Origin of the sequence: Mycobacterium marinum (assembly GCF_003391395.1) — a bacterium.
Lineage (GTDB): Bacteria > Actinomycetota > Actinomycetes > Mycobacteriales > Mycobacteriaceae > Mycobacterium > Mycobacterium marinum.
The window spans coordinates 4,718,593-4,833,935 of record NZ_CP024190.1; the positions used below are offsets into that span (position 1 = coordinate 4,718,593).

97 protein-coding genes, 1 tRNA gene and 7 pseudogenes (2 of these 105 only partly in view) are annotated in these 115,343 nt (G+C 64.5%); 54 read left to right on the forward strand and 51 right to left on the reverse strand.

All coding sequences use genetic code 11. From position 1 onward, the window contains the following. The 3 genes from CCUG20998_RS19650 to CCUG20998_RS19660 form a co-directional block, all read left to right on the forward strand. Positions 1 to 88 carry the final stretch of a FadR/GntR family transcriptional regulator gene (locus CCUG20998_RS19650; protein WP_020726071.1) on the forward strand. It extends 734 nt beyond the left edge of the window, so the window shows 88 of its 822 coding nt (coding positions 735–822); the start codon falls outside the window, past its left edge; it ends in the stop codon at positions 86 to 88. Between the two features lie 680 nt (positions 89 to 768). Further along, positions 769 to 2,097, forward strand: a complete 1,329-nt coding sequence (locus CCUG20998_RS19655; RefSeq protein ID WP_020730147.1) for a cytochrome P450 — start codon at positions 769 to 771, stop codon at positions 2,095 to 2,097. Positions 2,098 to 2,291: 194 nt separating this feature from the next. Continuing rightward, positions 2,292 to 3,686: an MFS transporter gene (locus CCUG20998_RS19660; protein WP_051173386.1), complete on the forward strand. Its 1,395-nt coding sequence runs from the start codon at positions 2,292 to 2,294 to the stop codon at positions 3,684 to 3,686. 123 nt (positions 3,687 to 3,809) lie between these two features. On the opposite strand, the gene CCUG20998_RS19665 is transcribed toward CCUG20998_RS19660, so the two are convergent. Continuing rightward, positions 3,810 to 4,658, reverse strand: coding sequence for an LLM class flavin-dependent oxidoreductase (locus CCUG20998_RS19665; protein WP_020730145.1), 849 nt, complete (start codon positions 4,656 to 4,658; stop codon positions 3,810 to 3,812). Between the two features lie 83 nt (positions 4,659 to 4,741). Here CCUG20998_RS19665 and CCUG20998_RS19670 point away from each other — a divergent pair, with 83 nt between their 5' ends. From CCUG20998_RS19670 to CCUG20998_RS19715, 10 genes are all read left to right on the forward strand, one after another. Next, positions 4,742 to 5,797, forward strand: a complete 1,056-nt coding sequence (locus CCUG20998_RS19670) for an acyl-CoA dehydrogenase family protein (RefSeq protein WP_036456221.1) — start codon at positions 4,742 to 4,744, stop codon at positions 5,795 to 5,797. Then, positions 5,794 to 6,903 carry an acyl-CoA dehydrogenase family protein gene (locus tag CCUG20998_RS19675; RefSeq protein WP_020730143.1) on the forward strand — a complete coding sequence of 370 codons (1,110 nt, stop codon included), beginning with the start codon at positions 5,794 to 5,796 and terminating at the stop codon, positions 6,901 to 6,903. Before CCUG20998_RS19670 ends, CCUG20998_RS19675 begins: the two co-directional genes overlap by 4 nt. A gap of 3 nt (positions 6,904 to 6,906) precedes the next feature. Continuing rightward, positions 6,907 to 8,064, forward strand: a complete 1,158-nt coding sequence (locus CCUG20998_RS19680; RefSeq protein ID WP_020730142.1) for an acyl-CoA dehydrogenase family protein — start codon at positions 6,907 to 6,909, stop codon at positions 8,062 to 8,064. After that, positions 8,061 to 8,996 carry an acyl-CoA dehydrogenase family protein gene (locus CCUG20998_RS19685; protein ID WP_020730141.1) on the forward strand — a complete coding sequence of 312 codons (936 nt, stop codon included), beginning with the start codon at positions 8,061 to 8,063 and terminating at the stop codon, positions 8,994 to 8,996. The genes CCUG20998_RS19680 and CCUG20998_RS19685 overlap by 4 nt, the downstream gene beginning before the upstream one ends. Further along, positions 8,993 to 10,486, forward strand: a complete 1,494-nt coding sequence (locus CCUG20998_RS19690) for a class I adenylate-forming enzyme family protein (RefSeq protein WP_020730140.1) — start codon at positions 8,993 to 8,995, stop codon at positions 10,484 to 10,486. Before CCUG20998_RS19685 ends, CCUG20998_RS19690 begins: the two co-directional genes overlap by 4 nt. Positions 10,487 to 10,690: 204 nt before the next feature. Next, the gene (locus tag CCUG20998_RS19695; protein ID WP_036456550.1) at positions 10,691 to 12,475 is read left to right on the forward strand and encodes a PE family protein; all 1,785 of its coding nucleotides are present in this window, start codon (positions 10,691 to 10,693) and stop codon (positions 12,473 to 12,475) included. A gap of 225 nt (positions 12,476 to 12,700) precedes the next feature. Further along, positions 12,701 to 13,069: an Rv1352/Rv1906c domain-containing protein gene (locus CCUG20998_RS19700; RefSeq protein ID WP_020730138.1), complete on the forward strand. Its 369-nt coding sequence runs from the start codon at positions 12,701 to 12,703 to the stop codon at positions 13,067 to 13,069. Positions 13,070 to 13,288: 219 nt separating this feature from the next. After that, positions 13,289 to 13,765 (forward strand): Rv1419 family lectin, encoded by a 477-nt coding sequence (locus tag CCUG20998_RS19705; RefSeq protein WP_036456548.1) that lies wholly within the window; start codon positions 13,289 to 13,291, stop codon positions 13,763 to 13,765. 167 nt (positions 13,766 to 13,932) lie between these two features. After that, the gene (locus tag CCUG20998_RS19710; RefSeq protein ID WP_020730136.1) at positions 13,933 to 14,952 is read left to right on the forward strand and encodes a hotdog fold thioesterase; all 1,020 of its coding nucleotides are present in this window, start codon (positions 13,933 to 13,935) and stop codon (positions 14,950 to 14,952) included. Positions 14,953 to 15,023: 71 nt separating this feature from the next. After that, complete coding sequence (locus CCUG20998_RS19715) at positions 15,024 to 16,229, forward strand: amidohydrolase family protein (protein ID WP_036456220.1); 1,206 nt, start codon at positions 15,024 to 15,026, stop codon at positions 16,227 to 16,229. A 135-nt stretch (positions 16,230 to 16,364) separates the two neighbouring features. Here CCUG20998_RS19715 and CCUG20998_RS19720 read toward each other — a convergent pair whose 3' ends face one another. Both CCUG20998_RS19720 and CCUG20998_RS19725 read right to left on the reverse strand, forming a co-directional pair. Then, positions 16,365 to 18,179 carry a PPE family protein gene (locus CCUG20998_RS19720; protein WP_038580310.1) on the reverse strand — a complete coding sequence of 605 codons (1,815 nt, stop codon included), beginning with the start codon at positions 18,177 to 18,179 and terminating at the stop codon, positions 16,365 to 16,367. Further along, the gene (locus CCUG20998_RS19725; protein WP_036456219.1) at positions 18,176 to 18,487 is read right to left on the reverse strand and encodes a PE family protein; all 312 of its coding nucleotides are present in this window, start codon (positions 18,485 to 18,487) and stop codon (positions 18,176 to 18,178) included. The genes CCUG20998_RS19720 and CCUG20998_RS19725 overlap by 4 nt, the downstream gene beginning before the upstream one ends. A gap of 1,178 nt (positions 18,488 to 19,665) precedes the next feature. Between CCUG20998_RS19725 and CCUG20998_RS19730 the strand changes: the two genes are divergently transcribed. Continuing rightward, positions 19,666 to 21,627 (forward strand): SpoIIE family protein phosphatase, encoded by a 1,962-nt coding sequence (locus tag CCUG20998_RS19730; protein ID WP_103653957.1) that lies wholly within the window; start codon positions 19,666 to 19,668, stop codon positions 21,625 to 21,627. A 12-nt stretch (positions 21,628 to 21,639) separates the two neighbouring features. On the opposite strand, the gene CCUG20998_RS19735 is transcribed toward CCUG20998_RS19730, so the two are convergent. Continuing rightward, the gene (locus CCUG20998_RS19735; protein WP_020730128.1) at positions 21,640 to 22,875 is read right to left on the reverse strand and encodes an acyl-CoA dehydrogenase family protein; all 1,236 of its coding nucleotides are present in this window, start codon (positions 22,873 to 22,875) and stop codon (positions 21,640 to 21,642) included. Beyond that, the gene (locus tag CCUG20998_RS19740; RefSeq protein WP_172607204.1) at positions 22,872 to 24,005 is read right to left on the reverse strand and encodes an acyl-CoA dehydrogenase family protein; all 1,134 of its coding nucleotides are present in this window, start codon (positions 24,003 to 24,005) and stop codon (positions 22,872 to 22,874) included. The genes CCUG20998_RS19735 and CCUG20998_RS19740 overlap by 4 nt, the downstream gene beginning before the upstream one ends. A 195-nt stretch (positions 24,006 to 24,200) precedes the next feature. On the opposite strand from CCUG20998_RS19740, the gene CCUG20998_RS19745 reads away from it, so the two are divergent. From CCUG20998_RS19745 to CCUG20998_RS19765, 4 genes are all read left to right on the forward strand, one after another. Next, positions 24,201 to 25,025, forward strand: a complete 825-nt coding sequence (locus CCUG20998_RS19745) for a hypothetical protein (protein ID WP_020730126.1) — start codon at positions 24,201 to 24,203, stop codon at positions 25,023 to 25,025. Further along, positions 25,022 to 25,684, forward strand: coding sequence for a hypothetical protein (locus tag CCUG20998_RS19750; protein WP_020730125.1), 663 nt, complete (start codon positions 25,022 to 25,024; stop codon positions 25,682 to 25,684). Before CCUG20998_RS19745 ends, CCUG20998_RS19750 begins: the two co-directional genes overlap by 4 nt. A 282-nt stretch (positions 25,685 to 25,966) precedes the next feature. Next, positions 25,967 to 27,193, forward strand: a complete 1,227-nt coding sequence (locus CCUG20998_RS19760; RefSeq protein ID WP_020730124.1) for a cytochrome P450 — start codon at positions 25,967 to 25,969, stop codon at positions 27,191 to 27,193. Next, complete coding sequence (locus CCUG20998_RS19765; protein ID WP_020730123.1) at positions 27,190 to 28,344, forward strand: Zn-dependent alcohol dehydrogenase; 1,155 nt, start codon at positions 27,190 to 27,192, stop codon at positions 28,342 to 28,344. The genes CCUG20998_RS19760 and CCUG20998_RS19765 overlap by 4 nt, the downstream gene beginning before the upstream one ends. A gap of 29 nt (positions 28,345 to 28,373) precedes the next feature. Here the strand turns inward: CCUG20998_RS19765 and CCUG20998_RS19770 are convergent, their stop codons facing one another. Both CCUG20998_RS19770 and CCUG20998_RS19775 read right to left on the reverse strand, forming a co-directional pair. Next, the gene (locus CCUG20998_RS19770) at positions 28,374 to 29,201 is read right to left on the reverse strand and encodes an SDR family NAD(P)-dependent oxidoreductase (protein ID WP_020730122.1); all 828 of its coding nucleotides are present in this window, start codon (positions 29,199 to 29,201) and stop codon (positions 28,374 to 28,376) included. 104 nt (positions 29,202 to 29,305) lie between these two features. Further along, on the reverse strand, positions 29,306 to 30,523 hold the full coding sequence (locus tag CCUG20998_RS19775) for a cytochrome P450 (RefSeq protein WP_036456544.1): 1,218 nt from the start codon (positions 30,521 to 30,523) through the stop codon (positions 29,306 to 29,308). 205 nt (positions 30,524 to 30,728) lie between these two features. Between CCUG20998_RS19775 and CCUG20998_RS19780 the strand changes: the two genes are divergently transcribed. Next, entirely contained in the window at positions 30,729 to 32,225 is a 1,497-nt protein-coding gene (locus CCUG20998_RS19780; protein ID WP_020730120.1) for an acyl-CoA carboxylase subunit beta, read from the forward strand. Here CCUG20998_RS19780 and CCUG20998_RS19785 read toward each other — a convergent pair. The 5 genes from CCUG20998_RS19785 to CCUG20998_RS19810 form a co-directional block, all read right to left on the reverse strand. Then, positions 32,215 to 32,808 carry a carboxymuconolactone decarboxylase family protein gene (locus tag CCUG20998_RS19785; protein WP_231389746.1) on the reverse strand — a complete coding sequence of 198 codons (594 nt, stop codon included), beginning with the start codon at positions 32,806 to 32,808 and terminating at the stop codon, positions 32,215 to 32,217. The genes CCUG20998_RS19780 and CCUG20998_RS19785 overlap by 11 nt on opposite strands. 83 nt (positions 32,809 to 32,891) lie before the next feature. Then, positions 32,892 to 33,785, reverse strand: coding sequence for an SDR family NAD(P)-dependent oxidoreductase (locus tag CCUG20998_RS19795; RefSeq protein ID WP_036456217.1), 894 nt, complete (start codon positions 33,783 to 33,785; stop codon positions 32,892 to 32,894). Between the two features lie 162 nt (positions 33,786 to 33,947). Next, entirely contained in the window at positions 33,948 to 34,994 is a 1,047-nt protein-coding gene (locus CCUG20998_RS19800; RefSeq protein ID WP_020730117.1) for a TIGR03857 family LLM class F420-dependent oxidoreductase, read from the reverse strand. Next, a complete protein-coding gene (locus CCUG20998_RS19805) occupies positions 34,991 to 35,374 on the reverse strand; it encodes an ester cyclase (RefSeq protein ID WP_020730116.1) in 384 nt (127 codons plus the stop codon). The genes CCUG20998_RS19800 and CCUG20998_RS19805 overlap by 4 nt, the downstream gene beginning before the upstream one ends. Beyond that, positions 35,371 to 35,607 (reverse strand): hypothetical protein, encoded by a 237-nt coding sequence (locus CCUG20998_RS19810; RefSeq protein WP_020730115.1) that lies wholly within the window; start codon positions 35,605 to 35,607, stop codon positions 35,371 to 35,373. The genes CCUG20998_RS19805 and CCUG20998_RS19810 overlap by 4 nt, the downstream gene beginning before the upstream one ends. Before the next feature lie 130 nt (positions 35,608 to 35,737). Between CCUG20998_RS19810 and CCUG20998_RS19815 the strand changes: the two genes are divergently transcribed. From CCUG20998_RS19815 to CCUG20998_RS19830, 4 genes and pseudogenes are all read left to right on the forward strand, one after another. Further along, positions 35,738 to 36,355 carry a PaaI family thioesterase gene (locus tag CCUG20998_RS19815; protein ID WP_020730114.1) on the forward strand — a complete coding sequence of 206 codons (618 nt, stop codon included), beginning with the start codon at positions 35,738 to 35,740 and terminating at the stop codon, positions 36,353 to 36,355. An 87-nt stretch (positions 36,356 to 36,442) separates the two neighbouring features. Further along, complete coding sequence (locus CCUG20998_RS19820; RefSeq protein WP_020730113.1) at positions 36,443 to 38,086, forward strand: acyl-CoA synthetase; 1,644 nt, start codon at positions 36,443 to 36,445, stop codon at positions 38,084 to 38,086. A gap of 78 nt (positions 38,087 to 38,164) precedes the next feature. After that, a complete protein-coding gene (locus CCUG20998_RS19825; protein ID WP_020730112.1) occupies positions 38,165 to 39,379 on the forward strand; it encodes a cytochrome P450 in 1,215 nt (404 codons plus the stop codon). Next, positions 39,376 to 40,603 (forward strand): annotated as a pseudogene (locus CCUG20998_RS19830) (CaiB/BaiF CoA transferase family protein). The gene CCUG20998_RS19825 and the pseudogene CCUG20998_RS19830 overlap by 4 nt, the downstream one beginning before the upstream one ends. A gap of 21 nt (positions 40,604 to 40,624) precedes the next feature. Here the strand turns inward: CCUG20998_RS19830 and CCUG20998_RS19835 are convergent. From CCUG20998_RS19835 to CCUG20998_RS19870, 8 genes are all read right to left on the reverse strand, one after another. Beyond that, positions 40,625 to 41,806 (reverse strand): acyl-CoA dehydrogenase family protein, encoded by a 1,182-nt coding sequence (locus CCUG20998_RS19835; RefSeq protein WP_020730110.1) that lies wholly within the window; start codon positions 41,804 to 41,806, stop codon positions 40,625 to 40,627. Between the two features lie 14 nt (positions 41,807 to 41,820). Further along, complete coding sequence (locus tag CCUG20998_RS19840; protein WP_020730109.1) at positions 41,821 to 42,885, reverse strand: acyl-CoA dehydrogenase family protein; 1,065 nt, start codon at positions 42,883 to 42,885, stop codon at positions 41,821 to 41,823. Next, on the reverse strand, positions 42,882 to 43,718 hold the full coding sequence (locus tag CCUG20998_RS19845; protein WP_103653955.1) for an amidohydrolase family protein: 837 nt from the start codon (positions 43,716 to 43,718) through the stop codon (positions 42,882 to 42,884). Before CCUG20998_RS19845 ends, CCUG20998_RS19840 begins: the two co-directional genes overlap by 4 nt. Beyond that, entirely contained in the window at positions 43,715 to 45,349 is a 1,635-nt protein-coding gene (locus CCUG20998_RS19850; protein ID WP_020730107.1) for an acyl-CoA synthetase, read from the reverse strand. Before CCUG20998_RS19850 ends, CCUG20998_RS19845 begins: the two co-directional genes overlap by 4 nt. Before the next feature lie 19 nt (positions 45,350 to 45,368). Beyond that, positions 45,369 to 46,574 carry an amidohydrolase family protein gene (locus CCUG20998_RS19855; RefSeq protein WP_020730106.1) on the reverse strand — a complete coding sequence of 402 codons (1,206 nt, stop codon included), beginning with the start codon at positions 46,572 to 46,574 and terminating at the stop codon, positions 45,369 to 45,371. 28 nt (positions 46,575 to 46,602) lie between these two features. Then, on the reverse strand, positions 46,603 to 47,439 hold the full coding sequence (locus CCUG20998_RS19860) for an enoyl-CoA hydratase (RefSeq protein ID WP_036456542.1): 837 nt from the start codon (positions 47,437 to 47,439) through the stop codon (positions 46,603 to 46,605). Positions 47,440 to 47,933: 494 nt separating this feature from the next. Continuing rightward, positions 47,934 to 48,491, reverse strand: a complete 558-nt coding sequence (locus CCUG20998_RS19865) for a GNAT family N-acetyltransferase (protein ID WP_231389745.1) — start codon at positions 48,489 to 48,491, stop codon at positions 47,934 to 47,936. Continuing rightward, a complete protein-coding gene (locus tag CCUG20998_RS19870; RefSeq protein ID WP_020730103.1) occupies positions 48,488 to 48,733 on the reverse strand; it encodes a hypothetical protein in 246 nt (81 codons plus the stop codon). Before CCUG20998_RS19870 ends, CCUG20998_RS19865 begins: the two co-directional genes overlap by 4 nt. Before the next feature lie 869 nt (positions 48,734 to 49,602). Between CCUG20998_RS19870 and CCUG20998_RS19880 the strand changes: the two genes are divergently transcribed. Further along, entirely contained in the window at positions 49,603 to 50,406 is an 804-nt protein-coding gene (locus CCUG20998_RS19880; protein ID WP_020730101.1) for a TetR/AcrR family transcriptional regulator, read from the forward strand. A gap of 12 nt (positions 50,407 to 50,418) precedes the next feature. Here the strand turns inward: CCUG20998_RS19880 and CCUG20998_RS19885 are convergent, their stop codons facing one another. Continuing rightward, positions 50,419 to 51,315, reverse strand: a complete 897-nt coding sequence (locus CCUG20998_RS19885) for an enoyl-CoA hydratase/isomerase family protein (RefSeq protein WP_020730100.1) — start codon at positions 51,313 to 51,315, stop codon at positions 50,419 to 50,421. Continuing rightward, the gene (locus tag CCUG20998_RS19890; RefSeq protein WP_020730099.1) at positions 51,312 to 51,986 is read right to left on the reverse strand and encodes a hypothetical protein; all 675 of its coding nucleotides are present in this window, start codon (positions 51,984 to 51,986) and stop codon (positions 51,312 to 51,314) included. Before CCUG20998_RS19890 ends, CCUG20998_RS19885 begins: the two co-directional genes overlap by 4 nt. 119 nt (positions 51,987 to 52,105) lie before the next feature. Between CCUG20998_RS19890 and CCUG20998_RS19895 the strand changes: the two are divergent. The 6 genes and pseudogenes from CCUG20998_RS19895 to CCUG20998_RS19920 all read left to right on the forward strand — a co-directional run bounded on the left by CCUG20998_RS19895 (position 52,106) and on the right by CCUG20998_RS19920 (position 59,136). Beyond that, positions 52,106 to 52,925, forward strand: a pseudogene (locus tag CCUG20998_RS19895) (enoyl-CoA hydratase/isomerase family protein). Between the two features lie 2 nt (positions 52,926 to 52,927). Beyond that, complete coding sequence (locus CCUG20998_RS19900) at positions 52,928 to 53,740, forward strand: enoyl-CoA hydratase/isomerase family protein (protein WP_036456538.1); 813 nt, start codon at positions 52,928 to 52,930, stop codon at positions 53,738 to 53,740. After that, positions 53,731 to 54,546 carry an enoyl-CoA hydratase/isomerase family protein gene (locus CCUG20998_RS19905; RefSeq protein ID WP_051173384.1) on the forward strand — a complete coding sequence of 272 codons (816 nt, stop codon included), beginning with the start codon at positions 53,731 to 53,733 and terminating at the stop codon, positions 54,544 to 54,546. The genes CCUG20998_RS19900 and CCUG20998_RS19905 overlap by 10 nt, the downstream gene beginning before the upstream one ends. After that, positions 54,546 to 56,028 (forward strand): annotated as a pseudogene (locus CCUG20998_RS19910) (class I adenylate-forming enzyme family protein). Before CCUG20998_RS19905 ends, CCUG20998_RS19910 begins: the two are co-directional and overlap by 1 nt. Next, positions 56,018 to 57,616 (forward strand): annotated as a pseudogene (locus tag CCUG20998_RS19915) (class I adenylate-forming enzyme family protein). Before CCUG20998_RS19910 ends, CCUG20998_RS19915 begins: the two co-directional pseudogenes overlap by 11 nt. Next, positions 57,609 to 59,136 (forward strand): annotated as a pseudogene (locus CCUG20998_RS19920) (class I adenylate-forming enzyme family protein). The pseudogenes CCUG20998_RS19915 and CCUG20998_RS19920 overlap by 8 nt, the downstream one beginning before the upstream one ends. A gap of 315 nt (positions 59,137 to 59,451) precedes the next feature. Here CCUG20998_RS19920 and CCUG20998_RS19925 read toward each other — a convergent pair. The 6 genes from CCUG20998_RS19925 to fabG all read right to left on the reverse strand — a co-directional run bounded on the left by CCUG20998_RS19925 (position 59,452) and on the right by fabG (position 65,129). Further along, positions 59,452 to 59,817 carry an Rv1352/Rv1906c domain-containing protein gene (locus CCUG20998_RS19925; protein WP_012395619.1) on the reverse strand — a complete coding sequence of 122 codons (366 nt, stop codon included), beginning with the start codon at positions 59,815 to 59,817 and terminating at the stop codon, positions 59,452 to 59,454. A 196-nt stretch (positions 59,818 to 60,013) separates the two neighbouring features. Next, on the reverse strand, positions 60,014 to 60,727 hold the full coding sequence (locus tag CCUG20998_RS19930) for a GntR family transcriptional regulator (protein WP_012395620.1): 714 nt from the start codon (positions 60,725 to 60,727) through the stop codon (positions 60,014 to 60,016). A 13-nt stretch (positions 60,728 to 60,740) separates the two neighbouring features. After that, positions 60,741 to 61,934, reverse strand: coding sequence for an acyl-CoA dehydrogenase family protein (locus tag CCUG20998_RS19935; protein ID WP_012395621.1), 1,194 nt, complete (start codon positions 61,932 to 61,934; stop codon positions 60,741 to 60,743). Continuing rightward, on the reverse strand, positions 61,931 to 63,160 hold the full coding sequence (locus CCUG20998_RS19940; protein ID WP_036456215.1) for a CoA transferase: 1,230 nt from the start codon (positions 63,158 to 63,160) through the stop codon (positions 61,931 to 61,933). The genes CCUG20998_RS19935 and CCUG20998_RS19940 overlap by 4 nt, the downstream gene beginning before the upstream one ends. 2 nt (positions 63,161 to 63,162) lie before the next feature. Then, complete coding sequence (locus CCUG20998_RS19945; protein WP_020730088.1) at positions 63,163 to 64,386, reverse strand: acetyl-CoA C-acetyltransferase; 1,224 nt, start codon at positions 64,384 to 64,386, stop codon at positions 63,163 to 63,165. Then, complete coding sequence (gene fabG, locus CCUG20998_RS19950; protein ID WP_103653956.1) at positions 64,383 to 65,129, reverse strand: 3-oxoacyl-ACP reductase FabG; 747 nt, start codon at positions 65,127 to 65,129, stop codon at positions 64,383 to 64,385. The genes CCUG20998_RS19945 and fabG overlap by 4 nt, the downstream gene beginning before the upstream one ends. Before the next feature lie 118 nt (positions 65,130 to 65,247). On the opposite strand from fabG, the gene CCUG20998_RS19955 reads away from it, so the two are divergent. Continuing rightward, positions 65,248 to 66,411 carry an acyl-CoA dehydrogenase family protein gene (locus tag CCUG20998_RS19955; protein ID WP_012395625.1) on the forward strand — a complete coding sequence of 388 codons (1,164 nt, stop codon included), beginning with the start codon at positions 65,248 to 65,250 and terminating at the stop codon, positions 66,409 to 66,411. 2 nt (positions 66,412 to 66,413) lie between these two features. Here the strand turns inward: CCUG20998_RS19955 and CCUG20998_RS19960 are convergent, their stop codons facing one another. The 5 genes from CCUG20998_RS19960 to CCUG20998_RS19975 form a co-directional block, all read right to left on the reverse strand. Further along, on the reverse strand, positions 66,414 to 67,481 hold the full coding sequence (locus CCUG20998_RS19960) for a phosphotransferase family protein (protein ID WP_020730087.1): 1,068 nt from the start codon (positions 67,479 to 67,481) through the stop codon (positions 66,414 to 66,416). A 53-nt stretch (positions 67,482 to 67,534) separates the two neighbouring features. Further along, positions 67,535 to 69,274, reverse strand: coding sequence for an ABC transporter ATP-binding protein (locus CCUG20998_RS19965; protein ID WP_020730086.1), 1,740 nt, complete (start codon positions 69,272 to 69,274; stop codon positions 67,535 to 67,537). Then, the gene (locus CCUG20998_RS19970; RefSeq protein ID WP_036456214.1) at positions 69,271 to 71,895 is read right to left on the reverse strand and encodes an ABC transporter ATP-binding protein/permease; all 2,625 of its coding nucleotides are present in this window, start codon (positions 71,893 to 71,895) and stop codon (positions 69,271 to 69,273) included. The genes CCUG20998_RS19965 and CCUG20998_RS19970 overlap by 4 nt, the downstream gene beginning before the upstream one ends. A 157-nt stretch (positions 71,896 to 72,052) precedes the next feature. Beyond that, positions 72,053 to 72,193: a hypothetical protein gene (locus tag CCUG20998_RS28005; protein WP_162604321.1), complete on the reverse strand. Its 141-nt coding sequence runs from the start codon at positions 72,191 to 72,193 to the stop codon at positions 72,053 to 72,055. Positions 72,194 to 72,398: 205 nt separating this feature from the next. Beyond that, positions 72,399 to 72,482: transfer RNA gene (locus tag CCUG20998_RS19975), tRNA-Leu, on the reverse strand. A gap of 149 nt (positions 72,483 to 72,631) precedes the next feature. Here CCUG20998_RS19975 and CCUG20998_RS19980 point away from each other — a divergent pair. Both CCUG20998_RS19980 and CCUG20998_RS19985 read left to right on the forward strand, forming a co-directional pair. Further along, positions 72,632 to 73,024 (forward strand): lipoprotein, encoded by a 393-nt coding sequence (locus CCUG20998_RS19980; RefSeq protein ID WP_020730081.1) that lies wholly within the window; start codon positions 72,632 to 72,634, stop codon positions 73,022 to 73,024. Further along, the gene (locus CCUG20998_RS19985; RefSeq protein ID WP_020730080.1) at positions 73,021 to 73,383 is read left to right on the forward strand and encodes a DUF3817 domain-containing protein; all 363 of its coding nucleotides are present in this window, start codon (positions 73,021 to 73,023) and stop codon (positions 73,381 to 73,383) included. Before CCUG20998_RS19980 ends, CCUG20998_RS19985 begins: the two co-directional genes overlap by 4 nt. A 21-nt stretch (positions 73,384 to 73,404) precedes the next feature. Here the strand turns inward: CCUG20998_RS19985 and rdgB are convergent, their stop codons facing one another. The 4 genes from rdgB to CCUG20998_RS20005 all read right to left on the reverse strand — a co-directional run bounded on the left by rdgB (position 73,405) and on the right by CCUG20998_RS20005 (position 76,649). After that, positions 73,405 to 74,019, reverse strand: coding sequence for an RdgB/HAM1 family non-canonical purine NTP pyrophosphatase (gene rdgB / locus CCUG20998_RS19990; RefSeq protein WP_172607205.1), 615 nt, complete (start codon positions 74,017 to 74,019; stop codon positions 73,405 to 73,407). Between the two features lie 152 nt (positions 74,020 to 74,171). Next, positions 74,172 to 74,714, reverse strand: a complete 543-nt coding sequence (locus CCUG20998_RS19995) for a DUF4395 domain-containing protein (RefSeq protein ID WP_050674599.1) — start codon at positions 74,712 to 74,714, stop codon at positions 74,172 to 74,174. A 280-nt stretch (positions 74,715 to 74,994) separates the two neighbouring features. Then, a complete protein-coding gene (gene rph / locus CCUG20998_RS20000) occupies positions 74,995 to 75,774 on the reverse strand; it encodes a ribonuclease PH (protein ID WP_015356669.1) in 780 nt (259 codons plus the stop codon). A 101-nt stretch (positions 75,775 to 75,875) separates the two neighbouring features. Beyond that, a complete protein-coding gene (locus CCUG20998_RS20005) occupies positions 75,876 to 76,649 on the reverse strand; it encodes a cyclic nucleotide-degrading phosphodiesterase (RefSeq protein WP_020726136.1) in 774 nt (257 codons plus the stop codon). A 377-nt stretch (positions 76,650 to 77,026) separates the two neighbouring features. Here CCUG20998_RS20005 and CCUG20998_RS20015 point away from each other — a divergent pair, with 377 nt between their 5' ends. After that, the gene (locus CCUG20998_RS20015) at positions 77,027 to 77,752 is read left to right on the forward strand and encodes a hypothetical protein (protein WP_020730074.1); all 726 of its coding nucleotides are present in this window, start codon (positions 77,027 to 77,029) and stop codon (positions 77,750 to 77,752) included. 276 nt (positions 77,753 to 78,028) lie between these two features. On the opposite strand, the gene CCUG20998_RS20020 is transcribed toward CCUG20998_RS20015, so the two are convergent. Further along, complete coding sequence (locus CCUG20998_RS20020) at positions 78,029 to 80,356, reverse strand: transketolase-like TK C-terminal-containing protein (RefSeq protein ID WP_020730073.1); 2,328 nt, start codon at positions 80,354 to 80,356, stop codon at positions 78,029 to 78,031. A gap of 138 nt (positions 80,357 to 80,494) precedes the next feature. Here CCUG20998_RS20020 and CCUG20998_RS20025 point away from each other — a divergent pair, with 138 nt between their 5' ends. Together CCUG20998_RS20025 and CCUG20998_RS20030 are read left to right on the forward strand one after the other, a co-directional pair. Beyond that, on the forward strand, positions 80,495 to 80,983 hold the full coding sequence (locus CCUG20998_RS20025) for an Lrp/AsnC family transcriptional regulator (RefSeq protein WP_012395638.1): 489 nt from the start codon (positions 80,495 to 80,497) through the stop codon (positions 80,981 to 80,983). Positions 80,984 to 81,374: 391 nt separating this feature from the next. Then, positions 81,375 to 81,842 (forward strand): annotated as a pseudogene (locus tag CCUG20998_RS20030) (CAP domain-containing protein); the annotation flags it as partial. Between the two features lie 34 nt (positions 81,843 to 81,876). On the opposite strand, the gene CCUG20998_RS20035 reads toward CCUG20998_RS20030, so the two are convergent. Then, positions 81,877 to 82,284, reverse strand: coding sequence for a hypothetical protein (locus CCUG20998_RS20035; RefSeq protein WP_020730071.1), 408 nt, complete (start codon positions 82,282 to 82,284; stop codon positions 81,877 to 81,879). 323 nt (positions 82,285 to 82,607) lie between these two features. Here CCUG20998_RS20035 and CCUG20998_RS20040 point away from each other — a divergent pair, with 323 nt between their 5' ends. The 9 genes from CCUG20998_RS20040 to CCUG20998_RS20080 all read left to right on the forward strand — a co-directional run bounded on the left by CCUG20998_RS20040 (position 82,608) and on the right by CCUG20998_RS20080 (position 92,769). Next, complete coding sequence (locus CCUG20998_RS20040) at positions 82,608 to 83,375, forward strand: MlaE family ABC transporter permease (RefSeq protein WP_012395639.1); 768 nt, start codon at positions 82,608 to 82,610, stop codon at positions 83,373 to 83,375. A 32-nt stretch (positions 83,376 to 83,407) separates the two neighbouring features. Next, positions 83,408 to 84,226 carry an ABC transporter permease gene (locus CCUG20998_RS20045; protein WP_085979920.1) on the forward strand — a complete coding sequence of 273 codons (819 nt, stop codon included), beginning with the start codon at positions 83,408 to 83,410 and terminating at the stop codon, positions 84,224 to 84,226. A gap of 4 nt (positions 84,227 to 84,230) precedes the next feature. Beyond that, positions 84,231 to 85,691, forward strand: coding sequence for an MCE family protein (locus CCUG20998_RS20050; protein WP_020730069.1), 1,461 nt, complete (start codon positions 84,231 to 84,233; stop codon positions 85,689 to 85,691). 79 nt (positions 85,692 to 85,770) lie between these two features. Next, positions 85,771 to 86,802 (forward strand): virulence factor Mce family protein, encoded by a 1,032-nt coding sequence (locus CCUG20998_RS20055; protein ID WP_015356675.1) that lies wholly within the window; start codon positions 85,771 to 85,773, stop codon positions 86,800 to 86,802. After that, positions 86,799 to 88,115: an MCE family protein gene (locus CCUG20998_RS20060; protein ID WP_012395642.1), complete on the forward strand. Its 1,317-nt coding sequence runs from the start codon at positions 86,799 to 86,801 to the stop codon at positions 88,113 to 88,115. Before CCUG20998_RS20055 ends, CCUG20998_RS20060 begins: the two co-directional genes overlap by 4 nt. Beyond that, positions 88,112 to 89,458: an MCE family protein gene (locus tag CCUG20998_RS20065; protein WP_020730068.1), complete on the forward strand. Its 1,347-nt coding sequence runs from the start codon at positions 88,112 to 88,114 to the stop codon at positions 89,456 to 89,458. The genes CCUG20998_RS20060 and CCUG20998_RS20065 overlap by 4 nt, the downstream gene beginning before the upstream one ends. Further along, positions 89,455 to 90,600: a virulence factor Mce family protein gene (locus tag CCUG20998_RS20070; RefSeq protein WP_012395644.1), complete on the forward strand. Its 1,146-nt coding sequence runs from the start codon at positions 89,455 to 89,457 to the stop codon at positions 90,598 to 90,600. The genes CCUG20998_RS20065 and CCUG20998_RS20070 overlap by 4 nt, the downstream gene beginning before the upstream one ends. A 1-nt stretch (position 90,601) precedes the next feature. Next, positions 90,602 to 92,059: an MCE family protein gene (locus tag CCUG20998_RS20075; protein WP_020730066.1), complete on the forward strand. Its 1,458-nt coding sequence runs from the start codon at positions 90,602 to 90,604 to the stop codon at positions 92,057 to 92,059. Next, entirely contained in the window at positions 92,026 to 92,769 is a 744-nt protein-coding gene (locus CCUG20998_RS20080) for a hypothetical protein (protein ID WP_020730065.1), read from the forward strand. Before CCUG20998_RS20075 ends, CCUG20998_RS20080 begins: the two co-directional genes overlap by 34 nt. 42 nt (positions 92,770 to 92,811) lie before the next feature. Here CCUG20998_RS20080 and murI read toward each other — a convergent pair whose 3' ends face one another. Further along, positions 92,812 to 93,627 (reverse strand): glutamate racemase, encoded by an 816-nt coding sequence (gene murI / locus CCUG20998_RS20085; RefSeq protein WP_011741600.1) that lies wholly within the window; start codon positions 93,625 to 93,627, stop codon positions 92,812 to 92,814. Next, complete coding sequence (locus tag CCUG20998_RS20090; protein WP_085979921.1) at positions 93,624 to 94,334, reverse strand: rhomboid family intramembrane serine protease; 711 nt, start codon at positions 94,332 to 94,334, stop codon at positions 93,624 to 93,626. The genes murI and CCUG20998_RS20090 overlap by 4 nt, the downstream gene beginning before the upstream one ends. Before the next feature lie 618 nt (positions 94,335 to 94,952). Between CCUG20998_RS20090 and CCUG20998_RS29355 the strand changes: the two genes are divergently transcribed. From CCUG20998_RS29355 to CCUG20998_RS20105, 3 genes are read left to right on the forward strand one after another with little or no spacing between them, the layout of a single operon-like run. Next, positions 94,953 to 95,114: a hypothetical protein gene (locus CCUG20998_RS29355; protein ID WP_020730063.1), complete on the forward strand. Its 162-nt coding sequence runs from the start codon at positions 94,953 to 94,955 to the stop codon at positions 95,112 to 95,114. Then, a complete protein-coding gene (locus tag CCUG20998_RS20100) occupies positions 95,115 to 96,125 on the forward strand; it encodes a hypothetical protein (protein WP_020730062.1) in 1,011 nt (336 codons plus the stop codon). Between the two features lie 4 nt (positions 96,126 to 96,129). Continuing rightward, positions 96,130 to 96,549 (forward strand): hypothetical protein, encoded by a 420-nt coding sequence (locus CCUG20998_RS20105; RefSeq protein WP_012395649.1) that lies wholly within the window; start codon positions 96,130 to 96,132, stop codon positions 96,547 to 96,549. Positions 96,550 to 96,742: 193 nt separating this feature from the next. On the opposite strand, the gene CCUG20998_RS20110 is transcribed toward CCUG20998_RS20105, so the two are convergent. Genes CCUG20998_RS20110 through clpS form a run of 5 tightly spaced genes read right to left on the reverse strand, consistent with a single transcriptional unit; the run spans position 96,743 to position 99,454 of the window. Further along, positions 96,743 to 97,015, reverse strand: coding sequence for a MoaD/ThiS family protein (locus tag CCUG20998_RS20110; protein ID WP_012395650.1), 273 nt, complete (start codon positions 97,013 to 97,015; stop codon positions 96,743 to 96,745). Positions 97,016 to 97,036: 21 nt separating this feature from the next. After that, a complete protein-coding gene (locus CCUG20998_RS20115) occupies positions 97,037 to 97,498 on the reverse strand; it encodes a M67 family metallopeptidase (RefSeq protein WP_099052658.1) in 462 nt (153 codons plus the stop codon). Next, the gene (locus tag CCUG20998_RS20120) at positions 97,452 to 98,540 is read right to left on the reverse strand and encodes a P1 family peptidase (RefSeq protein ID WP_020730059.1); all 1,089 of its coding nucleotides are present in this window, start codon (positions 98,538 to 98,540) and stop codon (positions 97,452 to 97,454) included. Before CCUG20998_RS20120 ends, CCUG20998_RS20115 begins: the two co-directional genes overlap by 47 nt. Continuing rightward, on the reverse strand, positions 98,537 to 99,124 hold the full coding sequence (gene aosR, locus CCUG20998_RS20125) for an oxidative stress transcriptional regulator AosR (RefSeq protein ID WP_036456212.1): 588 nt from the start codon (positions 99,122 to 99,124) through the stop codon (positions 98,537 to 98,539). Before aosR ends, CCUG20998_RS20120 begins: the two co-directional genes overlap by 4 nt. A 24-nt stretch (positions 99,125 to 99,148) precedes the next feature. Continuing rightward, a complete protein-coding gene (gene clpS / locus CCUG20998_RS20130; protein WP_012395653.1) occupies positions 99,149 to 99,454 on the reverse strand; it encodes an ATP-dependent Clp protease adapter ClpS in 306 nt (101 codons plus the stop codon). Positions 99,455 to 99,564: 110 nt separating this feature from the next. On the opposite strand from clpS, the pseudogene CCUG20998_RS20135 reads away from it, so the two are divergent. Together CCUG20998_RS20135 and CCUG20998_RS20140 are read left to right on the forward strand one after the other, a co-directional pair. Next, positions 99,565 to 100,835 (forward strand): annotated as a pseudogene (locus CCUG20998_RS20135) (nicotinate phosphoribosyltransferase). Positions 100,836 to 100,870: 35 nt separating this feature from the next. Continuing rightward, entirely contained in the window at positions 100,871 to 102,892 is a 2,022-nt protein-coding gene (locus tag CCUG20998_RS20140; RefSeq protein ID WP_020730056.1) for an ATP-dependent DNA helicase, read from the forward strand. Here CCUG20998_RS20140 and CCUG20998_RS20145 read toward each other — a convergent pair. Beyond that, the gene (locus CCUG20998_RS20145) at positions 102,889 to 105,480 is read right to left on the reverse strand and encodes a glycosyltransferase family 1 protein (protein ID WP_036456530.1); all 2,592 of its coding nucleotides are present in this window, start codon (positions 105,478 to 105,480) and stop codon (positions 102,889 to 102,891) included. The genes CCUG20998_RS20140 and CCUG20998_RS20145 overlap by 4 nt on opposite strands. Positions 105,481 to 105,669: 189 nt before the next feature. Between CCUG20998_RS20145 and CCUG20998_RS20150 the strand changes: the two genes are divergently transcribed. Next, positions 105,670 to 107,757: an alpha-1,4-glucan--maltose-1-phosphate maltosyltransferase gene (locus tag CCUG20998_RS20150; RefSeq protein WP_020730054.1), complete on the forward strand. Its 2,088-nt coding sequence runs from the start codon at positions 105,670 to 105,672 to the stop codon at positions 107,755 to 107,757. 6 nt (positions 107,758 to 107,763) lie between these two features. After that, on the forward strand, positions 107,764 to 109,959 hold the full coding sequence (glgB, locus tag CCUG20998_RS20155; protein WP_020730053.1) for a 1,4-alpha-glucan branching protein GlgB: 2,196 nt from the start codon (positions 107,764 to 107,766) through the stop codon (positions 109,957 to 109,959). Positions 109,960 to 110,026: 67 nt separating this feature from the next. Here the strand turns inward: glgB and CCUG20998_RS20160 are convergent, their stop codons facing one another. Continuing rightward, positions 110,027 to 110,941 carry a tetratricopeptide repeat protein gene (locus CCUG20998_RS20160; protein WP_036456211.1) on the reverse strand — a complete coding sequence of 305 codons (915 nt, stop codon included), beginning with the start codon at positions 110,939 to 110,941 and terminating at the stop codon, positions 110,027 to 110,029. A 176-nt stretch (positions 110,942 to 111,117) separates the two neighbouring features. Next, positions 111,118 to 112,299 carry an acetyl-CoA C-acetyltransferase gene (locus tag CCUG20998_RS20165; RefSeq protein WP_020730051.1) on the reverse strand — a complete coding sequence of 394 codons (1,182 nt, stop codon included), beginning with the start codon at positions 112,297 to 112,299 and terminating at the stop codon, positions 111,118 to 111,120. 82 nt (positions 112,300 to 112,381) lie between these two features. Here CCUG20998_RS20165 and mce point away from each other — a divergent pair, with 82 nt between their 5' ends. Next, a complete protein-coding gene (mce, locus tag CCUG20998_RS20170; RefSeq protein ID WP_020730050.1) occupies positions 112,382 to 112,849 on the forward strand; it encodes a methylmalonyl-CoA epimerase in 468 nt (155 codons plus the stop codon). On the opposite strand, the gene CCUG20998_RS20175 is transcribed toward mce, so the two are convergent. Both CCUG20998_RS20175 and nucS read right to left on the reverse strand, forming a co-directional pair. After that, on the reverse strand, positions 112,846 to 113,139 hold the full coding sequence (locus tag CCUG20998_RS20175) for a hypothetical protein (RefSeq protein WP_081651060.1): 294 nt from the start codon (positions 113,137 to 113,139) through the stop codon (positions 112,846 to 112,848). The two genes, mce and CCUG20998_RS20175, sit on opposite strands and share 4 nt — an antisense overlap. 22 nt (positions 113,140 to 113,161) lie before the next feature. Continuing rightward, entirely contained in the window at positions 113,162 to 113,833 is a 672-nt protein-coding gene (gene nucS / locus CCUG20998_RS20180; RefSeq protein WP_012395662.1) for an endonuclease NucS, read from the reverse strand. Positions 113,834 to 113,878: 45 nt separating this feature from the next. Here nucS and CCUG20998_RS20185 point away from each other — a divergent pair, with 45 nt between their 5' ends. After that, positions 113,879 to 115,343 carry the 5' portion of an adenylate/guanylate cyclase domain-containing protein gene (locus CCUG20998_RS20185; protein ID WP_020730049.1) on the forward strand. The gene runs 176 nt beyond the window's last position, so 1,465 of the gene's 1,641 nt are visible here — the first part of the coding sequence; its start codon is at positions 113,879 to 113,881; its stop codon lies off the right edge, out of view.

The following is a 115,343-nucleotide window of genomic DNA, read 5'->3' on the forward strand; positions in this document are numbered from 1 at the left end:
CTACGTCCTGTCGGGTCGCGCCGAACAACGCATCTACGCGCTTTCGCCCCAGGCATTGTCTCGCCCGCGTGATATGCGCCGTCCCTGAAATCCTGACGCCCTGCGAAGCCGCGTTGGCTACCGGTACCGAACCAACTCGTCCACGCTCCGGCAATCACGCCTTCAGGACTGGTGACCAAGCCCGCTCCTATCGCAACTGCGGTTGATGCGCCACGACGAACAGCGCCGACCAACCCCAAAAATGTCTGACCCTGCCAGGCCACCGCCCAAACACCATCGGGATGGCCAGGCATTACCAGGAGATCTACAGGAAACTCCCAGGGGCAGGGAAACCACCCACATTTCTGCCAAACTGCGCGCTGCCGGTACCGACCACCCGCGCCACAACGGCACGATCGAGTGGTTGCGAAGCACATCAAGATCTGCCCAGATAGGACGACATCGGCTTCTTTGATTCCCGTGCCGCGGGGTGCATCTCGGAATCCGTCGCGGTGTCGCGGACACTCGAGGCTGGATTTGCCCCGCGACCATGATCGGCTTGCCATGACCGAGCCGGTCGGAGCGGGGAGCACGCGCCCCAGCTGACAATGCCTCGCGCGCGAAGCCGAGAAAAGTTTTCGATGGGTTCACTTTTTGTCCTACATGTCGCATCATTGACGAAACCGACAATTAATAGAAACAATTAACAACCATAGAAACAGTGTTAGCAGTTCATAGTTCTTCCGTGAGTTGACCGGCTCCCCCCTCCCAGTCGCTCGGAGCGCAGCCATGACCGAACTAGTTGCCGCCGCCGCAGTACCCCCCGCCGTCAGGCTGCCCCCGGAGTTCCGAATGCCGAAGGCGCTGCAGGCCATCACCTACGTTGCACTACGCCGTTGGCTGCTGTTGCGATTGGCGCGTCGCTACGGAAAAGTCTTCTCGGTCAACTTGCCGCTCTATGGCCATATCGTGGTCGTCGGTGACTCCCTACTCGCTAAGCAAGTCCTAGCCACCAGCCCGGAGGAGCTGGGCAACATCGAGCCCAATCTCGGCCGGCTGTTCGGCCCGGGGTCGATTTTCTCCCTGGACGGTGAGGAGCATCGGCAGCGCCGGCGTCTATTGATGCCGCTGTTCCATGGCAACCTCATGAAGTCGTACGAGTCCATCATCGAAGACGAGACGCTTCGTGAAGTCGCCAATTGGCCTGAGGGCCAGTCGTTTCCCGCCATGCCTGCGATGGCTCAAATCACACTGGGTGGCATCTTGCGCGCCCTCTTCGGGCCCGAATGCGCCGAACTCGATGAACTACGGCGACTCGTTCCGCCATGGGTCACTCTCGGCTTGCGGATCGCATTGCTGCCCAGGCCTAGACGAGACTACGGCCGCTACAGTCCGTGGGCAAGGCTGGCGGAAATGCGCCACCAGTGTGAGATCGTCATCGAGAAACTGATTGAAGCGGCTCGGACCGGGCCCAATCTAGCCGAACGAACCGACGTGCTCGCGCTGATGCTGCGCAGCTGCTACGACGATGGTTCGGCCATGTCGCACAACGATATTGTCGATGAACTGTTGACAATGATGGCCGCAGGGCATGAAACCACGGCAGCTACGCTCACCTGGGCGTTCGAGCGGTTGGGCCGGCACCCCGATGTGCTGGCGGCCCTGGTTGAGGAGGCCGACCGGGGCGGTCGCGCCCTCCGGCAGGCGGCGATCCTGGAAGTCCAGCGGACCAGGCCGGCGATCGATCGAGTAGTTCGACGCGTCTGCTCGCCCTATTACCGGCTCGGTCAATGGGTTCTGCCCCAAGGGTATTCGGTTCACCTTCATATCGAACAAGTTCAATCCGATCCCGAGGTCTTTCCCGACCCGGAACGCTTCGATCCGCATCGCCACATGGGGGGCAAGCCATCGTCGCTCGGATGGATCCCATTCGGTGGCGGGACTCGCCGCTGCATCGGGGCTGCCTTAGCCAATCTGGAGATCGACGTGGTGCTACGCACAGTATTGCAACACTTCACCATCGAACCCAATGCGGCACCTGATGAGCGCTGGCACAACCGCGGGATTGCATTTACGCCGAAGGACGGTGGGCAGATTGTCGTACACCGACGCCACTAGACCGCAGGCGACATCCGCTTGCTCTCAACAAGTTCCGAACCCTGCGTATCACCCCTAGACAGCTGCGGCCAAGAGAGGCGATTACTGCGATGGTTCAGTTATCCAACGCCGTGCGGCGCGCCAGATCAACAACATCGGCCCTCCTCGGAAGCCCGGCAGACTCGCAGAAACCCTGGTATGCCCTCTGGGCATTGATGGTCGGTTGGTTCATGATCGGCTTCGACATCACCGTCGTCATGGTCGCCAACCCGAGCATCAAGGTTAGCCTCGATGCCGACTACAGCAAAGTGATCTGGGTAACCAGCGCATACTTGCTGGCGAGCACGGTGCCGCTACTAACGACCGGCCGGCTCGGTGATCGGTTCGGCCCGAAGAAAATGTACTTGATCGGCCTCACGATATTCACCGTAGGCTCGTTGTGGTGCAGCTTGTCGCAAGGCGTGACAATGCTCATCGGCGCGCGAGTCGTGCAGGGCCTCGGTGCCTCACTGCTGGCCCCACAGCTACTGCTGACGATTACTCAGATATTCCCGCCACAGCGTCGGGGTATGGCGTTGGGCATCTCGAGTGCCATCGGTGGCCTCGCCCTTCTCGTTGGCCCGTTCGCCGGCGGTGCGCTGGTCAGCGGGCTAAGTTGGCAATGGATCTTTCTCATCAATGTCCCCATCGGAATTTGTGGGCTGATACTCGCGGCGTGGTTCATCCCGGCGGTGCCCACCCAGGCTCGCCAGTTCGACCTGCTTGGCCTCGGGTTGTCCGGAATCGGCATGTTCTTAGTCGTTTTCGCCCTCCAGCAGGGGCAATCCGCAAGTTGGGCACCCTGGATCTGGATCATGCTGTTCTCGGGCGTTGTGTTCATGGCGCTATTCGTTTATTGGCAAGCAATCAGCTCTGGTGAGCCATTGATTCCGCTACGAATCTTCGGCAATAGGGAGTTTGCCTGGTCCAGTCTCGGGATCGTCGTTTACGGCCTCTTGATCATGGCGTTGGGACTGCCGACAATCTTTTATGCACAGATGGTCTGCGGACTATCCCCGATGGGAACGGCACTGCTGTGTTCACCCATGCCAATCGCGGCGTTTCTGGTTACGCCCATAGTTGGCAAGATCGTGGATAGATCAAATCAGCGGCCGGTGCTCGGGTGCGCCTTCGCCACAGTGGCAGTAGCGTTGGCGTGGCTGTCGTTCGAGATGGTCCCCGATACCTCGATATCGCATTTGATAATGCCGACGATCGTGCTGGGCCTCGGGCTCGCGTTCATCAGGCCAGCACTGACCGCTACCGCTACCCGCAAACTGGCGCCCCAGCTGGCCGGCGCCGGCTCGGGTGTGTACAACACAGCGGGAAGCCTCGGCCAGCTGCTGGGTAGTGCCTCGATGGCCGCATTCATCGCATCGCGGACCGCGGCCGAGATGCCGACCCCTTCCGATAGTGCGCAGCTATCCGCGCTCCGGGAAGTCGAGAAGACTGGTGTGCAACTGGTCGAGTCTTTGCGGGAGCCCTTCGCGGCCGTGATGTCGCAGTCAATGCTCCTGCTGGCGTTGATCGCGCTGATCGGCATGGCCACCGCATTCTTCATTGCCGACTGAACCCCGATTCACCGGTATCGATCAACGCCCCGGCCTCGACGTCCAGTTCGGCGCGCGCTGTGGATGGTTCCCCCCTGCTGCCTGTCGGTGCCCTCAACAAAGCCCACCGGCCCCGGGTCACGGTCAACGGGGATCCGCAAACTCCTTGATGACAGATTCGCCGAACTCGGCCAACGTATCCGCAGCCGCGAAGTCGGCGAACCAAACGTAGAACCGTTGGACTCCCTGCGCGGCCAGGCCGGCAAAGTGTTCGATCATTTCGCCGGCGCCGCCGCAGACCAACCCCGTCCCCAGGTGAGCGAATCTGCGGGTGCTCACTTCACGCACGCTGGCCGAATCTTCACCGCTACGGACAAAGCCCACCATCTGTTGAACCGATATTCGGGCTGACCCAGCCGACGAGGCCAACCGTGGCAATCGGTCGAGCTGGTTCGCCTGAAGATTCCACCAATCAGCGTACTGTGCAACGAGTCTCATCATTCGGGGCCCGCTACCGCCCAACAGCAGCGGAATCGGGTACCAAGGCCGGGGGCGTTGAGCTTCATCGGTGTCCCCCCAGTACCGCATGATCAGCCGAATATCTCGTTCGAGCTGTCGCACCCGGTCCACCGGATTCTGCTGTCCAACCTCGAATCTGGTGAATTCAACCGGCCAGGATCCGGCACCCAGGCCCAGCTCGAAGCGGCCGCCCGACGCGGCCGATAGGGTGACGGCTTGCTTGGCGAGCACGGCCGGGTGTCGGAACGCGTCGCAGAGCACCAGGTGCCCGACCCGCAATCGCGACGTCTTGGCCGCCACCCAAGTGGCGATACTCATTGCTTCCCAGATGCTTTCATCGCGCTGCCCGGGAGCTTCGAGATGATCGATGAACGCCACCCCGTCAAACCCGGCATCTTCCGCGCACATCGCCCGCTGCACGAACTCCGACACCGCCAACCGCAGCTGCGGCAGGAACAAGAACCACTCGATCATGCATCCACCCGTGCGTGTCCTGGACCGTTCGCTCGATTGCGTCCGATCGCCTAGTTTACTATTTTTATTATGTTAGGGGTGTTATGGATGTGGGTCTGACGTCGGAGCAGCTGGAGCTGCGCCACAACGCTCGTGACATCCTGCGCGCCGCGTGCCCACCGGACGCCGCCCGGCAGGCGATGACCGATCCGCAATGCTGGCGTGCACCGTGGAAGACCTTGGTAGACCTCGGCTGGACCGAACTCGCGGCATCGGATTGCCGGGATGATTTCGGCTCGGTCGAACGGGCGCTGGTCCTTGAAGAATGTGGTCGCGCCATCGCCCCCATCCCGTTGTTGAGCAGCATAGGTATGGCCGCGGGCGTGTTGCGCGGTTGCGGCCCTGCCGCAAAGGACGTCCTCAGCGAGATCGCCGCGGGTGTCGTCGCCACTCTGGCCGTGCAGTCCCCCGGCCATCGGTTGGCTCGCCCACCCATGGTGCTGCAGCACGGACGGCTGCGCGGGCATGCGGTCGCGGTCCCCAATCTGGCGCGCGCCGAGCTGATCGTCACACTCGCCGCCACCGCCGACGGGCCGGTGGCCGCCGTGCTACACCGCGGCGATGGCGTCACGACCAAGACAATGCAGTCATCCGACCCGGCCCAGCCCCTTGCCGACCTCGATGTCGATGCCATCCCGGCGCTCATTGCGCCCGTTGCATCGATCGAATCCGTGCTCACCGCACCGCTACTGGCCGTTTCCGCCGACCTGGTAGGCGTGGCAGACGCCGTCCTGCAGCATGCCGTCGAGCACGCCAAGTCGCGACATCAGTTCGGGGCGCCGATCGGCGGGTTCCAGGGGATCAAGCACGCGCTGGCCGACAACTACGTCAGCGTGGAGCGCGCCCGCAGTCTTACCTACGCAGCAGCCTCGCATCCCGCGCCGGACTGGACCGCTGCCGCACTGGCCAAGGCCGCGGCGGCCGACGCAGCGGTTCGCTGCGCGACTACCGCGGTCCAGGTGTACGGCGCCATCGCTCAAACCTGGGAACACCACATCCACCTCTACGTCCGGCATGCGTGGCAGGGGGCCGCACAGTTGGGCGACAGTCGGGCGCTCTACCACGAGGTGGGACGCCGCTTTGCCGGAGGCCCGCAATGACGCCGGCTCCAGCGGTGCCAGTCGCCGAAGAATTCGCGAGCTGGCTCGCCGATTTCCTGCCAGGGGACTACTACCAGCGATACCCCCGGTACCGCTGGGACATTGCCCTGCGGCGGGACTATCAACGTGCCGCCTTCGAAGCGGGGTGGATCCAACCCACCTGGCCCCGCCGCCACGGCGGGCGTTCGCTGGGCTTGGCCGAAGCCATGGAGATCCGGATCGAAGCCGCGTTGCGATCGGCGCCCAAGCTGCCCAACATCGCCGGGCCAAACGTCGTTGCGCCGGGCCTTCGTCAGTTCGGTACACCCAGCCAGATCGATCGCCTGATGGTGCCGCTACTGCGCGGCGACCAATGGTGGGCATTGGGCATGTCCGAACCGGAAGCCGGGTCGGACTTCGCCGGTCTGCGCACCCGCGCCGAACTCGACGGCGCGCTGTTTCGGGTCAACGGCCACAAGATCTGGACCACCCAAGCTCACGAATCGCGTTGGTGCACGCTGTATGCGCGTACCGACCCGGATGCGCCGAAACACCGCGGCATCTCCTGCCTGATTCTTGACCTGCAGTCACCCGGGGTCCGTGTCGAACCCATTCGAATGGCATCGGTGTCCGATGAGATCTTCTGCGAGGTGTTCCTCGACGATGTCGAAGTGCCGTTCGACAACCTGCTGGGCCCTCTGCACGGTGGCTGGGATGTCGCATTGTCCTCACTGCACCATGAACGTCAGATGATCTGGATCATGAACTGGGTCGAAATCAAGCGCGGGCTGCAGGTGGCACGTAACACCCACGACGACGATGTCTACAGCGAGCTGGGCTCGCTACTGGCCGACGCGGAAGCACTGCGTGCCACCGGATACCGCGCTCTGGACAACGAGCTCGCCGGGCGCCCCAGCCCGGAGGCCGACATCTTGAAACTGCTTGGTTCGGTTACGCTGCAGCGGGTTTGGGACCTTGCCGCCGTGGCCGCGGGGCCGTCCTGGGCTGGCGACGCTGATCTGCTCCTCGAACGCCAGGACGCGCTGGCCGCCACCATCTACGGCGGAACATCTGAGATCCAGCGCAACATCATCGCCGAGCGACTACTCGGGCTGCCGAAGGGATGACCGATGGACTACGACCTCGGCGATGACGCCCGCCAACTGCGAGACCGACTGCGTAGGCTGATATCCGAGCACATCCCCGACGACTTCCTCGGTGCGTGCACCACCGATCCGCAAGATCTCGCGACCACGGAATCATTCTGCAAACTGTTGGCCGCCGAGGATCTGCTGGCACTGGCGTGGCCGAAGGAGCACGGTGGTGGTGGCGGTTCGATCTGGCAGCAGACCGTGTTGCGCGAGGAGATGTGGGCCCGCCATGAACCGCGCGGTCCGCAGTACATGGGAATCAACTGGGTCGGCCCGGCGATCATGCGCTACGGAACCCCGGCGCAGAAGACACAGCACCTGTCCGCAATCGCGGCCGGCGAGGTGGTGTGGTGCCAAGGATTCTCCGAGCCTGAGGCGGGAACCGATCTTGCGTCGCTGCGCACCCGTGCGGTACCCGAAGCTCCTGACGGCCCGGGGTGGCGTATCACCGGCCAGAAGGTCTGGACGTCATATGCGCAGATGGCGTCCTGGTGTGTGCTGGCGGCCTGCACTCATCCGGACGCGCCCAAACCCAAGCGCCTCACCCTGTTTCTGCTTCCCATGGACCGGCCGGGTTTCACGGTCCGGCCGATCCCCTCGATGCTGGGACCGCATCACCTCAACGAGATGTTCCTGGACGAGGTGCCGGCGTCGCCCAGCGACGTGTTGGGTGAGCCCGGTGACGGATGGCGAGTGATGCGCGAAGCGCTGGCATTTGAACGTGTCGGGATCGCCCGCTACGCCCGATGCGAATCATTGCTGGATCGGATGCGCACCGAGCTCGGCGACGACTGGGCTCGATTACCCGAGTCGATTCGGGTCCGCTGGGTGCGGGCACTAGCGGACCTGCGCGTCGCGCGCCTGCTGGCCTACCGCGCGGTCGCGCTGCGCGACGATCCCACCGCGGGTGCCGCGGCAAGCGCCGCCCGCATCGTCACCACCACCTGCGATCAACAGGTCGCCGAGTTGCTGTTGGACGTGCTCGGACCGGCCGCGTTGGACAGCGGCGCCACGGCCCCATTGCACGGGGCGATCGAGGACCATTGGCGTTACGCACAGGCAGCCACCGTCGCATCCGGCACCATTGAGGTGCAACGAATGCTCGTTGCACGTGATGTCTTGGGAGAACACCGGTGAATACCGAACTGCCGCAAGATGTTATCGACTTTGCCCGCGTCGCGGCCAAGCGCCTGGCGCGGGTGGGTGGGCCACCAGCGGCGCTAAGAGCCGAGACCGACGACGGCATCCGCCGCGCGGCCCGTGCCGCCCTCGACGACCTGAGCGCATTTGAACTGGACGTCCGATCCGGGCCCGCTGACCTGCTGGCCGCCGCCGTGCTCTGCCGGGCTGCCGGCACCGTAGCGCTCCCCTACCCGCTCGTCGAGGAGTTGCTGTCCGTCGACGGGGCCCGGCTGGCCTTGGTGAACCCAGATCTACCGCGCATTGACCACGGCGATCTGCCCGGCTCCTGGATCGCCGCCGATCTCGATGGAGCCCGTTATCGGCCACAACCGGCGGCGCGCACGGCCGCCAAGTTGGGCCCGTTCCTGGTGCCAGCCACGCTGGGTGCACCAGAGGGAACCGTCGCGGCCAGTGACATCGATCTTCATCTCGTCCTGGGATCGTGGCGCATCCTGGGAGCGGTGCAACAGTCACTGGACATCGTCACTGCCCACGTACGGACCAGGATCCAATTCGGCAAGGCGCTGGCGGACTTCCAGGCAGTGCGGTTTTGTGTCGCGGATGCGGCCGTCGCGGTGCGCGGACTCGCTGAACTGGCCAAGTACACCATCAGCCGCACGGAATCGTATGCGGCGCGGGTTCGTTCAGCCGATGCGCTCTTGCTACGGCTCAAGGCCGCCGATACCGCGCGCCAGGTGCTGCGCATCTCACACCAACTGCTCGGCGCCCTGGGATTCTGCGACGAGTCCGACATCAGCGTGCTGGATCGGCATACCCAACCACTCATCCGGCTACCTCTGTGCGCCGAAGCGCTGGCCATCCGGCTGATACCTGACGCGGCGGACGGCTCTCTGGAAACTCTCTTCAGCGCACCGGTATCGGCATGAGCACCCAACCGATGGGGCCCGGCGCCACGACGAACCCGCTGGCGGACGGGGTGCCCTTCGGAACCAGGCTCGAGGAGCTTGCCCAACAACGTCGCGACGAAACTGCAGTAACCATCGTCGCACCCGATGGCAGCACGCAATCGATGACCTTCGGTGAACTCGACTGCCTTGCCAACCAGTGGGGACGGACTCTGGCCGCCCATGGCGCCCAGACGGGCTCCCTAGTGGCCTTGGCGATTCCGAACTCGCAGCATCTGGTGCTGGCCACATTGGGGTGCTGGAAAATCGGCGCGGTTCCCATTCCCATGCACTGGGATCTGCCCGAATGGGAGCGCGACCGGGTACGCGCGGTAATCGATCCCGCCGTGATCGTCGACGAACACAACCGTTGGCGGCTGCAGGCCCACGCGGCGGGTGAATCCCGGGATCCACTGCCCACGGCTGTTTCGCCCACCGCCAACGGCATCTGCAGCAGCGGATCCACCGGAGTACCCAAGGTGATTCTCAATCTCGCTCCGTCGCTGTGGACCCCCCAACACGGCGAACCGTTCCTGTCGGCCTGGACCCCGGTAGCCCAACCGCAGACGATCATGGTGCCGGCACCGATGTATCACACCAACGGTTTCGCCACCTTCCTGATGCTGCTGGGGGGCGACCATCTGGTGGTGCTCGAAAAGTTCGATGCGGGATTGGTGGTGGATGTGATCGAACGCTTTCGCGTCACCAACTTCACCGCGACTCCCACCATGCTGGCGCGCATTGCCGCCATCCCGGGTATCCGGCAGCGGGACTTGTCCAGCATCGTCTTCATCCTGCAAGGCGCCGCCGTGATGCCACCGTCGTTGTTGCACACCTGGTTCGAACTACTCGGCCCGGAGAAGATCGTGACCGCCTACGGGATGACCGAGAACCTCGGGCTCACCGCGCTGCGCGGCGACGAATGGGTTTCCCATCCGGGCAGCGTCGGTCGCGGCTTCCGGGAAACCGAGATCCAGATCCTGGATTCCCAGCAGCAGCCGGTGGACCCCGGCGAGCACGGTGACGTCTATCTGCGCGCGCCGATGAGCGCGGGATACCGCTATCTCGGTGGAGCACCGCCGCTGCCGTCGACCGGCGAAGGCTATCGCTGTGCGGGCGACATCGGATATCTGGACGAGGATGGCTACCTCTACATCGTCGACCGCCGCGTCGACATGATCATCACTGGCGGAGCGAATGTTTTTCCGGCAGAAGTCGAGTCGGCACTGGCAGGGCATCCGGGCATCGCCGACGTCGTGGTGATAGGCATCGCCGACGCACGCTGGGGACGTCGGGTACACGCGGTGGTACAAGTCGCGGCCCCGCTGACCGAGCAGCAGGTGATCGAGTATGCCAAGAATCGACTCGCACCGTACAAGGTGCCCAAGACGGTCGAATTCGTCGACCGGATCCCGCGCACGGCAGCCACCAAAGTGAATCGATCGGCGATGATCGCCGCCCGCGGCGGCTGACCGCAGCGGCGGATCGCTGATCGACAAGCGGGTCTTCCACGTTGGGAAAGCCGGGCCCCCGAACGCTCGCCGCGCAAACCCCGGACACGCCGGATAGATCCCTCTACGCTCAAGTAGCGCCTTCCCGGTGGCCGGCTTTGCCGATCAGCACAACCGAGTACCGGCAACTGTCGGATGGCCTTCATCGTTGCGAAGGACGGTCCGATGACTTACGTGATCACGCAGCCAGACATTCTGACGACCGCGGCCGCGGACATCGCCGACATCCGGTCGGCGATCGGCGTGGCCAACGCTGCCGCGGCAAGCCCGACAACCGCAATGATGGCCGCGGCCGGCGATGAGGTATCACAGCTCATCGCGAAGCTGTTCAGTGCATACGGCCAGGAGTGCCAAGCCGTCATCACAGACGCCGCGGTGTTTCACGACCAGTTCGCTGCCACGCTCGCCGCGGCGGGAAGCGTTTACACGCAGGCCGAGGCCGCCGGCGCGGCCACCTTGTCGCAGGCGTCGACGACGCTGAGCTCACCCATCCGCGCATTGCTGGGCGGCACGGCGGCCAGCGCGTCGGGTGCGATGGCGGCCGCCGCGCCGATGGCCGCAGCCGGGGACCCGATCTACACCCTGGTCGTCGGCGGCAGCGGAAACCCGATCCCGTCGCCCGCCTACATCAGCAATGTTGTTTCCAAATTCGTCGCGCCGTATTTTCCGGTCGACCCGGCCTTGGTTCAGGGGCTGTTCACACCCGCCCAGTTCTACATCGATACCGGTATCAAGACCTTGCCCCTCAACGTGTCGGTCCCCCAGGGCGTAGCCATCCTCACCAACACCCTGGTCGGCACGAATCCGCCTTACCTAGGGCTGCTCACCAGCGGAAACACCGTAAACGTCACTGGCGACTCGCAGAGCGCCATGATCGCTTCGCTGGTGATGCGAGCACTCAATCCCACCAATTCAGGGGCCGCGGGCAGCCCATATTTCGACGATCTGACCTTCTCATTGTTCGGCAACCCAATGAACCCCAACGGCGGGCTGTTTGCGCGCTTCCCCGGCCTCAGCCTGCCAAGTATGGGTCTCGACTTTTACGGCTCAACGCCAGACAACTCGTTTCCCACCAACGTTTTCACACTCGAATACGATGGCGCCGCGGACTTCCCTCGATACCCCATCAATTTCCTGGCGGACCTCAATGCCTTCCTGGGGATCCAGTCCTTGCACGGCCAGTACCCGAGTCTTACCCCCGAACAGCTGGACACCGCAATCCCATTGACGAACACGGTGGGCCCCACATCGACCAACTACTACATGATCCCCAGCCCCCATCTGCCGCTCTTGGATCCAGTGCGGGCAATCCCGGTCATCGGCACGCCGATTGCGGACCTGATCGAGCCTGATTTGCGGTATCTGGTCAACTGGGGCTACGGCGATCCCGCCTATGGATGGTCGACCTCGCCGCCGAATGTGCCCACCCCGTTCGGGGTCCTCCCGCCGCTGCAAGCAACCACTTCACTGCCGGGCTATCTGGCCATCGGAACCCAGCAAGGAGTCAACGCCTTCGTCAGTGACATCAACACCGAGATATCGGCGTACTCCAACCTGCCGTCGACGCTGCTGTCCGCTCCACTAGGGGCGTCGGGCGCTGGGGGCACGTTACTGGCCGGGCTGTCGCCAGCGACGTTCTCCCCCAATGACTTTATCCACTTCCTACAGTCGGCAAACACCACCATCGTCAACAACATTTCGAACACCGCCGCCAACACCTACGCGTTCTTGCTTCCCACCGCTGACATCGCCAATGCGCTCGTCACCTCTGTCCCGTCCTACGACCTCAACCTGTTCCTGAGCGGGATCGAGCAAGCGATCAATGGGGACCCTGCCGGCGGGTTGGTCTATGCGTTCGGCGCCCCCATCGCCGCCAACATCGCATTGGGCACGCTCGCGGGCGGTTTCGAGTTGAGGGCTTTCTTGGGCGTTGCCAGCCAGTTCCTCTGACCCCTGCTCTGATGGGTGGCCCCGCCGGCCGGCAGCCGATCTCGTTGTCGCGCTGGGTAATGCCCTGATGGAGTTCTCGGCTAGGACTCCATGGGCGCCCAGAACGCCGGCACCGCACGACTGCGGACGCCGCACCGTCCGGTTCAGGCTCTTCAAGAACTATTGAGGCGCGGCGCGCCCGGGCATACGCTGCCAATGGAATCGGCAACTATCTGGTGAGGAAACATGCCCCTACCGCGTCTGCGCCGGGCGGGCGCCGGCCTCGTCACCTGGGTGGCCACCGTCGCTCTCGCGCCACCGGCCCTCGCGGACCCGATGGACCCGATTCCGGGCAACGGATTCTTTCTCGTCGGGCCCGACATTGCGACCGGCCTCTACCACACTGTCGGGTCGGCATCGGACTGGACGGTGTGGATAAACAATGTGCCGACACAGGACTCGATGTGCGTGTGGTTTACCTACAGCACGCCCGATGCGAACAAGGATCACGTCGTCGAAACGAATATTTCTGTCGGCCCGATGTATGCAAATATCAATTCGACGGTGAAGGCCTTCGAGTCGCAGAACTGCCAACCCTGGACTCGGGTCACCTGAATTGCCAGCGGGTCCGGCGTGCTGCCTCCAGTCCATCGACCAGGGTGGGGTCCGCCCGACCGCCCGGCTAGCAAAATCCGCCGCGGGTCGGCGACAAGGAGCGGCCCGGCGGTGCACCAAACTTGCTGCTTGCGACCGATCGTTTGCAGCGGTAGTGGTCTCGGTGTGCACCAAGCCGGTGGCGACTTCGGTGTACCAAAGCTGAAAGGTGGAACCGAGATGGGTCAGTCGCGGTTGATGGGCGGACTGCGCCGGGTGATTGTCGTGGTCAGCATGGTGTTCGGCGCCGCGACGTTCAACGCTGGTCAGGCAGGTGCCGACGGCCCGGTTCAGTTGGAGAGCCGGTTGGGCGATGTGTGTCTGGATGCCCCGAGCGGGAGCTGGATCACGCCGGTGGTGATCAACCCCTGCAACGGGACGGACTTCCAGCGCTGGAATCTCACCGACGCCCAGCAGCTCGAAAGCGTCGCCTTCCCCGGGGAATGCCTAAACATGCCGGGGCAGAGTTGGACAGTGCACCTACAGCCCTGCGTCGATTGGTTCAGCCAGCATTGGACCATCCAGCCCAACGGCCAGGTCACCAATGAATTCGGCGGCTGCCTCACGGTCCTCGGCGGCCCGGCCCCTGGGACGTGGCTGGCCACTCGTTTCTGCAACGGCGATGCCCCCGACCAAGGGTGGGACAGCGTTGCCTGATCGCGCCCGCGGGGAGCCACCGCATCGCCACCGATAGCCGCCAAGATCAACAAGAGCAATATGCCCACACCACCGGAGAGTCGCTAGTCGCTCGGATAGCCGGCAAATCGCGGTAACCTCATTCTCAAAGCGTTCCGGACAACGCATCCAAAGAGGAGAATCCGCCCATGGCCGGCCCCAGCGAGCAAGTTGAAGCGACGCGCGCCGACCGCTTCATCAAGACGGCGGTGGAAATCCTGGGCGAGACCGGACGCACCGACTTCACGGTTCAGGAAGTCGTCACCCGCTCCAAGACGTCGCTGCGAGCGTTCTATCAACACTTCAGCAGCAAGGACGAGCTGCTGCTGGCACTGTTCGACCGGACCATGTCCCAGACCGCACAACTGTGGCGCGCCGAGGCCGCCGGACTCGACAGCACCGCCGCACTAAAACTCGTCATTGATCGCATCAGCGCACAACCGGAGTCCAGCACCCAGGACAGCCTCAATCGTGCGTTGAGCCTCTACAATCAGCATCTCGCCGAAACCCGGCCTCGCGAATACGCCCGAGTGCTTTCCCCGCTGCATCGGTTGATTCGCGACATCGTCGGACAGGGCATCACCGAAGGCATGTTCAATCCCGGCCTCGACGTCGGGGCCGCGGCCGCGATCGTCATGCAAACCGTGCTCGGTGCGCTTCGATTGCGTTGGCTCGGAACTGAATTGAATGCAACTCCGATAGATGCCGGCGAACTCTACGAGTTCTGCAGCCGGGCCCTGGGAGTTCGTGATGCCGAGGAGTCGGCCGCATCCTCGCTGACCGAGCTGTTCGCGCAGATCGGGATGCGCCAAGAACCTTCCCACGATGACGGGTTCGCGATGACGATGCCCGTCAGCCCACAGGTGGTCAACACCTCCGGAGCCCTCCAAGGCGGCCTGATCGCCACGCTCGCAGACGTCGCGGGCGGCCAGCTCGGCCTGCAGTACTTGCCGCCCGGCGCGGCCATGACCACAGCCGACCTGTTCATCCGCTACCTGCGCCCGATCCGACAGGGCGCCGCCCGCGCGGTGCCGCGGATGCTCAGGGCCGGCCGGCGAGCGCTAGTCATGCAAGTCGATATTTTCGGCGATAGCGCCGACGAGCTTGCCGCAACGGCGACGGTGAATTTCGCCATCATCGACCGTAATGACACCAACGAAACAGGTTAGCGGCACCCTTGCACCTAGTGGTAACGTCATTACCACTAGGTGAGAATCGAGACTTTTCCAAGGAGATCGCCATGCCTTCTCGCGAGCTTCCCTTTCCGGTGTTTGACGCCGACAACCACATGTACGAGCCGCAGGAGGCCCTCACCAAGTTCCTCCCGGACAAGCGCAGACACGTAATCGATTACGTGCAGGTTCGCGGCCGCACCAAGATCGTGGTGCGCGGCCAGATCAGCGATTACATTCCCAACCCGACATTCGAGGTGGTCGCCCGGCCCGGAGCCCAGGAGGAGTACTTCCGCAACGGCAGCGGCGGCAAGAGCTACCGCGAGGTGATGGGCGAGCCGATGAAGGCGATTCCAGCGTTTCGCGAGCCGGGGCCGCGACTCGAGGTCATGGACGAGCTCGGCCTCGATTACGCCCTGATGTTTCCCACGCTGGCCAGCCTGGTCGAAGAGCGGATGAAAGACGACCCGGAGATGACCCACGACGTCATCCATGCGCTCAACCAATGGATGTATGAGACGTGGTCGTTCAACTACAAAGACCGCATCTTCGCCACCCCGGTGATCACCCTGCCCATCGTCGATCGGGCACTTGAAGAACTGGAATGGTGCCTGCAGCGCGGTGCTCGCACCGTGCTGGTCCGCCCGGCACCAGTTCCCGGCTATCGTGGCAGCCGCTCGTTCGGCTTCGAGGAGTTCGATCCGTTCTGGCAGGCCTGTATCAAGGCCGGGATCCCGGTCTCAATGCACGCCTCCGACAGTGGTTACTCCGAGTTCCTCAACGTTTGGGAGCCCGGCGACGAATTCCTGCCGTTCAAGCCCACCGCGTTTCGGATGCTGGCCATGGGTAAGCGGCCCATCGAAGATGCGATGGGCGCGCTGGTCTGCCACGGTGCGTTGTCACGCAACCCCGAGTTGCGCATCCTGTCGATCGAAAACGGTGCCGACTGGGTGCCAACATTGTTCAAAGGCCTCAAGGGTGTCTACAAGAAGATGCCGAACGCCTTCATGGAAGATCCGATCGAGGCGTTCAAGCGATGCGTATACATCAGCCCGTTCTGGGAAGACCGATTCGCCGAGATCGTGAAGATGGTCGGCACCGACCGGGTGGTCTTCGGCTCCGACTGGCCGCACCCCGAAGGCCTGAAGGACCCCATCTCATTCGTTGACGAGCTTGCCGGCTTCCCACCAGAAGATGTCGCAAAGATCATGGGCGGCAACATGATGGAGGTCATGAAGATCGGCACACCCGCCCCCAAACCGGTCAACGCCTAGCCGTAGGCCTCCCGCCGTACAAGACAGCGGACGCCGGTCAGCGACGAGGCTGCGCGGTAGCGGCGACCGTCAGGATTGCCCAAACTCACGTTCGAGTCCCCTAGCTGCACCGGGTGAGACGCGGTGCTGAGGGGGCTATTGCGCATCGCTAATCGCGCCTGAGGAGGGCGCCGAGTCGGCGCCCCACGTTCCCGGAATCATCGGCATGCGCGGGCCGCCGCTAAACGCATTGTCGCCCAGCGTGGTCAGGCCCGACGCGGCGGTGGTGGTCTGCCTGTGCCCGGTTCCGGCGAAACCTCCGGTTCGCGCGACCCGATCAGAGGCGGCAGCAACCCGTTGCTCGTTGCACGAACGACTCGGGTCGTGGTCGGTATCGGGCTCCAGGTCAGCGTATTCAAAACCGCGGCCGATCTTTTCGAGCTTGGCCCGCCGGCGGCGCTGCGATCGGGGTTGATGTTGGGCCGGCGCCGCGCCCGCCGCGGCCTCGGCGTCATAGGGCTCCGGCGCCTTCGTTCGAGCGCTGGCACCGAACGCTTTCCTGGCAATGGGAGTCATGCCGCCCGCCAGGTACGCGTAGCCTTCCATGCCCACACCGGTCACCGGCTGTGGCGCGAACGCGGCGGCCGGCGCGGCCGGGGCCGCCGCCGCCGCGGGAGCCAGTTCCGTGCCCAAGGTGGCGGGCGGGGCCGAGGGCGGTGGCGGCGCCAGCGTTGCGCCGGGCGGCGCGGGTGGCGGGCCTGCGGCCAGCGATGAACCATCCGGCAGGACGAAGCCGGCGCTCGACGTCAGGGCCACCGACGGAGCCACGCCAGTCAGAACGCCCCCGAGCAGCATCGGTACGTACGCGGCCGTGAGCTGCGTCAGAGTGGCCGTGAACTGCGTGACAAGTGACGTGATGTAGGAAATCGCTTGCATGAGCATCGTTAACGAGTATGCGACCGCCGTGTACACGGCATACACCATCTGCGCAATGGTGGTGACAAGGTTATAGATAAATGCCATCGCCGATGCGATCATGCTCACCGCGTTATAGACGGCAACAGCGGCGAAAAGGCGCAGCGCCCAGCCCAGAGCACGATCGACAAAACTGATGATGTTGCCGATCAGGCTAAACGTCTGGCCGACGAAGTTGGCGATTTGCCCGAGCGCCGCAACCAACAGTTGGGGAATCGTGGCAGGCTCGCCTTCCACGGCGTTGGCGTTGTCGAAAACGACTAGCGCTCGGTCCGCGCCCACCTCAGCACCGTCGTCTGCGAGTTCCTCGATGATCGGTCCGGCCTCATTGTCGGGACGTTCCACTAGGCCGTTCGCATCACCGCCGTCCTCGATTGGATCGTCTTCGGGTTCCTCAATAATCGGTCCGGCAGGCTCCTGCTGATCAGGACCTCGCAGCATCAGCGGCGCCGGGCGGTTGCGTGGCGGGTTCAACGCCACCGCCATATTTGCCTGCTGCTGATACAACTGCATAACGCCCGCCGCCTGTACCCACATCCGCGCATAGTCGGCTTCATTGATCGCAAGCGGGATCGTATTGATCCCAAAGAAGTTCGTCGAAAGCAACGCCATATTGCTGGCGCGGTTGACCGACAACTCCGCCAGCGTTGGCATCTCCGCCAACGCAACGGAGTAAGCCACCGCCGCTTGCTCGTGTGCAATAGCTTGCTGTTGGCATTCCTGACCGGCCTCTTCCAACCACTCCAGGTAAGGCCCAAATGCACCCCGATAGCTCTCCGAACCCACGCCCCGCCACGGCACCACAGCCAGCTCATTGCTGAGATCCTGTGCTGCCCAATCGTATTCGAGGCCCAGCTGGTGCAGAAACGCGCCCGCCTCCGAAAGGGGGCCAGGGCCCGGACCGAAGCTCAGCGCACCCGAATGCACCTCCGGCGGCTGGCCCATCCAAAACGTCGGCACCACCGTGAAGATCGAGAGCAAGAATGGAAGCGTCACCTCGGCACTCCAAACGTATACGAAGCCGCCGCCATGGCATCACGGGCCGCGTAGTCGGCCCCGGACTCGGCAACACCGACCCCCGAACGGGCGAGTTCATCGATCCCTTGGACACCCACCAGGGCGCGTTCCCCGCCCTGGGCGCTGAACACGACCGCGGTCTGCAGCGAGACCGGATCGACCGCCGGTGGCACTACCGCCGAAATCGCCGGCGCCGCAGCCGCATGCGCGGCCGCCAGCCGAGCGGTGATTGCTTGGACCGCCGCACTGGCCGCCAACAAGCCTTCGGGAACTACTTGCAGTGTCATCACTTCCCGCCTCTTGAGGTCACTGGTACCGCTGATGCTTGGCACTGAATTGCCAACCGAAAAACGGGACCGACGCTAGCAGCAGCCTGCCCGCGGGAGTTGGGCAGCCCGGTCTGCCGGCGGCGAAACTCATTTCCTGCCAGGCCTCGACGGCGCGCACTAGGGTGTGGAGGACGTCGCCCACCGCACACCGGGTGTGCTGATGCTCGCGTTTCTGCGCTGCTAGATGCGGTGAAAGCGGCCCAGGCAGAGGCACCGACCGGTGGCAAGCCGAGTTTCGCGGTGATCGATCGACTCGCGTTTCGCCCGGGTTGCTGGGTTGGACCGCAAGCATTGCCGGACCATCGCTGAACACCCGGCGCGGCCAACCCCGTTGGGCCGCAGCAGCTATTGGCGCGGCCCCGGCAGGAAACCGATGCGGTCCGTGACCGGCGGTCACCATCTGCTGATCCCACGCGTTGCCGCCAACGGCGAGCCTGCCGACCCAAGCCCGCCGCGCCCGAAAGTGATACCAAACCAACACCGAATGGTGCGATGATGTTGACCGTCAACGAGTTTCGCAGACGCTTCAATACCATGCCTTTTACCGCTCACCGCATCATGGAAACTCTGCTGGCCTGGCCACCATGACGGCCGCACTACCAATCGATCTTGTTTCTCAATCACATCCCTGCGCCCGATGTGTCATGGTTGCCCGCCGCTGAGTCATCGAATCCATTGTGCGCAGCACCGATGTGGGTCAGCTAGCGACGAATTCGCTGCCGCAATCACGTTCCCGAAGACGATCCGGATACCGGTGAGAAATTCCGTTGTAGGCGCTGCCCAATAGCTCCGGTGCCGCACCGCGATTTGGACCGCCCGAACCGCCGCGGCGACGCGTCAAAGCCGAACTTGACCAAAGTGACTTTCCCCGATCGCCGGCCGACCGAACCACCCCGACTCGTCGCCTCCACAGCGCGCCAAAGCGCTGCAGCCTTGCTTTTCGGCCGCATCCGCGGGGCCACAATCGACCGCCGAATCCACCCTGGCCTCATCACCCTGGTGGTCGCGGCCACGACCGGCCGCATTTTGGTGACGCGAGCAGGTAGCAGATATTGATAGCCTAGATGTTGCTGCTTGACCTGCTGCGTCAACGCACATACTCGTTTGTTCGCTCGGTCCACAGGAGGGACGGCCACATGGCGGCCGAAATGGACTGGGATAAAAGTGTTGGTACAGCAAACACGGTCCGTCGTATCTTCGAGAATGTCCCCACCATGCTTGTCGGTTTGGAGGGACCCGAGCACCGCTTCGTCGCCGCAAACGCGGCATATCGCAGGTTCAGCCCGACCTTTACTGCGGTAGGTCAACCGGCGCGAGAGGTCTATCCCGAACTCGAAAGCCAGCAGATCTATCACATGCTCGACCGGGTATATGAAACCGGCGAGCCACAGTCCGGGGCCGAATGGCGACTGCAGGCGGATTTCGACGGTTCTGGAATCGACGAACGATACTTCGACTTCCTGGTGACGCCGCGCCGCCGCGAGGACGGGTCCATCGAAGGCGTGCAGATTCTCTTTGACGACGTCACGACCAGGGTGCGAGCGCGGCTGGCCGCCGAGGCGCGCGTGGAGGAGCTCTCCGAGCGGTACCGCCATCTGCGAGATTCGGCGATCGTGATGCAGCAGGCGCTGCTCGCGCCGTCGGTGCCCGTCGTTTCGGGCGCCGATATCGCCGCACAGTATCTGGTCGCCGCACAGGACACCGCGGCCGGTGGGGACTGGTTCGACGCCGTGGCCCTCGGTGATCGGCTCGTGCTGATCGTCGGTGACGTGGTCGGCCATGGGGTGGAGGCCGCCGCGGTGATGTCACAGTTGCGTACCGCGCTGCGGCTGCAGATCGCTGCCGGACGCAGCATCGGCGAAGCACTCGAGGCGCTGGACGCCTTTCATGAGCACGTGCCCGGCTCCAATTCGGCGACCCTGTGTGTCGGATCCCTGGACTTCACCACCGGAGAATTCCAGTACTGCACGGCCGGACACCCGCCCCCCTTGGTGGTGACCGCCGAGGCCAAGTCCCGCTATCTAGAACCGTCCGGCGCCGGCCCGCTGGGCAGCGAGACCGGATTCCCGGTCCGCACCGAGCTGATCGGGGTGGGCGACGTGGTACTGCTCTACACCGACGGTCTGATCGAACGCCCGGGTCGGCCGCTGGGGGCAAGCACCGCGGAATTCGCTGACTTGGCGGCAAACATAACTAGCGGCGGCGGGTTTGTCATCGATGCACAGTCACGCCCCATCGACCGGCTCTGCTCGGAGACACTCGAATTACTGCTGCGCTCCACCGGATACAACGATGACATCACGCTGCTCGCGGTGCAGCGCCGGGCACCAACGCCGCCGCTGAACATTACCGAGGATGCGACGATCCACGCCGCCCGTGCCATTCGCTCCCGGCTGCGCCAATGGCTTTCGGAGATCGGGGCTGACTCCAGCGACATCTCCGACATCGTCCACGCGATTTCCGAATTCGTCGAGAACGCGGTCGAGCACGGCTATAGCACTGATGTTTCCGATGGCCTGGCCGTAGCGGCGGCGCTGGGCGGCGATGGCAAGCTGCGGGTCGCGGTGATCGACCACGGCACCTGGAAGCATCACCGCGAAGGCGAGAGGGGCCGGGGCCGAGGACTGGCCATGGCCGAAGCCTTGGTCTCGGAGACGCATGTCAGCCACGACGGTGCAGGGACGACCGCGACCGTCGTGCACCGACTCTCACGACCGGCCCAGTTCGTCACCGACCCGGTCGTCAGCAGAGCACCAAACCGACCAACCATCGATAGCGAGTTCGCCTCCACGGTCACCGAGTCCGGCCACATCGTCGTGCGCGGCGACGTCGATAGCAACACCGCCCCCACCCTCGACCGGCAGATCGCGGTCGAAAGCCGCTCCGGTATAGCGTCTTTGACGATCGATCTCAGCGCGGTCACCCATCTTGGATCGGCCGGCGTCAGCGCCCTGGTCACCGCCCGCGACCGGGCACGCAAACAGGGCGGCACGTGCGTACTGATGGCGCCGCCGGGAAGCCCCGCGCACCACGTCTTGTCACTGGTGCAGATACCGGTGATCAGCGGCGAAACCGAGAATGTCTTCGCCGAGGACTAGAAACGCACCCGGTCACCGTGGTGGGGCGCGGCGCACCTGATTGAACGGCACGCCGCGGTCGGCGGCGAATTCGCGGGGAAAATTCAGCATCCGCTCGCCGATCACGTTGCGCGCCATCTCGGTGGTGCCACCGCCGATGGCAACCGACTGCCGGGCCAGATAGCGCAGGCCGGTCTGCAGGCCCTCGCCGGGTTGCCCGACTACGCCGCCGGACCCGGCGATCGCCAACGAGGTATCCATCTCACACATCACCGTTTCGGCATGAAAAAGCCTGATCAGCGTTCCAGCGGCGGGCGGCAACGTGCCGTCGCGGACACTGCGATACACGTGGTCGATCAATTGCTCGCAGACAGCGCGGTGCACCAGCGCGCGCCCGGCCATCTCGCGCACCCGATCGCTGTGCGCCTGGCCTGTGGTCTCCGCGAGTGCGACATAGTCGACCGGCGTCGCGTGACCGCCCTCGCTGCCCGCGCCGCTGGCGAATTCCGAACCCATTCCGACCGCACGCCGTTCGTGGTACAGCTGCCTCGATGCCACGGTCCAGCCGTTATTCACCTCTCCGACCACAGCGTCGTCGCCGACATCGACACCGTCGAGAAATTCTTCGCAGAACTCGGTGGAGCCATTGACCTGAGTGATGCGACGCAAGGTGATGCCGGGGTGATTGATGGGCACCAAGAACATGGTTAGACCGTCATGCTTGGGCACATCCCAGTTGGTGCGCGCCAAACACAGTCCATAGTCCGCGGCGAAGGCGCTGGTGCTCCACGTCTTGGCCCCGTTGATCACCCACCGGTCGCCCTGACGTTCCGCGCGGGTGAGGACACCGGCCAGATCGGACCCACCGCTAGGCTCAGATAGCAGCTGTACCAGCACCTCCTCACCCCGCAGGGCCGCGGCGATGTGGCGCTTCTTCTGGCTCTCGCTGCCGGTGTCAAGCAGGGTGGCGCAGCAGATGGTGAAGGTCGGGACGTTGAGGATCAACGGCATCTCATAGTGCAGGGATTCCTCGTCGAATGCCCGCTGGTACTCATACGCCAGGCCCTGGCCGCCGTACTCGCGCGGGAAGCAGATGCCCGCGAAACCTCCGTCGTGAAGCCGCCTTTGCAGTTGCCTGGCGCGTTGCCAGGAGGCTTCGTCATCGCGGGGCGCCTCCGGCGGCGACAACGGGTCGATCTGTGACATGTTGGCGGCCAGCCACTTTCTGGCCCGGGTCGCGAATTCGGCAACCGATTCAACCGCTGTCATGTGGCCGCCCGCTGCGCCTCATACACCCTTAGGTTGTGTTCTTCGGGAGTACCGAACATGGAGCGGTACAACATGACTCGCCTCAAATACAGATGCAGGTCGTGTTCCCACGTAACGCCGATGCCGCCGTGCATTTGAACGCAGCTCTGCACGATCTGGCTGGCCATCTCCCCGACGTAGGACTTGGCGATGCTGGCGCAGCGGCCCGCCTCCGCAGAGCCGGCGGCAAGCTCGGCCACCGCAGCGGCCGTCGTCGCGCGACACGCTTCCACCCACATCTTCATGTCCGCGAATTTGTGTTTCAGAGCTTGGTAGGAGGCCAGCGGGCGTCCGAAGGTGTGCCGATCCAAGGCCCACTGCGCGGTGAAGTCGAAGACCGTTTGCAGGATGCCCACCACCTCGGCGCACTGCAGCACCTGCGCGATCTGACTCTGCCGGTTGATCAACGACCGCGTCTCGGCGGCGGTACCGACCACAGCGGACTCCGGCACAACCACGCCGTCAAAGTCCACCCGCGCGTATTGCTTGACCAGGTCCACCGACTGCTGGGCGGTGATCCGCACGCCCGGGGCATCGGTGGGAACCAGGAACTGGCGGACCTGGCCAGCACATCGCGCCACCACCAGCAGGACCGCACTTTGCGGCCCGGCCTCCACCTGATGTTTGCTGCCCTGGATCTGGTAGCCAGAGGCGATGGGGGTGGCCGTGACCGTCGGATCCACAGGGTCCCAGCCCCGGCCCGGCTCGGAAACCGCCCAGGACGCCACCGCTTCACCGGACATCAGTGACTCGATCAAATCAACGTGTGCGTCTCGCTGGGCGCAGTCCACCAAGGCGGCGAGCACCGTCGAGACCGGATGCAACGGGCCGGGCGCAACCGTCTTTCCGAGCTCCTCGGCAACCATCGCCAAGTCGACGACAGCGTTGCCAGAGACGCTGCCGCCCCCCAACTGCTCGGGGATCAGCAGACTCGTCCACCCGAGTTCGGCGGCCCGTCGCCACCATTTCGGATCGAACGACATACCCGCCGCGTTTAGCTCCCGGACATGACGCAGCGACGCTTCTTTTTGCAGAAATGCGTGGGTGGTAGAGATAAAGAGTATGTTTTCGGGAGAGTCGACAGCGGTCATGACGCCGGCCGGACGTTCCTGGGCCATCCTTCGCCGCTGCGAAGGACGCAGGGGGGAAAGTCTGGGTGGCTGATCATCCGCCTAATCGATCCTCGTTGGAGCGGAGTTCGCTGGTGACTCTGATGTTAGCAATGAGCAATACCGTAAGAGATACCGGAGTTCACTCGATAATGATCGTGACGGGCTGCAGCAGCGATGGCTGAGACGAACGAGCCGAGCTCGGAATTGCCGACCACGAAAGCCAACGCGATGGCGTTGGCCGCCGAAGCCGAAGCCGAGGCCGCCGAAGCGGAAGCACTGGCCGCAGCGGCCCGCGCGCGGGCCCGCGCCGCGCAATTGAAGCGTGAGGCGCTGGCACTTGCCGAAGATGAAGAATACGGCGAGTACGAAGACGACGAGTACGAAGACGACGAGGAATACGAAGACTACGACGACTACGTCGCGGAGGATGAGGACGCCGAGTCAACCGAGGCCGAAGACGAAGAGCCCAACAAGCCGCTTTCGTGGCGCGACCGGGCTGTGAAGTGGGCGCGGATAGCGCGGCTGTCCATCGTTGTCAAGGTTGCCGCACTTCTGATCGTCTTTGGCTTTGCCGGGCTGAGCGCCTACTTCGTATGGAATCACGGTCAAGTCACGCAACGGCAGGAGCGCGCCGAGGCCTTCACCGATGGGGCCAAGACTGGCGTCGTCAACATGACCTCCCTGGACTTCAACAAAGCCAAGGAAGACGTCCAGCGGGTGATCGATAGCTCCACCGGCGAGTTCAAGGAAGAATTTCAGTCCCGGGCAGCCGATTTCACGAAGGTGGTCGAGCAGTCGAAGGTCGTCACCGAGGGAACGGTGCACGCCGCGGCGGTCGAATCCATGGAGGGGCACACCGCGGTGGTGCTCATCTCGGCGACCTCACACGTAACCAATGGCGGTGACGGCAAGCAGGAACCGCGTATCTGGCGGCTCAGGGTAACCGTGACCGAAGAGGACGGACAGTACAAAATGTCGAAGGTCGAGTTCGTACCGTGACCGATGATGTGCGCAACCTCGACAGCGCCGAAACAACCCAGTTCTACGCCGCCGATGAAACGGCGGCGATCGATCCTGATGCGCTCGAACTCGAAGATCCAGACGACACCGGCGAAGCATCAGATGCCGACTCCCCCGAGGCGTCCGGCAAACGCGACCTGTGGCGAATCAAGGTCAACTTGAGACCCGTCTCGATCATTTTGGTAGTGCTCGTGATGATCTCGGGTGGCATCGCGGCCTGGCTGTATGTCAAGACCTACCGGCCCGACCAACAGGTGGACCCCGCCGTCGCGCGCCAAGCGGTCAGTGCGGCCTCCGACGGTACGGTGGCACTGCTGTCCTACTCCCCCGACACCCTCGACGACGACTTCGCCGCCGCCAAGTCACATCTCTCCGGAGATTTCCTGGCCTACTACGAACAATTCACCGAGCAGTTCGTGGCTCCCGCCGCCAAGCAGAAGGCATTGAAAACCAGCGCTCAGGTGGTGCGTGCCGCGGTGTCCGAGCTGCATCCGGGCTCGGCGGAAGTTCTGCTGTTCGTCGACCAAAGCACCTCGAGCAAGGACCACCCGGACCCCACCATGATGCCGATCAGCGTGCTGGTGAGCATGGCTCAGATCGACGGGAAGTGGCTGATCACGAAATTCACGCCGGTCTAGCGCTACGTCGCGAACGCCCGGCGCGTCCGCGCATGCAAAGCCCGGACTTCCTGGGAAACAACCCAATCGGGAACCAGAGAATCAACCCTTGTGGCCGTGCGGGATTCGTCTGCGTCAGGGCTGTCCGCCTCCCGGCCGCCCGAAGGTTCCCCGTCAAGGTAGACCCCGGCTCGGGGCAGCAAACCGTACGCCGCCCACGGCACCCGGACGGCCGCGAACCCCGTTGGGATTAGTTGCTATCTATACTATGATAGCGACATTCCAGCCCGGGGAGGAGCGCCGATGACGCTGCGCACCGATGCCGACGGCCAGCCCGTCACACTCGACCTGACCGGCGAGACAAGTCCCTACCCGTTCTTCGAGTACATGCGGCGCACCGACCCGGTCTGGCACGGTGCCCTGATGGATCACGGGCAGATGCCCGAGGAACTGCGGCCGAACGATGAGTGGGTGCTGTTCGGCTACGACGGCGTCTTTCAAGCGTTCCGAGATGACAGGATCTTCACGTCGGCCGGATATGACAAAACCATCGGATTGGTCATGGGCCATACCATCCTGGCGATGGGCGGCAGAGAACACCACGATCACCGCAGCTTGGTGGCCAAGGCCTTCCGGGCCACCGCACTGGAGCGCTGGGAGCCCTCTGTCATCGGACCGGTCTGCGATCAGTTGATCGACGAAATACGAGCCGACGGTCATGCGGACCTGGTCAAGGCGCTGACATTTGAATTTCCGACCCGAATAATCTCGACATTGCTCGGGCTGCCCCGCGAGGACCTTGATCTGTTCCGGCGGCTGTCGTTTGACCTCATCTCGATCCCCACCGACATCGTGGCGGGGTTCAACGCGGCAACCGAACTCCACGGGTACTTCCTCGACCAGGTCGAACAGCGGCGCCGCAAACTCACCGACGACATCATCGGCGACCTGGTCGCCGCCGAGATCGACGGGGAGAAGCTCGACGACGAGGCCATCATCGCCTTCTTGCGGTTGCTGCTGCCTGCCGGCCTGGAGACCACTTACCGCTCTTCCGGCAACCTGCTCTACCTGCTGCTGACCCACCCTGAGCAATTGGCCATGGTGCAGCGGGACAGGTCGTTGATCCCCATCGCCATCGAAGAGGGGCTGCGGTTCGAAACCCCGCTCACCATGGTCATGCGGACCACCACCGAAGAAGTCGACATCGGCGGCAAGACGATTCCCCCTGATGCACAGATCGACCTTTGCATGGGTTCGGCCAACCGGGACGAGAGCCGCTGGCCCGACCCCAACAGGTTCGACATCCGCCGAACCCGGCACGCACACATCGCCTTCGCCGGTGGCATCCACATGTGCCTCGGTATGCACCTGGCCCGCCTGGAAACACGGGTGATGCTCAATAGTCTTTTCGACCGAGTCACAACTCTGGCCTTCGCACCCGACGACGGCACTGGGGTGCAATCTCGGATCATCGGGCTCACCTTCAGGTCGCCCAACAAGCTACCCGTCACCTTCACCCCCGCCGCATGAGAAGCCGGGCGGCCATCCTGCATGGCGTCGGCGGGCCGTGGTCGGTCGAGGAATTCGAGTTGGACGCACCCCGCACCGGGGAAGTTCTCGTCGAAATGTCGGCCGCCGGCTTGTGCCACACCGACGATCACATCCTCAAGGGTGACATGTCCGCCCCGAACGAGGTGCTGCGGTCCCGGGGGCTGCCCACCATGTTCCCAACAATCGGTGGTCACGAAGGCTCGGGCATCGTGCGCGAAATTGGTCCCGGTGTCACTGATTTCGCGCCCGGCGATCACGTGGTGATGTCTTTCGTCGCGGTATGCGGGCAATGCCGATGGTGCGCCAGCGGCATGGAGTACCTATGCGACGCCGGCATCGGCACCCTGGCGCCCGGGATGCCCACCGATGGCACGTTCCGGCATCACACCGCCGACGGCACGCCACTGGGCCATCTGGCGAAGGTAGGCGCGTTCGCCGAGCACACCGTGGTGTCTCGGGATTCACTGGTCAAGATCGATCCGGACCTGCCGCTGGCCCCCAGCGCGTTGCTGTCCTGCGCAATTCCCACCGGGTACGGGTCGGCAGCGAATCGAGCCAACGTGCGCGGCGGTGACACCGTCGTCGTCCTGGGCGCCGGCGGGATCGGCACGGGGGCCATTCAGGGAGCTCGGATCAATGGCGCCGCGCAGATCGTGGCCGTTGATCCGGTGGAGTTCAAGCAGAAATCCTCCCACCTCTTCGGCGCCACCCACCGCGCCGGATCGATCAGTGAGGCAATGGCTTTGGTTCGTGAACTGACTCACGGGGTGATGGCCGACTCGGTACTGGTCTCGCCGTCGCTGATCACCGCCGATGACGTGCGCGACGCCCTACGGCTCACCCGCAAGGGTGGCACCTGCGTGCTGGCCGGGATGACCTCACAACTGACCCGCTCGGTCAACATCGACCTGCAGGAATTCATCTTGATGAACAAGACCCTGGCCGGCACCATCTTCGGCTCGTGCAACCCCAGGGCCGACATCGCGCGTCTTGCCGGCTTGTATCAGAGCGGACAACTGCTACTCGACGAGATGATCACCCGCCACTATCGCCTCGATGACATCAACGCCGCCTACACCGACCTGCTCAACGGTGACATCGTCAGAGGCATAATCGATTTCACGATCTGATGAATCCCGCTTGTCGCGGGCCGCGCTTCTCATCTCAGCGTTGCCAGCGTGCGGTCCCACAGCTCGCTGGCAAGGCGCGGGTCATAGGCCGCGCGATTGGCTTTGGCGATCTTGTGCCGCGAGTAGTACTCGCCCGACGTCCAATCGGTGCCGGCGGCGCTCGATGCCAACCAGACCAGTTGTTCGGCCCCCTGCTCGGCGGTGGAGGTGAATCGGGTGACCAGCGGTACGTGGTATTTCATGAAGGCGAGGGCGCGTGAGCCCGATGCCTCGCCGAAGTTGGAGTCGACATAGCCCGGATGAAACGTGGCCGCCGACAGTCCCTTGGCATGGTATCGGCGATGTAATTCCCTGGTGAACAACACGATCGCCAGCTTCGTCAGCGCGTAGGCGACGCTGGGGCGTCGCTGGGCGGTATTTTCCAGTTCGGCCAACGTGACTTTGGGTAGCAGTCTCTGTGATGAGCTGGTGGTGTTCACCACGGTGGCGCGGGATTGGACCAGGACATCCAGGAGCAAAGTGGTGAGTAAGAATGGCGACAGATAGTTGACCTGGTAGGTCTTCTCGTATCCGTCGGCGGTGAACTGGATTTCGTGACACATCGCGCCGGCGTTGTTGGCCAAGACGTCAATGCGTGGGTATTCGGAGCGAACCTTGTCTGCCAAGGCTCGGACCTGGGACAGGTCGGCGAAGTCGGCGACGAAGTAGTCCGCTCGCAGTTGCGCGGCGACCGCGGTGGTCTTGCTCTCCGACCGCCCAACCACCACGACCTTCTCGCCGTTTTGGGTCAGCCGGCGCGCCGCGGCGGCGCCAATGCCGTCACTGGCGCCGGTGATGACAATCGTCTTACCGGTCATGTTGGGTCCTCTACGGGGGTCTATCGATACTGTGCCGGAACGTTGATCCGGTCAGGAAGCCACGTTGACCGGCGAATCCCTGCCGCACATTCTGCATAGGTCACTCACACCAGCGAGTAGCTCACCGGCAGGTGTTTGAGACCACCCACGAACGTGGTCGCGGTGAACTGTGGATCACCGCTCAATTCAATGGATTTAAGCCTGGGTAGCAGCTCCGTGAAGAAGCTGCCGACTTCCATCCGGGCCAGTGCCGCACCCATGCAGAAGTGCACACCGTAGCCAAAGGCGACGTGTTTGTTGGGCTCACGCCCGATGTCGAACCGGAATGGCTGGTCGAACACCTCCTCATCACGGTTCGCCGATACGTAGGACAGCAGCACGGATTCACCCGCGGCAATCGGGATTCCGCGCACGACGGTGTCCCTGGAGGCCGTGCGCATGAACTGCTTCACCGGGGTGACCCAGCGGATCATCTCTTCGGTGGCCAGCGGTATCAGGGCCGGGTCGGCTTGCAGCCGCGCAAGTTGGTCGGGGTGTTCGATGAGTGCGTGCAGGCCACCAGAGATGGTGGCGCTGGTGGTGTCGTGGCCGGCGGTGGCGACAATGAGGTAGTAGGACACGGTGTCGATGTCCGACAGCGGTTCGCCGTCGATGCGGGCGTTGGCAATCGCCGAGGCGAGATCCTCGGTCGGGTGCTCGCGTCGTGCCGTGGTCACCGCATTGAAGTAGCCGAACATGTCCAACAGCGCGGGCAACTGATCTTCGCTCGTGCTGCCCCGCTTGAACTCACTGTCGTCGCTGCCGAACAGTTCCTGGGTCAGTTTGAGCATCCGGGGGAAGTCGGCCTCGGGCAGTCCGAGCAGCGACATGATGACACAGAGCGGGTAATTGACGGCGATCTGCTGGACGAAATCGCACTCGGGCCCCGCGGCCATCATCGCGTCGACATAGTTCTTGGCCAGCTCATCGACGCGGACTTTCAGCGCCCGCATCGCCTTCGGGCGAAACCAATCCGCACCGATCGCACGCGCCACCCGGTGTTGCGGGTCATCCAGGTGGATCAGGGTGCGTACCCCCGCCGCGGCCTGCAACTCGTCGCCCGCAACGGTCGCCAATACCGGGCGCGGCCAATTGGTGAACAGCGTGTTGTCGCGCTCGATGTCCATGACGTCGGCATGTCTGGTGATCGCCCAGAATCGGCGATAGTTCGGGACGTCCACCAAGGCGACCGGGGCTTGGGCCCGCAGCCGGGTCAGCGCCGCATGCAACCTCGTCTCATCGGTGTAGGCCAGCGGGTCGGCCAGTAGGGCGGCTTCGTCCATCGTCGGCGCAGTCATCGGCGAAGCTCCTCGGGCGCCGGGGCTTGCTCAACGGCGCTGGCTGAGACCATCATCGTTGCGAGCTGAGTTGAGATTCTCGTCAATGGTGAGGCGGCGGGCGCGGGCCATGTGGGTAACTTTACAGTAAGCAATCCAGTATGTGAGCTTGGTTTATCCGGACCGACCCCATCCGAGGTAGGACAGAGCAATGACAAAGGCCCAGGACTGGGACGAAACGCTCGACGATCTCGACCGTCGCCGTGGACGTGCGCGCAGCATGGGCGGCCCTGAGCGGCTCGACAGGCACCACGGCCAGGGCAAGCTCGACGCCCGCGCGCGCGTCCAACGACTTCTCGATCCCGGCACGTTCCGCGAACTCGGCACATTGGTTGGCGGCGAGATCGCGGCCGACGCAATCATCACCGGGGCCGGCCAGATCAACGGCGTGCCGGTGCTGGTAGGCGCGGAGGACTTCACGACGCTGGCAGGGACCATAGCCCCGGGCAGCAATTCCAAGCGGTATCGCATCGCCGAGCTCGCAGTGCGCGACAAGATTCCGCTGGTGATGTTGCTCGAGGGCGCGGGCTTCCGCCCCACCGGTGTGCACTACGGCAGGACCCCCACCGACCTACTTGCGCAGGCACGCTGTTCAGGCCGGGTGCCCACGATCACCGCGGTGCTGGGACCGTCGGCCGGTCATGGCGCGCTGGTCGCCCCGGTGTGCGACTTCACCGTCATGACCCGCCAGAGCGCGATATTCACCGCAGGCCCCCCGGTGGTGAAAGAGTCCACGGGCGAAGATATTTCGAAGGAAGACCTGGGTGGTCCGGACATCGCGCTGGCCAGCGGGGTCATCCACAATGTCGCCGACGATGACGCAGCCGCTCTGGACATGATCCGCCGCTACCTGTCGTATTTTCCGCCCAGCGCGTGGTCGTACCCGCCTTCCCTGCCGGCCTCGGGCACAACAGCGCGACGCTCCACGCCGGAGTTGCTCGACATCGTCTCCCGCGACAACCGCCGCGTCTATGACATGCGCGCGGTGCTCGATGTGGTCTTCGACAGCACCGAATGGTTCGAGGTGCAACCACAGTTCGGTAAGGCGATCATCTGCGCGCTGGCGCATCTGGGCGGCCATCCGGTCGCGGTTGTGGCCAACCAGCCGCGGGTGCTGGCGGGCTCGATCGACGCGGACGCCGCCGACAAGGCCGCACACTTCATCATGGTGGCAGACTCGTTCCATCTGCCCATTGTGTTTCTGGCCGACAACCCCGGCATGCTGCCCGGTAGCCGCTCCGAGCGTGCGGGCGTATTGCGCAGCGGGGCAAGGATGTTCGCTGCGCAGACGGCGGCCACCACCCTGAAACTGCATGTCACGCTGCGCAAGGCGTACGGCTTCGGATCCATGGTGATGGGTCTGATCAGCTTCGACGGTCAGGTCGCGACATTCGCCTACCCTGGAGCGACGATGGGGGCGATGGGCGCCGCGGCACTCAGTCGCGCGTCGCATGCCGATGAGGATCTGTCCGCCAAGCTGCGCAATGCCGAGTTGCAGGCGTCCTATCGCTCAGCCGAGCAGATGGGTTTCGACGAGCTCATCGATCCCCGAGAGACCCGCGACGCGCTCCTGGCCGCCCTGCAGCGGGGTATTTACCACCGGCAGGCCGCTGCCGAACCGGTCAGCCGAACACTCATCATGCCGTGAGGGCGTCCAGGGCGCGATAGGCCCGCCACGCCTTGGGGATACCGTACTCGGCAACCAACAGCAGCACGGCCTTCAGTTGCGCGGGCCCGGCGCCGGCCGCGAGCGCAAGCTCGACGTGCATCGCAAAGGATTCGTCCAGGGTTTGGTTCAGCACGTCGGCGGCTAGGCAGCTCAGCGCCCGCTCGCGCGGCGTCAGGCTTTGGTCGCCAGCCCACCGCTGATGGAACTGCCCTGTCACGAACCGCGCAAAGTCCTTATCGAGGGTGCCCAGGGCCTCGCCGATGTGGCCGGGCAGCGGCTGCGGTTCGACAGCCTGCGCCGGTTCTTCCCCCATCGGGCCCTGCTGACGCAGTTGCTGCAGCGCCACCGCGGCGGTCGGATAACCGACATAGGGCGCCAGATGTCGGATGCCCGCGGCGCACTCGGCAGGCGTCACGCCGTTGAACCCCGCCATCTGCACGTGGGTGAGCAGCGGGAAACCCAGGTTGGCGGTACACAGATCTGCCGCCAGGAATACGAAGCTCTTTTCGCGCATCGTCAGTTGCGGCAACGACCAGGCATGCTGACCCAGTTCGACGGCCATTTTCCCGAAGACAGGGTCAAGCGCCTGGACCTGGTCCTGGTTAGGCATCTCCATTGGGGCCATAGCGTCCACCACCTTCCTCTTTACGCGGACCTGGATATTGCCAGCGAACCCGGCTTGGGAAGCCCGAAAACCTTGCGGCGCAGCGCATCCAAAGCCGGGGTCGGAAGCCAGCGGGACACGGTCGCCAACATCCTGGCGTCCTTTCCCACCACATTGCGCGCGTGTGGCCGCGCCATGGTCAGCACCTTGAGCACCAGATCGGCAACCACGGTCGGCGGGCTGCCACGTCGCTCCCGAGACAATGCGGCCTTGACCATGCCCAGATACGCGTCGCGGTACAGCCGCGCCCCATCGGCACCGAATTCGTCGATTGTCTTCTTGGCATCGCGTTCGAGTTTGTCGGCGGCACCGGAGTTGATGCTGGCCGGTTCGATCATCACCACCTTGATGCCCCACGGCGCGACCTCCTGACGCAGGGCATCGGCCAAGGTAGCGATCGCTGCCTTCGACGCGGCCAGGGGGCCACCGAAGGGCGGAGTGAACCGATCACCGATCGAGGCGATGACCACGATGCGGCCCGCCGCCCGGCGCAGCAGCGGGAGAAACGCTTGGGTGACCGCGATCTGACCCACCACGTTGACCTCTAGTTGCTGTCGCAGCGCGTCGAGCGGAACCATTTCGACCGGCGAGGCAACACCAATCCCGGCGTTGTCAACCAACCCGTCTAGACCCGCGGCGCCGATGTGCTCGCCGACCATCCCGACCGCGGCATAGATCTGCTCGGCGACCGTGACATCCATCAACAGCGGGCTGAGCCGCCCACCCGAGCTGGCCGCCTGCAATGCCTCACCATCGGCGACCCGGCGCACTCCCGCGTATACGTGCCAGCCCGCGCTGGCCAGCCGTAGTGCGGTAGAGCGGCCGATGCCCGACGATGCGCCGGTAACCACCACATGTTGCCGAGTGCAGCTCATCTTTCCTCCAGCCAGGAGTCGACGGGAATCCGAGATCGCTTAGACACATTGGGCTGCAATACTATTCAGAATATTGCGCACGGTTGAGCCATCGACTCGTCCGGACCGGCAGCCACGCATCGTCATTATCATACGTCGCGGCCACGGATCGCGGGGTTGTCGCTACTGGGCTTTCTGTCGATAGGCCGCGACGACGGGCTCCAGTTCATCGGGCGTGGCACCGTGCATGATCACCGCGTCGGCCCCGTAGCCGAACTCAGCACGAATGCGATCCACGCACTGTTGCGCCGAACCGGTGGCCGACGGTTCCAGCCATTCGTCTGGCAACAAGGTGGCGATGTGCTCGATCTGCTCCGCAGTGGCCTTGTGGTCGATCCCACCGCGGACCGATGTTACCACTGGATCCTCTCGAAATCGTTGCAGCACAGCCGGATCCCAATTGTTCGTGTGCACCAGAAGATCACCGTAGCCCTGCAGGTAGGTCGCCAGCCGGGCGACCGTCTTCTTGAGCCGCAACTGTTCGGGCAAGTGGTCACCGACCGTGGCGAAGCACGACCATACTCGCACGCTAGCCGGGTCCCGCCCGGCCCTGTCCGCCGCGGTCTTCACAATGCTGACGCAGCGCTGCAACGTTTCCGGGGTGAAGTAGGTGTGCAGGATGACGTCGTCAAACACTCGTCCGCCCAGCGCGAGAGACTTTGGCCCCAACGCCACCAATGCCAACCGAATGTCTTCGTTGAAATCGGGATCCAGAAACAGGACCGGGTACCGGCCCATCGGGCCATCGTGATCGAAGATCATCTCGCCTTTCCATAGGCGCCGCATGACCTGGGCCCAATCTTCCATCTGCGCCGTGGTGACCGCGGGGATGCCGAACGCCCCATAGATCGCGGCAATACCGCGGCCGATGCCCAACGTGAACCGGCCACCGGAGAGCCGGTGCATGGTGGTGGCCCAGGAGGCGGTGACCAGCGGGTGGCGGGTGTTGTGATTCGTTGCGGCGGTGGCGATCTGCATCCGGCTGGTCACCGCGCAAGCGGCCCCGACGAGCGAGGATGCCTCCTTGACGTTCCAGCGTTCCGATACGAACGCGGTGCCCAAGCCCAGCTCCTCCCCGCGACGGGCTTCGTCCATCAGCGTGGCAGGTCCTTCTCCCCCGGCCCCGGCCAGCAGGTAATAGCCGAGTTCGTTCAGCGTGCGATCGCTCAATTCCAAACTCCTTGCTGGTATCCGCAGTTCCATACCTCGGTGATCCGGCCGGCGACGACACGGAACACCTCGATGCTGGCGACATTGGTTTGCAGGCCATCGCCGGTAGTCATCGTCGAGTCGTAGACGATCGCGACGTGTTCCCCGTCTTGGCCCGCAATGACGACCCGCAGGGCGAAGTGCAGGGAGTCGAATAGCCTCCAGACATCTGCCACTCGTTGGACCGCCTGAGCGTTTGTCAGCGTGTGCGTCGCGCCGACTTCATGACGAATAACGTTGTCGGCCAGTAACTCCCCCGCCAGCTCGAGGTTGCACTCGTTCCAGACCACGAGGTTGTAGAGCTCCACGACTTCGCGCGCCGAGCGGGCTGGCCCGGTCACCGCGACACCGTAGCCTCGGCCGCCTCGCGCAACAGGCGCCCAGACCTGCACTGAAGCGACGCCACCGGTGACCGCAACTGCAGGCCGAGTCCGGCACCAGACGCGCCCCGGTCCACCAGCAACGGTTTCGGGGCGGCAGGCGCACCGTCGATACGGCCCGCCGGATGCGAGCCCGTACCGCCCACCAGCGCGGCGAGGGCCGCGCCGGGCTCGGCCGGGCCTCTTCGGGCCATAGAGCTCCCCTGGACGAACGATGCGGAACTGCTGAAATCTATACTGTAACGATCTTAGTATCAGCCGGGCCGAGGCGAGGGGTGCGACTATCACCACGAGCGACCAGCTAGTCGAGATCGGGGAGGCACCGTGACCGACACGGCGCCCGGAGTCCGGGGCGGCTTTCCCGAAGTCAAACCCCTAGACGGCCCTCCAGAACTGGGCCGCTTCGTCGCCGCGATGCGCCGCCTGCAGGATTTGACCGTCTCCATCAATCCCGACGGCTCGACCTGGGCCGCGGCCGCCGAGCAGGTCGACGCCGTCTGCGCGTCGCTGGAGGGCCACCAGGTGCCCGAGCTTTCGGCGCCCGCCGGCCGCGTCATCGATCTCCCCGGCCTGGGCCATCCCTTGCTGCCACCCTGGACCGTTACCGGTTCCGGAGTCGACGGCGTCACCATGACCGGTCACTTCACCCGGTCGCATGTGGGCGGCAACAGTGCGGTGCACGGCGGGATGATCCCGCTCTGCTACGACTGGCTGTGCGGGATGGTGGTATCGACGGCCGGTATCCCTCCTACCCGCACCGCCTACTTGCACGTCGACTACCGCAACATCACCCCGATCGAGCAGACCCTGACCGCGCGCGGGCGGATCACGAAAACCGAAGGCAGGAAAATTTTCATCGCCGCCACCATGACAAGCGCCGAGGGCACCCTTCTCAGCGAGGCCGATGCCCTGATGGTCCGCCTCCTACCCCACCAACCGTGATAGCGCGAGCAGACGCGAAATCGCACTAGGCGAGCATTGCGGGTGCGATTTCGCGTCTGCTCGGCAAGAGAGGAAACCGGGTCCGACATGACTACCCAATTCACGGTGCCCGCTGTCGCCAGCGCCGTCACGGCCGCAATCGGTGACCGGGAACTGATCGTCCAAGGCGACCGCCGCCACACCTATCGCCAGATCCACCAGCGATCGAACCGCCTGGCCTCATACCTGCACTCGCAGGGCCTGGGTTGTCACACCGAGCGATCCGAACTCGCCGGCCATGAGGTGGGACAGGATCTGCTTGGCATTTACGCCTACAACGGCAACGAGTTCGTCGAAGCACTGTTCGGCAGCTTTGCGGCCCGAGTCGCTCCGTTCAACGTCAACTTCCGGTACGTGAAGAACGAGCTGCAGTACCTTCTGGCGGATGCGGGCGCCACCGCGCTGATCTACCACGCCACGTTCGCGCCGCGGGTCGCCGAAGTGCTACCCGAATTACCCCGGCTCCGCGTCCTGATTCAAATCGCCGACGACTCCGGGAACGGCTTGCTGGACGGCGCGGTGGATTACGAGAGCATCATCGCCAACAGCTCACCCGAACCGCTACCGGTGCAGCCCTCCCCCGACGATCTCTATGTCCTCTACACGGGAGGCACCACCGGCATGCCGAAGGGGGTGTTGTGGCGCCAGCACGACATCTTCATGACATCGTTCGGCGGCCGCGACCTCTACAGCGGCCAGCCAGTGAACTCCGTCGACGAGATCGTGGCGCGAACGACCGCCGGGCCGGGGACCAAGCTGTTGGTCTTGCCGCCGTTGATACACGGCGCCGCGCAGTGGACGGTAATGACGGCACTGACCACCGGACAGACGGTCGTATTCGCCTCGGTTGTCGATCATTTGGACCCACGGGACGTGGTGCGCACCATCGAGCGGGAGCACGTCTCGGTGGTGACCGTAGTCGGCGACGCGATAGCGCGGCCCTTGGTCGCGTCCATCGAGAAGGGCACCGCGGATGTGTCGTCGTTGGTCGCGGTCGCCAACGGCGGTGCGCTGCTGACGCCCTACGTGAAGCAACGGTTGATCGAGGCGCTGCCCAACGCGGTCATCATCGATGGAGTCGGATCCTCGGAGACCGGCGCACAGATGCACCATCTCTCCGCGTCGGGTGCGGTATCGACCGGCACCTTCAACGCCGGCCCGGATACCAACGTGGCTGCCGAGGACTTCTCCGCGATCCTGCCTGCGGGCCACGAGGGAATCGGCTGGCTGGCCCAGCGCGGGTACGTTCCGCTGGGCTACAAGGGCGATGCCGCCAAAACCGCCGCGACATTTCCGGTGATCAACGGCGTCCGCTATGCGGTGCCCGGGGATCGCGCCCGCCACCGCGCCGACGGATGCATCGAGTTGCTGGGCCGCGACTCGGCCACCATCAACTCCGGTGGCGAGAAGATCTTCGCCGAGGAGGTCGAGACCGCGATCGCTTCCCATCCCGCGGTCGCCGACGTGGTGGTCGCCGGACGCCCCAGCGAACGCTGGGGCCAGGAAGTCGTCGCCGTGGTCGCGCTCGACCCCGATGCCGCTGCCGATGCCGACGAGCTGGTCGCGCATGCCGCGAAATCGTTGGCGCGGTACAAGCTTCCCAAAGCGATCGTGTTCCGGGCCGGGATCCAACGCAGTCCGTCCGGCAAAGCCGACTACCGATGGGCAAAGGAGCAGGCGGCTGACGACTAGCCAGCCATATTGCCTACTGTAATAATTACAGTACGATCTCCAACAGGTACTGCGCCGCTGGAGAATGCTGGAGATCAGGTGACAAGCCCGGTTCACTCCGTCGTCGGCACCGGCGACCAAGCTGTCAATCCGCGCAACCCCTACCCCTTTTTTGCCCAACAGCGTCGACGCGGCGGCGTATTTCCAGGCACGGTGATGGACTACTCCAAGACGCCCGAGTCCTTGCGGCCGCAACGCGAGTTCTCGGCGATGTCGTTTGCCGCGGTCAACACGGTCTTTCGCGACAGTCGGGCGTTCACCTCCAAGACCTATGACAAAACGATCGGTCTATTCATGGGGCCCACCATCCTGGCGATGGAGGGCAAGCAGCACCGCGACCATCGCAACCTGGTCTCAGCCGCGTTCAAATCCAAAGCGCTGGCTCGCTGGGAGCCAGCCGTCATCCGGCCGATCTGCAACGCGTTGATCGACGATTTCATTGATGCCGGTAGGGCCGAGCTAGTCGGAGATTTCACCTTCGAGTTCCCGACCCGGGTCATCGCCAGGCTGCTCGGACTGCCCGACGAGGACCTCGCGATGTTTCACCAGCGAGCGGTGCAGTTGATCAGCTATACCGTCAACTATCAACTCGCCTTCGAAGCCTCAACCGCGCTCAAGGAGTACTTTCTCGAGCAGATTGACAGACGTAGGTCCAAACCCAGCGAGGACATCATCGGCGACTTGGTCACCGCAGAGATCGACGGCGAAAAGCTCAGCGAGGAAGCGATCTACTCGTTTCTGCGTCTGCTATTGCCCGCCGGGCTGGAAACCACCTACCGATCCTCGGGCAACCTGCTCTACCTGCTGCTCGCCCATCCAGACCAGTTCATGGCCGTGCGGGCGCACCGTGAACTCATCCCGCAAGCGATCGAGGAAGGCCTGCGCTTCGAGACGCCGCTGACCACCGTGCAGCGATTCACCACCAAAGACACCGAAGTGCAAGGCGTTCCAATTCCGGCCCGTTCGGTGATCGGGGTGTGCATGGGTTCGGCCAATCGCGATGAGCACCGCTGGCAACGGCCAGAAGTGTTCGACATTTTCCGCGAGCGCATCCCGCACATCTCCTTCGCCGCCGGCGAGCACACCTGCTTGGGTCTTCACTTGGCCCGGCTGGAGACTCGAGTCGCGCTCGAATGCCTGCTGGATCGGTTGACCAACATCGATCTGGCCACAGCTGATGATCCGCACATCCACGGCCAGCCCTTCCGTTCGCCGACAGCCCTTCCGGTGACGTTCGAAGCCGTGCCGACTTGATCAAGGTCATGGCCGGCTACCCGGTCCTCGAGGTAGCGCAGTTCACGTTCGTCCCAGCGGCGGGCGCGATCCTCGCCGACTGGGGAGCAGACGTCATCAAGGTCGAACACCCGAGACGCGGCGACACCCAGCGTGGCATTCTCAACGTGGGGGGGCATCGCACTCGATCCCGAGCGGCACCCGCTGATCGAGCACCCCAACCGGGGCAAACGCAGTGTCGGCATCGACCTCGCCACCTCCGATGGCCAAGACGTGCTGCACGAACTGGCCCGCACTGCCGACGTGTTCTTGACCAACTACTTGCCCAGCGCGCGGCAGAAGAACAAGTTTGACGTGGAACACGTCCGCGGCGCGAACCCAGACATCATTTACGCGCGCGGCACCGCTTATGGCGACAAGGGCGCCGAGCGCGATGTCGGGGGCTATGACGGGACAGCGTTCTGGACCCGCAGCGGCGTGGGACATGCGCTGACCCCTCCCGAATTGGGTGCTCCATTGGCACAAGGAATTCCGGCCTTCGGTGACTCCATCGGCGGGATGAACATCGCGGGCGGCATCTCGGCCGCCCTGTTGCATCGGGAGCGCACCGGGGAAGCGCTGGAGGTCGATGTGTCCTTGCTGAGCACCGCGTGGTGGGCGGCGGGTGCAAGCGTGACTCAAGGCATGGACACCGGTGAGACGATGCGTTCGCGCATGCCGCAATCCGGCGGCATGCCGATGAACCCGTTCATGGGCAACTATCAAACCTCCGACGGCGGCACCATCAACCTCTGCATCCTCAGCCCGACCGGCTACATACGCGACACCTTTGAGCATCTGGGAATCCCCGAGGCCGCTGACGACCCGCGGTTTGGCGAAGCCGAGCAATTGCTACGCAATGCCGATGCGGCCGGAGCATTGATCGCTAGAGCGGTTGCCGCTAGGCCTTTCGAATACTGGCGACAGCGGTTGAAAACGATGAAAGGCCAGTGGGCGCTCTTCCAGAGCCTCATCGAATTGGCCGACGACGAGCAGGCCCTGGCCAATGACATGGTGGCCGAGGTCGACCTCGGTGCGGGCGGCCCACCGTTTCGGGTGGTACGCGGCCCGGTCCAGTTCAACCACGAACCGCTGACCACAACCCGGGCCCCACAGCCCGGCGAACACACCGAAACCGTGCTGCTCGAGCTGGGTATGGATTGGGACCGCATCGATCAGCTCAAGCGATCCGGTGTCATTTCATAACCGGCTACCATCGCAGCCTGTTCACGTTCGGTGCGGGTAACTCGGTTTGCCGAGCCCCAGGACGTGCTGGGCGATCATGTTGCGGAACACCTCGAGCGTGCCGCCGTAAATGCCGACCAGTGGGGCGAAACGGTAGACGTATTCGGCGCCGCCGTCATCGACCGCACCATCGGTCCCGAACGGTAGTGCGGCGGCGCTGCCGAGAATGTCCATCAGATCCGGTGAAATGTCGCGCATCGTCTGGGCAATCGCGACCCGGCCAAAAATGCTCGGGGCGGACAGTGCGGCCTCCATCCGGGCGACACTGCGCCCCAACCGATACGCCACCGAAGTGTCGTCGATGGGGCGGCGTCCATCGGGGTCTGGCCGCATCACGCAGCTTGCGGCCCGGTCGACCGCTTCGGCCATGGACCCGGCCTGGTGCATCATGATCGAGGTGTCCTGCAGCCCATCGGGAGCCGCCGCAACCGCGCCGTGCTCGACGTTGAGCGGCTCACGCAGAACCGTCCATCCGCCATTCACCGCACCGAGCCGATATTTGTCGTCTATCCGGACGTCGCTGTAGTAGACGATATTGGTTCGGTCACCGTCGACGGTCCGGATACCCTGAATCTCGATGCCGGCAGAGTCCAGCGGAACCAGAAACATCGTGAGACTCTTATGTTTTCGCGCCTGCGGGTCGGTATTGGTGATCAGGAATACGTACTGGCAGTTGTGCGCACCAGTGGTGAACATTTTCGATCCGTTGATCAGCCAGCAGTCTCCGTCGCGCAGCGCCCGGGTCTTGCAGGTCGCCACGTCCGAGCCGCCCTCGGGCTCGGTGTACCCCAGACACATGCGGACGTGGCCGCTGAAGACACCGGGGAACACCTCTTCGACAAGCTCGGGCGAACCGAACTTCGCGACCGAGCGCGCCACCATGGCGGTGGTCCCCCAAGTCACCCACGGCACGTGGGCACGCCGCTTTTCCAGCTCCCAGATGCGCCGCCGCACCCGGCTGAAGCCGCCGTCGGCCTCTGGTTTCCACTCCGCTGCCAAGTAGCCTGCGGCGCCCAACGCCAGATGCAGACCTTCATGGAAGTTGTCGCCGGTCTCACGATCGTGCCGGCGAACCTCCTCGGTGACATGGGTGGCCAGGAAGCTACGCGCCGTTTCCCGAAACTCGCGGTCCGCGTCTGAAATCTGCACTCGGGAGAAATCCATCGCCCACTCCTGTCCTAGACTCCCGCGGTCTGTTCCGAACTCTCGCGGCCGGCCACGATCTCGGCGATTCGGCGGGCGGTGACGCCCGGATCACCACCGGCCAGTGCCCATCCCCTGGCCCGTACCAGATATGCGGTCGCAGCGGCCTCCGCCGAAACACCCAGGCCGCCTTGGATGTGCACCGCCATGGTGGCGGCCTTCGCGGCCTCTTCGGCCATGAAGACGAACGCCGAGAGCCCCAACTCCGGCCGCGCTTCGGGTTCGTTGTCCAAGAACCAGGCCGCGCGCCGAGCCAGGTTGCGGCCCCCCTGCACCGTGATGGCCATATTCGCCAGAGGATGTGAGATGGCCTGCAATGTCGATATCGGCACTCCCAGCGTGTAGCGGGTCTTGGCGAACTCTGCCGCAATGTCCATCGTCGCCTCGACCAATCCCACCAGGGCGGCGGCGCTCAATAGTCGCCATTCATCCAGCGCACGTTGGTAATTGGCGAGGGCATCGGGCCCCTGCGCGAGTACCCTGCGCAGATCGGCTGTTCCGGGATCTATCCATGCCATGGGCAATCGGCCGATGTTGTCGACCCGCGCCGGCCGACTGCTGAAGGAGAGCAGCACAATCGCGTCGCCGTCGTGAACGACGATGTGGTCGGCTATCGAGCCCGTCGGGATCAGCCGGGTGCCGTACCCGCTGTCGATCCGGGCGTCGAGTCCGGCAACCCGTTTGCCTTCGGTCACGGCCGCGGTCTCGGCATCCGGCGTCCCAAGGCGGGCTAGCAGTCGGGCCGCGCAGACATGGTCAATCCATGGCACCGGGGCCAGTGCACGACCGATCTCCTCGGCGACCAAAGTGAGGTCGACCAGGGTCGCACCGTCACCGCCCGCGGACTCGGGGACCGCCATCGTGGTAGCGCCCATCGCGCACAGCCGCTCCCATAGGTTCTTGTCGAACCCGGAAGGCTCTGCGGCACGCACGGTTTCAATCGGACAATGGGTCGCAAGAAACTGCCGGTAGGCCGATTGCAGCGCCAAGTGGTCCTCGGACAAGCTGTAGTCCAACCTGCGCAGTTCGAAACGGTTCATCGCCCGCTCTCCTCCCCGAAGAAAAATTCTTGCGCGTTGTTGTAGAGGTAGTTGGCCAACACGTCGGCGGGCAGATCGAGCGCGCGCGCCTCGGGCACCACCCTGCGCATCCGTAGCACCGGCCAGTCGGAGGCGAAGATCACCTTGTTCTTGCCTCGCGTCCGCATGTAGTGCAGCAGGCTTTCCGGCAGCCGCTTAGGCGACCAAGCCGACGTCATCAGCCGCAAGTTGGAGTACTTGAGCAGCAGCCGGATTGCCACGTCCCACCAAGGATCGGCACCGTGGATCATGCACAGCCGAAGCTCAGGGAATCGCACGCACACCCGGTCAAGATGCATGGGATGCTGCACCTCGCCCGGGATGGGCGGCCCGGGGATCCCGGTGTTGATGCACAGCGCTAGCTCGAGTTCCGCGCACTTGGCGTAGAGCGGGTAGTAGACGGCGTCGCTGGGCGGGTATTGTCCGTCGCCCCAAAAGCTAGGCCCCACCACGGCATAGGCGACTGGTAGTTCCCCAACGATCGCGGTGAGTTCCCGTAGCGGCCGCACCGGGCGCAGCAGATTGATGCCTCCCATGGCCAGGGCAAAGCGGTCGGGCTTGGCTTGCACAAACTTGCGTGCGGTGATCGAGGGAATGGCCAACGAGTCCATCACGATCGCTCGTTGTACCCCTTGTTCGTCCATCTCGTCGAGGAGCTGGGCCAGATCAACCGGCGCGAACATCGAGTCGGGGCCTTTGAAGTAGTCGTCGCGGACCTTCAGCATCCAGTTCGGCTGCGCCTCGGCTTCGCCGAAGTGCACGTTCACCAGGCAGTCGATCGCCTTGTCAGTCATGCGGATCCCCCCACCGGAAGCTGCTGGGCCGCGGCTTGTTTGGCCCAGCGATAGTTCGGCTTACCATTGCCGAGACGCTGAATGTGCGACACTAAGATGAAGGCCTTGGGCGCTTTGAAGTGGGCCAGCTTCGAAGTGCACAGGGCATAGAGCGCCCGCTCGTCGCCGACCAGATCCACCCCGGGGCGCGCCGCGACGAGCGCGACCACTTCCTGCCCCCACCGCTGGCTGGCGCGCCCAACGACCAACGCATCCGCGATGTCGGGATGCCCACGCAGGACTTCCTCGACCTCTTCGACGAAGACCTTCTCACCACCGGTATTGACCACCAACGAATCCCGCCCCAAAAGTCGGATGGTGCCATCGTTCTCGATGGTGGCCCGGTCCCCGGGAATCACGACACGATGGCCCTCGATCTCGGGGAACGTCCGTCGGGTCGCCTCTGGATCGTTGAAGTACCCGAGCGGGATGCGGCCCATTCGGGCCGCCCAGCCAATCTCAGCCGTGCCGGGCCGCAGGAAGCTGCTGCGATCAGCCGAAGCGACCGCTCCGCCTAACCTCATCGCGAAGGTCTCACTCGCCATGCCATTGCGGCTGTGTCCGAACGCCATATTGCCGGTTTCCGACGATCCATAGCCTTCGATGATCGTGACGTGCGGCAGCCGCTCCATCAGTGCGCGTTTGTACTTGGGGTTTGTTGCCGCGCCACCGGTTCCGATCGCTTGCAGGGCAGATAAGTCATAGGGGTGAGCGCTCAGCTCCGCGACCAGTGGGCCGGCGTAGGCATCGCCCACCATCGTGACCATGCCAACCTTTTCGCGTTCGGCGGTTGCCCACACCGACCGGACATCGAGCTTGGCGCGGTCGTCATACAGCACCACCGGAAACCCGCTGAGGAAACCCGAAAACGCGGTCCACAGGCCCGCCGCGTGCATCAGCGGCGAAACCGCGAACCAGGGTGAGCCACCGGGACGCACCTTCTGATGGATCTCGTCGACGTTGGCGTGATCGGCACCAACCATCGACGCCACGTACATGTCGCCCTGTCGCCATAGGACTCCCTTGGGCCGACCCGTCGTGCCGCCGGTACACATCATGATCAGATCGTCGGGTGATCCAGTCGGCCGGTAGTTGGGTGCACCGGCGCCTAGGACCTCGTCCAGTGAGACCGCACCGGGAAGTTCTGCGGCGCCGCTCCCGTCATCGATGGACACCAGGAGGTCGGCCCCCGCTGCCGGCAGCAGATCAGCGAACCGCGCCCCCAGCCCGCGATGGTAGATGATGCCCCGTGGCCGGACATAGTCCAGCAACTCCGCGATCTCGCGCGGCGAGTAGTGGTGGTTGACGTTGACCGGGACCACGCGTGCCTTCAAGCAACCAATCACCATGTCGGGGTAGAGGTCGTTGTACATGATCAGCGCAACCCGATCCTGACCGCATTCCCACCGCTGCAGCGTCTCTCGTGCGCGGTGCGCACCGAACCCCTGTTTGTTGAGGTAGCTTGCCAACCGGCTGGTTCGTTGCGCCGCCTCGGCGAAGCTGGTGCGGCGAGGGCCGCACACGGTCATCGGGCGATCCGGAACGACCTCGGCGATAGCGTCCAGCACGGCGCCGATCGTCCATTCGGTCACGGCCACAACTCCGGAAAACCTAGGCGGCCGACGCCACCGTGACACCGAGGAAGTCCAAGGCGTTGTCACGCATGATCTTTTGCACCTCTGCCCGGCTGAATCCGGTTAGCTCTTCGGTGAACGCCAGCGGTGACTCCAGCCCTTCACCGTGTGGCCAGTCCGAGCCGAACAGGATGCGGTCGACCCCGATCCTGTCGGCCAGCACCGTGAGATCTTCCTCGTAGTAGGGCGATATCCAGACATGCTCGCGCAGCGCATCGACGGGGTCGTTGGGGAACGAGCGCGGGTGCTGATTGGCTAGTTTCTTCAGACGCTTGGCCAGCCTGTGCACCCATTCGGAGCCGTTCTCGATGCTGGCCACCCGCAGCGTGGGATGACGATCGAAGACCCCGTGGACGATCAATGACGCCATGGTGTCGTGGATGGCGCGGTCGTCGACGAGGATCTTGTCCAGCGGGTCGGGCGGAGCCGCGAAGGGCTCGAAGGTTTCCTTGCCTCCCCACATTCCGGCAATCTCGAGATAGCCACTGTCGCCCAAGTGAAACGCCACCGGAACGTTGGCCTCGGCCAACCGAGCCCAGACCCGGTCGTGCGACCTGTGACCGAGCGACCGGTTCCTGGGGACACCCGGTACCGGAGCCGGACGCACGTGCACCATCCGGGCGCCTCGCTCGAGCACGAATTCGACTTCCTGGAGCGCCTTCTCGGGGTCGGCCAGCGAGATCATGGGTGCCGCGATGATGCGATGGTCCGGCCGGTCGAAACCCCAATCCTCGTCCAGCCACAGATTGAACGCATGCAGCGATGCCGCGGTGGCCTCGATGTCCGCCTTGAGCGCCTCCTCGACTCCGCAGCCGAAGGTCGGGAACATGAAGATCGTCTCGATGCCCTGGCTTTCGACGACGGCGACGCGTGCATCCCGGTCCCGGTATTCGGGACGAAGTTCCAGCTTCTCGACCTTCATAAGCGATGCCGGGTCTACGCCGTCGGGTATCTCGCCGCGGAACAGCAGGTCCAGGCAGCCCGGAACGATGATCGGGTCAAATGTCGGGTTGGGGATGAAGCGGTTGACCCGGTCGCCGATTATCACCTGGGTGTGCCGGCCGTCGGTAACCATTTGCACACCGCGTCTGCGGAACTTCTTGTCCAGATGCCGGGTGAAGGCGTCCAGGGGCTCGTAGTAGTGGTTGTCGACGTCGATCGCCTTGTAACCCAAGCTGTCCATGATCGTCCTTCCCGCAACGCCGAATCGCTCAGCGTTCCGATGAGGTCAGCGACGGAAACTGCGGTGGCCGCTTCTCCAGGAAGCTGACAATTCCCTCGATGACATCCGGCCTCGGCATCGCTTCACGCAGCAGTACTTCGGCGTGTGAGGTGGCTTCCACGACATCGCGGGTGGCGTCGCCGTAGACCTGGCGCTTGATCACCGCCATCGAAGATGGTGAACAGTAGCGGGCGATGTCTTCGGCGTACTCGAGGGCGCGTGGCATCAACTGTTCGGGGGCGACGACTTCCTTGACCAACCCGAGCTGAGCGGCCTCCCCGGCCAGAAAGGTCCGACCGCTCAACAACAGATCGAGCGCGACCGCCCAGCTGGTCAGACGCGGCAAAATCCAGGAGATACCGAACTCTGCGATCAGGCCGCGCCGCGCGAACACCGCCGCGAACTTTGCCCCGGCCGCGGCGAATCGGACATCACACATCAGCGCCTGGGTCAGGCCGATGCCCACACATGGTCCGTTGATTGCGGCGATCACCGGTTTGCGCAGCATGGTCACGAAATGGGGTGGGCGTTCACCAACCAGATCGGCCAGGTTGGCGTCCTTCGCCTTCGCCATCGTCTTGTCGCACCCCGCCGCCGCATCCGCCGACCCAAGATAGGCGCCCGCGCAAAAGCCACGGCCCCGCCCGGTCAGCACGATGACCCTGATACCCGGATCCGCCTCAGCGCGATCGATCGCCGTGTAGAACCCGGCGGCAAGGTCGGGCCCCCAGGCGTTGAGGCGATCGGGCCGATTGAACGTGATGATCGCGACGCCGCCCGGCGTCGCTTCGTAGAGGACTGCGCCTTGCGCATCAGCAGCGCTCATCTGCATCTCCTCACCGCTGCCGGCCGACCGCGACCCATATACGCATACTGTATACCTATCGGTACCGCATTCTACAACCGCCGCCGCAGGTCACCGGCCTGCAGCGGAACAGCGAATTGTGCCGCACCGGAGGGCAACTTATGACCCGGCCAGACCATCGACTTTGCCCCCCTCGGACACCTCAGTACAGCGAATCCACGCGTGCGCCAGGGGTGTGATCGACTGACGCGCCGGCACACTCCATCGACGGTTGAGGCCTTCGCCAGCGACCCACCCCGCATCTCGGCGAACTCATCGGGGTCGAAATCCGCCCCGCCTAGCCCACGGCAACATCACCAAATCGCTCCTTCGCGGCTACCTTTCGGCATCCCTTGCGCCACGTCGACCGTTGCCATAGTCAATTCTGTTGCACGTAAATATATTCCATCCGAGGACTCGCCCCGCGCAAAAGCTCGGCGCTAGCGCGCGGACCCCGGGACACGCCACGGTGGCGGCTAATACGGATTGGTCGCGGGCCGGGTCGCGGACCGTTCCAGCACGCCCGGATCGCCCCACGCCCCTTCCGGCCGCAACAACAGATAGGGGTCGCTCGCCAGCGTGATGGCGTCGGACCTCGGCCGTTTCTCGCACATCATTTCCACATATTCATGATCGGAGAAAACAAGTTTGGCCCCTTTCCGCATGGGCTTGAACCCGAACTTCTCCCAAAAGTGCACAAGCCGCACCTGAGCATGGCCGAAGATTGCAGTGAAGCCCTTGCGGGTCGCCACATCAAACGACAACTCAATCATCGTGTTCACGACGTCAGAATTGCAGTACTGCGGGAGCACGCAAACACGTTCAAACTTTGCGAACTCCGCGAACCAGCGTACGCGCATCGTCCCGGCCGGTCGGCCTTCGACAAAACCCAGAATATGAGTGGCACAGAAATCGTTGCCATCAAATTCTTCCTCGTAAGGACATTCTTGCTCCGACATGAACACGGCGGAACGAATCGCAAAAGCTTCTGCCAGGCGATCATGCGTGACAACCACGGAGGCGGACAAGTTCACGGCGATACAGCTCGCACCGAGTTGGACACTCCAACCGCACGCTCGGGACGCTCTACCCGGTAGAGCTGGCCTGCGGATACGCCACTCTGCCCCTGCGCCAGAAAGCCGTAGCCCTGAGCGGCGTTCACGCCGTCCGTCGTTGCGGCGGTCGTGAACATCGGTGCACTCAGGGTTTCCGCACCCGCGGCAAAGACGAAAAGCCACGTCACGATGCGCGAAATCCCGCGCACCGTCAGCAACATGACCCAGACGTAAAGTGCTGCGGGCTGGCAGAGTAGCCGAACTACGGCGAGTCGCCCACCGAAGAATTTGCCGCGGTCGCGGTTGTCAACCTGTTCCGGTCGCCGACGACCACGCGGCCCAGGGCCAACGACCAGATGCTGTCACGCGCTGAGGCATTCGTCACGGATGCGCTGCCGCGACGGCCTCACATCGCCGTTGTGCCGGCGCCCACTACCGGCGATGAGGCGCAACCAAGATCGGTGATCTTCCCGCTCCATCGTTGCGCCACAAGAAATTCGGCCCTATCATCGCCGCGCAACACTGCGGGAAGGCGTCTCGTTGGAGGCGGCGCGGCCCTGCTGGGCGATAGTACATTCACCGGCGACCACGCGCTCGTTGCGTGCAATGAGACCGCTGGCGCGCCCTACCAGCGACCGGATCGGGCCGTACTCGAGCCCACCGTCCCGGTGCCGCGGGGTCGGTAGCTGAGCGGGCAACCCAGCACTCGGGTCAGACTGGGTTGTCGATAGCCAAACCCACAATCCCCCGACTAGATCGGCACCGCCTTCGCCGCAGCGGTCGTTTGGTTACCTCCGGCACAGCGCACTGCGCCACCGCGCCCGCACTCTATCGTGTTCACCCGCGCGCCGCTGGATACCAAAGTGCCTACGATAGGCATTACAGTAATAAAGGTAAGGCCGCCCGAAGCAGTGCGGAGACGCTCCCACCTGGCATTACCGCATAGCTGTCGCCCTCAGCGATCGGCCCGCCCCCGGTAAGGTTGACGGTCAGGCTTGGCGACGACACGTCATCGTATACACAGGTCGGAGTGCAACTGCCGGTAGGTTCGTCCGGTGGCACGGCTTGGGATCGCACACGCAGGAGATTGATGGAGGTGCCGGTAGTGGCAAAGCGGGCAGCCGCCGACAAACGTCAACGACGCGAACGCGGTTCGATCAATCCCGATGACATCATCAGCGGCGCGTTCGAGCTTGCCGAGCAGGTATCGATCGACAACCTGAGCATGCCAATGCTGGGCAAACATCTTGGGGTCGGCGTTACCAGCATCTACTGGTACTTCCGCAAGAAGGACGACCTGCTCAATGCGATGACCGACCGCGCCTTGAGCAAGTACGTGTTCGCCACTCCCTACGTGGAGGCCAACGACTGGCGCGAGACGTTACGCAACCACGCCCGTCTGATGCGTAAGACCTTCATGGGCAACCCAATACTGTGCGATCTGATTCTGATCAGGTCAGCCCTGAGTCCCAAGGCCGCCCGACTGGGCGCGCAAGAGATGGAGCGGGCAATCGCGAATCTGGTGGAGGCGGGGCTATCCCCCGAGGACGCCTTCGACACCTATGCCGCGGTCTCGATACACGTGCGCGGATCAGTGGTGCTGCACCGGCTTTACGAGAAGACCCAGTCGGCCGACAGCGGCCCACGGGCAATCGAAGACGCCATGAACATCGACCCGCTGACCACACCGCTGCTTGCGCAAGTCAGCGGAAAGGGACACCGGATTGCGACCCCCGATGAGGCCAACTTCGAATACGGCCTTGATTGCATTCTCGACCACGCCGGCAGGTTGATCGACGAACGGGCCAAAGCCGCCAAGTCGGCCCCGTCGCGGCCGCGCAAGGCGGCCAAGCCACCAGCGCCGCGAACCCGGGCAAAGGCCACGACGCGTTAGACCTTTCGGATATCAGGACTCGGGCTCGGGCACGTGAAAGTGCTCGTCACGCAGCCGGAATGCCTCCTTCGTTCCGTGCTCGGCCCGCGTTTTGACGAAATTGAACTCCCCCAGCGCGAACTGCAAGTTGGTGCCGAAGGCGTGGAAGAGATAGCTGGCGACTTCCTCACCCGCGTATGCCTGCGTCTGCTCAACCAGCCGAAAGGCCTCTTTGGCGATGACGATGCCGTCGGCGGGCATCTTTGCCGCCTTCTCTGCCCAGTACCGGGCTCGGGCCGCCATGGAGCCGGAATCGCAGGTGTCGGTGAAGATTCCAAGATGTTCGACGTCACCCGCTTCAATAATGTCACCGGTGAGCAGTAGCCGGCGGGCCAACACCGGCCCCAGCCGGTGAAAGAACATGTGCAGACTGCCCAGCGCAGGCCCCAGGAATCGCGTTGCCGGCATACCGATTCGGGCGTTGCGCGCGATCACTGAGATGTCGGTCATCAGGGCCATCTCGAAACCTCCCCCCAGCGCATGGCCCGCGATCTCACCCACCGTGACCTTCGGAAAGCCCATGAGGTTGTGGTAGAAGCTGAATGACCTGCGGTCCACGGTAAGTCGGCGACGTTGGCTAGGACGCCGCTGGGTTGGCGGATCCGCGGCCGGGGCGTCAGCCTCGCCGTACCACCCGTAGGCGTTATTCATGTCAGCGCCGGCGCTAAAGACCCCGCCGGTGCCACGCAAGATGACGACGGTGAGATCGTCATCCGCGGCAACGCGGTCCAGGTAGCCGGCAATGGCATCACGCATCGCCGCGTCATATGCATTGCGCCTCGTGGGGTTGTTCAGCGTGATGGTCGCGATTCTCGTAACCGGTTCCGCCTCGAACTGCACACGGTCATCCGGGCCGTCTGCGGCGGTCATGAGCCAGATACCTTTCGCCGTCGCCCGAATTGATACGCCGCCAACTCTTCCGGTCGCGATGCCAATGTCTGGACTTCGCCGGTGCAGAGCAGTTGTTCATCGACCATCACCCGCGCCTTCGAGGAGATGCCTTGGTCCGTCACCGATCTCGTGATGTCGAACCGCAGGTGGGTCAGTATTGGTGTAGGTCTGCGGAAGGTCAGTGCCAGGGAGCGGGTCTTGCCGGAAAGCCCACTGACGCAGTTGTGATGCTGGATGACGCAGTCGAAGAAGACACCAAGAAATCCGCCGTGCACCAGACCCGGCGGGCCCTCGTAGACCAACGGGAAATTGACCCCGCCGGCCGCGCGCTCGGGATCGAGTTGATCGAACTTGTATTCGGGAAAACACGGGTTGTAGGCGCCGATGTCAGTCGCGTGATTGAGGTAGACGCGGTTGCCGTCCGCATCCGGACCGATGCGCGCGGCATTGTCCGGGGCGGCCGCGGCCAGCTCACGTTCCCACTCGCAGCACTGCGCGAGCATGGCATCAACCGTGGGATGTGGGTGTTCCATCGCCAGCAACAGCGAGGTGAGGCGACGGATGACACCCGCGGCGGCGACGGTCTGGGCCAGCGGCGACTCGCCGAACCTGGCATCACCGGCAGCCGCCCGAGGTTCGCCTTGGGCCATGCGTCCCTCTTTCACCGGGATGTTCCGTCAGCAATGTTTCCTTGCTAACTTATACAGCGTAGCAATCGTATTGCCTACTGTATGGGTAACGATATGGCGGAGAAAGGCCGGATTCGACGGTGAGTCTCGAGGCCGACTCGGCCGGGCCCGAGGGGTCGGTGACATCGCGCCGCGATGGCACCCTGCTGCGAATCACGCTCGATCGACCTTCACGGCGTAATTCGTTGACTCAGAACATGATCGAGATGTTGCTCGATACGCTGGGCGCCGCCGCCACTGACGATTCGCTGCGTGCGATTCTGATCCGGGGTGCCGGTGCCGATTTTCTGCGCCGGCGCCGATTGGGTCGCGGCCAGCACCGGCACCCAACGCCCTCGCACCGGCGACCTGCTAAGGCGAATTCCGCACGCCGCGCACCGCGTCATCGAACTCCTGCACACCATCCACCTCCCGGTCGTGTGCGGTGTCCAAGGGTGGGCTGCCGGGCTGGGCGCCAACCTGGCGCTCGCCGCCGACTTCACCGTGGCCAGCAGTGATGCCACGTTCTGGGAACCTTTCGTAGTCCGCGGGTTCAGCCCGGACTCGGGATCTACCTGGCTGCTGCCGCGCCTGGTCGGCTTGGCCCGGGCCCGGCGGATGCTGCTGCTTGGCGAGCAGGTGACCGCGCCCGAGGCAGCCGACTGGGGCTTGATCCACCAAGTCGTCGATGCGACGGCCCTCGACAGCGCGGTCGACGAGCTGCTCACCCGACTGTCTTGCGGGCCGACTGTTGCGATCGGGCTTGCCAAGCAGGCCCTGAACCACGGCCAGCACGCAACCCTGACCGAGTCGATGACACATGAACTGTTCAACCTCGAACTAACTTGTCGGACATCCGATTTCAAAGAGGGTTTGACCGCAGTCCGGCAACATCACACGCCGAAATTCGAGGGACGATGACCATGCCTGGCGACGCGTTCGACACCATCGGCTGCGAGCTCGACGGACACACCGCCACCATCACGCTCAACCGACCTCACGCCCTCAACGCGCTGAGTCCACACATGATCACCGAGTTGCGAGCCGCCTACGCCGAAGCCGAAGGTAACGACCGGGTGTGGCTGACCATCGTCACCGGCACGGGTCGCGCCTTCTGCACCGGGGCGGACGTGAAGGCCATTCCAGGTGACGGCAAGGTGATCTACGAGCGGCCCTACCTGGCAACCTACGAACAGTGGGAGGCGCCCCAAGAAGGTACGCCGCCATTTCGCAGCATGGCCAAACCCGTACTGACCGCAGTAAACGGCATCTGCTGCGGTGCCGGACTGGACTGGGTCACTACATCGGACATCGTCATCGCGTCGGAGGCAGCAACGTTCTTCGACCCACACGTCAGCATCAGCCTGGTGGCCGGGCGTGAGCTGGTAAGGCTGGCCCGAGTGCTACCGCGATCGGTCGCGCTGAGGATGGCGCTGGTCGGCAAGCACGAGCGGATGGATGCGAGGCGCGCCTTCGACCTCGGCTTGATCAGCGAGGTGGTCGAGGACGACCGGCTGCTCGCGCGGGCACACGAGATCGCCGATATGGTCAACCGCAATGCCCCGCTGGCCGTCCGGGGTACTCGCCTGGCCATTCTCAAAGGGATCGACCTGCCGCTACACGAAGCCGAGATGCTCGCCGAGGCATTCCGCGAGCGGGTACTGCGGACCCGGGATGCGCTCGAAGGCCCCAGAGCCTTCGCGGAGAAGCGAGACCCGGATTGGCAATGCCAGTGACACCGCAGCGGTCCGAGAAACCGGACTTCACAACCATCCTGGTCGACGTCAACACCACCGACCACGTCGCCACCATCACGCTGCATGGGCCCGAGCAACTCAACGCGTTCAACCGCACCATGTGCGAAGAGATGGCAGCGGCCTGGCACCTGATCAAACACGACGAATCGGTGCACGCGGTGGTATTGCGGGCGGCCGGCAGCCGTGCGTTCAGTGCGGGTCTCGACATCAAGACTCCGTACGGACAACCCAAAAATATCTGGAACCATGAGGATCCCGGCGAGTTCCTGAGCCCGAAATGGCAGAAGATGTGGAAGCCCGTGGTGTGCGCCGTTCAAGGCATGTGCACCGCGGGCGCGTTCTACTTCATCAATGAGTCCGACGTCGTCATCTGCTCCACAGGGGCAACATTCTTCGACTCGCACGTCTCGGCGGGTCTGGTCTGCGCGCTGGAGCCGATTGGCTTGATGCGGCGGATCGGCCTGGGCGAGACGCTGCGAATCGCCCTGATGGGCAACGACGAACGGGTCGGCGCCGAAACCGCACTAAGGATCGGTTTGGTATCCGAAGTGGTCGCGCCACAGCGGTTATGGGAGCGGGCACACGAGATCGCGGCGACGATCGCCGCCAAGCCGCCCTCCGCGACGCAGGGCACCGTGAAAGCGATCTGGGAGTCGCTGGACAAGCCCTACCGCGCCGCGGTGGAGCAGGGGCTGATCCACACCCGACTGGGCAACCCACTGGGCAGGGCCGAACTGGCCGACCTACCGCCCCGTCCTGACGGCAGCGAACCGAAGACTCGTTGATGTCGAATCACCCCCTGAGTCACCGCATCGCCGTCACCCTGGACCTGCAACCAGACGCCCGCGCTGTCGAGTACGACCGCGCCTGGCTGTCCTGGGGACAACTCGGCGCTGCGACCCGGCGAGTGGCCGCACTCGCCGCCAAACAACCGAGCCCTGAAATCGGAATACTGTTGCGTAATCGTCCCGCACAGATGGCCGCGTTCCTCGGCGTCCTACTCTCCGGTGCCACCGTGGTCACCATCAACCCGTCACGCGGCGACGAACGCACCAGAGCCGACATCGCCGCTTTGGAGCTGCCGCTGATCGCCGGATCGGACGAGGACCTTGCGCTCCTGGTGACCAATACGACGGACAGCGCCACCGTGTCCCTATCGGATCTGTTCGACCACCCCGGCGAACCCGGCGACCACACCACCCGCGGCGCCGGTGCGGACGTCGCGGTGCGAATGTTGACCAGCGGCACAACCGGTCCGCCCAAGCGGGTCGACCTGAGCTACGACATGCTCGCCCGCAGCGTCATGGGCCCAGCCCCGGATCGCGACCCGGCGCCCACCGAACCCCGACGCGGAGTTGCCATCGTGAACTCAGCGCTGGTGCATATCGGCGGTGTCTACCGAGTGCTGCAGTGCATCGCGCAAGCCCGCCCCTTTGTGCTGCTGGACCGATTCGAGCTGAACGCCTGGGCCGCGGCGGTACGCAAACATCGGCCCCGCACCGTATCGCTGGTGCCTGCCGCGTTGCGGACGGTGCTGCACTCCGACCTCACCCGCGCCGACCTCGCCAGCGTCCGCACCGTCACCTGCGGCACCGCCCCCCTGGCCCCCGACGATGCCGATGCGTTCACCGAGAAGTACGGCATTCCCGTGCTAACTTCTTATGCGGCAACCGAGTTCGGCAGCGGCGTGGCCGGCTGGACCCTCGCAGATCACTCGCGATATTGGCACACCAAACGCGGTAGCGTCGGCCGGGCCAACCCGGGTACGCAACTTCGGATCGTCGATACCGACGGCGCCCCGGTCGAGCGGGCTAGCCTGGGCCTACTCGAGGTCAAGCCAGCCCAGTTGGGTGTTTCGGCCCCGTGGGTGCGTACCACCGATGTCGCCCGAATCGACGCGGATGGCTTTGTCTGGATTGTCGGGCGAGCCGATCAGGCGATCATTCGTGGAGGTTTCAAGGTGCTGCCCGACGATGTGCGAGCGGCGTTGGAGAGCCATCCGGCGGTGGCAGCTGCCGCGGTAGTGGGCCGATCCGACCAGCGCCTCGGTCAAACTCCGGTTTGCCATGGTCGAACTGCGCGGTTCCGCCGACATCGGCGGTGCCGAGCTGGTGGAGTATCTGCGAACGCGGTTGTCCGGCTACGAGATCCCAACCCAGATTTCGATCGTCGCCGAAATTCCGAGAACAGCGTCGGGCAAGCCTGACCTCGGCGCAATCCGGCACTACTTTGGTGCCGCCGGTTCCCGCACGGATCATGGCGGCTGACTGCCCGACGGTCGCGCAGATCCTGCGCCGCCAAGCCCGTTGTCGCCCAGATCACTCGTTCTTGGTGTGCGATAGCGACCGGATCAGCTACGCCTAGGCCGATCTGCGTTCGGCGGAGCTGGCCCGCGGGCTGAGCGCCCTGGGCATCGGCAAGGCAGCACATGTCGGGTTGCTCTACCCGAACGGCTCCGACTTCGTCATCGGGATGCTCGCCGCGGCTCGAATCGGCGCGGTGGTCATCCCGATTTCCACCTTCGTCACGCCCCGGGAGCTGCACGAGCAGCTGGTCGACAGCGACACCCAGATCCTATTGAGCGCCGATACATTCCGCTCCCACGACTACGCGGGCCGATTGAGGCAACTACTTGGCGACACCGGCTTCGACGGAGAAGATCGGCTGTTCTCGAGGGCAATCCCGCAGTTGCGGACGGCCTGGGTCAGCTATCGTCGCGGGGCACCACGACGTACCCGCAGTATCGAGTGCGTCTACCGCCTCAGCCAGACCATCGACCCCACAATGCTGCGCGCGCTGGAAGATGACGTCGACGGCTCTGATGTACTGGCGATCGTGTACACGTCGGGCACCACCAGTGCCCCCAAGGGAGTCGTGCACACCCACAGCGCGCTGTTGAGACATCAGCAGAGTCTCAACGTCATTCGCGGACTGAGCACCGACGACAAGTTGTTCTGCAACTCGCCATTCTGCTGGATCGGCGGGTTCGCCTTTGGGCTGCTGGCCACACTGCTCGCCGGATCGACACTGGTGTGTTCCAACGCCCACGCCGCTACCACCCTTGACCTGCTCGAGCGGGAAAAGCCGACCATGACAAACGGTTTCGCTTCCACAGTTGCACGGCTAGCCAACCATCCTAGCTTTGGTAGACGGGACCTTTCATCGATGCGCCGCGGCAATCTGTATCCGATCATGGCACCCGAAGCCAGACCGGTAGATCCCGAACTGCGGCACAACATGCTGGGGATGACCGAAGCCGGCAGCATCGTGCTGATCAGCGCCGACGAGTCAGACCAGCCCGAATCCCGGCGCGGGTCGTTCGGTAAACCCGCACCCGGGTTCGACACCATCATCATCGAGCCCGGCACCGGGGAAGTCGTCAACGTCGGCCAGGTTGGCGAACTGTGCATTCGTGGGCCCTTCGTCATGCAGGGCTACTACAAACGTAGCCGCGAGGAATGCTTCGATGCCGACGGCTGGTTCCATACCGGCGACTTGGTACGGGCCGACCAAGACGGATACATGTACTTCACCGGCCGTCTGAGCTCGCTGATCAAAACCGCGGGCGCAAACGTCTCGCCGGCCGAGGTCGAAAGGGCGATCGCCAAGCTGGGCATGGTGGCTCATGTCGTGGGCATCCCCGATCCCCAGCGCGGACAGGTGGTGGCCGCCGTGCTCGTCGTTGCAGACGGTGTCGGAGCGCTTGACGAGCTGGCGCTGCGCGAACGACTCGAGACGGAGTTGTCGGCCTACAAGATTCCGACCCGCTTCGCCACCTTGCCCCCCAGCGAGATCCCGCTGCTGTCCAGCGGCAAGGTCGATACGCACCAACTGAAGAAGTGCTTCGATGCCTGACACCATCGACCACCTGGTGCGGTCGCAGGCCGCCCGGCACGGCGCCAAGCCCATGGTGATCGATCAGGCAAGTCGACTGCGCTACCGCGAACTTGATTCGTCCACATCGGATTTGGCTGCGGCATTCATCCAAGCGGGTGTCGGCAAGGGCACTCGCGTTGGCCTGATCATGCCCAACGGTGTGCGCTGGGTACAGATCGCGATAGCGCTGACCCGCATCGGTGCGGTGCTGGTTCCGTTGAGCACTTTGTTGCGCCCCCGCGAGTTGGCATCGCAACTTCGTTCGGCCGCGGTGCAGTTCCTGATCAGCGTGCCGGAGTTCCGTGGCCACCGATACTTCGACGCAGTTGAGTCGGTACCTAAAACCGAACTTCCAGCGTTGCAACGAGTTTGGGCGGACGACCAAGTCAGCTCTTCCAATGCCGGTGCCCGGGCACTCCGGATGGTCGAGCCGATCGCCAAAACAGTCACCGCGGCGGACACCCTGGTGATCATGTTCACCTCGGGCAGCACCGGAGCCCCCAAAGGGGTCCTGCATTCCCATGGAAGCGCTTTGGGCGCGGTGCGATCGGGCCCTGACCGCGCGCCGCATCACCTCGGCCACCCGGCTGTATCTGCCGATGCCGTTCTTCTGGGTGGGCGGGTTTGGTGGCGGAATCCTCTCGGCGCTGCTCGCGGGAGCCACCCTGGTGACCGGGGCGCGGCCGTTCCCCGAGAACACCTTGCGCCTGCTGGAGGCAGAGCGCGTCACGATGTTTCGTGGGTGGCCTGATCAGGCCGAGGCGCTCGCGCGGCACCCAAGCAGTGTCGACGTTGACCTTTCGGCTCTGCAGCCCGGCAGCCTACAGGCACTGCTACCACCCGAACGACGTGCCCAGCCCGGGGCACGGGCGAGGTTGTTCGGCATGACAGAAGCATTCGGACCGTATTGCGGCTACCGCGCCGACACCGATATGCCGCCCACCGCGTGGGGCAGCTGCGGCAAGCCTTTTCCCGGAATGGAAATCCGCATCGTGGACCCTGAGACCGGCACCCGAGTCCCCGCGGAAACGATAGGCCAGATCCAGATCAGGGGGCCGCACACGCTACGCGGCCTCTGCCGGCGCAGCCGCGAAGAGGTCTTCACCGCTGATGGCTACTACTGCAGCGGCGATCTCGGCCACCTCGACGCGAACGGCTACCTGTTCTACCACGGCAGGTCCGACGACATGTTCAAGGTCAGCGGTGCCACTGTCTACCCCGTGGAGGTCGAAACCGCCTTGCGGACAATTGACGGCGTCTCCAACGCCTTCGTCACCAACGTGGCTGGCGCCCAGGGACAACGGGTGGCTGCAGCGGTGGTGTGCAGCACCCCGGCACTCACCTCCGAGGACCTCAGAACGTCGGCGGGCCAGGTGCTGAGCGCCTTCAAGGTTCCGACGGTGTGGCTGCTCTTGGCCGACGACGCTGATATTCCACGCGGCCCGACCGGCAAGGTTGATCTCCAGCGGCTGCGCGACATGCTGGCCAACACCGCATGACGCCTGCGAGCTCCGGCCGATATCTAGGATCCCGGAAATGACGTCGGTCGATGTTGCCGTCGACATCGTGATCGACGGGACGCACCGTAGTCGCCGAGTACTGCTGCAATCCGGACAACGCCACCCAGTGGTATGCGAACATCAAAGCTGTGCGGTGGCAGATGCCAAAGCCACTCGAGTTGGACCCGGCCCACCGATTCGTGATGCGCACGGCCCGGGGCCCGTTGCCGATGCAGACCACTTACGCCTGGACGGACGAGGCGATCTACGCAGGCGCAAAACGATTCTCCAACATTGACCGCAGCTCGGGTGGGGCTATCCGACCCGCATCCAGAGTTTGCAGTTCATCGTTTGAAAGGCCGCGACCGTTGGCGGGATCACCACCGACATCGGCCCCATGGAGGTATTGGTGTCGATGATGTCATCGGTGCTCGCCGCGGGTGTGCTGTGAGTCGACCACGAGCAGGTTGAAAGCTCCGATACCCGTCCGAAGACCAAGATGAGCGGATTGGCCGGCCCCTCGGTGCGGTAGGTGCCCGGCAGCATGTCGGTGCCGACGAGAAATACCCCATTCCCGGGTATCTGATCACCTGGATCGGCAACGGTCGGTGCGGCGAACACGCAGGCTGTCATACAGGCAACAATTCCGGCGGTTGCGCCGGACAAAGACGCTAGGGCCATGGTGTTCCTCTCCCGGTAGCGTTGCCCGCCCTATACGAAGCGTATTCCCCGACGCACTCGGGCAACAACAGATCGCACCAAACTGGGTGCGGATATTCGACCGGACCCAGCAAACACCACACCGGGGCAGCAACCGGCAGGCCTGGCGCGCGAAGGGTGACCCTCCCGTCCGGCCCACGGGGCCGAGCCAGCACCGCTAGCCCCCTCGGGCCCGCTCGGCCGCGGACCCGGACGGCGCCGACTCCGCAACCACTCCCCGGGCGATGAGATGGTCGATCAACGGAACTGCGCTGGAGGCGAGGTGTTCTGACATCGCGGTTCGGGCAGCCTTGTCATCGTGTTTCTTCAGCGCCACCAACACCCTCCGATGGTCTTTGACCGCCCGGGCGGGCCAGTGCTCGATGCCGGGGAACACCGATTCGGGTTGGTAGCGGGTGATCTGTGACATCAGTTGGGAGAGCCGCGGAGAATCCGCAGCAAGATTGATGGCGCGGTGGAACTCGTGGTTCAACCGGACCGTCCGCTCGTCGTCGTCAGCGGCGTAGGCTTCCTCGAGCTGCGCTTGTATCTGCTGCAGTTCAGCTAGCTGCGCGGCGCCGATGTTGATCGCGGCCCGCGCCGCCAGCTCGCCGCCAACGTGAGCCTGCACATATGCGACATCGGCAAGGTCGCGCTTGGTCAGCGGCAACACCACGAAGCCGCGATGCGGCTGTTGGGCAACCAGGCCTTCGGCGCGAAGTGCGAACAGCGCCTCACGCACCGGTGTGACACTAATCCCCAACTCGGCCGCTAACTGGTCCAGCCGTATGTATTTGCCCGCGGCGTAGTTGCCTTCGTATATCCTCTTGCGGACGTATCGCGCAACGTCGTCAGAAAGTTGTGGCCGCGCCGCGAATTCCGGATCAGTCATCGCCCTACTAGCCCTACTCTCGGTACTCGTGCAGTAGCCGCTTGCTGATGATGGACTTCTGAATTTCGCTGGTGCCCTCGCCGATGAGCAGGAATGGTGCATCACGCATCAGCCGCTCGATCTCGTACTCCTTTGAGTATCCGTAGCCGCCGTGGATGCGGAAGCTCTGCTGGGTGACTTCCGAACAATATTCGCTGGCAAGATATTTAGCCATTCCAGCCGCGACGTCATTGCGCTCACCGGAGTCCTTCAGCCGTGCCGCGTGGACCATCATCAGGTGTGCCGCCTCGACCTTGGTCGCCATCTCGGCCAACTGGAATGAAATGGCCTGGTGCTCGGCGATCGGCTTGCCGAAGGTGTGGCGTTGCTGCGCGTAGCGAACCGCCAGCTCGAAGGCGCGCAGGCCAACCCCGCAGGCTCGCGCCGATACGTTCACCCGGCCGACCTCGATTCCGTCCATCATCTGAAAGAAACCCTGTCCCGGGGTGCCACCGAGGATGTCGTCAGCGGTTGCCCGATAGCCATCGAATATGAGTTCGGTGGTATCGATGCCTTTGTAGCCCAGCTTGTCGATTTTTCCCGGAATTGTCAGGCCCGGCAACACTTCCCCGAACCCGGTTGGCTTCTCGACCAGAAATGCGGTCAGGTTGCGGTGCGGCTGGGCAGCGCCTTCGTCGGTTCGCACCAGCACCGCTACCAATGTCGAACTGCCACCGTTGGTCAGCCACATCTTCTGCCCGTCAATGGTGTAGTTGCCGTCCGCGCCGCGCGTGGCCCGGGTGCGGATCGCGGCAACATCGGAGCCCAGTTCGGGCTCTGACATCGAGAACGCACCGCGGGACTCCCCGGTGGCCATCCGCGGCAGAAAGCGTTGCCGCTGCTCCTCGGTGCCATGCTGGCGCAGCATGTAGGCCACGATGAAGTGGGTGTTGAGCACACCTGACACGCTCATCCAGCCACGGGCCAGCTCCTCCACGCACAACGCGTAGGTCAGCAGCGACTCGCCCAGCCCGCCGTACTGCTCCGGAATCATCAGGCCGAAAAGGCCGATGGAACGCATCTGCTCGACAATCTCGTGCGGATAGGCATCCTTGCGTTCCAGCTCGGACGCGTTGGGAATCACTTCCTTGTCGACGAATTGCCGTACCGTCGCGACAATCTCGGCCTGTAGTTCGGTTAGGCCCAGTGTCTGAGCGAGTTTGGTCACGCGTACTCCTTATCTTGCTGGCCGTCTGGACCGCCGATCGTCTTGGCGCTGGCCAAACGGGCGATATCTGCCGTCGTCAAACCCAGGTACTCGGTCAACACGTCGGCGGTGTGTTCTCCGAGCGCCGGGGCGGGCGCACCTGCGGGGTGACACCCGTCGAAAGCGGTCGGCAGGCCCGGAGCAAGGTAGTCCCCCACACCGGGCTGGCTCAGTTGAGAAAACAACGGGTTGGCAGTCACTTTCGGATCGGCTGCCACCTCCGCGAAAGTTCGGTACCGCTCGAAGAGCACAGTCGTGGCTGACAATGCCGCGCCGATCTGCTCGGCCGTGTGATCGGCGAACCAGGCGGCGAACAGACCATTGAGCACGCTGCGGTATCGGTATCGATCGCCTTCGGCATCGAAGTCCACCCCCAGCGCCTCGGCCAGCGCCGTTACCGCCGGACCGGTGCCGGTCACGTCGACCAGATCGCGAAAGTGCCGACGGGTCAGCGTGATGACCATGAACGATGTCCCGTCGCGGCTGGCGAAGTCCTGGCCGTACTGGCCGTAGATGGAGTTACCCAGCCGCTCACGCTGGGTACCGTTGACCTGCGGCTCGGTCAGCAGGCCCAGGTTTCCCGCCGTGGCCAGCGCCACGTCCTCCAACGCCAAACTGATCTGAGCTCCCGCCCCGGTCTGGTCGCGGCGGCGCAGCGCGGCAACCACGGCGAGCGCGGCGTAGAGCCCACAACTAACGTCCCACGCGGGCAGCACATGGTTGATCGGGCCGGCATGGTCGGCCGGACCGGTGACGAGCGGGAATCCGGTCGCCGCGTTGACGGTGTAGTCCACCCCGGTACCGCCGTCTCGCCGTCCCAGCAACTGCAGATGGATGACGTCAGAACGCGTGGCGGCCAATACTTCGTGGCTGAGCCAGGGCAGGCTGGCATTGGTCACCACGACTCCGTCGCCTTCCAGGACGAGGCGCTGGACCAGCCGCTGTCCTGCTGCCGAGCGCAGATCGATGGTGGCCGAACGCTTGCCCTTGTTCAGCCCGGTCCAGTAGATCGATGTGCCGCTGGCCGCCAGGGGCCAGCGGCCGATATCGGAGGCACCGCCGATCGGGTCGACGCGGATAACCTGCGCACCCAGCTGGCTCAGCGTCATGCCGCACAGCGGCGCCGCGACGAAGCTGGATACCTCTACAACGCTAATGCCGCTCAGCGGCAAGTCCGGCCCAGGCATGGCTACCCGACCCGCTCGAAGATCGCCGCCAGGCCCTGGCCGCCACCGATACACATCGTCTCCAGCCCGTAGCGCGCCTGACGGCGAGTGAGTTCACGAGCCAGGGTGGCCAGCATTCTGGCACCGGTCGCGCCCACCGGGTGGCCCAGCGAAATACCCGACCCGTGCACGTTGGTTCGGTCGCGGTCGGCGGCGCCGAAGTTCCATTCCCGCATCACCGCGAGCGCTTGGGCGGCAAACGCCTCGTTGAGTTCGATCAGATCGATGTCGGCCAAGCGCAGAGCCGCCTTGGCGAGCGCGGCCTCGGTGGCTGGTACCGGACCGATGCCCATGACGTCGGGCGCCACCCCGGCCAGGCCCCAGGACACCAAACGCACCAAAGGTCTCAGCCCGTACTCGTCGGCCTTCTCCGGTGTGGTCACCACGCACATCGATGCGGCGTCGTTTTGCCCGCTGGCATTGCCCGCCGTCACCGTCGCTTCGGGATCATCTTGGTGCAGAATGGGTTTGAGCCCGCTCAGGGCCTCCACCGAGGTGTCGGCGCGTGGATGTTCGTCGGTGTCGATCAATTCCTCGCCTTGGCGCGTTCGCACCGGAACGGCAATGGTCTCCTCGGCGAAAATTCCATCCTTCTGGGCTGCGACCGCACGCTGATGCGATGTCACCGCCAGCTCGTCTTGCTCCAAACGCGAAATACCGTACTGACGCCGTAGATTCTCGGCGGTCTCCAGCATCCCGCCCGGCACCGGGTAGTTTCTTCCCCCCGCGGTGACGCGGCCGCGAGCCAGTGCGTCGTGCACGCGTATTCCGCCGCGGGCACCGCCCCAGCGCATATCGGTGGAATAGAAAGTGACATTGCTCATGCTTTCGCAGCCTCCGGCAACGACGAGGTCGCTATCGCCGCTGCTGACTTGCTGGCAGGCCTGAATCACCGCTTGTAGCCCGGATCCGCAGCGCCGATCGACCTGCATACCGGGAACCGTCACCGGCAGGCCGGCATCCAGCGCCACCACCCGTCCGATGGCCGGGGCCTCGCTGCTGGGGTAGCAGTGCCCGAGGATCACATCCCCGACCGCAGCGGGCGCCAGGCCGGTGCGATCAAGCAGTCCGCGCAGCGCGACGACGCCCAGATCAACAGCGCTGTGTGACTTGAACATTCCGCCGTAGCGACCGATCGGTGTGCGGACGGGTTCGCAGATGACAGCCTGGCGCATAGCGGCACTCATATGAACCGTCCTCCCGTCACGTCCAGCACGGTGCCGGTCATATACGAGGACAGATCGCAGGCCAAAAACAAGGCAACACTAGCGACTTCGCTGGGTTCGCCGGCTCGCCCCATCGGCACTTCAGCCAACTTCTGGTCCCAGATACGTTGCGGCATGGCTTCTGTCATCGCCGAGCGGATCAAGCCCGGAGCGATGGCATTGACCCGGACACCGACGTGGGCGAGTTCTTTGGCGGCCGCCTTGGTCATCCCGACGATCCCGGCTTTGGCGGCGGAGTAGTTGGTCTGGCCGACCATCCCCACCTTGCCCGACACCGACGACATATTGACGATTGCGCCGCGCTTGTTTTCACGCATGATGGCCGCGGCCAGCCGGATGCCGTTCCAGGTGCCCTTCAGGTCCACATCGATGACCTGATCGAACTGCTCCTCGGTCATTTTGCGCATCGTCGCGTCACGAGTGATGCCGGCGTTGTTGACCATGATGTCCAAGCCACCGAACCGTTCCAGCGCGGTCTGCAGCAGCGTCTCGACCTCGTCGGCCTTGGTCACGTCACACCGCACCGCCACCGCGACCTCCCCGCCGCCCAACTGCTTGGCCGCGGCCTCAGTCGCCTCGAGGTTCACATCACCAAGGACTACCCGAGCACCCTCGGAAACGAACCGCTCCGCGATCGCCAAGCCCAAGCCCTGGGCCCCACCGGTAACTACCGCGATCTGACCGTTCAGCAACGACACCGACATCACACTTCCCTACGTCTTCTGGCCCTCGGAGGGCTCGGTCAGTCAAATATCATATTTCATATATGATCTTGCCGTGACAGCGGTGCCCAGGCGCCCACCCCAGAAGGAGCATCCGCCCATGACCGCCCCCCAGGTATCCGACGAGGACTTTGCGCAGATCCTGGCCCAGACCCGCCACTTCGTTCGCTCGGTTGTGCTGCCGCGTGAGCAGCAGATCCTCGACGAGGACCGGGTTCCCGAAGACCTACGTGACCAGGCCAAACAGATGGGACTGTTCGGATACGCGATACCGCCGCAGTGGGGCGGTCTTGGGCTGAATCTGGTGCAGGACGTCGAGCTGGCCATGGAATTGGGCTACACCTCACTGGCAGTGCGGTCGATGTTCGGCACCAACAACGGCATCGCCGGGCAAGTGCTAGTCGGGTTCGGCACCGATGAGCAGAAGGCGCGCTGGTTGGAGCCCATCGCGTCCGGCGACGTCGTCGCCTCTTTTGCCCTGACCGAACCGGGAGCCGGATCCAGCCCCGCCGGCCTGCGCACCAAAGCCGTTCGCGACGGCGATGATTGGCTGATTACGGGGCAAAAGCGTTTCATCACCAATGCGCCCGTCGCCGACCTGTTCGTGGTGTTCGCGCGCACTCGGCCCGCCAGCGACAAGAGCCCGGGCATCGCCGTGTTCCTGGTGCCCGCGCAGAGCGCCGGTGTCGAGGTGGGCGCCAAGGACGCCAAGATGGGCCAGGAAGGCGCGTGGACCGCTGACGTCAGCTTCACCGACGTCCGGGTTGACGACGCCGCGCTGGTCGGCGGCAGCGAGGACATCGGCTATCGAGCCGCAATGACCTCGTTGGCCCGCGGCCGGGTACACATAGCCGCGATCGCGGTGGGCGCCGCACAACGTGCGCTCGACGAGTCCGTGGCGTACGCATCCACCGCAACCCAGGGCGGTGTGACGATCGGCAGCTTTCAACTGGTCCAGGCGATGCTCGCCGACCAGCAGACCGGCGTGCTGGCGGGCCGCGCATTGGTGCGCGACGCCGCACGGATGTGGGTCTCCGGAGCGGATCGGCGGATCGCGCCGTCGGCGGCGAAACTATTCTGCACCGAAATGGCCGGTAAGGTGGCCGATCTCGCGGTGCAGATTCACGGCGGCAGTGGATACATGCGCGGAGTTCCGGTCGAACGCATCTACCGCGATGTCCGTCTGCTGCGGCTGTATGAGGGCACCAGCGAGATTCAGCAACTGATCATCGGGTCCAACCTGATCAAGGCCGCGAATCGATGACCTCAGCCGATCAGCTCTAGCGTCTCTAGATCCCGGATGGCCTGACAACCTCGCCCCAGCATGGTCAACACCATCTCGTCGCCACGCTCGGTGGCGGTGGCGAAAGCAAATCCGAGGGCCGAGATGAGGACCGTGTGCGGCATGCCCATTCGGTAGTCGCGCCAGCATGTTTCCCAGTCATATCCGGTGACGCCGTAGCTCAACAGCTTTCGGTGGTAGTCATCGACCAGGCTTTCCTCGATGTCCGAACGCACCTGGGAATTCAGGCTGGTTGCCGTGAAGTACCCAAGGTCTCGAGCCGGAAGGCCGATACCAAGGGTTTGCCAGTCGACCACGGCGACGCGGCGCAGGTCAGGGTCGAACAATAGATTGTCGAGCCGGTAGTCGCCGTGCAGCAGCGCAAACCGGTCCCGCTCGGCGAGCAACCACGGCGTCACCAGATTCATGGTCTCGGTGAAGGTTTCGCGGTCGGCGGCGCTGAGCCGATCACCGAGCTTGTCCAGGGTGATCTCCGCACTCATCCGCGCCACCTCACCAAGACCGTTGGCGAAAGGTTCATCCGGGAAAGGGAATGCGATCCCGGGCTGGTCCAGCCAAACCGGATCACACCAGCTCGGCCCGTGCAGCCCGGCCAGCGCAACGACGGCCAGCCGCGCCTCCCGTTCGCCGCAGCCCGTGAGCTGGTCGCCCTGCACCGCGGGCGCCTGATCCTCCAGCAGCAGCGCGAAATCCATTGCATCTTCTGTGATCTCGCAGTAAAAGCAGCGGGGGGTCGGAACCCGGACCCGATCGGCAACCGAAGAATAGAACGCACATTCGCTGCGATAACCGACGACGACTCGGTCCCGCACGGTGTCATCCTGAGCCGGCAATTTGATCACAAAGGTGTCCGGCAGACCCGCCGGATCCGGGTCATAGGTGACGGTCAGCCGATAGGTGGCTCCGGTCTGCCCGGTGCCGATCGGGACCACATCGACTCCCGATACCCCGACCGGTGTGCCGCGTTCGCCAAGGACCGCCGCCAGCCACTGCGGGGTTACGTCGGTGGGGTGGCGAGGGATGGAAACCAAGGCGGCCACCTAGCAACTGTAAGTCATACGGCATTAGTTTCGGCCGACCTGATCTAGCCGGTGCGGATCCGCCATTCGGCGGCATCGTGCTGCTGTCGCCAGAACTCATGGAAGCGCCCCTGGGCGGCGAGCAGCTCATCGATCGATCCGTCCTCGACCACTCGACCGTCCTCGACGAAGAGCACGCGGTCGGCATGACGGATGCTCGCCAGTCGGTGGGCGACGATCACCCGGGTGCGTGATTGCGGATCGGCCGTGAGTGCATCGACCACCGCGACCTCGTTCTCGGTGTCCAGCGCGCTGGTTGCTTCGTCGACCAGCAGCATCGGGGCGTCCTTGAGCAGGGCGCGCGCGATGCTGACCCGTTGGCGTTCACCGCCCGACAGCGCGGAACCGGCTTCGCCCACAACGGTGTCGGCGCCGTCGGGCAGCCTGTCGATCAGCTCGTCAACCCGCGCCAAGCGGATCGCCCGCCCCAATTGATCCTGGTCCGCACCCGGGTTTCCCGCCAGCACGTTCTCGCGGATCGAGCCATGAAACAGGTAGGGATGCTGGAACACCACGCTCGACAGCGTGCGACGGGTGTGCGCATCCAGCGTCGCGGCGTCGGCTCCGTCAATCAGGATGCGGCCTCCGGTCGGCTGGTGCAGACCCGCAATCAGCGCCAGGATCGTGCTCTTTCCCGATCCCGAGGGGCCCACGATCGCAGTCGTGGTACCCGGCTGCAGGCAGAAACTGACCCCGTCAAGCACCGGCTCGGTGGCGCCGTCGTAGTTGAATGCGACGTGGTCGAATTCGATCCGCGCCGCCGCAGGGCCGTCATGCAGCGTGGCGGTCCCGGCCGCCACGGCCGGTGCCGTCAACACCGACCGGATGCGATCGAGCATGGCGCGCACACTCTGCAGCGCGGGAGCGAGCTCGCTCACGGCGGTGAAGGGCTCCAGGTAACGGGCAATCACGACAATCAGGGCGATCGCCTCGGGAACCGTCAGCGTGCCGCCCACGGTCAGCGCCGCGGTCGCTCCGGCCAGCACGATGAGCGCCAGCTGGCTGGCGATGCTGAACAGCAGCTGGCCGGGGACCTGCATGGCGAACAACCGCATCAACGAGCCGTGCTGGCGCGCAAGCGCGGATCCGACCAGGCTGCGGGCAGGCTCGACACGACGCGCGGCACGTAGCGCCTGTTGGGTTCGGGCGAACTCGATGATGCGCTCAGTGAGCGCAATATTGGCTTCGTCGGCGACCTTGTCGGCACGTCGAGCAAATCGCCCCGACGCCCACAGCGCACCCAGCAGCAGGGGCACACCGGCAAGCGCGGCCAATCCCAGCTGCCAGGAAATGGGAAGCAGCGCCAGCCCGATGGCCAGTGGCAGCAGGACCGCCGAGACCAGCGGCGTCAGCAGGTAGACCACCAGTCCCACCAGTTCGGGCCCGCTGGCGGCGATCGCTTGACGGGCGGTCGCCGTGTTGTCTGCGGTGAACCAGTCCAGTCGCACACCGGGCAGCCGGTCTGCCACACCGTGCTGGGAATGGTCGAGCACAGCGAAACCCAGCTCGAAACCGACGCGTGCGCCGATGGCATCGATCACCCACCCGGATACCGTCGCAGCGGTCAGCCAGCCCAGCCACACCAACGCCTGCTGTGGGGTGCTGCTGAACAGGGCACCAATGAGCGGAACCAGCAGCACCGTGCCGATCGCGCGGACCACAACCGAAAGCACCCCAACCGCGGCGCACAGGATCAACTTGCCGCGGCGGTCCGCCGGCACCAGCCCTATCCAGGTGCGGATCATCGTGCGCCCTCCTGGATCGCGGCCAGCTCCACCTGATTGCCACAACCGGTCTCCCACAACCGTCGGTAGCGCCCGTAGGCGGCGAGCAGTTCATCGTGGGTACCGCGCTCGGCGATCTGGCCACGATCGAGGACCACGATCTGGTCGGCTCCGGTGATGGTATGCAGTCGGTGCGCGATGACCAGCACGGTGCGATCCTTGGTCAGCCGATTAAGTGCTTGCTGCACCAGGTATTCCGATTCGGGATCCGCATACGCGGTGGCCTCGTCGAGGATGAGCACCGGTGTATCGGCCAGGATGGCGCGGGCGATGGTGAGACGCTGCCGTTCGCCGCCCGACAACGCGGCGCCGGCTCCCAGCACGGTGTCGTAGCCATCGCGCAACCGCAGCACGCGGTCATGGATCTGGGCCTGGCCGGCCGCGGCCTGGATCTGCTCGGCCGGTGCATCGGGAACGGCTAGCGCGATGTTCTCGGCAACAGTCCCGTGCACCAGCTGAGTCTCCTGCAGCACCAGCCCGACCCGCTCGTAGAGCTCATCGGCGGTGAGCGACCGAATATCTTGTCCCCCAACTCGTATCGAACCTTGCTCGACATCATGGAACCGAGCCAGCAGGGCGGCGAGGGTGGACTTGCCTGAGCCCGAAGGCCCGACGAGCGCGGTGACGGTGCCCGGACGCAGCTGCAGCGACACGTCCCGGATCACCGGCACTCCCGGCCGGTACCCGAAGCTGACCTTGTCGAACACCACCATCGCCGCCGAGTCGGCCTCGGCCAGCCCGGTGTGCTGTTCCAGTACCGGTTCATCGAGGGTGATTTGCAGCCGGCGAGCGGCCAGCACACCGGCGCTGATGCCGCCGATTCCGTAGGCGATGCCGAGTAGTCGGACACCGAACGTGGTGCCCAGCAATAAGAACGGCAGCAGATCTACCGGATCCATTCGGTGATTGATCACCAGCAGCGTGCCGGTGACGGCGATCAGCCACAGGAACGTCGAAGGCCGGGTCGCAAGGTCCATCATGGTCTTCTTGCCCACCAGCGGACGCTGCCAGGTGACCAGGAATTTGATGTACTCGTCGAGCTGGCGTTTGAAACTCGATGCCGCGGCGCCGCCAAAGACGCGAATCACCGGCTGACCCTCCAGATAGGCCCCGGCCTCATCGTTCATCCGCTCGGCCCAGCGCTGCGAGGCAACCATGCGCGAGCCGGACTGGACCGCAAGCGATGACGTCATCACCAGATACATCAGCACCGGGATGAGCAGAACCAGGGCAACCCGCCAGTCGACGATGAACAGGTAGACGAGCACCGCCACCGGGGCAACCACCGCGTTGACCGCGTCCGGAATCGCGTGCGTAACCAGATAGTGCAGCGACAGCGTGTCGTCCTGCACCAGTTGCTTGATGGAACCTGACCCGCGCCCGGTGAACCAACCCAACGGCAGCCCAGACATCTTGCCCAGCAGCCGCGCACGCAACCCGCGAGCAAAGCGGGCGTCAACCACGTGCAGCCACAGCGTGAGGGCGGCACCAAGCAACGTGCCAAGGCCCAGCAGCGAAACGGCGGCCAGCCCAACGTGCCAGAGCCGGGATTCTTGGGCCCCCGACAACAATATTCGGGCCAACTCAACCAGCAGCACGAACGGGGCCAGCTGCACCAGGGTGGCCACCACCTGCAGCACCCCGGACAGAATCAGGGCGAAACGTAGCGGCGCGAGCAACCGGCCCGCGGCCTGGGCACGCCAACTGCCGCGCGGCGTGGCCGCCACCGGCGATTGGGCTACCGGCTCCGGGGTTTCGGCCTGCGCCAGCGCGACTTCGGGTTGGTCATCGAGGCAAGTCGAAGCACCGCCTGCGGCGGCGTCTGGCACGCCTTCACGGCAGGTGCCCATCTCGCGGCCGGCGGTCCAATACGCCTGGGCGTGCACCACGGACTTGGGGAATCCGAATGCGTCGCGCAGCCGCTTGCGAACGTGTTTGAGGGCGGTGGCCTCCGGCGTCGCCCACGCATACCAGTCCGACCAGTCCCTGGTCTCGATTGCTTCGGCCAACGATGTCTCGTCTCGGCGGCGAACCCAATGCACCCGCAATCGGGGATGTGCCGTGATGGGGATGCGCGTGTCGTTGTCGTCGTGTTGTTCGAGATACATCTCGATTGGTACGTCGTCGGGAACCGTTCCGACGATCCCGTTCATCCCCGGGATCGACGCCGAGTCTCCGATCAGCAAATAGCCGGCGGGTTGCTCCTTGGGTACGTCGAAGCGCGACGAGCTACCCATCAGCGACATCACTGCGATCGTGGCGCCGGGTTGCACGGTGCGGGCCCACTGCGATGCGGGGCCGGCCGGTTCGTGCAACACCACGTCGACCGCGAAGCGGCCGGAAGCCGCATCGGCTTCGGAGAGGGTGTAAGCGCGCTGATACTCGGTGTTGGACCCCTTCGGGTCCGGGAACCAAAACCTCAGCCAGGCCGCGGGTTCGGCCTGAGCATCCTCGAAAAGCGTCGGCGAGACCATCCGGATCCGCAGGAAATGCGGTGCGATGTACACCGTTTCGATCACCGTTGCGGTGTGATCACGAGCGCCGAAACCGCGCAACACTGCGCCTTGCAACCCGCGTGCCATCAGCGATCCTCTCTCGAGACGGTGCGCCCCACCGCGACTTTCCCGATCCGGCGACCCGGCGCAATCTTCGCTACCGGCCCGCGGATCAACGCGGCCGACGACGGCCGCACCAACTCCGTAGGTACCCGACGATGGGCAACGGTCCGTTGCAGCACGATCACCTCACGTGTCCGGCCGGCGCCGCGGACACCGGGATCGTCGCGTCGGCACCCGACCGCGATGGCCCGGGCGCGCGACCAACTCGAATGGTGTCGTCCATCGCGTTGAGCGGCGTTCCCCCGCCCATACGTGACGTCATGGTTTTCATCGAATGCACACCTAGACCTAGGACCCCCACCGAATAAGGGTTGCCTTACTTTAAAGAATAAGGGTTACCTTACCTTAGAGCCCCACGTCTTCGCGCTCGTCGGCCCACCCCTGGTCCGGACGTACAGAAGGAGATAGAACGGCGCCGGCCACAAGCGACCGGCACCACCGGGCGTCAGCCCGGGAAACCACATCGGTGCGGGCGGAGGGACTCGAACCCTCAAGCTCTTTCGAGCACCGGCACCTAAAGCCGGCATGTTTGCCAATTTCATCACGCCCGCGCGCCTAGCGATATTACCCAGTCAGCCATCACACGAGACCTCAGCGGTACCGAACGCACCGTGACATCGGGTGCGGACTCGACCGTCGGGCCGTTGATCGCGACGGGCGGCATCAGCTCCCTACCGGGCCCGCGCGGTACCGTCAAGGGGTGTCCACCACCACCCCCCGCCGCCGCGCGCGCCGGCCCGCGCTGATCGCCCTGGTGATCATTGCGGCCAGCGGCTGCCTGGCGCTGGGCTGGTGGCAGTGGACCCGATTCGAGTCGACCTCGGGCAGCTTCCAAAATCTCGGCTACGCGCTGCAGTGGCCCATGTTCGCCTGGTTCTGCGTCTACGCCTACCGCAAGTTCGTGCGCTATGAGGAAACGCCCCCGCAGCCGCGCGACCCAGCAGCGGTGACGGAGATTCCCGCCGGACTGCTGCCGCAGCGAACCACGCCCGATCCGGCTGCGCCCGATGACCCCGCATTGCGCGAGTACAACGCCTACCTTGCCGCACTGGCCGAAGATGATGCCGAAAAGCAGAACAGGACTACCGCATGACCACACCCGAAACCCCCGAAGCGGGGCAGACCACAACGACCTTTCCGGTCGAGAAGATCCGTAGCGCCCTCGTCGGCTATCGCATCATGGCGTGGACGACCGGGATCTGGCTGATCGCGCTGTGCTACGAGATCGTGGTGCGTTACGTCGTCAAGGTGGACAACCCGCCCACCTGGATCGGCGTAGTCCACGGCTGGGTGTACTTCGCTTACCTGCTGTTCACCGCAAACCTGGCGGTCAAGGTCCGGTGGCCGATCGGCAAGACGGTGGGTGTGCTGCTCGCCGGCACGATCCCGCTGTTGGGCATCATCGTCGAGCACTTTCAGACCAAGGACATCAAGACGCGCTTCGCCGTGTAAGACCCCGCGCGGCGCCCCGGGTCAGGGTTGGGTTGTCACCAGGGCCCGCAGTGCGGGTAGCAACAGTGTCAACGCGCGCCCACGATGAGAGACCGCGTCCTTTTCCACCGGGCTTAGCTCGGCGGCGGTGCGGTTCGCGCCGTCGGCGATGAACACCGGGTCGTAACCGAACCCGCCGGCGCCGCGCGGCTCCTGCGCAACGGCACCGGGCCACTCGCCACGCACCACAACTTCGCCCGAGCCCGAGACCAGTGCGCACGCCGAGACGAATGCGGCGCCGCGGCGCTGCTCGGGTACGTCGCGCAACTGGGCCAGCAACAACGCTGTGTTGCCGGCGTCGTCCCCGTGGTTGCCAGACCACCGGGCGGAGAGCACGCCGGGCATCCCGTTGAGCGCGGCCACCGTCAAACCGGAGTCGTCGGCGACGCTGGGCAGACCGGTCGCAGCGAACGCTTCGCGCGCCTTGATCAGCGCGTTTTCCTCGAATGTCGCGCCGGTTTCGGGCGCTTCATCAAACGGCGCGACGTCATTGAGGGACACCAGGGTCACCCCCGACAATCCGGCGGCATCGAGCACCCGGCGAAGTTCGGCCAGCTTCTTGGCGTTGCGACTGGCCACCAGCAGCTTGGTCACCACTCACTCCGAAACATGGTCATCTCCTCTGCAGAAACGATCTCGGCTCGCTCCCGTCTCGCGGGTGCCGGCTGCAGACGCGGAGGGTCATCGCATCCTCAGCGTCAGTTGGGTGCTGCCCAGCGCTGGCCAAGCGCGCGGCCAGGGTCGCGAACCTACGCGCGACTTTCCAAGTTTATTGCTGGACTTTCCTGGTTGATTTCCGGTCGTGTCGCGATTCCCCTGACGTAAGGAACCTCGCAATCCTCACAACCCCAAATCAACTTGTGCATATAGCAGCCCACGCAAAATCCGAGCGTGGCCTCCGACCAGGTCAGGACAAAACAGATCGCGACAACAACCGCCATCGCCACGGGCGAGGCACCCAACAGCCGCATGGCAAGACACGTCGCCGCCAAGGCGGCACCGAGCAACCACGCAAAGCGTTTTGGCCGCGTCGGTTTCCACACCGGGCGAGTACCCATCGTCAACGCCGTGCCCAGAATTCCGGTTGGGCTCAACGGCGTTAGTCCCGTGGCCGCCGCGGCCAACATGTCAAAAAGCACGAACGGACCAACGATGATCACCGGATCGGTTTCCGGCCGCAGCAAAAGCAACGCGATGGTGATTGCCGAGATGATGTTCAGCAAACCCGCCCGCGCGCGCGTCGCGACTTCGTTGATGCGTGGTTCCGCATGTCCATGCGTCATCTGCCCCATTGCCCACCACGGGGTATTGAGAAAGGCATGCTCGAGTGGGACTCGCCGACTAACCATTAATTGATCCTAGAAACGTGACGGAACATTGGTTTTGGCAAAACTCAATTTGACGTCGCGAGTTTACCATAACGGCATGGCACGGAACGCTGACCAGCCATTTTGAGTCAACTAAAGTCAGCGAAAGCCAAGGCGAGCCAGCGGCAGCGACGTGCCCACCGCCGACCAATTTCCACCCCGAATCCACGCGGATTCGATGGCCCGGGAGGCCAGGTTGGCAGGCTCAGCTTCCGAACGCTTTCGACGGCGGCGGCCCTTCGGGCAATACACCCGGGTACGGCAGCGCCAAGGCATCACGCTGGGCGGCAAACAACGTGTCGCATGCCCCCAGCGCCATGTCCAGCAGCTTGTCCAAGGTCGACCGCGGGAACGTCGCGCCCTCACCGGTGCCCTGCACTTCAACCAGCGTCCCGGTGTCGGTGGCAACGACATTCATGTCGACCTCGGCGCGGGAGTCTTCCTCGTAAGGCAGGTCCACCCGAACCCGGCCATCGACCACACCCACGCTGACCGCAGCGATGGCGCAGGACAACGGCCTCGGATCCGACAACTTGCCGGCCGCCGCCAAGTAGTTCACCGCGTCTGCCAGTGCCACGTAGGCACCGGTGATGGCCGCGGTGCGGGTGCCGCCATCCGCCTGCAACACGTCACAGTCGACAGCGATGGTGTTCTCCCCCAGCGCCGCCAAGTCGATGCATGCCCGCAGCGACCGGCCGACCAGCCGGCTGATCTCCTGGGTGCGTCCGCCGACCCGCCCTTTCACCGATTCCCGGTCTGAGCGGGTGTGGGTTGCCGACGGCAGCATCGCGTATTCCGCGGTGAGCCACCCCAGCCCGGACCCCTTGCGCCAGCGCGGCACGCCTTCGGTGACGCTGGCCGTGCACATCACCTTGGTGCGACCGAATTCGATCAGTACCGAACCCGCGGGGTTTTCGGTGAACCCTCGGGTGATAACCACTGGGCGAAGCTCGTCGTCGCGGCGGCCGTCTTCTCGTTTGGACACGACGCCAACCCTAGCTCGACCGACAGAGACCAATCCGAGGGCGCCCGACACGCACGGGCGGCGCTGACGATCCGGGCCACCCGCGAGCCCGACGCAGCAGTTCAGCCCAGGCTGACTTCGAAAGTCTCGTCGCACACCACCGCGTGCACGGGGCCATCAAATTCCGCTTTGGCCTCGCTGATCACGTCCTCACGCGACGTCCACGGCGGGATGTGGGTCAGCAACAGTTCGCGAACACCGGCGCGGGCCGCGGCTCTCCCGGCCTCAGTCCCGGACAGGTGCAAGTCCGGCGGGCGATCCGGCGAGTGCGTCCAGGACGCCTCGCACAAGAAAACGTCAACGCCGCGAGCCAGCTCGATGAGCTGATCACACATTCCGGTGTCACCGCTGTACGCCAGCGATGCGCCGGTGGAATCGGTAAAGCGCATGCCGTAGGACTCAGTGGGATGTGCGACCACCGTCGGCACCACTGTGACGCCGCCAAGGGTCACCGGTTCGCCGTCGACCCAATGGCGCACATCGAAGATGTCCGAGCAATCGTCGATCTCTCCGCCGAAGGGTGATGACGCCGCGCCCAAACGAGACCAGGTGTCACTCGGGCCGTATAGCAACGCCTTACCTTTGGGGCGCGACGGGTGGTAACGCCGCCACACGAACAACCCCGGCATATCGAGGCAATGATCGGCGTGCAGATGCGACAAAAGCACATGCACGGATGCGGGATCCAGATGCCGCTGCAGCGCGCCCAGCACTCCCCCACCGAAGTCGATGACGATCGGTGGAGTGTCCGGAGCCCTCAGCAGATAACCCGACGCCGCCGAGTCCGGACCTACGACACTTCCGGAACATCCGAGCACCGTTATTCGCACGGACACTACTGTGCCATGCCCGTTACCTCGATGAGAAAAACATCGCCGCATTCGTTGATCAGAATCTTCCCGAGAATGCCGTTCTGCACTTTCAGCTTGCCAACGCGGCGACGTTTCGCTGCGCGGCTACCGGTCGCGTCGGCGTGACGATGTGGGACCTGACGGCGCGGACCGCTCGCAGCCAAAGCCGAGGCCCATCGCCGCGAAATTCCCTAAGCGGGCTTCGCGTGCCAAGGTAATGTGGCCGCACGCACCGGAAGGTAGGGACACTGTGCCGATGGAGTGGCCACCATTGACCTCAACAATGTCGAGGCCCGTGCCCGACGGACCCTCCACGCCCGGTTACGCCGACGCGTGCCGCTCGGCGAGAAGAAGTACCCGCCGTGGCTAAGGGGTCTGCCGAAACATCGGGCGACGAAGTATCCGGCAAGCCGCTGCCCGCGGACGAACCCGCGGACGAAGCGCAATCAAACCCGGCCGGCGCTGACTCCGACTCCGATGCAGAGCCCGACACCGAACCCGACTCGGAATCGGATGGCGAGCCCGACGCGGACGCCCCGGCCGAAACCGAGGACGCCTCCCAGCCGGAGGACTCGCGGCCACGACGCCGCCGACCCCACCTCAAGTCCAGTTGGGCCGCCGTGTTGGCCTGGGTCGTGCTGCCGAGCCTCGCGCTGCTGCTGGCAATCACCGCAGGTGTCCTCCGCTGGCAGTACGACACGATGCGTTACGCCCAGATCGCCGGGGTCCAAGCGCTGCAGGCCGCCCGGGAAGGCACGGTGGCGATGTTGTCGTACAAACCCGAGACAGTCGAAAAGGACCTGACCGCCGCCCAGGACCACCTCACCGGAACCTTCCGCGACTCCTACACCCAGCTGACCAAAGACGTGGTCATCCCCGGCGCCAAACAGCAACGGATTTCGGCGGTGGCTCGGGTGCCCGCGGCCGCCACCGTATCGGCGGATTGGGGCCATGCCGTGGTGCTTGTCTTCGTAGATCAGACCACGGTCATCGGCGACGACCCACCCACCGATATGGCATCGACGGTGCGAGTGAAACTCGACAAGGTCGGCGACCGTTGGCTGATCTCCGAATTCCAACCCATTTGAGATCTACGAGTGCACTAGCGCATTTGAATATCGCAAGAGCGTGACGGCTCTGCTGGTGGCCAATGTGGGCATTGTGGGGCATTGTGGGCAATGAGTGATCATCGCGACCGGCCCAGCAGCCGCCCCTGAGGTTGCCCGTCTGGCCCTTACCGCGCGCCCGCGCACCAATTTGACGGGGCCTCCGGTGACTGCCCGTATATCGGGCGAACCGAAACCATTCGAAGCCGCAATCGACGTCAGCAGCGCTCATTCATCGATGCGATCCCACGTTTGGTTTTAGGTAGCCACATCCAGGGCCGCTCGCACAATGCTGTCGGTGTCGATGCCGTGGTAGCGGTAGACGTCCTCGAGGGCCCCGGCCTGGCCGAATCCGGATACTCCCAACGCGGTCAAACGGACCTGCTGGATGTTGGTCAGGAAAGCAAGAGTGTGAGGGTGTCCGTCGAGGACGGTGACCATCGGTGTCGCACGGTCGGCGGGGAAGAGCTGATCCAGGATCCAGGTATCGGCGGATCTCCTGCCCTGACGCGCCTGCCACGCTTGAAACAGCAGGCCGGGGCTGGTGATGCAGAGCACGTCGGCCGGCACCCCGGCCCGATTGAGCCGGTCGGCCGCGGCAAGGGCCTCGGTGATCACCGCACCCATCGCCGCAATGGTCACTTTCGCGCCGTCTGGGCGCCGCAACGGATAGCCACCCGCAACCACCTGGCGGCGACGACGCTCGCGGGCGGCGGGGTCATCCGGTACGGCGGCCAGGGCCTGGTCCACAGGCCGAGTCGACAACCTCAGGTAGGCCGACGTTCCATCGGGTCTTCCGAGCCGGGCGAGGCTGGCCAGCAGGGTCCATTCGACATCGATCGCGAACGCTGGCTCATAGCTGATGCAGCCCGGTTGTTCGAGCCCGATCGATGGGGTCTTGATGGACTGGTGTGCACCGCCTTCGGCGGCCAGGCTGACCCCTGACGGAGTGCCGATGAGGATGGACTGGCCGCCCGCGTAGATCCCGAAAGACCATGGTTCGAGCGCCCTCTCGACGAATGGGTCGTAGAGCACCCCGATAGGGAAAAGAGTTTGTCCCCAACGACTCCACGTGGCGCCCAGTTCGCCGATCAGGCCAACCAGGTTCGTCTCGGCGATACCGAGTTCCATATGTTGCCCGCTGGGACGTTCGTTCCAGTGCATCAGAGTCTGGGCATCATCGGCGAACCAGTTGTGTCGCTCGCTCGCCGACCACACCCCGACCTTGTTCACCCATCCAGCCAGGTTGGTCGTCGAGCTGACGTCAGGACTGACCGTGACGACACGCTTCGCCGCGTCGGGTGCCTCGCGGATCAGGTCGAGCAGGACACGGCCGAGAGCGGCCTGGGTCGTTGCGGTGCCTTTGGGAGTACGACCGATGTCACTCGGGACGGTTGGGGATTTGGCGGCCGGAATCGGGTCGCGCCGTAGCCGCTCTGCGGTCTCGGCGCAGAGCCGCCCCATCGGGCCGTCAGGCGCGAAGCGTAGCCAAGGGCTATTGGGGTTCATTCCCAGTCGTGCTGCCAGAGCGGCGTATTCGTCATGGCTGAGCAGGGCGGAATGGTTCTGTGGATGGCCCTCTGTGGGTAGCCCGAAACCCTTGATCGTGTAGGCGATGATGACCGTGGGTCGGGTGTCATCGATCTGTTGGTATGCCTCGATCAGGGCTGCCAGGTCGTGACCACCCAAGTTGCGGATCGCCGCCGTGAGCGTCGCGTCATCGATGTCGGCGATCAACGCGGCGATTTCGCCGGAAAGTGGACCGTCACCGGGGAGTCGCTGGCGGATCTGCTCGGCATCGCAGCGCAGCAGACGTTGGTATTCCGCGTTTTCCATCGCAACGATGCGCCGGCGCAGCGCTTCCCCTCCGGGACGGCTGAACAGGGACCGGAGAAGTCGGCCAAAGTTGACTGTTATGACCTGCCAGCCTGCCGCGTCGAACATTGCCTCGAGTCGGTGCGCAGCGATGTTGGGTACCACTCGGTCCAAGGACTGGCGGTTGAGGTCGACGATCCAGACGACTTCGCCGAGTTCGGCGATCCCGGGATCCAGTATGGCCTCCCATACCGCACCCTCGTCGAGTTCGGCGTCGCCGACCAGAGAGTACTGCCGACCGTTGCCGCCGGCATCCAACTGGGCGTTGACGTAACGGCGCGCCACGGCCCCCCAGATCGGGGCGGTTGCCCCGATCCCGACTGACCCGGTCGAGTAGTCCACCGGATCCGGATCCTTGGACCGGCTCGGATAGGACTGCAGGCCACCGAACTCACGCAGCGTGGTCATGTGTTCTTCGTCCAGCGCGCCGAGCAGGTAGTTGATGCTGTGCAACACCGGTGAGGCGTGGGGCTTGACCGACACCCGATCCCCGGCCTGCAGTTGTTGAAACCACAGTGAAGTCATGATGGTCACCATTGACGCGCTCGAGGCCTGATGGCCGCCGACCTTCAATCCCGAGCTATCCGACCGCACCCGGTTGGCGTGATGGACCATCGACGTCGACAGCCACAGCACCCGCTCGGCGATGGCCTCGAGTGTGTCGACACTGACGATTCCACGACTGGTATCGACTGAGGTGGTCGAGTTCATGGTGCCCCACCTAGGAGATTGGCTTGTGCAGATGAATCAGCAAGTGCAACGGTCTCATATGATTTCGGCAAGTAGGTCGATGAAATCTGAGCAATATGCTCACATGGGATGTGTTACTTCGGCCTCAAGGAGGGCAATATGCCCAAGCGGGATCACCTCATCGATGACATCGATACGCAAATCCTGCACGCCCTGATCAAGGATCCGCGCGCGGCCGTAGTCGCGCTGGCGCACACTACGGGGTTGGCCCGCAACACGATTCACGCACGGTTGGCCAAGCTGGAAGCGGACGGCGTCCTTCAGTCTTTCGAGCGCCGCATCGATCCTGCCGCGCTTGGCTATTCGCTGACCGCCTTCATCATGGTGACCGTCACCCAACGCAAATTGGGCGAGATCGGCAATGCACTCGAGGGTGTGCCCGAGGTTCTCGAAGTCCACGGGCTCAGCGGTGTCACCGACTTGCTGGTCCACATCGTCGCCCGCAACGCCGAGGACCTTTACCGCATCGCAGGCCAGATCCTTGACATCGACGGCGTCGAGAAGACCACAACGGGGTTGGTGATGAGGCGTCTGGTCGACTATCGGCTCAGCCCGTTGCTGGCTTCCGCCCAGTCGACCGGCAAATGAACGTCGGCGACCAGAGCATCCGGCAGACGGCCTCGACTTGTTCGATGCTGTTGCACCGGACCAACTGAACATCGGGCGCATCGGCCGCGCGTCATCACCGGCAATGGCCCGGCACGCATCGCCGCACATCTGCCGGCGCATGCTGCTGATTCCGGCTGAAACTGTGCAACACTTGCACCGCAAGCGCCATTCTTGCACCAATCAGACAATTGAACGAGAACTCCAATCATTGAGCTCAAACGGAACTGCCCTCATTTCGATACTTGGCGTACGGTCCCGAGCTAGTCGGCGGACCGGAGGCTGGTGCGCCGATGAACTGCCCGCCGGTGGTGCCGTAGGCAGCGGGGCGACAGGAGGTCCTCGGATGGCAGGTGGACACCTGCGAAAGCAGATGCCGCTGCCGGTAATGATCGGCCTGGCGCTGCTGAGCGCGGCATTGTCGACGGCTCCGGCGGCGCACGCCGACAACAAGAGACTCAACGACGGTGTAGTGGCCAACGTCTACACCATCCAACACCAGGCCGGGTGCACCAGCGAGTTGCGAATTGATCCGCGCCTGCAATTGGCCGCCCAGTGGCATACCAACGATGTGCTGGGAAATCGTGCCCTAGACGGAGATATCGGATCGGATGGGTCGACACCGAGCGACCGGGCGGCGGCCGCCGGATTTCGCGGTGATGTCGCCGAAACGGTGGCAATCAACCCGGCCTTGGCAATCAGCGGTGTCGAGCTGATAAATCAGTGGTACAACAACCCCGACTACCTCGCGATCATGCGCGACTGCAAATACACCGCGATCGGGGTTTGGTCGGAGAACAGCCTGGACCGCACCGTGGTGGTGGCCGTCTACGGTTCACCCACGTGAGCGCCGCCAACCGGCTGGCTTGGCGGGTTCACAGCCCAACCGAGATCGGCCCCAGCTGCGTGCACACCTGTACCGGGGGGTTGCCCACCAGGGCGCAGCCGTTACCCGTCGCGATGTAAGTCAACCCCGCGCGCCACGGGCGAAAGTTCAACTCCGCCGCGGTCCAACCGGCTTCGGCGTGGCATTGCGTGCCCACGCCGTCGGCCCGAATGCAAGCAGTCACCCGCACCGGCTGGGCGTCGCCCGAACAGCTGGTCGCGACGATGCTGGAGGTGACCGCGGCTACCCCGGACGCGAGGGTGGTATGCCGTGGCGGGTCCAGGCGGTACGAGCAGGACGCCGCCGGCCCGGGTGTGGCAGGCGTTCGTGGTGGCGTGGCCCAGCTCAACGCCGAGGGCGCGGCTGCGCCAATCAGAACCGCGAACAACCCGGTCATGGCCGATCGTTTGAGCCAGGACCGCATGGCAGAAAGGCCGCTTTGCGGGCTGGCTCCCGATCGGGGTGTCGATGGCTGTGTGGGCATCGGATGCTCGTTTCCTCGCCACGCGGATTGCATCGCTGGACTCGCGCTAACCGCGACACCTCGATCAAACCACACGAAAAACACCAAGATGAGGTCCAAAGGCCATCGCTTTCTGACGTTCACAAGTGTTAACGTCAGCCACATTTACATCGCTGCGGTGTTCTCGGAGGGACGGTGCTCACCGAAGAAAGACAGCAGTCAATACCTGTCGTCAGCGGGCAGGCGGGCACTCGCTGATGGTTGCTCCTGTTGCCGTGGCCAAGCCGCTGCGGGCGTTTGGCGGCTTCTACTCGATGGCGCTCGACACGTTCGTGGCGATGGTCCATCCTCCGTTTGCGTGGCGCGAATACATTGCGCAGGCCTGGTTTGTGGCGCGGGTGTCACTGCTGCCGACGCTGATGTTGACCATCCCGTACACGGTGTTGTTGACCTTCATCGAGAACATCCTGTTGACCGAGATCGGTGCCGCGGACTTCTCCGGCACCGGGGCCGCGCTCGGCTCGGTGCGACAGATCGGACCGATTGTGACGGTCTTGGTGGTCGCCGGGGCCGGCGCTACCGCCATGTGCGCTGATCTGGGAGCCCGAACCATTCGCGAGGAGCTCGACGCACTTCGGGTGATGGGCGTCGACCCGATTCAAGCGCTGGTGGTGCCGCGGGTGTTGGCCGCAACCACTGTATCGCTGGCGCTGTCGGCCAGCGTGATTCTGGTCGGACTGTCCGGCGCCTACTTTTTCTGCGTCTTCATCCAGCACGTCTCACCAGGCGCGTTCGCGGCCGGCCTGACCCTGATCATCGGCACCACCGACGTGGTGATCGCGCTGGTCAAGGCGGCCCTGTTCGGGCTATCGGCCGGTTTGATCGCCTGCTACAAGGGCATCTCCGTCGGCGGTGGGCCGGCCGGTGTCGGTAACGCTGTGAACGAGACCGTCGTATTTACATTCATGGCGTTGTTCGCAATCAACATCGTCGCGACTGCGGTGGCGATCAAGGTGACGCTGTGACGGCCGTGGCCGCCGGCAGCCGCTGGCGCGGCGTGCGGCACAAGCTCGACGGCTGGGTCGCGGGATGGAATCAGATCGGGACCCAAACCAAGTTCTTTGGCCGCACGCTGCGCTCCATCCACTACATGCTGATCCACTACCGGGTCGAGTTGATCCGGCTCATCGCGCAGATGGGTTTGGGTGCGGGCGCTCTGATGGTCATCGGCGGGACGGTCGCGATCGTCGGCTTCCTCACGGTGACCACCGGGGCGTTGGTGGCGGTGCAGGGGTACAGCGATTTCTCCGAACTGGGCGTGGAGGCCCTGACCGGATTCGCTTCGGCCTTTTTCAACGTCCGGCTGATCGCACCGGCAACCACCGCCATCGCGCTGTCGGCCACCATCGGCGCGGGCGCCACGGCACAGCTCGGCGCCATGCGGATCAACGACGAGATCGACGCGCTCGAAGTGATGGGTATCCGCACCATCGCCTTCCTGGCCGCCAGCCGGGTGGTCGCCGGACTGCTGGTGGTGATCCCGTTGTATTGCGTCGGAGTGCTGGCGTCGTTCTGGGCCGCGCGATTCGGCACGACCGTTCTCTACAGTCAGGCGACCGGTGTCTATGACCACTACTTCAGGACGTTCCTGAACCCCACCGACCTGGTCTGGTCGTTCGTGCAATGCATCGCCCTGTCGCTGGTGATCATGCTCGTGCACACCTATTACGGCTATACCGCAAGGGGCGGGCCCGCGGGAGTGGGCGAGGCCGTCGGGCGCGCGGTGCGCACGTCGCTGATCTTCTCGGCGTTCGTGCTGGTGATGATCTCGCTGGCGGTGTACGGGCAATCCGGCAATTTCAACTTGGCGGGATAGCACCATGGATGACCGCAAGGAAGGCCTGCACCCCGCGTGGCACACGCTGATCCTGGTGCTGCTCTTCGTTGCGGCGATGTGGGTGACCTACGCACTTTTCATGGGCTCGCTGCGGTCGGTCGTTCCGGTCACGTTGACGTCCGAGCGCTCCGGCCTGGTGATGGAGACCAACGCCAAGGTCAAATTGCGCGGCGTGCAGGTCGGGCGGGTCGCTTCGATTGTCGGCGGCGGAAAGGGCGCGACACCGGTGGCCCTCACGCTCGAGATCGATTCCGACCAGATCCGCTACATCCCGGCGAATGTCCAAGCCGAGATTCGGGCCACCACCGTGTTCGGCGCCAAGTTCGTCGATTTGGTCTACCCCGAAGACCCCAGCCCGCAACGGTTGAAGGCCGGCCAGGTGCTCATGTCGCGCAATGTGACCAGCGAGGCCAACACCGTGTTCCAGAACCTGGTAGCGGTGCTGGATCAGATCGACCCGGCCAAGCTCAATGCCGCGCTTTCCGCGCTTGCTGAGGGCCTACGCGGTCAAGGTCCGCTCATCGGACAAGCGACCACCGATGCCAACCAGGTCCTGCTCGAGCTGAATCCGCGCTACGAAACCGTGACCGCCGACCTGCGGGCCGTCAAAGACTTCAACGAAACCTTCAGCGTTGCGGCGCAGGACATCCTGGACACGCTCAACGCGCTGAGCACGACCAGCACCACCATCACCAGCCACTCCACCCAGTTGGACGCACTGCTGCTGGCCACCATCGGACTCTCCAACACCGGTATCAGCCTGCTGGCACCCAATCAGGCGAACCTGATCAAAGCCATCAACGCACTCGAGCCCACGACGAACCTGCTCTACAAGTACAGCCCGGAGTACACCTGTCTGTTGGAGGGCGCAAAGTACTTGCTGGACCACGGGGGCTACGAAGCACCCGGCGGCAATGGGCGGTCACTGGTACTCGATGCGGCCCTGGCGCTCGGCGATGACCCCTACCGTTTTCCAGACAACCTGCCCATCATCGGCGCCAAGGGCGGGCCTGGCGGCAAACCGGGCTGCGGCTCGTTGCCGATCGTCGACAACAACTGGCCGGTGCGCAACCTCGTCACCAACACCGGCTTTGGCACGGGAATGGACTGGCGCCCCAACCCCGGCATCGGATTCCCGGGCTGGGCCAACTACTTCCCGGTCACCCGCGGAACGCCCGAACCACCGAGCATCCGCAACCTCTTCGGTGGGCCTGCGCCAGGACCGATCCCCTATCCGGGGGCGCCGCCCTACGGCGCGGAGCTGTACGCGCCAGACGGTACCCCGCTGTGGCCGGGGCTACCGCCGGCGCCGCCACCGGGCGCCCCCAGGGAATCGGGACCCACGCCGGGCTCCGAGCCCTTCGTGGTCCCCGCGCCCGCGCAGGCACAGCCCACCCCGCTGCCGCCGGCTCCACTGCCACAGGAGGTCGCTCCGTCACCGTGAACACCTGGTACCGACGTCCCCTCAGCCGGCCCTCGACCGACCTTTCGGCCGACCGCTGGGCCAACGAAGGTGACCGCGCATGAGAGCCCGGCTCATCCGTGATGCGATCCGACTGGGCACCTTCTTGCTGGTCTGCTTCTTGGGCGTCATCGGCTTGTTCGCGGTCTTCGGGCAGCTGCGCTTCGGCGAGAAAACCAGCACCTACAAAGCCGAGTTCAGCAATGTGACCGGACTGGAGCAAAACGACTTCGTGCGCATCGCCGGTGTCGAGGTCGGACAAGTCAAAAAGGTTGCGATTCAGCCCGACACAACGGCGCTGGTCGAGTTCACGGCCGATAGTTCGGTGGTGCTGACCCAGGGCAGCCGGGCCGTGATCCGCTATGACGACCTGATCGGTGGCCGATACCTGGCACTCGAGGAAGGCGCCGGCAGCCCCAAACAGCTCAAGCCCGGTGACACGATTCCCATGACACACACCTCGCCCGCCCTGGACTTGGATGCGTTGATTGGCGGGTTCCGTCCGCTGCTGAAGGCGCTGGATCCCGACCAGGTCAATGCCCTGTCCGGCCAGTTGATTCGGGCGCTGCAGGGCGAAGGCGCGACGATCAACTCGTTTCTTGCCCAGACCGCCGCGTTGACGACGACGCTGGCCGATCGCGATCAGCTGATCGGGGATGTCATCATCAATCTGAATGTCGTGTTGGGTTCGCTCGGCGACCAAAACAAGCAATTCGCCAAAGCGGTCGACGCACTCGCCGAACTCATGGAAGGCCTGCAGGCCCGCAAGGAAGACATCACCAAGGGCGTGGCTTACACCAATGCCGCCGCCTCGAGCATCGCGGACCTGTTGTCGCAGGCACGCCCGCCACTGGCCAAGACCGTCCAGGAGACGGATCGCGCATCGGCAATTGTCTTGGCAGACCACGAATACTTCGACAATCTGATCAACACGCTGCCAGATGCCTATCAAGCGCTGTCGCGCCAAGGCATCTACGGTGACTTCTTCAGTTTCTATCTCTGCGATGTCGTGCTCAAGCTCAACGGCAGGGGTGGCCAGCCGGTGTACGTCAAGGTCGCCGGTCAGCCCACCGGGAGGTGCGCACCGCGGTGAAATCCTTCGCTGAACGCAACCAGATCGTCGTCGGTGCAGTGGGATTGGCGATCACCATCGGCATCGTGGTCGGATCGCTGCAGTACGACAAGCTGCCGTTCTTCCAATCCGGCAAGCAGTACTCCGCCTACTTCGCTGATGCGGGTGGGCTGACAACCGGCGTGCGCGTGCAAGTTTCGGGATTCCGGGTGGGTGAGGTCTCGTCCATCGAGTTGGACGGACCGCGGGTGCTGGTCAAGTTCACTGTCGACAAGCACATCCGCCTCGGCGACCATACCGAGGCGGCGATCAAGACGCGGGGCCTGCTGGGCACGAAGATGCTCGAGGTCATCTCCCGCGGGGACGGCCAGCTGCAGGGCACGATTCCGCTCGACCGCACCCGGTCGCCGTACCAACTACCCGACGCGCTGGGTGACCTGGCCACCACGATCAGCGGCCTGAACACCAACCAGCTATCGGACTCGCTGCGGGTACTGGCGGACACCTTTTCCGACACCCCGCCACAACTACGCGTCGCGATCGAGGGAGTGGCACGCTTCTCGCAGACCCTCGACGAGCGCGACGCGCAGCTGCGCGGTCTGCTCACCAACGCCAACAAGGCCACGACCGTGCTGGCCGAGCGCAGCAACCAAGTCGTCAGCCTGATCGCCAACACCAACGCGCTGCTGGCCGAGCTGACAACCCAACGCGCCGCCCTGGATCACATCTCCGGCAACATCGCCGCACTCGGTCAACAACTGCATGGGTTGATCGCAGAGAACGAGGCCACGATGCGACCCGCGCTCGACAAACTCAACGGCGTACTGACCATCCTGGACAACCGCAAGGAACGGCTGCAGAAGGCGATCAAACTGCTCGACGACTACACGATGTCGCTGGGTGAATCGGTGTCCTCCGGCCCGTTCTTCAAGACCTACGTCGCCAACCTGGCGCCGGGACAATTCGTGCAGCCATTCATCGACGCGGCATTCTCCGACCTCGGCCTGGATCCCAATGTGCTGCTCCCGTCGCAACGCACCGACCCGCCGATCGGCCAGCCGGGCACACCGCCGCTGCCGTTGCCCTTCCCGCGGACGGGCCAAGGCGGCGAACCACATCTGAAGCTTCCCGACGCGATCACCGGCAACCCCGATGACCCGCGGTATCCCTACCGCGAGCCGCTGCCCGCCCCACCCCCGGGCGGGCCACCACCGGGGCCGCCCGCACCGGCGCCTCCCGAGTTGGCTTCCATCCCGCAGCCAACGCCGTCATCGGTATTGGTGCCCGCGCCGGGCGAGGTCTCAGCACCCCAGACCGCGGGGGCCGGACGATGATCCGGCGCACCAAGACCTGGCTGGCCGTGCTGTTGGTCGGACTATTGGCCGCTGGAGTGGTGGTGCTGCTGCGAACCACCGAAGTGGTCAACCGCACCAATGTCGTCGCGTACTTCGAGAACAGCAACGGCGTCTTCACCGGGGACGAAGTTCGCATCCTTGGTGTGCCCGTCGGCAAGATCACCTCGATCGAACCGCAGCCCGAGTCGGTCAAGGTCTCATTCTGGTACGACAGCAAGTACAAAGTGCCGGCGGACGCGAAAGCCGCGATCCTGTCGCCGACCCTGGTGACCTCACGCGCGATTCAGCTCACCCCCGCCTACACCGGCGGGCCCGCGATGGCCGACAACGCGGTCATTCCACGCCAACGCACCGCCGTTCCGGTCGAGTGGGACGACGTCCGTGCGCAATTGGCGAAGCTGACCAAGGAGTTGCAGCCGACCGAGCCCGGCGGCGTCAGCCCCCTCGGGTCGGTGATCAATACCGCGGCAGACAACCTCCGCGGCGAGGGCGCCAACATCCGCGACACCGTGATCAAGTTGTCTCAGGCCTTTTCGGCCCTCGGCGACCACAGCACGGACATCTTCTCTACCGTGAAGAATCTCGCGATTCTGGTGTCGGCGCTGCAGGACAGCACCAACTTGATGCGCCAGCTGAACCAGAACCTGGCGACGGTGACCGGCCTGCTGGCCAACGACCCGAACGAGGTCGCCAACGCCGTGCGCAACCTGGGCGACACGGTCGGTGAGGTGCAGCGATTTGTGGCCGACAATCGCGAAGCCCTGGGCACCACATCGGACAAGCTGGCGGGGGTCAGCCAGGCTTTGAACGATAGCCTCGACGACGTCAAACAGTTCCTGCACGTGGCGCCCAACACCTTGCAGAACTATGTGAACATCTGGCAGCCGGCCCAGGGCGCGGTGAGTGCCGTGCCGATGCTCAACAACTTCGCCAATCCGATTTCCTTCCTGTGCGGCGCCATTCAGGCCGCATCGCGACTGGGCTATGAACAGTCCGCGAAGCTATGCGTGCAATACCTGGCACCGATAATCAAGAACCGTCAGTACAACTTCCTGCCCTTTGGCCAGAACCTCTTCGTCGGCGCCAGTGCGCGACCCAATGAGCTGACCTACAGCGAAGACTGGCTACGCCCGGATTACATTCCACCGCAAGCCATTCCACCGCAAGCCATTCCGCCGCAGCAAGCACCGCCGGCCGCGGCGCCTCCGGCGCAAGCACCGCCGCCCGCCGTGGGCCCCCCGCTGCCGGCCGAAGCGCCCGCCACACCCGATCCGGCTGCCGGCCTTCGCGGGATCATGGTGCCCCAAGGGGTGGGCTCATGATGTGGGCCAGGTGGACCACGCGGATACGCATCGCGGCGGGAATCGCCGCCCTAGCGGTAGCCGTGTCGGGCTGCAGTGGCTGGCGCGGCCTGAACTCGCTTCCGCTGCCAGGTGTTCAGGGCGGCGGACCCGGCTCGTTCACCATCCAGGCTCAGATGCCCGACGTCGACAACATCGAGCCGAATTCGCGCGTCCGGGTGGGTGACGTCAATGTCGGTACCGTCACCAAGATCGAGCGCCAGGGCTGGCATGCGCTGGTCACGATGAAACTCAACGGCAATGTCGAGCTGCCGGCAAATGCCACCGCCACACTCGGTCAGACCAGCTTGCTGGGGTCGCTGCATATCGAGCTGGCACCGCCCACCGACGTGCCGCCTGAGGGCAACCTACGCGAGGGCTCGTTGATCCCGTTGTCCTCATCGAAGGCATATCCGAGCACCGAACAGGCACTCGCCGCAACGGCGATGCTGCTCAATGGCGGCGGGATCGGGGACATCTACGACATCACCGAAGCCCTGAGCACCGCCTTCACCGGACGCGAGAACGACTTGCGCAGCCTGATCGAGCAGCTCGACGAGGCCATCGGACACCTCGACGACCAAAAAGGCGACATCATCGCCGCTGCCGAGAGCCTGAACAACCTGATGGCTCAGCTCGCCGCACAAAGGCCGGTACTGGACAAGGCGTTGCGGACGATTCCGGATGCACTCGCCGTGCTCAAGAACGAGCGCGAGAACCTGGCCGATGCACTCACCCAGCTGGGCAGGTTCAGCGCGCTGGCCGCCGACTCGGTCAACCAGACCAAGGACGCGCTTGTGCAGGAGCTCAAAGATCTTGGGCCGACGCTGGAGTCACTGGCCAACGCGGGTCCGGCGCTAACGCGCGCGCTGAGCTTCCTACCCACCTACCCATTTCCCAAGGAGACGCTGACCAACTGGATGCGCGGCGACTACGCCAACCTGACCCTCATCATCGATATGACGTTGAGCCGTATCGACGCCGGATTCTTCACCGGAACGCGATGGGAAGGCGACTTGACCGAGCTCGAGCTGCAGTGGGGCCGCACCATCGGGCAGATGCCCAGCCCCTACACCGTGGGTAACCCGTTGATCGTTCCGTACCGATGGGACCAGGGGCCGTGACATGCGTCTGACTCGGCAGATATTCATCCAGATGGCGATCTTCGCCATCGTGGCCACCACCGCGCTGTTGATCATGGTCTTCGGGTACATGCGAGTGCCGGCCATGGTCGGCATCGGGCAGTACCGCGTGACCGTCGAGCTGCCCGAGGCAGGCGGCCTCTACCCGCGCGGCAACGTCACCTATCGCGGCGTCGAGGTCGGCACCGTCAAGAGCGTCCACTTGACCAACACGGGTGTGGCCGCGGTCCTGTCGCTGAACTCCGATGTCAAGATTCCCGCCGATGTGGAGGCCGAGGTGCACAGCGTTTCCTCGGTCGGCGAGCAGTACGTTCAGCTGCTTCCGCGTAGCGGCCAAGGTCCGTCGTTGAAGGACGGCGACGTGATCCCGAGTAGCCGCACCCGCGTTCCAACCGATATCAACACGATCCTGGACGAAACCAACCGCGGCCTGCAGGCGATCCCCCGCGAGAACCTGAAGACGGTTGTCGACGAGGCGGCCGTCGCCGTCGGCGGACTGGGGCCCGAGCTTCGGCGGTTGATCACCGGGGGCAGCAAGCTGGCCATCGACGCCCGCGCGAACCTGGACGAGCTGACCCTGTTGATCGACCAGTCCAAGCCGGTGTTGGACACCCAGACCGACACCGCGGGCGCCATCCGCTCGTGGGCGTCGAATCTGGCCAGCATCACCGACCAGCTGCAGCGCCAGGACTCGTCGTTGGCCGGGTTGCTGGATCAGGGTCCCGGGGCAGCCGATGAGGTGCGCGCGCTGTTCAACCGACTACGCCCCACACTGCCGATCGTGCTGGCCAACCTGGTCAGCGTCGGTGAGGTGGCCGTCGCCTACCACCCGAGTCTCGAGCAACTGCTGGTGCTGTTTCCTCAGGGAACTGCCGTAACGCAGGCCGTCGGCGTTGCCAAGCGCAACACCATCCAGGACTACAAGGGCGACTATCTGGTCTTCAACCTGAACCTGAACCTGCCGCCGCCGTGCACCACCGGCTTCCTGCCGGCCCAGCAGCAGCGGGTACCCACCTTCGAGGACTACCCGAACCGTGCGCCGGGTGACCTGTACTGCCGAGTGCCCCAGGATGCGCCTTTCAACGTCCGCGGCGCACGAAATCTGCCTTGCGTGACCGTGCCAGGAAAGCGCGCGCCGACGGCGAAGCTGTGCGAGAGCAACGAGGTCTACGTGCCGCTCAACGACGGCTACAACTGGAAGGGGGATCCGAACTCCACGCTGTCCGGGCAACCGATTCCGCAACTGCCCCCGGAGCCGCCGCTCGAACAGAGCGCCCCGCCGGGTCCGGCACCGCCAGCCCCGATTGCCGCCGCCGAGTACGACCCGGCAACCGGCACCTATATGGGCCCCGACGGACACCTGTACACGCAAGCTAATCTGGGCCAGACCGTCCCAGAGGAGCAAACATGGCAGACGATGTTGCTGCCCCCGAAGAAGTGAGTGATTCCACGACTCTCGAGGAGCAACCGGAGCCTGCCGAGGTCGTTGAGCCCGAAGGCGAATCCGGCCAAGCAGGCGTGCCCGAGGCCCAGCCGCGCGACGAAGACCAAGACGAGACCGCGGACGAGACTCAGGACGAGACCCAGGAAGACGCCGACGCGGATCCCGAGGCGGGCGAAGACGACGCGCAAGCCAGCGACGGCGAGCAGGAGTCGCCCAAGCCAGCGCCCTCAAAGGTGCGGCTGGCGATCGTGGTGGGGCTGGCCGCGGTGGTGGCCATGGCGGCGTTGGCGAGTTGGTTCGGGTTCCACGCCTACCAATCGCATCAGGCCGACCAACAGCGCAAGCTCTATGTTCAGGTCGCCAGACAGGGCGCGATCAACCTAACCACCATCGACTGGGAGCATGTCGACGCCGATATCGAGCGCATCCTCAACTCCGCCACCGGCACTTTCTACGACGACTTCCAACGCCGATCCAAGCCGTTCATCCAGGTCGTTCAACATTTCCAGTCGAAATCCGTGGGAACGATCACCGCCGCCGCACTGGAGTCGGAGTCCGACGACGCGGCACAGGTCCTGGTGGCGGTGAGCGTCAAGACGACGACGGCCGGAGCGCCCGAACAACGGCCTCGTGCGTGGCGCATGCGCATCACCGTGCAGCAGGTCGGCGACGAGGCCAAGGTGGCCAATGTGGAGTTCGTGCCGTAACCCGCTCAACGGGTGCGGCTCCGTCAGGGTGATGCCGCGAAGCTAGTGCATGCCCGAGGGGCGAACCGGCTGCACCCCGGTTAGCGCTGGCCCGAGGAAGCGCGCCGCCAACGCCATGAACGCCTCCGGATCGCCGGTGGCTTCGAACAATCGAGTGGCCGGCGGCGCATCGTGCGGGCGCAGTATGTCCCGCTCGGTCAGCACCCGCAGGACCTCCTTGGCGGTCTCCTCGGCGCTGGAGACCAGCGTGACGTTGTCCCCCATCACCAGTTGTATCAACCCGGACAGCAACGGATAGTGCGTGCAGCCGAGTACCAGGGTGTCGACCCCGGAGCGCTGTAGCGGCTCCAGATAGCCCTCCGCCAATCCCAGCACCTGACGACCGCTCGTCACGCCCCGCTCGACGAAATCGACGAACCGTGGGCAAGCCACCGCCGTGATCTCGGTGTCGCGCGCGGCGGCAAACGCATCCTGGTAGGCGTGCGAGGTGATGGTCGCGCGGGTGCCGATCACCCCGATGCGACCGTTGCGGGTGGTGGCCACTGCGCGGCGTACCGCCGGCAGGATCACTTCGACGACGGGCACGTCGTATCGCTCCCGGGCATCGCGCAGACACGCTGCCGATGCCGTGTTACAGGCAATCACCAGCGCCTTGACGCCCCGGCCGACCAGGTCGTCACCGATGGCCAGCGCATGTGCGCGAACCTCGGGGATGGTCAGCGGACCGTACGGGCCGTTGCCGGTATCGCCCACGTAGACGATGTCTTCGTCGGGCAGTTGGTCGATGATGGCCCGTGCGACCGTCAGTCCGCCGACGCCGGAATCAAAGATTCCGACGGGCGCCAGCGGCGAGCTCATGTTTTCGGGCTTGACGGCCGTTCACCGGCCTTTTTCAGCTCCCGAGCCTTGCGTTCCGGAGCGGACAAGAAATACGCCGCCACGACGCCGGCGAGCGCACCGCACAGATGGCCCTGCCAGGAGACGCCACCGCACACTCCCAGCCGCGGCAACGCGCCGAGCAGGATGCCGCCGTAGAAGAACAACACCGCCAGACCGATGATGATGTCCCACACCTTGCGGACGAACAATCCGAAGACCAACAGAAAAGCCAGCCAGCCGAAGATCAGACCCGAGGCACCGATGTGATCGGTGGGCCCGCAGCTGCTGCCGACGTTGCCGATCAGCCAAGTGCCAAACCCGCCGAGGATCCACACGATCGCGGTGGCCCAGACGAACCGGGCCAACCCGGCCAGCGTCATCAGAAAACCCAGCACCAGCAGCGGAACCGTGTTGGCCATCAGGTGCGCCCAGTTGGCGTGCAGCAGCGGCGCGAAGATGATCCCCCAGAGGCCATCGGTTTGCAGCGGTCTGATGCCGTTGAGGTCCAGGGAATGCCGAGTCAGCTGGTCGATCAATTCAACGAGATACAGCAGTGCGACAAAAGTCAGAATTGTCGCTCCGCCGGTCACCCAGCGCGGCCGCTCCTCGGGCTGCGTCGCTGGCGTGCGCGGATGTCTAGCCATACGCGCCGCTCCTCCTCGTCGCTTTGTGCCCTTGCAGAGCATTCCGGCCTCATCCAGGCTACCTGCATAGACCCAGGTGGACAGATACTCCCACCCACCGTCGGAGACCACGAAGGCAATGTCAGCGCGCTCGCCGTCGGTGACCGCGGTTACCGCGGCCTCGGCACCGACCGAGTAACGCGCGGTCAGTACATCGGGTTGTACAGTTCCGGCACGAATCCTCGCGGCATTGAGCTGAGGACACCGACCCGCAGCTGACCCGGCTCCATCCTCCGGATGTATAGCGGCAGGTAAGACGGAACAAGCATCGCAGGCTGGTACCGCCGCCCGACGATAAGGCGCAGGGCCGTGGACCCCGAGGTTGAGACAGACCACGAGGGGTTCGCTGAACTCGACGCTTCGGGAGCAGTCGTTTCCTGTGTCAGCCTCATAGGTGCATCGCTTCCTCGGCGGTCGCAGTCGCGGGATCAGCGGATCGGCCTGAATAGCCCCTCCAGGTGGCCTCGTTTTAAACTCCCGCGAGTGGGAACGGATAGAACTACAGGTCGTACTGATCAGCTGGGGGTTACGGCCAGTCAACGGCGAGGTCTTGGCGCTCAACTCACCCGCGGAGCAGCGCCGCCGGCACCAGGCCATCCATTCCAAGCCACGACGGCGGCGGTGAGTGGGATCGACTCAGCGATCGGAGCTACCGCGACGGCTTTAGCAACCCGAACTCAGGCTACGGCTGCTGCGGTTGCCGCAGCGGCCGCACGCTATGCCAACCAAGAGGCCAGCGCCGCAGACGAGATGGCCGCCGTGGCCCAGCTGAAGGTGGTGTAGATGCCGGCCACCCTGTCGCAAATCCGGGCATGGAGCACCGAACACCTCATCGATTCAGCCGGCTACTGGACCAAAACCGCCGACCAATGGGAAGACACATTCTTCCAAATACGAAACCAGTCTTATGCCCTTGACTGGGACGGCGCCGGGGGTGCCGCGCTACGGGAACGTACTAGTGCCGACCTGCCGCTTGTCAGCGCGAAAGCCGACGTGCTGCGTCAGGCAGCCGGGATCGCACGCGATGGCGCCAGCGGCATCAGTGCAGCTCAACGACGAGTACTCTATGCCATCGAGGACGCCCAGAACGTAGGATTCACTGTCGGAGAAGACTTGTCAGTCACCGACACACGTTCGAGTGGGACGGCCGCAGAGCAGGTCGCTCGACATGCTCAGGCACAAGCTTTCGCCGGGGATATCCGCTTGCGCGCAGAACAGCTCGACGCGGCAGAGGTCAAGGTTGCAGGCCAACTTTCCGCCACTAGGGCTGGTCTCAGTGGCATCGGCTTCGCCGAGAATCCGATCTTCAATCCTGTTGCGCACGCTCCGGCCAATCGCATCGGAATCCAGCCAGTCGACTTCAAACAAGACAGCGGCGCCCCGCCGCCGTTCGCGCCGTGGGACACCGCTGATGAAACACCGCCCCCGGGCAAAGGGCCCTTCAACCGAATGCTGCTGCCCAGCAGCACGCCGCCGCTTGAGCCCGATGATCCGCTCAACGACGCCCTGCGCCGGATTACCAACAGTCCGGCCCGACCGGCGGGACCACTCACCCAAGATCAGATCAAAGCCCTAGTCGATGCAGAAGTAAACGACAAGCTCAGCCAGGCCGAAAAGTTCTCGTTGCGCACACTGCTGTCAAAAACATTTGAGGGGTGCGGTGCAGGTGGCATCGCCGCCGGAGTCGGGGGGCTTATCACCGGCCCTCTGGAGCCCCTCGACATCGCGGGTGGGTGTGCGGCCGGCGCGATCGGTGATGGCGGCAAGTACCTGTTCGAGTACGGAGGCAAGTAGTCATATGCCCACAAAACCGCCGGTTCGAGCACGGGTTGCACGCCTGCTGGCTTTGGCGTTAGTCGCGGTCGGGGCAGGGATGTTCGCCAATGCCTTCGATACCCCTGATCTCGCGGCGCTGCTGTTGCCGGGCGGACTCATCGCGGCCGCAATGTTGATACTGATATTCATCCGAATTCGCTACGGCGCTATCCCGCCAAGCCTCGGTCTAAGTTCTAAGCAGGTCGCGCTGTTCATGGGTGTGTGCACCGTTGTGTTCATTGGGCTCGGCTGTGTGGGGATCGCGGCCCTAGTAAGTGAGCCCGCGACACCTCAAACGGTGCTTGTCACACTATTCTTTTTTGGTATCGCCACTGCCAGCCTCATCTACGCACGGCAAGAACTTCATCGGACGACAGCGGCGCCCGATCCCCGCGACGGTTGATTCCGTCATAGACAACTGGCGCCGCCGGTAGCGCGTCCGGGCATCCCACGGTGCGATCTTGGTGCTAGGCCCCTAACCGCACCTGTGGTGGTCCGGCTGGCCGTCCCACAGCTACGACAATCGCGGCAGACCAACCAGCGGCGTGTTGCCCAGGGCACACAGCAACGAGTCGTATCGCACCGTGGTCTGCGACTCATCCGCCCGCCACGGCCGGCAGGATGGTGACCGTGTCACCGTCGGCGATCGCGGTGTCCAAGCCGCCGGAGAACCGCACGTCCTCGTCATTGACGTAGATGTTCACGAACCGGTGCAACTTGCCGTTGTCGATCAGCCGCTCAGCGATACCCGAGTAGTTCGCTTCGAGGTCGTCGATGACCGCCCCCAGGGTGTCACCGCTGGCCGTGACGCGCTTTTGGCCACCGGTCTGCGGTCGCAGGATGGTCGGGATGGACACGGTGACGCTCATGACGGCCTCTCCAGGGACAGTTCAGTACCGCTCGACGACATTGACGGGTTCTTCGGTCACAGCACCAGCGATGATCCGATAGCTGCGCAATTCATCGCGGTCGGGATCGCGCGTGCAGACCAGAACATAATGCGCCTCCGGCTCGGCGGCCAGATCGATATCAGTGCGGCTCGGGTAGGCGTCGGTGGCCGTATGCGAGTGGTAGATCACAACCGGCACCTCGCCGGCGCCTTCCATCTCTTGCCACACCGCAAGCTGTTCGCCCGAGTCGAAACGGTAGAAGGTCGGCGAGCGCTCGGCGTTGGTCATCGGAATGTGCCGGTGGGGACGGTCGGATCCCTGCGGCCCGGCCAGCACTCCGCACGCCTCGTCGGGATGATCGCGGCGCGCATGGGCGAGGATCGCATCGACCAGGTCGGCACGGACCACCAACACCTCAGCGGCTTTCTGTTCCCGATGTTTGCAACGCTCCGGGCAACACATCGCGGTAGCTCGGTATTCCGGCAACGGACTCCGCGGCAATCACACCGACCAGCACCGCCTGGGCCAGGCAATCAGCCGCGGCGGCCCCCACCGCGGTGAGAAGCCCGGTCTCGGGAGACAACGCGGCGGGAATGGCGGGATCATGGGGTACCTGCACCGCACCGGTGGCCAGCGCGAAAACGGTGTCCCCGTCCAACGGTGTGTGCGCGGGACGAATCGTGCGGGCCAACCCGTCCTGGGCGGCGATCGCCACCCGCTGGCAACCCGCCGGACTCAGCGCGGCATCCGTGGCGACCACCGCAATGGTGGTGTTCAGCGGCCGATCTTGGGGCGCGTTTTGCGGATCCAGCGGAGAAGGCAGCCGGGCGAGCTCATCGAGCTGATCGGCCGGTGGCCGGGTGAGACCGAACTCGCCGGAAAGTTCCGCCATCCACGGCAGGCCGGTGGCCGGATCCACGACATTGCCGACGGAGTTCACCACCACCACGGCACCGACTGTCACACCGGAGGGCAGCTTGACCGACGCGGTCCCCACGCCACCTTTGAGGACGCCGGCGCGCGCCCCCACGCCCGCGCCAACTGTCCCGACCGCCAGCGACGCAGTGGCGCCCGGGTCCTGATCGCTGACCGCAGCGGCACAGGCCAAGTAGCCGAATTCGGCGGTGGGACGCTGCCCCCACCCGCCGACGGGCAGATCGAAAATTACTGCGCCCGGAACGATCGGCACCACACCGGTGCCCATCGCCACACCGCGCTGATGTTCCTCCAGCCAGCGCATGACACCGTCAGCGGCCGCCAGACCGTAGGCGCTGCCACCTGCCAATAGCACCGCGTCCACGAAGCGCACGCTGTTGACCGGGTCCAGTAGATCGGTCTCACGGGTTCCGGGCGCGCCACCGCGACAGTCGACCGCACCGACAGTGCCGGGCGGCGCCAGCACCACCGTGACACCCGATGCCCAACCGGCGCCGAGGGACGCGTCCGGATCCAGCCTTTGGTAATGCCCGACGCGGATGCCCCCGATGTCGGTGATGGAGCTCATCCAGCCGACTTCCCCATCAGGACCAGCACCAGATATTCCTGCAAAACGGTCAGCCACTGATAGACGTCGTAGTGGGCGACCAGCGGATGGTCGGCGGGCAAGCGCTCGGGTCCGCGGGGGCCAACTTCAAGCAGGACTCCCAGCGTCAAGCGCAGGTCGTTGACCGCGGCGACCCAGGCATTGGCGCCGTCTTCCGTCAGCTCGAAGCGGCCCCCCTTCTCCGGAACCGTGTCCAACAGCTGCTGCGCGGTAGCGCGTTTGGCGTCGATGATGTCGGGCTCATGCAAGCTGCGCAACGCGGCATTGAGTGTCTCGGAGCTGTCGAGGGTCATTGGGTCGGTCTCGCCGGGTTTGTAGAAATCCGGCAGCAGCCGGCGCAGCGTCGGATCGCCCGGGCGCTGCGCATGGCCGGTCCGGATGCCGGTGATCTCCTCGAGTTCATCCGACGGCGCGGTGGATTCACGCTCATCCAACAAGCCGATCATCGCGCCGACCAAGTTTTTGAGCAGGGTCGCTTCGTGCGGAGCTAAGGACGACCGAAACCGAGGACCGTTGCGGGTTTCAACGCGCTTCCATTTGCGCACAGTGGATCCGGATACCCTCGAATCTCACCGGTCCTGCTGCATCGTCGCCCACAAACCGGCGGCGTGCAGTTTGGACACGTCGACTTCCATGGCCTCTCGGCTACCCGCTGACACCACAGCCCTACCTTCGTTGTGTACCTGCAACATCAATTTGGTGGCATGCGGTTCGCTGTAACCGAACAACTTTTGGAACACATAGGTCACATATGTCATCAGGTTGACCGGATCGTCCCACACGATTGTCACCCACGGGCTAGCCGTGGCGTCTCTCGACGCGGACTCCTGCTGCCCGACCGAGCCGGGCTTAGCAGGAGCTGAGGCTACAACCATAGCCCTAGGATAGCGAGCCCCTCCCGTGGATACCGACTCCCCAACCGAACCGATACGGTGGCGGTGTGAACCACTCGGTCCTGGCTGGGCTGCTGACCGACAAGTACGAGATGACCATGCTGGCGGCCGCGCTGCGCGACGGCACCGCCGAGCGCCGGACGTCATGGGAGGTCTTCGCCCGTCGGCTGCCCGCCGGCCGCAGATATGGGTGGTGGCCGGGACCGGCCGCCTCCTGGAACTCTTGCCCCGGTTCGGCTTCGACGACCAAGCATGCGAGTTGCTGGCCCAATTCCTGGATCCAGACACCGTGGCTTACCTGCGCGACTTCCGGTTCAGCGGCGACATCGACGGCTATGCCGAAGGCGAGCTTTACTTCCCCGGGTCCCCCGTGCTCTCGGTACACGGCAGCTTCGCCGAATGCGTGCTGCTGGAGACTCTGGTGCTGTCGATCTTGAATCACGACTCAGCGATCGCCTCGGCCGCGGCCCGGATGGTCAGTGCCGCCGGCGATCGCCCCTTGATCGAAATGGGTTCGCGGCGCACCCATGAGTGCGCCGCGGTCGCTGCCGCCCGAGCCGCATACATTGCCGGGTGCACCGGCTCCTCCAATCTGGAAGCCCGGCAACTCTACGGCGTCCCCGCCGAGGGCACCGCCGCGCACGCGTTCACCATGGTGCATATCAACCAGGACCGCACACCGGCCTTGGCCGAGCTGGCCGCGTTCCGGGCCCAGATCGACGCGCTCGGGCCGGACACCACGCTGCTCGTCGATACCTATGACGTGACGACCGGGGTGGCCAACGCCGTGGCCGCCGCGGGTACGGCTCTGGGCGCGGTCCGCATCGACTCCGGCGAGCTGGGTGTACTCGCCCGGCAGGCGCGCCAGCAACTCGACGCCCTGGGGGCCACCGAAACCCAAATCATGGTCTCGGGCGATCTGGACGAGTTTTCCATCGCCGCGCTGCGCGCGGAGCCGGTCGATCGCTACGGCGTCGGCACCTCGCTGGTCACCGGCTCGGGCGCACCAACGGCGAGCATGGTTTACAAACTTGTTGAGGTCGAAGGCATTCCGGTGCAGAAGCGCAGCAGCCAGAAGGAATCCCGCGGTGGCCGCAAGGAGGCGCTGCGGCTGGCGCGACCGACGGGAACCGTCACCGAGGAGATCGTGCACCCGGCCGGTCGACCGCCGGCCAACACTGGGCTACACCGGGTGTTGACGACACCGCTGGTTCGCAACGGAAAGCCGATGGTCACCACCGATCCAGATACTCTCGCCGCAGCCCGAAAGCTGGTGGCGTCTGGGCTACGCAGCTTGCCTTGGGAGGGACTGAAATTGGCACCCGGCGAACCCGCCATCCCGACCCAGACCATCTCGGCCTGAGAGCCGGCTTGACCACGAGGGAGCAACCACGTCCCGTGCCCGAGTCTGCGTCCGTTCCCGAGCTGCTGGCGATTGCCGTGGCCGCAGTGGGTGGCAGCGAACGTCCCGGCCAGGTGGAGATGGCCGACGCTGTTGCGCGGTCATTCCAGTCCGGCGAGCACTTGGTTGTTCAGGCCGGCACCGGCACCGGCAAATCGCTGGCGTACCTGATTCCGGCGATTGTGCGCGCGCTCGACGACAACGCACCCGTGGTGGTGTCTACCGCAACAATTGCGCTGCAGCGCCAGCTCGTCGATCGCGACCTACCCCGGCTGGCCGACGCACTCGCCGATGCACTCCCCCGCCAACCGCGGTTCGCGCTGCTCAAGGGGCGACGAAACTATCTATGTCTGAACAAGATCCACAGCGATGGCTCGACCGGCGATCCGGAAGCCGACGATCAGCCGCAAGAGGAACTCTTCAACCCGATGGCCGCCACCGCACTGGGCCGCGACGTGGCACGACTGACCGAATGGGCGTCCACCACCGACACCGGTGACCGCGACGACCTCAAGCCTGGGGTCGCTGAACGGTCCTGGTCCCAGGTCAGCGTCTCGGCGCGGGAATGCATCGGCGTGGCCCGCTGTCCCTACGGATCCGAGTGCTTCTCGGAACGTGCGCGCAGCCGCGCCGGTGGCGCCGACATCGTCGTCACCAACCACGCGTTGCTGGCCATCGATGCTGTCGCGGAATCGACAGTGCTGCCGGAACATTCACTACTGGTCGTCGACGAGGCGCACGAGTTGACCGACCGGGTGACCTCGGTGGCCACCGCGGAACTGACCTCAGCCGCCCTCAGCGCGGCGACGCGGCGCATCGCGCGTCTGGTGAGTCCGGAGCTGACCCAGCGGTTGGATGCGGCATCGACCACCTTCGCCTCGGCCATCCACGACGGGACGCCCGGCCGCATCGACCACCTCGACGATGAGTTGGCGACCTACCTGACCGCGCTGCGCGATGCCGCCGGCGCGGCCCGCTCGGCGATCTCCGGCACCAGCGACGCCGCGGCCGCATCAGCGCGCGCCGAATCAGCCGCGGCGTTGGCCGACATCTCCGATACCGCGTCACGAATCCTGACCTCATTCACGCCGCCCATCCCCGACCGCACCGATGTGGTCTGGCTCGAACACGAGGAAAACCGGGGTTCGCCGCGGGCCGTACTGCGGGTAGCACCGTTGTCGGTGGCCGGGCTGCTGGCCGCCACGGTGTTCTCCCGATCGACGACGGTGTTGACCTCGGCAACGCTGACGGTGGGCGGAAGCTTCGATGCCATGGCCACGGCCTGGGGCCTGACCGGACCTGGGACCGACCCCAAAAGCGAAGCGGCCGAACAACGCACGCCGTGGCGTGGCCTCGACGTCGGATCACCGTTCCACCACGCCAAGTCGGGAATCCTCTATGTGGCCGCCCACCTCCCACCGCCCGGCCGGGAGGGAGCGGCTGCGGCCGAGCAGCTGACCGAAATCGCCGAGCTCATCACCGCGGCCGGTGGGCGCACCCTGGGCCTGTTCTCCTCGATGCGGGCGGCCCGCGCCGCAGCGGAAGCCATGCGGGAGCGGCTCTCGACACCGGTGCTGTGCCAGGGCGACGACAGCACCTCCGCACTAGTCGAGCAGTTCGCCGACGACGCCGCCACCTCGTTGTTCGGCACGTTGTCGCTGTGGCAGGGCGTCGACGTGCCCGGACCATCGTTGTCCCTGGTGCTGATCGACCGCATCCCGTTTCCGCGCCCGGACGACCCGTTGCTCAGTGCCCGGCAACGGGCGGTGGCGGCCCGGGGCGGCAATGGTTTCATGGCCGTGGCGGCCAACCACGCGGCGCTGCTGCTGGCGCAGGGGGCGGGACGGCTGTTACGCCGCGTCACCGACCGGGGCGTGGTCGCAGTTCTGGACTCGCGGATGGCGACCGCCCGGTATGGGAGCTATCTGCGCGACTCGCTACCCCCGTTCTGGCAGACCACCAATGGCACCCAGGTTCGCCAGGCACTGCAGCGATTGGCCGAACTCGACGAGACCTAGCGGGTAGCGAGGGTGACCAGCCCGAGTTCGTTGCTGGCGGCCAGCATCGGATGGCGCGGAAGCACGCGCACCGTGTATCCCAGCGCCCCCGCCATCGGCAGCGGGGTCGTCGTTGAGAAGACCTGATTGCCCGCGTCGGCGTGACCGGCATAAGACATCTCGACGGTGACCGGGTCAACCAGAACATCGCCGGCGTCGACTCTGCCCAGCACCGCTTGCACCGTCACTTCATCGGGCGCCAGCCCGGCCAGTTGCACGATCGCGGTAAGAGTCAGCTTCGATCCCAGCAATGGGGTGTCGGGCAGCCCCGTGCTGTCGACGTCGGTGATCTCGATGCTGGGCCAGGCCGCTTCCACACGTCGGCGGTAGGCGGCCAACTCGCGGGCCGCCTGGTACTCGGTGCCGTCCTCGGCGGTGGCGATGGTCTTGCGCCGCGATTGTGCCGCTGGTGCGTAATACCGCTCCGTGTAGTCGCGCACCATCCGCGACGCCAGCACCTTCGGGCCAAGTGTCTGCAAGGTGTGGCGCACCATCTCGATCCAGCGCGGCGGCACCCCCCGTTCGTCGCGCTCGTAGAACTTTGGCGCCACCGAATGCTCCAGCAGGTCGTAGAGTGCGCTGGCCTCCAGGTCGTCGCGTCGTTCCGGATCGGCCACCCCATCCGCAGACGGTATTTCCCAACCGTTTTCGCCGTCGTACCATTCGTCCCACCAGCCGTCGCGAATGGACAGATTCAGCCCACCGTTGAGCGCACTCTTCATTCCTGAAGTGCCACAGGCTTCCAGCGGTCGCAGCGGATTGTTCAGCCAAATGTCGCAACCCCAGTACAGGAATCGGGCCATCGACATGTCGTAGTTGGGCAGGAAAGCGATGCGGTGCCGCACCTCGGGCCGGTCGGCAAAACGCACCACTTGCTGGATCAGCGCCTTGCCGCCGTCATCGGCCGGATGCGATTTTCCGGCAACAATCAGCTGTATCGGCCGTTGCGGATCCAGCAAGAGCTTTTCCAACCGATCCGAATCACGCAACATCAACGTCAGACGCTTATACGTCGGGACTCGGCGGGCAAAACCTACGGTCAACACATCAGGATCGAATGCCGTTGGTATCCAACCCAGTTCGGCCTCGGATGCACCTCGCTCCAGCCAGGACTGCCGCAGCCGCGCCCGCACTTCCTGCACCAGCAACGATCGCAGTTGGGAACGGATCCACCACAGATGGCCGGGGTCCACCTGATTCAGTCGTAGCCACACGGCGGGCATGCTGAACGAGTCTGAGCCGGCCAGTTCGCGACCGAGTTCCAGCCACTGGGGGGCCGCCCAGGTGCGCGCGTGCACACCGTTGGTGATCGATCCGATCGGCACGTCGTCATGATCGAATCCCGGCCACAACTCGTTGAACATGGCCCGGCTCACCCTGCCGTGCAACAGCGAGACGCCATTGGCGCGCTGCGCTAGGCGCAGGCCCATGTGGGCCATGTTGAACTTGGTGGGATCGTCTTCTGCGCCCAGGGCAAGGATGCGCTCGGTGGGCACCCCGGGCAGCAACGTGGGCTCGTCATCGGCGAAATAGCGATGCACCATCTCCACCGGGAACCGGTCGATACCGGCGGGTACGGGCGTGTGCGTGGTGAACACCGTGCTGGAGCGCACCACCGTCAACGCGGTGTCGAAGTCCAGTCCCGCGTCGGTGATCAGCTCACGGATCCGCTCGGCGCCGAGGAATCCGGCGTGCCCCTCGTTCATGTGGAACACCTCGGGGGCGGGCAGGCCCTGGATTGCGGTGAATGCCCGAATGGCCCGAATCCCGCCGATGCCGGCCAGGATCTCCTGCTTGATGCGGTGTTCCTGATCGCCACCGTAGAGCCGGTCGGTGACGCTGCGTAGGTCGTGTTCGTTTTCTGGAACATCGGAGTCGAGCAGCAGCAGCGGAACCCGACCGACCTGCGCCACCCAGATCCGGGCCCGCAGCCGAGCCGAATCCGGCAACGTCAGCTCGACCAGCACTGGGTCGCCGTTGGCGTTGGTGAGCAGGCGCAACGGCAGGCCTTGCGGGTCCAGCGATGGATAGGTTTCCTGCTGCCAGCCGTCTGCGGTCAGCGACTGCCGAAAGTAGCCGGAACGGTAATACAGACCGACCGCGATCAGCGGCAACCCCAGATCGGAGGCGGCCTTGAGGTGGTCACCAGCCAGAATCCCCAGTCCGCCGGAGTAGTTGGGCAACACCTCGGCGACGCCGAATTCCATCGAGAAGTAGGCGATGCCGGTGGGCATCGCAACGCCGTCGGCCTCCTGCTGCTGGTACCACAGCGGACGGTTGAGATAGTCGTTGAGATCGGCGGCAAGCGCGTCGAGTCGCCCCAGGAACTCTTCGTCGAGCGCCAGTTCATCGAGCCGCGCGGGCTTGACCGCGCCCAGCACCGCCACCGGGTCGTGGCCACAGCTGGTCCACAGCGCCGGATCGATGCTCGCGAACAGGTCTTGCGTTGGCTTTTCCCACGACCACCGCAGGTTCTTCGAAAGCTGGTAGAGCGCGGCCAGACGGTCGGGCAGATGCGTGCGGACGGTAAAGCGGCGAAGGGCTTTCACGCGAATAAACATTACTGAGGATTTCTAGGTGCGCACGGCTAGAGATCGACTGCTTGGGCCCCTCCGGTGTGGTCTGACACTAGGGTGGGTATGGGGCGCTAGGAGACGAGCAGACAGCGACACACGAAGAAACCCCGGCGACATCTGCTGGTAATCGTCCGGGGTGGTGATCCAGGAACGGAGTGATCGGTGCCCGGTCGTGTCGAGATCGATAACGTCCAGCCCGTCGTCTCATGTGGCACATACCCCGCCAAAGCGGTGATCGGTGAGGTGATTCCGGTCAGCGCGTCGGTATGGCGGGAAGGTCACGAGGCGGTGGCCGCGACGCTGGTGGTGCGCTATTTGGGAGCGCGCTATCCGCAAGTCGCGGATGTACGAAGGATCCAGGCGGCTGCGGCCGCGGAAGCGGAGCTGAGCACCAGGCCAGCCGAACAGCAGCGGGTCAAGCCGTTGCTGTTTCCGATGACCATGGGCGAAGAGCCCTTCGTCTTCCACGGTCAGTTCACCCCCGACAGCGTCGGGCTGTGGACGTTTCGCGTCGACGGCTGGGGTGACCCGATTCACAGCTGGCGGCACGGGCTGGTGGCCAAACTCGACGCCGGGCAGGGCGAGAGCGAGCTGTCCAACGACCTGCTGGCCGGCGCGGCGCTGCTGGAGCGCGCCGCGACCGGGGTGCCGCGCGCACAACGCTGGCCGCTGATGGAGGCCGCGGCAGCATTGCGGGCCCCGGGCGATCCGGTGACTCGCTCGGCCCTGGCGCTGACGCCCGAGATCGACGAAGTGCTCGAGCTGTATCCGCTGCGGGATCTGGTCACCCGCGGCGAGCAGCTCGGAGTCTGGGTCGATCGGCCCGTGGCGCGCTTCGGGGCCTGGTATGAGATGTTCCCCCGCTCGACCGGTGGTTGGGACGACGAGGGCAAGCCGGTGCACGGGACCTTCGCCACCGCGACGGCACAACTCCCCCGCATCGCGGGCATGGGATTCGACGTGGTCTACCTTCCGCCGATTCACCCGATCGGCAAGGTGCACCGCAAGGGCCCCAACAACAACCCCACCGCCGTACCCGGGGATGTCGGATCTCCGTGGGCGATCGGCAGCGACGAGGGTGGTCACGACGCGGTCCATCCGGACCTGGGCACCATCGACGACTTTGATGAGTTCGTGGCAACGGCGCGCGATCTGGGCATGGAGGTCGCCCTGGATCTCGCGCTGCAGTGCGCTCCGGATCACCCATGGGCGCGTGAACACCGCAACTGGTTCACGGAGTTGCCGGACGGCACCATCGCCTACGCGGAGAATCCGCCGAAGAAGTACCAGGACATCTATCCGCTCAACTTCGACAACGACCCTGCCGGGCTCTACGCCGAAGTCTTGCGGGTGGTGCAATATTGGATCGACCATGGGGTCAAGTTCTTTCGAGTTGACAACCCGCACACCAAGCCGCCCAATTTCTGGGCTTGGCTGATCGGCCAGATCAAGGCCGTCGACCCCGACGTCCTGTTCCTGTCCGAGGCGTTCACGCCGCCGGCCCGTCAGTACGGACTGGCCAAGCTCGGCTTCACCCAGTCCTACAGCTATTTCACCTGGCGGACCGCCAAGTGGGAGCTCACCGAATTCGGCAACGACATAGCCAAGCTCGCCGACTTCCGACGGCCCAACCTCTTCGTCAACACCCCCGACATCCTGCACGCCGTGCTGCAGCACCATGGCCCAGGCATGTTCGCCATCCGCGCGGTGCTGGCCGCCACCATGGGTCCCGCTTGGGGCGTGTACTCGGGCTATGAGTTGTTCGAGCACCGCGCCGTGCGCGAGGGCAGCGAGGAGTACCTGGACTCGGAGAAGTATGAACTGCGTCCTCGTGACTTCGCGGGTGCTCTCGCCGAGGGCAGATCGCTGGAACCGTTCATCACACAGCTCAACGCGATTCGGCGACTGCATCCGGCACTGCAGCAGTTGCGCACGATCTACTTCCACCATGTCGACAATGACGCGTTGCTGGCCTACAGCAAGTTCGACCCGGCCACCGGCGACTGCGTTCTGGTGGTCGTGACGCTGAATGCCTTCACGCCCGAGGTGGCCACACTGTCGTTGGACATGCACGCATTGGGCATGGAGCCCTACGACCGGTTCTGGGTACGTGACGAAGTAACCGGCGAGGAATATCAGTGGGGGCAAACGAATTACATTCGCATCGATCCGGGCCGAGCGGTTGCCCACATCATCAACATGCCACTTATACCGGAACAATCTCGAATCACATTGCTACGCAGGAGGTGAGGGGCAGTGAGCAGAACCGACCAACTCGCCGGGACGCACCTGGCGCCCGAACCCAACGACTTGGCGCGCCTAGTCGCCGGTTCACACCACAATCCGCATGGCGTCCTGGGCGCCCACGAGTACGGCGACCACACAGTCATCCGTGCGTTTCGGCCGCACGCGGCAGAAGTGATCGCCATAGTCGGTGACCACCGGTTTCCGATGCAGCACATCGAGTCTGGCTTGTTCGCAGTCGCGCTGCCCTTTGTCGACCTCATCGACTACCGACTGCAAGTCAGCTATGAGAACTCGGAGCCGTTCACGGTTGCCGACGCGTACCGCTTCCTGCCCACCCTGGGCGAGGTGGACCTGCACCTGTTCGCCGAGGGCCGCCATGAGCGACTCTGGGAGGCGCTCGGCGCCCACCCCCGCTTGTTCACCACGGCCGACGGCGTGGTCCACGGGGTGTCCTTCGCGGTGTGGGCTCCCAACGCCGAGGGTGTCAGCCTGATCGGCGACTTCAACGGATGGAGCGGCAGTGAAGCTCCCATGCGGGTGTTGGGTTCCTCGGGGGTGTGGGAATTATTCTGGCCCGACTTCCCCGCCGACGGGCTCTACAAGTTCCGGGTACACGGAGCCGACGGTGTGGTCTCGGAGCGGGCCGACCCGTTCGCCTTCGGCACCGAAGTACCGCCCCAGACGGCATCGCGGGTAACCGTAAGCGACTACAGCTGGGGTGACGGCGTCTGGATGAACGAGCGTGCACAACGCAATCCGGTATTCGAGCCGATGAGCACCTACGAGGTCCACCTAGGTTCGTGGCGACCCGGCCTCAGCTATCGCCAGCTCGCCACGGAGCTGACGGATTACGTTGTGGCACATAAGTTCACTCACGTAGAGCTACTCCCCGTTGCAGAACATCCGTTCGCCGGGTCGTGGGGATACCAGGTCACGTCCTACTACGCGCCGACATCCCGGTTCGGCACCCCCGACGACTTCCGGGCCCTGGTCGATGCACTGCACCAAGCGGGCATCGGGGTCATCGTGGACTGGGTGCCCGCGCACTTCCCCAAGGATGCATGGGCCCTAGGGCGGTTCGACGGGACACCGCTCTACGAACACTCGGACCCCAAAAGGGGTGAGCAACTAGACTGGGGAACTTACGTTTTCGACTTCGGCCGGCCTGAGGTGCGCAACTTCCTGGTGGCCAACGCGTTGTACTGGATCGAGCAGTTCCACATCGATGGCCTGCGAGTGGACGCGGTGGCGTCGATGCTGTATCTGGACTACTCCCGCCCGCAGGACGGCTGGACACCGAACATCTACGGCGGGCGAGAGAACCTGGAGGCGGTGCAGTTCCTGCAGGAAATGAATGCCACAGCGCACAAGGCAGCGCCGGGCATCGTCACCATTGCCGAGGAGTCCACCTCGTGGCCCGGGGTGACTCGACCAACCAGCATTGGCGGCCTGGGCTTCTCGATGAAATGGAACATGGGCTGGATGCACGACACGCTCGACTACGTCAGCCGCGATCCCATCTATCGCAGCTACCACCATCACGAGATGACGTTCTCGATGCTGTACGCGTTCAGCGAGAACTACGTGCTGCCGCTGAGTCACGATGAGGTGGTCCACGGCAAAGGCACGTTATGGGGCCGGATGCCGGGTAGCAATCACACCAAGGCCGCCGGCTTGCGGAGCCTGCTCGCCTACCAATGGGCCCACCCCGGCAAGCAACTGCTGTTCATGGGACAGGAGTTCGGTCAGCGCGCCGAGTGGTCCGAACAGCGCGGCCTGGACTGGTTCCAACTCGACGAGAACGGCTTCTCGAATGGCGTCTTGCGCCTGGTCCGCGACATCAACGAGATCTACTGCGACCATTGCGCATTGTGGAGTCAGGACACCACCCCCGAGGGCTATTCCTGGATCGACGCCAACGACTCGGCGAACAATGTCTTGAGCTTCCTGCGGCATGGCAGCGACGGCTCGGTGATGGCCTGCATATTCAACTTCGCGGGTTCAGAACACAGCGACTATCGCCTCGGCCTGCCGATCGCCGGTCGTTGGCGTGAGGTGCTCAATACCGACGCAACGATCTACAACGGCTCTGGAGTCGGTAATTTCGGCGGCGTTGATGCCACCGCGGAGCCATGGCACGGCCGTCCGGCATCCGCGGTGCTGGTGCTGCCGCCCTCGTCGGCGCTGTGGCTGGAACCCGCCTAGCCGCGATCGACGCCGGCGCCACCGCGACCCACCCGGCATCAGCGGGGGCGGTTGATGCTGCTGGCCGTCAGTAGAGCGCGCTGGCCAGGCTGCGCCGGCCCGCGATCACCTCGGGGTCGGCAGGGTCAAAGAGCTCGAACAGCTCGATCAGCCGAGTGCGCACCCTGGTGCGTTCGTCACCGGAGGTGCGTCGTACCAACGCAACCAGACGTTCGAATGCCCCGGTGACGTCCTGACTGAGGACTTGCACGTCGGCGGCCGCAAACGCCGCATCGACATCATCCGGAGCGGCGTCGGCAACAAGGACGGCATCGGGCCGCTGGGCGGTTGCCCGCGAAAGGAAGTCGATCTGACGAATGGCCGCCTTCGCTTCGACGCTGTTTGGATTGGCGTCCAGCACCGCCTGATACGACCCCCTTGCGGCGTCGAAGTCGCCTTCCTCGAGTTCCGCGCGGGCCTGGGCCACAGTTGGATCGACTTCCTCTGCATCCTCCGAACCGACTACACCGCTTAGCTTTCCGTCGGTCGCCGACAGGAGAGAATCCACCCAGAGGCGCAGTTGCTCGGCAGGCTGGGGCCCCTGAAAGCTCGAAATCGGCTGCGCCGCAGCCAAAGCCACCACCGTTGGCACCGCTTGCACACCGAATATCTGAGCGACTCGGGGCACCACGTCGACGTTGACCGTGGCAAGCCGCCACTTGCCCATATCGGCGGCGGCAAGGCCGGACAGCGTGTCGACCAGTTCGACGCACACATCGCTGCGCGGCGACCACAGCACCACCACAACGGGCACTTCGTCGGACCGGCCAATCACCTCGTCTTCGAAGTTGGCCTCGGTGACCTCAACCACACCCGGCTGAGCCTCGGGCGCCTTGCCGGAAGCGCCGCCTGCCGCGGTGTCTTGTTGGGCTCGTTGCTTGAGACCGGAAAGATCGACCGCACCTGCCAAGGCCGGCCCGATCGGAGGTCGGGGACGCGTCACGTGATCAAGTCTGTCACGCCGCGTCGGCACCGATCCACCCGGTCGCGGCGGTCTCACGACTGGCCAATTGAGTGCCCTGAATACGCCCACGACGCCTGGGTCACGGAATTATGACCAATCTCACACCACCCCTTGCCGGCTCGCATCCAGCAACCTCGGCGAGCCCTCGGGAGGGCCTATCCGGCGCGCAGAATCAGGGCGTCGCCCTGCCCTCCGCCGCCACACAGCGCGGCAACCCCGTAGCCCGAACCGCGCCGCGCCAGCTCCAGCGCAACGTGCAGCGTGATGCGGGCTCCCGACATACCGATCGGGTGCCCGAAGGCGATCGCACCACCGTTGACGTTGACGATCTCCGGATCGAGTCCAAGTTCCTTGGTCGAGGCCAAGGCAACGGCGGCGAATGCCTCGTTGATCTCCACCACATCGAGCCGGTCGGCCGTGATGCCCTCTTTGTCCAGGGCCTTCTTGATCGCGTTGGCCGGCTGCGACTGCAGCGTCGAGTCCGGGCCCGCCGCCACACCGTGCGCACCGATCTCGACCAGCCAAGTCAGCCCCAGTTCCTGAGCCTTTTCCTTGCTCATCACCACGACCGCGGCCGCACCGTCGGAAATCTGCGACGATGAGCCTGCGGTGACGGTGCCGTCCTTGCGAAACGCCGGCTTGAGGCCTGCCAAGGAATCGGCGGTGGTGTTGGCCCGGATTCCTTCGTCTTCGCTGAACTGCAGCGGATCGCCCTTGCGCTGAGGCACACTCACCGGCACCACTTCATCGGCGAAGACGCCATCTTTCCAGGCAGCGGCCGCTTTTTGATGCGACGCGGCCGAGTATTCGTCTTGCTGGCGCCGGGTGAAACCGTCCACGTCGTTGCGTTGCTCGGTGAGAGCGCCCATGGGCTGATCGGTGAAGGCGTCGTGCAGTCCGTCGTAGGCCATGTGGTCCAGCACGGTGACATCGCCGTATTTGTAGCCGGACCTGCTATCCATCAGCAGATGAGGCGCCTTGGTCATGGATTCCTGACCACCGGCGACCACCACTTCGAACTCCCCGGCCCGAATGAGCTGGTCAGCCAGCGCGACGGCGTCGATGCCGGACAGACACATCTTGTTGATCGTCAGCGCGGGTACGTCCCAGCCGATGCCCGCCGCGACCGCGGCCTGCCGCGCGGGCATCTGTCCCGCGCCCGCCGTGAGCACCTGGCCCATGATCACGTACTCGACCAGTGAGGCCGGCACATTCCCCTTCTCCAAGGCTGCCTTGATGGCGATCGCGCCCAGGTCGCTCGCGCTGAAATCCTTCAGCGAACCCATCAACCGACCGATCGGTGTCCGGGCTCCAGCAACGATCACCGACGTCGTCATGACTACCTCCTAAACGCAACGGAACGGCCGATCCGGCCAACCCGAAGAAGCAGATTCTCCGCTATGAGGTTACCGTTGTGTTATGACGACCGATCAAGTTGACGCCCGTCAGATTCTGGAAACCTCACTGGTGACCGGGCTCGATCACGTCGGCATCGCCGTCGCCGATCTAGATGCGGCCATCGAGTGGTACCACGACCACTTGGGGCTGATTCTAGTCCACGAGGAAGTCAACGACGACCAGGGAATCCGTGAGGCGATGCTGGCGGTGCCCAGCGCCCCCGAGACGGCCCAAATCCAGTTGATGGCGCCGATCGACGAGTCGTCAGTGATCGCGAAGTTCCTGCAGAAGCGGGGTCCGGGCATCCAGCAGTTCGCCTGCCGGGTACGCAATCTCGAGAAACTGAGCGAGCAGCTGCGGGCTCAGGGCATCCGTTTGGTCTACGAAACCCCTCGACGGGGCACCGCGGATTCGCGGATCAACTTCATCCACCCGAAGGACGCTGGTGGCGTCCTCATCGAATTGGTGGAGCCGGCCCGCAGGGTCTAAGACCACTTACGCGTCGGACTGCGAGTTGCGCGGCTTGCCCAGCACGACGTGTGCCAGTGCCGCCGGTCGTCCGCCGCTCCCGGTAGCTCAATCGGCCATACCACCACATGTGCAGTGCCCGAACGGATTTCGTGGTCGCACCCCGGACACCGATAGGTCTTGACGGCGCGGGCCGCCGCAATTGGGCGCACTTCGTAGTCGTAGCCGTCCGACCCTGCCTCCACCCTGCGCAACATCGGTGCGAAGGACATCGGCCGCTGCCGGCGTGGGGATCCGCGGCGCCGAGCCATCCGGCCAGTCTAATCGCGGCGCTCAGAACAGCCGGTACTCGTCACTGTCCATCCCACGCATCTTGTCGTAATCCAATGTCACACAACGGATACCCCGGTCGGTGGCCAGAGTGCGGGCCTGCGGCTTGATCTGTTGAGCCGCGAACACACCTTTCACCGGTGCCAGCACGCTGTCACGGTTGAGCAACTCGAGATAGCGGGTGAGCTGCTCCACACCGTCGATTTCACCGCGGCGCTTGATCTCCACCGCAACCGCTCCTCCGCTTTCATCGCGGCACAACAGGTCCACCGGCCCGATCGCGGTCATGTACTCCCGCCGGACCAGCGTGTACCCCTCCCCCAGCAGCTGAACATGCTCGGCGAGCAGCACCTGCAGGTGGGCCTCCACACCGTCCTTCACCAATCCGGGATCGACCCCCAGCTCGTGGCTGGAGTCGTGCTCGATTTCTTCGACGGAGATGCGCAGCTGTTCGCCACCCTTGTTGGTCACCACCCACACCGGTGAGTCGCCGCCGGGCTCTTCGGTCAACCAGCAGGGCGGACTCATCCAGTTCAACGGCTTATAGGCACGGTCGTCGGCATGCACGCTGACCGAACCATCGGCCTTGAACAACAGCAACCTGCGCGCGGACGGCAGATGTGCGGTGAGGCGGCCAACGTAGTCGACGGTGCATTGAGCAATGACTAGACGCACCCGAATCACCTTAGAGCGTGCCCGACAAATTAGGCTGACGCCACCATGCCGTCGACGAAGGCCGCCGAGACGGGCAGCAAGAAAGGCGCCAAGAAGGGCGTTGCGCAGCGCCTGGGGCGGGTGCTCGAAAGGGTGACCCGTCAAAGCGGGCGGCTGCCGGAGACACCGGCGTACGGCTCATGGCTGCTCGGTCGGGTCTCGGAAAGCCAACAACGCCGACGGATACGCATCCAAACGATCCTGACGGTCATGGTCGTGGTCGCGAATCTGCTCGGGATCGCGGTGTCCATCCTGCTGGTGACCGTCGCAATCCCATCACCGAGCGTTTTCACCGAAGCACCGTGGTGGATCACGTTCGTGGTGGTGCCGTCCTACATCGTGGTTGCGCTGGCGCTGGGAACGTATTGGATCACCCGACGGACGGTGCTTGCCCTGCGATGGGCGATCGAGGAACGCCAGCCGACGCCGGAGGACGAGCGCAACACATTCCTGGCCGCGTGGCGAGTGGCCGTCGTCGACCTGATTCTGTGGGGATCCGGAGCGGTCCTGCTGACGACTCTGTATGGCATGGCCAACACCATGTTCATCCCACGGTTTCTGTTCGCCGTGACATTCTGCGGGGTGCTGGTCGCCACCGGCAGCTATCTGCTCACCGAGTTTGCCTTGCGTCCGGTCGCGGCTCAGGCGTTGGCGGCGGGACCGCCGCCACGGCGATTGTCCTCGGGCATCATGGGCCGAACCATGATGGTGTGGCTGCTTGGTTCGGGAGTTCCGGTGGTCGGCATCGCCCTGGTCGCCGTCTTCCAGATTGCGTTGCGCAACCTGTCGGAGACCCAGTTCGCGGTCGGGGTACTCATCGTGTCGATGGCAACGCTGATCTTCGGTTTCATCCTGATGTGGATCATGTCGTGGCTGACCGCGACACCGGTGCGCGTGGTCCGCGCGGCCCTGCATCGGGTGGCCAACGGCGACCTGCGGGGAGACCTGGTGGTCTTCGACGGGACAGAGCTCGGCGAGCTACAACGCGGTTTCAACACGATGGTCGACGGACTGCGCGAGCGTGAACGAGTGCGCGACCTGTTTGGCCGCCACGTCGGGCGCGAGGTGGCGATCGCGGCCGAACGGGAACGGCCCAAACTCGGCGGCGAAGAACGCCACGTCGCCGTGGTTTTTATCGACATCGTCGGCTCCACCAAATTGGTCACCAGCCAGCCGCCGGCCGATGTCGTCGCGCTGCTCAACCGGTTTTTCGCGGTGGTCGTCGACGAGGTGGATCGCCATCGCGGGCTGGTCAACAAATTTGAGGGCGACGCATCGCTGGCGATCTTCGGAGCACCCAACCACCTCGAGCGACCCGAGGATCAGGCCCTGGCCGCGGCGCGAACCATCGCCGCACGGCTGGCCAGCGAAGTACCCGAATGCCAGGCGGGCATCGGCGTGGCGGCAGGACAGGTGGTGGCCGGCAACGTCGGTTCCAAGGAGCGCTTCGAGTACACGGTGATCGGCGAAC

Coding starts and splice junctions, on each gene's coding strand:
- CCUG20998_RS19655 (WP_020730147.1), top strand. CDS start 769: ATGACCGAACTAGTTGCCGCCGCCGCAGTACCCCCCGCCGTCAGGCTG.
- CCUG20998_RS19660 (WP_051173386.1), top strand. CDS start 2,292: ATGGTCGGTTGGTTCATGATCGGCTTCGACATCACCGTCGTCATGGTC.
- CCUG20998_RS19665 (WP_020730145.1), bottom strand. CDS start 4,658: ATGATCGAGTGGTTCTTGTTCCTGCCGCAGCTGCGGTTGGCGGTGTCG.
- CCUG20998_RS19670 (WP_036456221.1), top strand. CDS start 4,742: ATGGATGTGGGTCTGACGTCGGAGCAGCTGGAGCTGCGCCACAACGCT.
- CCUG20998_RS19675 (WP_020730143.1), top strand. CDS start 5,794: ATGACGCCGGCTCCAGCGGTGCCAGTCGCCGAAGAATTCGCGAGCTGG.
- CCUG20998_RS19680 (WP_020730142.1), top strand. CDS start 6,907: ATGGACTACGACCTCGGCGATGACGCCCGCCAACTGCGAGACCGACTG.
- CCUG20998_RS19690 (WP_020730140.1), top strand. CDS start 8,993: ATGAGCACCCAACCGATGGGGCCCGGCGCCACGACGAACCCGCTGGCG.
- CCUG20998_RS19695 (WP_036456550.1), top strand. CDS start 10,691: ATGACTTACGTGATCACGCAGCCAGACATTCTGACGACCGCGGCCGCG.
- CCUG20998_RS19700 (WP_020730138.1), top strand. CDS start 12,701: ATGCCCCTACCGCGTCTGCGCCGGGCGGGCGCCGGCCTCGTCACCTGG.
- CCUG20998_RS19705 (WP_036456548.1), top strand. CDS start 13,289: ATGGGTCAGTCGCGGTTGATGGGCGGACTGCGCCGGGTGATTGTCGTG.
- CCUG20998_RS19710 (WP_020730136.1), top strand. CDS start 13,933: ATGGCCGGCCCCAGCGAGCAAGTTGAAGCGACGCGCGCCGACCGCTTC.
- CCUG20998_RS19715 (WP_036456220.1), top strand. CDS start 15,024: ATGCCTTCTCGCGAGCTTCCCTTTCCGGTGTTTGACGCCGACAACCAC.
- CCUG20998_RS19725 (WP_036456219.1), bottom strand. CDS start 18,487: ATGACACTGCAAGTAGTTCCCGAAGGCTTGTTGGCGGCCAGTGCGGCG.
- CCUG20998_RS19730 (WP_103653957.1), top strand. CDS start 19,666: ATGGCGGCCGAAATGGACTGGGATAAAAGTGTTGGTACAGCAAACACG.
- CCUG20998_RS19735 (WP_020730128.1), bottom strand. CDS start 22,875: ATGACAGCGGTTGAATCGGTTGCCGAATTCGCGACCCGGGCCAGAAAG.
- CCUG20998_RS19740 (WP_172607204.1), bottom strand. CDS start 24,005: ATGACCGCTGTCGACTCTCCCGAAAACATACTCTTTATCTCTACCACC.
- CCUG20998_RS19745 (WP_020730126.1), top strand. CDS start 24,201: ATGGCTGAGACGAACGAGCCGAGCTCGGAATTGCCGACCACGAAAGCC.
- CCUG20998_RS19760 (WP_020730124.1), top strand. CDS start 25,967: ATGACGCTGCGCACCGATGCCGACGGCCAGCCCGTCACACTCGACCTG.
- CCUG20998_RS19765 (WP_020730123.1), top strand. CDS start 27,190: ATGAGAAGCCGGGCGGCCATCCTGCATGGCGTCGGCGGGCCGTGGTCG.
- CCUG20998_RS19770 (WP_020730122.1), bottom strand. CDS start 29,201: ATGACCGGTAAGACGATTGTCATCACCGGCGCCAGTGACGGCATTGGC.
- CCUG20998_RS19775 (WP_036456544.1), bottom strand. CDS start 30,523: ATGGACGAAGCCGCCCTACTGGCCGACCCGCTGGCCTACACCGATGAG.
- CCUG20998_RS19780 (WP_020730120.1), top strand. CDS start 30,729: ATGACAAAGGCCCAGGACTGGGACGAAACGCTCGACGATCTCGACCGT.
- CCUG20998_RS19785 (WP_231389746.1), bottom strand. CDS start 32,808: ATGGCCGTCGAACTGGGTCAGCATGCCTGGTCGTTGCCGCAACTGACG.
- CCUG20998_RS19795 (WP_036456217.1), bottom strand. CDS start 33,785: ATGAGCTGCACTCGGCAACATGTGGTGGTTACCGGCGCATCGTCGGGC.
- CCUG20998_RS19810 (WP_020730115.1), bottom strand. CDS start 35,607: ATGGCCCGAAGAGGCCCGGCCGAGCCCGGCGCGGCCCTCGCCGCGCTG.
- CCUG20998_RS19820 (WP_020730113.1), top strand. CDS start 36,443: ATGACTACCCAATTCACGGTGCCCGCTGTCGCCAGCGCCGTCACGGCC.
- CCUG20998_RS19835 (WP_020730110.1), bottom strand. CDS start 41,806: ATGGATTTCTCCCGAGTGCAGATTTCAGACGCGGACCGCGAGTTTCGG.
- CCUG20998_RS19840 (WP_020730109.1), bottom strand. CDS start 42,885: ATGAACCGTTTCGAACTGCGCAGGTTGGACTACAGCTTGTCCGAGGAC.
- CCUG20998_RS19845 (WP_103653955.1), bottom strand. CDS start 43,718: ATGACTGACAAGGCGATCGACTGCCTGGTGAACGTGCACTTCGGCGAA.
- CCUG20998_RS19855 (WP_020730106.1), bottom strand. CDS start 46,574: ATGGACAGCTTGGGTTACAAGGCGATCGACGTCGACAACCACTACTAC.
- CCUG20998_RS19860 (WP_036456542.1), bottom strand. CDS start 47,439: ATGAGCGCTGCTGATGCGCAAGGCGCAGTCCTCTACGAAGCGACGCCG.
- CCUG20998_RS19870 (WP_020730103.1), bottom strand. CDS start 48,733: ATGTTGCTGACGGTGCGCGGGATTTCGCGCATCGTGACGTGGCTTTTC.
- CCUG20998_RS19880 (WP_020730101.1), top strand. CDS start 49,603: ATGGAGGTGCCGGTAGTGGCAAAGCGGGCAGCCGCCGACAAACGTCAA.
- CCUG20998_RS19885 (WP_020730100.1), bottom strand. CDS start 51,315: ATGACCGCCGCAGACGGCCCGGATGACCGTGTGCAGTTCGAGGCGGAA.
- CCUG20998_RS19890 (WP_020730099.1), bottom strand. CDS start 51,986: ATGGCCCAAGGCGAACCTCGGGCGGCTGCCGGTGATGCCAGGTTCGGC.
- CCUG20998_RS19900 (WP_036456538.1), top strand. CDS start 52,928: ATGCCTGGCGACGCGTTCGACACCATCGGCTGCGAGCTCGACGGACAC.
- CCUG20998_RS19905 (WP_051173384.1), top strand. CDS start 53,731: ATGCCAGTGACACCGCAGCGGTCCGAGAAACCGGACTTCACAACCATC.
- CCUG20998_RS19925 (WP_012395619.1), bottom strand. CDS start 59,817: ATGGCCCTAGCGTCTTTGTCCGGCGCAACCGCCGGAATTGTTGCCTGT.
- CCUG20998_RS19930 (WP_012395620.1), bottom strand. CDS start 60,727: ATGACTGATCCGGAATTCGCGGCGCGGCCACAACTTTCTGACGACGTT.
- CCUG20998_RS19940 (WP_036456215.1), bottom strand. CDS start 63,160: ATGCCTGGGCCGGACTTGCCGCTGAGCGGCATTAGCGTTGTAGAGGTA.
- CCUG20998_RS19945 (WP_020730088.1), bottom strand. CDS start 64,386: ATGAGTGCCGCTATGCGCCAGGCTGTCATCTGCGAACCCGTCCGCACA.
- fabG (WP_103653956.1), bottom strand. CDS start 65,129: ATGTCGGTGTCGTTGCTGAACGGTCAGATCGCGGTAGTTACCGGTGGG.
- CCUG20998_RS19955 (WP_012395625.1), top strand. CDS start 65,248: ATGACCGCCCCCCAGGTATCCGACGAGGACTTTGCGCAGATCCTGGCC.
- CCUG20998_RS19965 (WP_020730086.1), bottom strand. CDS start 69,274: ATGATCCGCACCTGGATAGGGCTGGTGCCGGCGGACCGCCGCGGCAAG.
- CCUG20998_RS19970 (WP_036456214.1), bottom strand. CDS start 71,895: ATGGCACGCGGGTTGCAAGGCGCAGTGTTGCGCGGTTTCGGCGCTCGT.
- CCUG20998_RS28005 (WP_162604321.1), bottom strand. CDS start 72,193: ATGACGTCACGTATGGGCGGGGGAACGCCGCTCAACGCGATGGACGAC.
- CCUG20998_RS19985 (WP_020730080.1), top strand. CDS start 73,021: ATGACCACACCCGAAACCCCCGAAGCGGGGCAGACCACAACGACCTTT.
- CCUG20998_RS19995 (WP_050674599.1), bottom strand. CDS start 74,714: ATGGGGCAGATGACGCATGGACATGCGGAACCACGCATCAACGAAGTC.
- CCUG20998_RS20020 (WP_020730073.1), bottom strand. CDS start 80,356: ATGAACTCGACCACCTCAGTCGATACCAGTCGTGGAATCGTCAGTGTC.
- CCUG20998_RS20025 (WP_012395638.1), top strand. CDS start 80,495: ATGCCCAAGCGGGATCACCTCATCGATGACATCGATACGCAAATCCTG.
- CCUG20998_RS20035 (WP_020730071.1), bottom strand. CDS start 82,284: ATGACCGGGTTGTTCGCGGTTCTGATTGGCGCAGCCGCGCCCTCGGCG.
- CCUG20998_RS20040 (WP_012395639.1), top strand. CDS start 82,608: ATGGTTGCTCCTGTTGCCGTGGCCAAGCCGCTGCGGGCGTTTGGCGGC.
- CCUG20998_RS20050 (WP_020730069.1), top strand. CDS start 84,231: ATGGATGACCGCAAGGAAGGCCTGCACCCCGCGTGGCACACGCTGATC.
- CCUG20998_RS20055 (WP_015356675.1), top strand. CDS start 85,771: ATGAGAGCCCGGCTCATCCGTGATGCGATCCGACTGGGCACCTTCTTG.
- CCUG20998_RS20065 (WP_020730068.1), top strand. CDS start 88,112: ATGATCCGGCGCACCAAGACCTGGCTGGCCGTGCTGTTGGTCGGACTA.
- CCUG20998_RS20070 (WP_012395644.1), top strand. CDS start 89,455: ATGATGTGGGCCAGGTGGACCACGCGGATACGCATCGCGGCGGGAATC.
- CCUG20998_RS20075 (WP_020730066.1), top strand. CDS start 90,602: ATGCGTCTGACTCGGCAGATATTCATCCAGATGGCGATCTTCGCCATC.
- CCUG20998_RS20080 (WP_020730065.1), top strand. CDS start 92,026: ATGGCAGACGATGTTGCTGCCCCCGAAGAAGTGAGTGATTCCACGACT.
- murI (WP_011741600.1), bottom strand. CDS start 93,627: ATGAGCTCGCCGCTGGCGCCCGTCGGAATCTTTGATTCCGGCGTCGGC.
- CCUG20998_RS20090 (WP_085979921.1), bottom strand. CDS start 94,334: ATGCTCTGCAAGGGCACAAAGCGACGAGGAGGAGCGGCGCGTATGGCT.
- CCUG20998_RS20100 (WP_020730062.1), top strand. CDS start 95,115: ATGCCGGCCACCCTGTCGCAAATCCGGGCATGGAGCACCGAACACCTC.
- CCUG20998_RS20105 (WP_012395649.1), top strand. CDS start 96,130: ATGCCCACAAAACCGCCGGTTCGAGCACGGGTTGCACGCCTGCTGGCT.
- CCUG20998_RS20110 (WP_012395650.1), bottom strand. CDS start 97,015: ATGAGCGTCACCGTGTCCATCCCGACCATCCTGCGACCGCAGACCGGT.
- CCUG20998_RS20115 (WP_099052658.1), bottom strand. CDS start 97,498: ATGTGTTGCCCGGAGCGTTGCAAACATCGGGAACAGAAAGCCGCTGAG.
- CCUG20998_RS20120 (WP_020730059.1), bottom strand. CDS start 98,540: ATGAGCTCCATCACCGACATCGGGGGCATCCGCGTCGGGCATTACCAA.
- clpS (WP_012395653.1), bottom strand. CDS start 99,454: ATGGTTGTAGCCTCAGCTCCTGCTAAGCCCGGCTCGGTCGGGCAGCAG.
- CCUG20998_RS20165 (WP_020730051.1), bottom strand. CDS start 112,299: ATGACGACGTCGGTGATCGTTGCTGGAGCCCGGACACCGATCGGTCGG.
- mce (WP_020730050.1), top strand. CDS start 112,382: ATGACGACCGATCAAGTTGACGCCCGTCAGATTCTGGAAACCTCACTG.
- CCUG20998_RS20175 (WP_081651060.1), bottom strand. CDS start 113,139: ATGGCTCGGCGCCGCGGATCCCCACGCCGGCAGCGGCCGATGTCCTTC.